Below are 80,943 nucleotides of genomic sequence, written 5' to 3'. Positions count from 1 at the left end.
TTGGAAACATACCATATAAAAACTAAATATTCATATTTGATAAAAACAATTTTTAACAGATTATTTATGATTTTAACAATTTTAAGCAAGAGAGTCCATTTGGAGTCCATTTTTTGAAAAAATAACCAAAACCATCGAATAATTAAAATGACAACTAAAATAATTAAAAAAAATAAGTTAAGTATAAAAATAATTAAACGTAAAATTAATTAAAATGACGTCAATGAAAAGTCCAAAAATGGCCATGAGGCGTCCACAAATAAATGACACACCCACTGAAAAAATATATTCAATAAATTGAATGTATGGTATATAAAAGAACATTCAATATATTGAATGATAAAATGTCAAAAAAACATGCAAGATTTAATTATCAAAAAATGAAAATATACCTTATTAGAAAATATTTTGAAAAAGCCAAAAGTAAACCATAATCCACACATATCCTGAAAACATAACTCTATTTTTAATCCAACCTACAAGAAAAATTAAAAAACTACAATATCCAACTTATTAATATGGATGCTAAAAAAGTAAAGTATTATGAGAAAAAATACGAGAGAAATCCTGTTGAAGATGCAATCAAGGACATAAGCAACAAATGGACACTGCATATCCTAAGAGATCTGTTTTTGGGAAAAACACACTTCAACGAATTCCAGACAAACAGAAAAACACTGGACAACAAATCACTGACAAGATGCCTGAAAACAATGGAAAAAAACGGCCTAATCAAAAGACTTGAGAAAAACGATGAAATCACATATCACCTGACAGAAAAGGGACACTCACTAAACAAAGTATTCTATGAACTGTTATTATTCGCATTAAACAACGATAAAAACAATGAACACTACAACGATCATGAAAAAGAGGAATTAAAGGAAATGTATCTTGAAATATTGGATTTGAATCAGGAATAACATTATTCCTGATTGCTTAAAAGAACTCCACCAACACCGACATTATCCGCTTTTCGTTCATTGAAGAGTACGTAAATCATCTCAATAGGCAAACCTGTTACCCTTGAAGCGGACTGTGAAAACTCTTTGGCTAAAATTTCTTTCTGCTCTTTTTTTAATTCTACAATATCAAAACTAATTACTGGCATAATCAATTACCTCCATATTTATATTAATAACTTTAAATTAAGCATATAAAACATTATTGTGGCACCAATGCCACCTTTAAAATGCACCATCAAATTCGTGAAATGGTCTTCTTGAGGACATCCACACAACCAGTGCAATCACTGAAATTGAAATTGCACCCATCATTACATATGACCATTCTCCAAGTGACCATAGAAACGAAGCCAATGCACTTCCAATGGCGCCAAAAATGAAATTGTTAACAACAAAAACAGTATTGAGCCTGCTTCGCTCCTCATTTGATAGGGCAAATAATCTTGCCTGAGACAGTACAGTTATTCCCTGAACACCAATTGAAAATACAGCCGCAACAGCAACAATGGCAATTATGGAATCTGAAAATACCAATCCACAAATCATTGTTGCAATAATCATAACTACGAACACTCCCAATGCAGGCACACTCAAACCTTTATCCTGAAGTTTACCAAAGTACAGTCCACATACTGCTGCAACAAGACCTGCAAGACTAACAAGACCTATTTGGAAAGTGTTATAGTTAAAAGGACTAGCTGAAAGCAAGAATGTAAGTGAAGTCCAGAATATATTGAAGAGCAAACCGAACAATAATCCGCTGTGAAGCAAAATCCTAAATAATGTAGGATGTCTTTTAAAAGTTGTAAATACACTGACTATAAGACCTCTGTATGAGTCAAGACGGTTTTTCCTTGGAATGTCCGGCAGAACATAAATCATCACCAAAACCATGACCAAATTCAACACTGCAGCAATCAGATATACTGATCTCCAGCCCCATAATCCTGCAAGAATACCGCTTGCAAACCTTGAAAAAAGAATTCCTGTTGTTATTCCTGAAGCCACAATTCCAACAATATGGCCACGTTCTTCAGGATTGCTCAAATCACCCGCCAAAGGCAATATAACCTGACCAGAGATAGTTAAAATACCCATGCTGAACAATGATAGTGCCAGGATTATAAATGAAGGAGACAATGCGCATGCAACCAAAGTAACAATAGATAATAGCATTACAATAGTAATCAGTCTTTTTCTTCGAACAAAATCTCCCAAAGGCACTATAAACAAGATTCCTAATGCATACCCTATTTGGGTTGCAGTTACAAGCAGACCTCCACTGGCCGGTGAAATTCCAAAAGCATTTGTAATCTCAACCAGAAGAGGCTGAGCCCAATAAAGATTCCCAATAGCAAGACCGGAACATATGGCAAAGAGAGCCGCCAAAAATGTAGTCATCCTAACCGTTTCATCATTATTAACATTCATTTTCATATACAATTCTAAATAAAAATTAATATTTAAAGATAATGTGGCATCAATGCCATCTAAAACAGAGCGAACCTGAAGCTACTTGAAAAACACTAACAACTATCGAAATTAAAATCACATTTACACAATAGAGTAATCGTGCATCACAAATATATTATTGGAAACATAACATCTTATTCACATTGACTGTTAGGTTCAGATATTCTTTTGCATATAAATTAAATATATATCTATACTCCAAAGTGTTCAAATATCTTATCCATCTTGTCTGTGATTTTGACATCAAACATGCAGTAGTTTTCACATTTCATGCATTTTTCACATTCACCTGCATGATGTGACAGTTTCATATAATGTTCACCTGCAAGGTCATCACCAATAATGGACAAGTCATATAATTTTGAAATCATAGCTATCGGAATTCCATTCGGGCACGGTTGGCAATGTCCGCAGTACATGCATTGTCCTTCAAGATTAATCCCAACATCCCCTATAATTGAATAATCACAGTCCTTCGCATCAGCATCCAGATAATCTAAGCTTTCCTTAAGCTCAGATAATGAGGATATTCCCGGAAGAACAGTTATGACTGCCGGCCTGTCAAGGCAATACTGTATGCATTGTTTTGGAGTTAATTGAATATTGAGTGGACTTAATTCCTTATTCAATAGTCTTCCGCCACCATAGGGTTTCATTACGCTTATCGCAATCTTTTCTTTTTCACATTCTCTGTAGAAATTCATTCTCCTTTGATTTAATTCAAATGTATTATCATTCGATGCATAATCAAAGCTGGGGTTAATGCTCATCATGAAAAAGTCAATGTCTGAATACCCGATGAACTTGGAGCAAACTTCCGGATTATGTGAGGTCACTCCGACATGATTGATTAATCCCTCATCCTTCAGTTTTATTGCATAGTCTAGAATGCCGTTTTCTATTATTCTTTCATAATCACTCATTTCATCAACCGAATGAATCAGTCCGAAGTCTGCATATTCAACACCAAATGCCTTAATGTCCTCGTCTAAAACATCAATCATATGCTTGACATCTCTAGGTCTTTTGTATTCACCATTGATAAATTTTCCTGTCAGATGCATCTGTGTGTAGATTTTATCTCCAAAATCACTTATGGTGTCTCTTATAGGTCGTATGAACTTGTCTTCAACACGTATGCAGTCAATAAAGTTCATTCCACTGTCCAGACCATAGTCAAAGATTTTCCTTATCTCACATGGGTTGATATCCCGGATGTATCCTGTTCCAAAGCCCAACACACTTATCATTTCATTTGTCCGTGGGTGTTTTCTGTATTTCATGACAATCCTTATGATTGATATTTGAAGATTATGATAAGTATATTTTTACCAAGAGATGTAAAAAAATTAAATACAATAGCAGTTATAATATTTAACTATGAATAAGGATAGAGTAATTGCATTGACAGATGGAATCGTTGCTATTGCAGCTACAATTATGGTACTTGAACTGTCCGTTCCATCAGTTATAACTTTGGATGCATTAGTATCACAGATTCCAACATTGTATGCATATATTATCAGTTTTGCATTGGTTTATTTGTCTTGGAGATCACATCACAATGCTTTTGAAAAAGCGGACAATATTAACGGTAAGGTTTTCATTATAAATGGAATTTGGCTGTTTTTCATTACTCTGGTTCCATTTGTGACAGGTCTGATAGGAAATGATCCGAACAGCTTGCTTTCAACATCCCTGTATATTATAGTGATTTCTCTATGGACCCTTACTTTCCAATTTTTAGATAAGGCAATTGTTGATTGTAATCCCGGTGCTGAAAGAGATGAAGTCAGACATAACACACAGAGAATTCTTCTTTTCGGAAGTTATATTGTAGGATTCGCATTCTGTTTTATTATACCTATTATTTCAATAATAATTATCGGTTTGGCAATTTTATCCATGTTAGTCCAAATTTTAAGAGAAAACATGTCCTAATATGCTGTTGATAATTCAATAGTTACTTATGTTATCATAACTTATAAAAATTAATTAATTGTGAGGCTATAGCTCCTCACAAAATTCATCTATTTTTCTGTAAACATCATGCCATGGAGCGTAAGGCTCGCAGTCATCACTTGCATAACCTACAGGTAAAAGACAAATCGGCTTTATATGTTCTGGCAAATCGAAAGCCTTTGCAACTTCTCTTGAATCAAACAGTCTGACCCATACAGAACCTATTCCAATCTCCCATGCTTCAAGCATCATATGTGTGCAGACTATGCTTGCATCCATCTCACCGGTAGTGTAACCTTTTTCCATCGGACTTTTCCATGTTTTAGTCTCATCAGAGCATATTAAAAATACTAGTGGTGCATAATATGTTGAGGAACATACGGAACGGATTTTGTCAAGAGCCTCATCGGTTTTCAGAATATAAATCTTTTGTGGCTGGTAGTTTACTGCGGTCGGTGCCAACTGTGCAGCCTTTAGAATCAAATCGATTTTTTCATCCTCAACAGGCCTTTGTGAAAATGACCTGACGGAAAATCTCTCAGAGATTAGTTCCATAAAATCCATAAAACGTCTCCTTATTGTAGGGTATCTGAATTCTGGTTGTATGCCTTTGCAACGGCTTTCCATTCACCGTCAATTTTAAGCATCAAAAGAACATCAGTAAAATCGATTCTTCCGCCCCAGCTTTCCTCAAGAACTCTTACAACAGCAAGTGTTTCCTCTACAAGCAAAACATCAATTCTTGCATTGAATTCATCACCTGCAGCAACGCTGTCCACATTGTCATAGAACTGTTGGATTGATCCGTGCTCCAAATCACCGTCAAGATATCCAAAAAGAACTGCTTCATCAACGAAAAGTTCCCTTGCATATTTGCTGTTTCCTTCAGCTACGCTTTTTACAAATTTTTCAGCGGCATTTTTGACATTATCGTATTCACTAATTTTAGATCTCATGGTTTACTCTAAATCGAGTATTATTTAAATAGATTCCGTAATTCCAGAATTACTGATATTGATTTATAATAGGGAATGCAAAATATAATATTATGAACAAAGATGAGTTATGTCCCGTCAGAGAATCCCTTGATTTCTTTTCAAGAAAATGGGTTTTGTGCATTTTGATGGATATGTTCAGCGGATGCAAGCATTTCACAGACTTTCAGCAGTCAAATCCCGACATAAGCAATTACATATTGTCACAGACACTGAAGTATATGGAAAATGTAGGGCTTATTGAAAAAGTTGAAATCGATTTGAAGACACGAAACAGAACAGAATACCATTTAACTAACAAGGGACTTAAAGTGAATAGGATTCTTTTTGAACTGACACGTTTCTCTTTAGAAGAGCTTGAATCATCAAAGCTCAAGGAAAATGTAAAAAATGAAATGTTAAAAGAATATTCAAATTCCCTCAACATTACAAAATAACAACATTCACATTAACGGCAGCAATTCACACAAAGAATTACTTTTAAAAAGTATTTGATATATATTCCTTTTTAAAATCAGAACTGTTTTTAAATAACTTTGATGTTAATGTAAACTACATTACATTAAAATCATTATTAGAAATTTACTTTTAATTTAATTGACACTAACGTTAAGAATTATCTGAAATATTCTCATCATAGATTGCTGTTTGAAACATGCATTAGAATATTCAATTGAAAATTTTAAAAAAATAAAATCAAGATTTAATAAAATAGATTAGCTATTAAAGATTGAGATTACTTCAATAGCTATTCTAGACAGTGAAAGATAACCTTATTAAAAATAAATTATCTCTTTTAATTCATTAATTATCCAAGTATTGATGGAGAAATGAATAATAATACTCTGGTTATGCCAACAGAAATATTATTACTGGCTAATGATGAATTATCAATAAATAGATAATTAATTGGAAAGATAGGTTAAATATTTTCTATTTAATTACCTTTCTAACATTAGTAACGTATCACTAATCTTAGAAAGATAATAAGAAGGAAAAAGTAAATAACTATTTAAATAGTTATCTACTGTATGGCCAGTTTTTAATTACTCCAATTGTAACGGACCAAGTTTTGTCAAAGTCTTATGGAATTCCTCCATGGTTGTCTGGAATTTTTCTCCTTCAGATGCTGAAATCCATTCATGACGGAATCTTTCCTTTTCAATTCCAAATTCCTCAAGAATATCTTCTACAATTTTTGATCTCCTGGACCATTTGTAGTTACCTGCATCATAGTGGCAGTCCCCTATATGACATCCTCCAACAAACACGCCGTCTGCTCCTTCCTCGAATGCTTTGAAAATCATTGAGGGATTGATTCTTCCTGAACACATTACACGAATGATTCTGACATTTGGAGGATATTGCATACGTGCGGTTCCTGCTGTATCAGCACCACCATAACAACACCAGTTGCATAATAAACCTACTATTTTTAAATCATCTGACATTAATAATCACCCCATTTATAGTTCTACTTTATCTGGACTGTATAACGGAGGTTTTATGTCATCTGAAACTCCAGCTACATAGCCAGTTCTGTTATAATATTTTTTCTGCAGTTTGTCAAAAATCAGTGAAACAGGAATGTCCATTGGACATACATCATCACATTGACCGCAATCCACACAGCTGAAACTCATATGGGACAATCTAACACCCTGAAATGCTATTGGACTTGGTGGAATATTTGCATCATCACTGAAATATGACTTATTCAGTTCACAGTTTTCAAAGCACCAGCATATTGGGCAGATGTCACGACAGGCATAGCAGCTTATGCAGCGGTTCCATTCATCCATTTCACTGACTTTCGGATACATTGCATCCTGTGCTTTTCCAGCCATTTTCTTCATGATGCCTTCAACTTTTGCCCTTCCTTCAACAGCTGCATCAGCAGGTGATTTGGTTTCAAGTATTCCTGCTTTTTTAGCTCCGTCAATTAACTCTTGTCCTTTTTCATCATTGATTTCTATGAATGTCCATCCGTCCTCTGCTCCCCAGTTACCGCATGCAATATTTGCTTTTCTTGGGATTTTAACATCACATCTTTGGCAGTTGTCACGGCGACCATAACCTTTCTCTTCAAGGTCATGTATTTTTACGGCTTCTTCTGAGCCGTCAGCCAATTCAATAATGAATTGTCCTTTGTCAATTTCTTCAGATATTACATCATCAGGACCAGCTTCATAAAACAAGTCAATCATTTTTCTTCCAGATACCGGTGAAACTGTTCCCCCACAGTTCAATCCTACAGTAAATATGTTATCTTCATTGATTTTGTGTCTTTTAATCAGTTCCTGAATTGATCTTATGTCACATGGCTTTACTGCAACAGCAACCTTTTTATCATACAAATATTTTTGTATTAAATCTCCAACCATTGTTGGTGCACAGTGATAGGAACCTGCTGTTTCAATTAAATCATCGGAATCTGTAATAAATGTTGGAATTCCATCATAGACATCATCAACCGGTTTTAGGGCTAGAACTCCATCCACAATTTCTTCATCTAGCAGATATTTGAAGATGCTTGTCACTGCTCCTCCGCATTCTCCTGCTTTAAGTATTTCATCGTTTTGTGATTTTGCTAGAACGTAACTCATTAATCATCACCCATTTATAATTTATCAAGTACCTCAATTTCACTTAAAATGTCAGATTCAACAATTGTTGTGAAAGTTTGGGTTTCACCCATGGCATTTATGAATGATCCGTCTTTTTCAAGCCATGCCTTAACCGGTATGACAATGTCTGAGATTTCAGTAGTGCTGTTTTCACAGCATGCAAAGCTAATGATTTTTGATATTCTTGAGAAATCAAATTCAATTTCATCGACAATATCATCATTGAAAACAAGTAATAACTTAGTATTTTCCAGAAGCTCAATCATTTCTTCTTTTGATTTTGAATCTAAAAAGTTAAATGTTCCTTTTGTATTGGACTTGCTGTATACTGGTAAAACCTTGCAACCTGAATCTTCAACAGTAGACATTATTGCATCTAAATCTTTCTCGGAGTCAATTTTATTGAATATTATCAATCCGCCTTCATCAAGTCCATTCTTATAAGTCTGTAAAAATTCCTGAACAGAATCAGTTGAATATTCATCTGAAATGTTTTTGGTTACTGACTTTTCACTAACATTGGCACAAATTTTAGCGCCATTCTGTTTTGCATGAACTATCCTTCTTCCAATCAGAGGATTATCATATAATATATCTCCAATAACCATGATTGCCTTTGCATTTTCAATATCTTCATATGAAGCAATGCCGTCAATGTTTTTTAAATTGTCTGCATAAAATCCTATATTGTAGTTTCTGGATTCTGCGAAATTTTTTATTGCTTCGATTTCTTCAACAGTGTTATTGCCTGAACATATTACTGTAACTTTTGAAGCATCCACAGAAGATAATTCTTTTTTTACCACATCTATTGCCTTTTCCAAATCTGTTTTGGAATTGGAAACAGTGGCTGTTTTAATTTTATTTTTATATTCTTCAATGGAATTTCTTCCATTTAAACAATTTTTTCCCTCGTTTATTGGATGTCTTTTGTATGGAAAAGATCCAACAACTTCTCCCTGTTTTAAAACCACATTGATGCCACAACCAACACTGCATGATGGGCATAACGTGTGCTTGATTTCTAACATGTTACATCTCCAAAATTTTTAGTTAAAAAGAGTACTTTGAATAGGGGCACTGTCAAGCCCGAATGATTCCTCGCAATTTGATAAAATATGAGTTGATTGGCGAGTTATGGAAATCATATCCATGAAAACACTGCATGCCTTTTGAAAGATTATTTGAGAAACTTCCTCCTGATTAAATTCTTCATTGGAATTCAATTCAAGAATGCCTTCAATTTTAACATTAAAATCAAAGCTTTTCAATGATTTAATTAATATATTAAAATCGATATTTTTTGGATCTTTGTGAAGGTAGTCAATTGTCCAGTCAATATCCAAATTCAATGTAGAATTTTTAGGGTTCATGTCCTGTCTAATCATTCCGATTTTGTGCATATATATTTTCATTATTCTACTCCTTAACTATAATGTTAATAATTTTTATTAAAATTACTCAATTAAATGATTTAATCAAATAATCTATCTTATAGATGGTAGTAATAACCATATATACTTTATTAAAGTATTACTTTTGATTTAAAGTCTTTAATTAACAAATAAATAATTTTAAGAAGTTAAATTTTTTAACAGCAAAAAATATATTCCCTAAATTAACTTATTCAAATTCAGATTGCTTGGATTTAAAGAAGTAATACTTCTTTAAAAAAAGTAATTTTAACTAATCACTATCTAAATTTAATATAAGTATTTTTAAAAATTTTATTTAATTAAAAGATTAAAATAAGAAGTTATATTGAATTTTTAGTTAAAAAATGAATTATTTAAGTTAAATTAAGTTTTTAAAATTAGAATTAAAAGTTAATACTTTTTAATAAATTATTACTACTTAAAAACATATAAAATTTAAAAAAAGTATTACAAATGTTGAAATAAAAGAACTAAAAGCAATACAAAATATTAAAATAATTATGTGCATTATTCTTTGATGATTTCAACATTTTCCAATGATTCGATTTTATCAATTTTGTTATTTAAAAGCAGGAGAATTATCTCCAATGTTTTTCGAATCCCTTTTTCAGACCTTTCAAACAAAATATCACTATTATTCTCTCGTAAGTCTGCAAAAACATCAGTAGTGGTAGTGATTTCATATTTATCAGTTATAATACTTATTCCACCACGCCCTATGCCTGCAGTGGTTCCAACTGCAATGTCACAATCACTTAAATCCTTAACAGCCTGAGCCATGATTTTACTTACAGTTTTATCCCCCATTTCATCATAGACTTTAATGCCCTTGATTAGTTTTTCAGGCTTTGGAGGCTTTTCAACTTTTAATATTTTCTCAACAGCTTCAATTGTTGGAATGAATAAACTGCAGGTCACGCTAAGCTCATTATAGTCAAAATCACCATAAAAAGACGGATCTTTTACATATTCACATCCGAAACTACCTTCATAGCTCTGAGCTAGCGCATGCAGCTCCCTTCCAATTTTTCCATGGGTGAAACATTCAGCTGTTGCTATTTTTATCATTCTGATCTCTCAATAATTTTAATGCATTCATTGTAATGATTTTTGCAACCTCATCTAAAGTATATGGTGTTACTGGCTCATTATCTCTAATCAGTTTATTGGTTGTTAGAACCAAATGATTGTCCAATATTCCTTCTTTTCTTAGCTCTTCAACGGCAGGATTTGAATCATCATACTCTGAGATGTCTTTGATTTCGATATTTTCATCTCCAAATCCGAATATTCCTGCTGTTCCGATTGTTTTTGCTCCTCTTTCATGAGCATGTTTTATTATTTTTGCTGCAGTCGGGATTGTATTTCCTCCGGCAATGACTATGATTACCACATCACCTTCAATCAAATCGATGTTATCATCATCAATGTATTCCGGATAGCTTATGATATTTCTGAATTCCTCATCATGAGTGCATAACTGTTTTATAAAATCAGGTTTGCATTGTCCTATTTCAGCACCATAAAGTGTGAATATTACATCTCCACCACTAATCTTTTGACCGTCGAATGCACCTATTGTTTTAGGTCCGCCCCTATGAACCTGCATCAGGTTTATTGCAATTCTCAAACCTAATCTTCCACATCCTATGAGGTCAATTCTTCCTTTAGGAACTCGTCCATCTTCCATTTTTTGAATTTCATCTTTCATATTGTCACTTCAATTGTTCAATCGGTTTTTCATCAATAATCTCAATATTTATGTTAAGTTCATTGAGGATATCTTCAAGAGCATACAGTCCCGGAACTTCGCTTTCATGATGGTTCAAGTCAATCAATGTTATTTTCTGATTTTTAGCAAGGACTGCAGATTCCTGGGTCAAATCTCCGGAAATCAGAATATCCAAATTTTTAGTTTTTGCCAGTTTAATGTATTCTGGATTTTTAAGGCCGAAACCTGAAATTAATCCGATTTTTCTTATAATATAATCATCATCCACTTTGTTTACAATCCGAGCATTGCTGAATTTTGAAAGAACTGTTTTTTTCACTTCACCAAAGCTTTGATTGGATTTGCAGATTCTCCCGATTCCTGTTGAATCATCAAAATAATCAATGACCTCCAAATCAAGAGTTTCAGCTAATGCATCATTTGCTCCACCATCTATAATGTCCCAGTTTGAATGTATTGTGTAAGTTGGAGTTTTTGGAGTAAATAACGGTGGATGATGTGTTATAATCAGTGTATTTTCAAATTCTACATCATATTCAGGAAACAGATCCATGTAAATTTTAATATAACTGATTTCCTGATTTAAATCATAATCCTTTTTAAAACCGATTTCATCATTTTTTAAGGCTAATGATTTTGGGATTTTCTCGTCTATAAATTCAATTATTTCTTTGAGTTTCATGTAATCATTTCTGAGTTTATTTTGCTGATTTCTGCTTTAATTATCTCATCCAAATCGAATGGTTTGATTGTTGATACCTTAAATGCATTGATGTCAGTCTGTTGAATGAATTTTTCAATATCCTTTTGTTTGAATATGACCTCTTCAAAAAATCCCATTTCACATGCGCAATAAAGCACCCCTTCCATTTCAAGAAACCTGTTCAGGAGATTTGTCAGAATGCCAATTGTAAGAGTCATTGTCCCTGATGTTTTTGTATCTATTCCCTTGGTTTTTATAATTGCCTTATTCAAGCATTTTACTGCATCTAACCTTTCATGAATATTATTCTTCTTTTTTAATAAATCATCATTATCCTCAGCAACGGGATCTTCTATGACAAATGCATCCACATTGAGTTTTGAGGATTGCTCAGGAGTTATTCCACCAAAACCGGTTGTATCAATAACAATGTCACCGGAATAAATCAAATCAATGTCTGATGAGAATTCAACACGGTTTTTCAAATCCCCTCCCAAATCAGTATAAAGCAGCTCTTCAAGATGAGGGTAAATGTCAATCAACAATATGTTTTTATATTTCTCGCTTAATCTTTTAACGATTCCAACACCTGTAAAATAAGTCCCAATAACAATTATTCTTGTGTTAATGTCAATGTTCAGACTTTCAATATATTCAAAGACTGCTTCGGATTTTTTTGAAATTATACTGTTGAAAATATCAATCAATTTTATTTCAGATTTTATTGTAAACACTTCAGAGGTTATTCCAGTATCAACATTCATTTTTTAACCTTCTATTTTTTTAAAACCTATTTTTTCAAGGGCTTCGCAGGATTCCTTATAAACCGCTTCTTCTATTGATTGTTTATGAATCACATGTGATGGTGACATTCCTGCAGTCAGTATTCTGCCCTTATTGTCTATGAAAACGAGAAGAGACCCTGAACCCGGAATTCCTAAACGGCCTCTGGCGATTATTAAATCTGCATCGCTTTGGTCAAGTGCAATGTATGCCTTTGAAAGAGCTGGGATTCTGCTGGTATCTGCAGTGTTTGTGTTGATTTGAAGTATTTCAGCTTCAGGCAATCCGTATTCAGTTAAAACTCTGTTTAAAACTTGAACTTTTATCCCATTCTTATTTGGTATGCAAATCTTACTAGCATTTTTAATGTAATCGCGAATTTCTGCAATTTCTTCAGGAGTGTCTCCGAACCTGCAATTGTTTTCGGATTCCTCAAATGCATTCCTTATCATCTTTTCAAATGCCATATTATCATATATTAAAAAAAGAGATTAAATAGTTTGAGGTATCAAATCCAATTTTTGAATGACATTGACGACCTCAGAATAATTACCGTATTCAGGAGAACCAACTCCTTTAACTTCATGAGGATAATTGTCAGCTATAACTGTAGCCAGATTGTTTGCACCTGCTTTTAGTGAAAATTCTACGTTTTCGGGACCAACTGTTGGTGTAGGCATTGTAATTGTTATTTCAGGATACATTATTCTGGTTACTGCAACCATCTTCAATTGTTCCTTAAGTGGGAATGCAGGATGATTTTCCATTGGTGTTCCTTCATATGGATTGAATCCCATTATTGGAATTTCCTGAAGTGTTTTGAAATTGGATAAGTATCTTAAATGTTTTATTCTATCTTCTTTGCTTTCACCAAGGCCTAAAAGGAGTCCTGAAGATAATCCCACACCGGCATCGCTTACCCTTTTGCATGTGAGTATTCTCTGGTCAAGTGAATCTCCCGGTTTTCTTTGATAGAATATTTCCTCATTTATTGTTTCAAGGTTGCAGCAGATTGTATCTGCACCAAGATCAGCCAGTTCCTGCACTGATTTTTCAGTCAAGTCTCCTCCAACATTTACAAGGATTTCCAAATCAGACTGTCCTTTTACGATTCTGCATGCGTTTACTGCCTGTTTTCCTTTGTATCCGTATCCTCCAGAACAGCTTACTCTTGGAATATGTGCTTCTTCTATGGATTTGACAGCAGTCAATATTTCCTCATTGGATTTGTAGAATGCATTATAGTATCCTTTTTCAGAGGTTTCTTCTGCAAATCCGCAATATTCACATCTTGGCTGAATTTGGCATTTGTTTGTAAGGTGTACTGTAGATGTTAACTTGATTACTTTTGATTGACTGTCTCTTATGTCGCAAGCTATCTTGAACAATTTTTCCAAATCTTCATCATTGTCAATGTTTAACAATTCTAAAAATTCCTCATCACTTAATTCTTGTCCTTGTTTTGCTTTATCTAAAATTTTATCAATCAATTTTACACCTTACTATAAATTTTATTTTCTTTGAATAATTAATTAACTTATTTTTTAATGGCTACTTATATAACAATTAAAAAATAAGTTAAATGAATTGTTGATAAGAATCAACAATCCTAACTTATATTGTGTTTATTCGTCTTTTCCTAAGTAATCGAGTACAGTAGGTACGATTTCTGCTAAGGAACCGAAGTTCATGGAGTCAGCAGTACCTAATAATGCAGCAGGGTTTAAAGCATCGTCCATTTTGTCGATACCTTCGTTTTGCATTAATGCGGTTACTTGGGTTAAAGCTTCGTTAGCCATCATTTGTGCAAATCCAGCAGGTGCACCTAAGATTTGTGTAACGGTGTCTCTGTAAGCTAAGATACCTGCGTAGGTAATAGCAGTAACTGCAGAACACATGTCACATACAGGACCGACCATGTTTGCAGGTAATGTGAATGCAGATCCTCTTGCTTTTTGACCTAAGTCCATTAAAGTGTCGATTGAAGCTTGGTCTGCGAAACCTTCAGCGATGTAAACTTGTCCTTTCATTTCAGGTACAGCACCTGGGTGGTAGGAAGCTACGTTAACATCAGTTCCTAAGTCTTCGAAGATTTTGTTTAATCCGGTAGTAGGAATGGTACATGCATGAGTTACGATTGCACCAGGTTTAATAGCATCAGCGAATTTTTCGATGATAGCAGGTTGCATACCACCTTCAGGTAACCAGGTCATAACCCAGTCAGCGTCAGCTACAGCTTCACGGTCATCGTTTATACATTTCATACCTAAGTCTTCAGGGTGAGTGAAGTGAATTGCACCTTTTTCTGGTTTTGGTACAGTTTCAGCTAATTTTGCAACTTTTTCTCTGATTGCAGGCATTACTTCTTCAGGGTTTCCTGCTTTATGAGCTGCGATTACATCTGCGTAATCAAAATCATCTACAACAGTGAATTCTCCATCGAATACTGGGTCAGATACAACTACTTCATCTACTCCAGCTAATTCTAATAATTCTGCACCCATTTCAATAGTTGAATGAGTCATGGAAATGTTTTCTTTTCCAGTTGCTTCTGCAACTTCTACAGCTCTTGAGAAGTTGGTAATTCCACTTGCTGCATGTGTTCTGTAACATCCTGCACCTAAAATTGCTACTTTCATTTTTTTGTCTCCTTTACCATTATTTTGTTCGAATCTCTCTTTTAGTTTAGAAAGAATCATTTTTTTTGGTCTCCATTTTTAAATAAATTTATTTAAAAAAGTTTTACTACATGGAAAAATGATAAATTGCTTTCGATTTACAAAATTATGGTAGTTAATCCATGTAGTAACATGTATTATTTAAATAATAATACTATTTAAATCTTTACATCAAAGCTTTATTTTGTATTAACAATTCTATTATTTTCCATTTATTAGTAATACTCGTATTACTTTTTGTTTATTATTTTACAATAAAGTAATACTTTTTATTAGTCAATATAAGTTATTAAAAGTCGATTTAGGAAAACCTAAATCGAAACATATTTATTACAGATTTAACTGATTATATAATAGCTAATATAATTATTGGAGAATTTTTCATGTATGATTTAATAAAAAATGCGGTTCATGATGATGATGCGGCAATCGAAATATCAAAAATGGACAAGGACGTGACATCTGTTGTTGATGCAATTTCAGAACTTACATTGGAAGAGACAATGAAACTGGGAATGCAATTCAAGAGATTTCCGTTAGGATGCGATTTAACAGAAGTAGTTGCAGGAACCTGCGCATCAGATCTGGAACTGATGGACTTGCTTGGTAACTGCAGATTGGCAGACACAATCGGAGCACCAATACACATCTGTGCATATGCCTTTTCAGACATTGCAGAAAAGTTCGGCATGAGAGGCGTTGAAGTGATGCAGAAGGTTCATGAAATTGTTGATGTTCCACTTGACCTTGATCACTTTGGTGAAAACGGTGCAATGAGACTTCCGAAAAACATCAGCGGATGCGGAGGAGAATGCTACAATAAAGGCCCTGCATTTACGGAATGTCCACGTGGAAGAATCCATGAACGACTGATTGACAAGGAACTTGAAGAAAAAGACGATAAGGAAGAATGGATCAAGCTATCATCTTCCGTTGCAGTCAATGTTACTTCAGAACAGACCGGTGACGGTCATGCAGCACCATTGAGAGAAGCTGAAGACATTGCAAATTTGGCTAAAAAATACGGCAGAGGCTTGGAATCCATCATGTTTGTCGGTGACGGTTATGATGAGGTAATCACAGGTTTTGAAAAATCCATTGAAATCGGAGCAGATGTCATTGTAGTTGAAGGAGGTCCGTTCAACAGATGTGAAAACACAACAGAATCATTTGCAAAAACAATTGCCGCTGCAAGAATACTGTCTCCAGGAAAAGTAGTTGCAACCAACGGTGCATATGAACATGAAGTAAGAGCCGGCCTCAGATCAGGTTTGAATATGGTGATTACAGGTTTTCCAAAAAACCATCATGGATACATGTGCGGATATGAACCGGGAAGTGCCAGAAGGGGAAAGTTCGGACTTCCAAGAATCATTCAAATCATCAATGAGGAATTCCCAAATCGTGGACTGCCTGCCAAAAAGCATGATCTTTTGGCAATAGCAACTGCAGTCAAGATTGCAGGACCAGACTACATATATCCAAGAAAGATTGGAGCATACCATATAGGCGATGCACACTGGGCCACATTGGTTCACTCCAGAATGTATCAAAACATTGAACTTAAACATACACTAGATGAAATTGTTGGTCTTGCAGATGGAAATACTGTTTCATTGCATGGTGGAAGATTCATTTCATGGGTTATTGCAAATGAACTGGACAGATACGTTGATGAAATCATCATTTCAGATGTTGATGAATGGGTATTGAAAAACACTGTTGACAACCTTCAAAATGAATTGGATGCAACAATAATCGCTGAAAAAGATGACAAGATTGCAGCAAACAGTGCAAACTTCTCAATTGCTTCATCAACCATGATTCCTGTGAAAAACAATATTTTGAAAAAGGTTCCGAATGCTTTGACAATAGTTTGAATATATAATAATATTTTTTTAAGAAAAAGTAATTGATAAATAGTATTATTTTTAAAAAAAGTATTACTATTTATTTTTTACATTTCAAAACAGAATCCATTAATTACCAACCACAACACTTATTTTTAAAAATAAATCATAATCTGAAATAAATCTAACATTCAAAGATTCCTCAATGGCCAGTTTCAAAATTAATATATTTTTTACATTATCGGCAATTAATACTGAAGAAAAAATAAAAAATTTAAATGATTATTTTTTAATATAAAACATCTATTAATGTTTAAAATTAATTAAAAAAATATTAAGACACTTATATCCATTATAAGTCCAATTACATTGAGTAATACTTTAATAATATTTATATGGTTATTACTACTTAGTACTTTATAGATTATCATAGTTTTATGATGATTTAAATATGTCATGGCTCAATTATAAATTAGCCACCTCGTAAATAGCTACCTAACATAGCTATTTACACTACTCTATCTAAACAAAATTACAATTTTTATTGTCAAAATTGAAATTAATACACCTATTCTTATACATAGATTTGAGACAAATATCTCTCTTGAAATAGTTATTGAAGTTACTCCTCACTTTAATAACTATTTAACATGATTAAATTAATCTATTTATTATAAATGAAACTGTGTTCTGAGATTTCTTTAACAAAATCATCATCTTTAACTTCACCAATCAACAACCGCCAATCAGGATCATGCAATTCTGATTCCGTTTGACCATTTTCATATTAGTATTGGCATACTATGAAAATGGATAAGACCCCAAAGATAATCTTGATTGGATTTAAATTACTGATTTAAAGCAGACACTAACTCTTGGCAAGAAATATTAAAAATATATAAAGAGGATAATAAATCTAAAGTGTTATGTGGAATACCATTTATCCACATTAACTCTTTGTACTACATTCCTATAATTTTTAAAAGTTTTCTAATAAAAAATTCTCTAAATGTTTTTTAAATAGATAATATCAAGTTTATCCAAGATTAAACAATCCTTTTATATTATGGTTAATTTGACCATTTACGGCTTAAGTCAGTGTCATTAAATACAGTTTTTTCCTGACATTCTTTTAACTCACTTATGTTACCTCTAAAGAATTTTAAGCAGAAATCCTTTTTAGGATTGAAATTATCACAGTTTAAATGAATATTTTCCTGACAGTTATCACAACCAATGTCCATACCATGTTTATTTTTACAGCTTAATTCATCGTTATCATCAATATAACGGAATTCACAGTCGTTAAATATTATATCATTCATAAAATCCAAATCCTCCATTTTTTTAATGTTTAAAATATCATTATCAAATATTTATCTGAAATAATGTTTGAATTAATTTTGTATCAAAAAAAAACTAATTTAAATTTTTATGTTATCATATTCTAATCTGTTAATAATAGAATAAATAAATTATTATCCAAGTTATAATTTATTTTTTATGTCAATTATCTATCAGTGAACTTAACAAGAAAAATAAAAAATGGATTGGAATAAATCAAATAGCCTCCAATAAATACATAGAGTTCTTTTTGAAAAACAATCTGCTGGATTGAAAACGCAATGGATGATGACATCAGCGAACTGTCAAAGATAAGTGCAGAACTTACAAAAAATACGGTTCCACTATATGAACCGTGACCTTTTCCATATTAAAGGAGAAAAATAAGTTTTTCTGTTCATGAGAGAATTTGTTTTCCAACATTGTAAAAGCCATCTCCTGAAAATACATGTATGGCACCATAACTGTTGTATAATACATTTTTAAGTTTTGTTTCTTTATTATACAATTGTGTACTCCTACTGAAGTTAATTCCATTTAATCTGCTTTTTATTACTGAAATTACACTTCATACATTAATTTTTTTGTGTATACATCGTGCCAGAATATTGTTGCACCTTTAATTACAGGAGTAAATGCATCAAAAAGATCAAGGCAAGTATTTATTCTATCAAATCTAGGCTTTCTTTTATCTTCTCCTAAATAGCTGTGCTTGATGTTATACAGCCCAACATGATTGTTCAGCAAACTTGTCCTAAAATTAATCAGAATTCCCATAATAAGATTCTTTCAAAACTCTGTTGATTTAAAAAATTGGCCTTTCGATTGATTCAAAATCAAATCTTTGCAATACATTCATTATAAAACAACTAGTTTGATATTGAATGTTCTTTTTCCGGATTGAGTCAATGTTTTTTGAACTAGGTTTTCAATTCTGTTTTTTTGTTTGGAGCAAATGTTTTCCAATGTAATACTCATTTTACAGACGTCATTGATTAAAAGAGATATAGAAAAATTTATATAACAATAGTTATATAATAATACCAAATTAAAATAAAGTATTACAAATAGGTGATAAACATGACTGAAGACAAAATTCAAAAGATTGAAGACTCAAGAATTCCAAAAGGAAGAATTGATTTAATTGGTGTTGGAAGATTAGGATTGCGAATTGGTATTAACTTAATGCAAGCCCATAGAGGTGGACCGAAGATTATTGGCGCTTTTGACGGACAAGAAGTCTCAGGAGGTGACGTGATTTTCACACTTTTAGGAGCGGAAATTGGAGAATATAAAACCGATTTTTTAAAAAGAATCTGCACACATCCCGAAGAGTTTAGAAACATCGAAAGCCATACCGAATACATAACCAAAGAAAATATTGACTTGGTTCAAGGAGACATAGTGATTTTAATCCTTGCAGGAGGAAATACCATCCCTACTGCTGCAGAGATAATTAAACATGCACATCAAAGAGGAGCAAAAACTATTGGAACCGCAGGAATATTCGGATTCGGTGATGAAAATATCGAATTTAAAGATATTTCAGAATACGACAACAACAACCCTGCCATTGAAGAACTAAGAGCACAAGGCATAACTGAAAATCATTTAATCTTAACAACAAATAAATTGATTAGAGATAACGAGCCAGTGACTCCATATACTTTAGATGAAGTTGCAAAAATCATTACAATGAATGCATTGAAACTATTAAGAGATATAAACGATAATAGCAACAAATAATTGTTTTAGTCATTAATATGAGAGAATTACATGCAATAGCTAGGGATTGCGAAAGTAATTTTGGAAGAGTTATACTCAAAATCCAAATGAACATGACGATTTTGATTATAAGGAACTTTGTGTGACATGTGGCCTATTCATTCCTTCAATGGAATTGTATAAAAAATATCCAACATAAAAAAATCCATTAAAATCAGATAAATAGATTAAAGTTTATGATGAAGATGATACGATAGAAATCTCCATATTTTCTTGAATTTATGTTGATCATTAGATATGGAGATTATGTTTTTTTCGTTGAATACTGAACGGCATACTATCACAAAGTTAATAGATAAATAAAAAGAACATATTATGCTCTAGAACAACCTAGTTTGAGAATCAAAATAGTTTGGTTCTCTAATTTCCTTTACAACATCACATCTTTAACTTCACCATCAATAACGGTGAATCCAAATTATGCAACTTCTGATTCTTTTCACATGATTCATGTTACTGTTTAGCACAATACCATCAAATAATCCACTACATTAAGCAAAATTAGCTCCAACATTACGAAAAAAAGGAATAAAATAAAACTCAATAATTTCTGCCAACACTCAAACCATTAAAAAAAAAGTAGGTGAGAGATAAACTCTCAATGTTTTTTAATATTTTTATCTTTTATCCTCAGCGTTAGAATTAAAATAACTCCAAACACTATGGCCAATGCCATCATTACAGAGGCCATTGCACTCTGAATAATTATATCGGCAGTATTTACAACAACACTGTCTTGTCCTTCTAAAGTATCTAATTTTTGGAAGTAATCATAGACCTCCTGATGGAATTGCTCGTCTCCTGAATAAGCAGGCGCATAGGTATCGACTGCAGTACTAATACCTCCAATAACTCCAAGAATCAGAATTATTCCAATAATTGCAGTACCCATTGATGAACCTAATGTCTCACCAGTTGTAAGAATACCAGATGCGTTATTTTGGCTTTCAGCAGGAATATCGAATAATGCAACATCCGAACCTAAAGCCAGCATGAAACCAATTCCTGCCCCAAGTAAAAACAGTCCAGGAATTAATCCCATCATTGATATATTTAATCTAAATTGATAACTTAAAATCAGACATCCAACAATAGATATTATACATCCTATTGCTATGAGTTTCTTATGATTCAGTTTTCCAATTAATTTTGGAGCGAACAGTGAAAAAATAAGCAGAGCCACAGTGAACGGAAGTGAAGCCACACCCGTATCGAATGGATTTAACTGCAATACACTTTGGAAAAACAGAACCAATACAAAAAATGTTCCAGAGATTATAATATTATATAATAACTTGATAGATGTACCCAAACGCAGATTTTTGTCTCTGAATAACTCAACATCAAGCAATGGCACCTTGCCTGACCTTTTTCTTTTAAGTTCATACCATACAAAGATTGCCAAAACTATTAATCCAAAAATCATCTCGACAATACTTGTAGTAACATCCTTAGTCAAAGTCAAAATACCAAGCACAAGCAAAACAAGTCCTATACTGGAAATTATGGCACCAACAATATCCAAATCGTTTTTAGATTCAGTAGGTTTAAAATTAGGTATTTTATTTTGCATTACTAAAATAAATAAAATGAATATTAATTCAAATGCAAAAGTATATCTCCAGCTGAAATAAGTTGTAATAACTCCTCCAAGGAGTGGAGCAAAAGTATCTGCAAGTCCTGCCACTATCCCTAGAGTTGCCAAAGCAATTGTACGCATTTTGCCGGAATATGTTCCGCTTATTATTGAAACTATGGCAGGTAGCATTAATGCCCCTGCAACACCTTTAATCGCCGACCATCCGACAAAAAACATTATAACACTTGAACTCATTACTGCAGTAAATATGCCGATACCAAAAAGTGCAGCACCAATTAAAAACAGTTTCCTTTTACCAACTATATCCTGAAGTTTGGTACTGAGCAGTATCAACGCAGCCGTAATAAGAGTATTAAACGAAACAAGCATTTGAATAGTACTAACATCAGTATTCAAATCACTAACAACGTGAGAAATGCTAACATTCATGAATAAAGAGTCCAATACTATAATAAAAGAAGCACAAGCCACAACTATTAATGGAATCCAAGAATTTTCGTTAACCCTTTCATTCATCTTTATTAATCCTCCAACACATTAATTTTAACATATTTTACTATTTGATTTCACAATGATTAAATTTTTGGAGGGATTTTTATTAACTTTAAAAATTAAAATGTTTACAATAATATTAAGAATCCCAATCTCCATATTTATTAACTTTAAATAATTTTTTATTTAAAACTAAACTTTTAATTGGTTAAAATTTAAAATAATTTAGTTTGTGTGTCAATATAGCTTGGTTCACTAACTTCTTTTACAACATCCCTCTCTTTAACCTCACCAATCAATAACGGTGAATCTGGATTATGCAACTTTTGGTTCTTTTTGACCAGCTTCATGTTGGCATTGGCATAGCAATATAAAAATTATCTACTAAAAATCGAAATCTTATTTCGTAAATTACGATCAAAAAATGCCTAAAAGTAATGAAATTATCCACTATTTTTTAGAGAAATTTGTTTCAGTGGACAGTCCCAAATAACCATTTTCTTAAATTTCATCACCTAATAAAAAGTCAATTATGTTCATATGTTTTATTCCATCTCTAGACATGTTAAATTCATCCATACTCAATACATATGCATCATATTTATCAGGAATATTTAATAATGGAGTGAATTCCCGTTCTATTGTTTCATCAGAAGCTAAAAGATAAGCAACCTGAATATAAATTTTATTATTCTTATTTTTAGCTATGAAATCTACTTCCTTATTTTTAACCCAACCCACTTTAACTGAATATCCTCTTCTTAAAAGTTCAATATACACAATGTTTTCAATTATTCTAGGTAACCATTTATTATTTTCATCAACCAATGCCTGATGAAATCCATGATCCGTTAAATAGTATTTTTCATTTGTAGATAAGAGTTTTTTTCCAAGTATATCCTCACGTAACACCCTATGGCAAAATAGTGATTCAACAATGAAGTTTGTAAAATTATTGATGGTTTCTCTTGAAGTTCTTTTACTTTCAGATTTTAAAAAATTTGCTATACTTTTTTTAGAGAATGTTTGTCCAATGGAATTCATAATATAATAAACGAATCTTTTAAATGTGTCAATTCTTCTGATTTCATGTCTTGAAAGTATATCACTAATAATGATGGAATCATAGATGTCGAGAAGCGCATTGATTTTTCCATCTTCATCTTTTAAAGAAAGCAATGACGGCATTCCACCATATTCTATGTACTGCATGAAATATTCATATATCTTAATTTTATCCATTTCAATATTGTTAATTTCATTATGATACTTTAAAATTTCTTTAAATGAAAAAGGATAAATGTTTATATGAACATATCTTCCTGCAACCAATGTTGAAAGTTCAGATGAGAACAATTTTGAATTAGATCCGGTAACATAAATATCACAATCAAAAGAAACCCTATATGAATTAATTGACTCCTCCCATTCATCAACTAATTGAATTTCATCAAACAATAAATAGACCTTACCCTCAATGTCTTTAACCTTATCTAAAACAACTTCATCCAACTCTTTTGATGTCTTAATATGTCTATATTTCACATTTTCAAATGATATGTAAATTATATTCTCATCAGCAATACCTAAAACCTTTAGTTCCTCAATAATACTTTTTAAAAATGTTGTTTTTCCACATCTACGCAATCCAATAATAATTTTAATAAAATCCGTGTCCAAATAGTTATAAAAAACCTTAAGATAATCTTCTCTTTTAATCATGCAATCACATCTTAATAAGATATTAGATTCTAATCATATATAAATTTGTCAGTTATAACTTACAAAATTACTAAAATAAAAATAAATTAAAAATATAACTTACAAAATTACTAAAACAAAAATAAACCAAAAGTATAACATACAAAATATAAAATAAACCAAGAAATTTGTGATATAAATTCAAATTGAATTCAATATATTTTAGAGGTTTATTTAAAGTGATTCTAAAAAAATGATTTTATCAAAAATGATTCATGAAATTAATTAAAATAATTTCTGTTGGGTGTCAATATAGCTGGGTTCGCAAACTTCTCTTACAACATCATTATCTTTAACCTCACCAATCAGCAAGGGCGAATCCGGATTATGCAATTTCTGATTTCTTTTAACCAGTTTCATGTTACTGTTGGCATAGCAATATCTGCATCCATGAAGACAAGTATTGTATAATCCAATATCCCTTCCCATTAAACAGTTGCATTCGCGATTATGGTATTTTCCTTTAGGCACTTTCAAATTATTTCCAATAGCTTTTTCAAGTACCTGCTGGGTCATGCACCCTGTTGAGTCAAAGCCGAATTGGTCAAGCAATGTCCCCTCAACACATGTTTTCATCTGAATATCATATTTATTAGCTATTTTTGAGAAATTTTCACCAATAATCAAACGCTCTTCAGTTGTGACTTCACGGGCTTCGGGAAAGTTCCTCAAGACCTTCTGGTACAAATCGATGAAACTTATTGTACAGTCTGAAGTGTATTCATGCAATTGTGAAGCCATTTCCTCAAACTTGTCAATATGATAATCCAGAGAGTATTTTTCATTGATGAGAATCGGATCATATCGCCAGGATACGCTGTTGACTCCCAGATTATCGGACAATTCCTTGAATGTTTTGATAACTCTTTTGTAGCTTGGAACATTTACTTCAATGTCCTTATCATATGGCGTGATTGTCACAAACCAGAACTGTTTATAATCGGACAGTTCATCCAAATGCTTTACCAACGGCTTTGGATTTTTCGAGCAGAAACATAACACATCGACTGTTTTTGGATTGAAATTATATTTATAAAGTTGATTGTTATAAGGATTTTTAGAGATTACAAAACCTTCGTTGATGCGATTCAAGAACCATTTGTGAAAAAAAGCCGGAATGTCAGTTCTTGTACCTGAATTGATTATCATAAAAAAAAAGAAAAGTTAAAGAGACTATAAGTCTCTTCCGAATATGTGTACTGCTGCAGTACCACCAGTACCTCCAATGTTGTGAGTCATACCGATTTCTGCACCGTCTACTTGACGTCTGCCTGCTTCTCCTCTGAGTTGCCATACGACTTCAGCAGCTTGAGCAATACCAGTAGCACCTAATGGGTGTCCACGTGCTTTAAGACCACCGGAAGTGTTGATTGGGAAGTCACCATCAATTTCAGTTTGTCCTTCTTCGATAGCTATTCCACCTTTACCTTTTTCAGCAAATCCAAGGTCTTCAACTGCTAATAATCCGTTGATTGAGAAACAGTCATGCACTTCAGTCAAGTCAATGTCTTTGGTTGTTACCCCTGCCATTTCATAAGCTTTTCTGGAAGCCACTTTTGTAGATTCAATGGTAGTTAAATCTTTTCTGTCATGTAAGGTTAAGGTTCCGGAAGCTTGTGCAGAAGCTTTTACATAAATTGGAGTGTCAGTGTATTTTTTAGCATCTTCAGCAGGCACCATAACTACTGCTGCTGCTCCGTCACTTACCGGAGAACAGTCAAGAAGTGTTAATGGGTCTGCAACCATTGTTGAGTTCAATACTTTATCAACTGTAACTTCAAATGGGAATTGTGCATTTGGGTTTTTGGATGCATTTTTATGGTTTACAACTGAAAATTGTGCCAATTGTTCACGAGTAGTACCGTATTCGTGCATGTGTCTTTTTGCAATCATTGCATATAATGATGGGAAAGTAGCACCTTGTTGAGCTTCCCATTCCTGGTCGGATGCTGTAGCAATTGCTGGTGTTGCATCCACTACATCAGTCATTTTTTCCACACCTGCAGAGATAACAACATCATGAAAACCAGATGCAACTGCCATAATTCCTTGTCTTAATGCAAGACCTCCGGATGCACAAGCAGCTTCTACTCTTGTGGTTGGAACCGGATTAAGACCTACATGGTCTGAAATAAGTGCTGCAATGTGTTCTTGTTCTACAAATAGTCCTGAAGACATATTTCCAACAAACATTGCTTCAATATCGTTACCGTCAATTCCTGCATCAACTAAAGCTTTCACTCCAGCTTCAGCAATTAAATCTCTAAAGGATGAATCCCATAATTCACCGAATTTTGTTTGTGAAACTCCTATAATCGCAACATCTCTCATATTTAAGCCCCCTTACATTTTAATTTTACCTTTGAATTTAGCATACACAGCATAATCAACATAGGTTTTTTGATCAATGATATCTTGTGTTTTTGGAGCTAATTCTCTTCTTTCCTCAATTTCATCTTTAACAGTGATTGTGAAACCGTCACTTCCTGCACCTGAACCGTATGAGATGACAAATATGTTGTCACCAGGTTTAGCAACATCCAAAATATTGGATAAAGCCAATGGCACTGCACCGGAATAAGTGTTTCCAATATTAGGAGTAAGTAATCCCTGTTTGATTTGTTCTGATGTGAATCCTAATTTTTTACCAGCCCTTAAGTAGAATTTACCGTTTGGCTGGTGGAAACATGCGTAATCGTAATCTTCAGGTTTTGAATCAGTTTCCTCGAATAACATTTTTGCTGCACTTAAAACATGCTTGAAGTATGCAGGTTCACCTGTGAAACGTCCACCATGGGACGGATAGTCCTGACCTTCCCTTCTGTAAAAGTCCGGAGTATCTGTTGTAAAACTGCATGTGTGATTGATATCTGCAATGGTATTTTCCTTACCTATAATGTATGCAGCACCACCGGCAGATGCAGTGTATTCCAAAGCATCCCCAGGAGCACCTTGAGATGTATCAGCACCAATTGCCAATCCATATTCAATCATTCCAGATTCAACAAGACCCATAGTCATTTGAATACCTGCTGTTCCTGCTTTACAAGCGAATTCCAAATCAGCAGCAGTTAATTTTGGAGTTGCACAAACTGCTTCTGCAACAATTGAAGCAGTTGGTTTAACTGCATATGGATGGGATTCGGAACCTACATAAACAGCACCAATCTTTGATGGATCTATTTGAGCTCTTCTAAGAGCATATCTAGCAGCAGTTACTGCAATAGTTGCAGTGTCTTCATCAGCAGAAGGTACGGATTTTTCATTAACGACTAATCCGTTTGATAAAGCAACAGGGTCATCTCCCCATACTTTAGCGATTTCTTCTACTTTAATTCTATATGAGGGAACATGTGCCCCATATCCTACTATTCCTACCATTAAATCACCTTAAATAATAATCTTAAAAGTAAATTAAAAATTAATTTAATTATTATTATTATATTTTTATTATTATATAAAACTAACTAAAAATAGAGTATTTTTTAAACAAAATAAGTATTTTAGAAAAAGAAAATATTTCAAGATGCAGTTGCCGGGATTCGAACCCGGGTTGTAGGCTTGGAAGGCCCAAGTAATAACCAGACTATACCACAACTGCATATAAAAAATGCGCCGTCCGGGACTTGAACCCGGGTCACTAACGTGGCAGGCTAGTATCTTAACCAGACTGGACTAACGGCGCATAAAAACTAACAACAAATAAACTTATGTTTTAATTATATATAAAGGTTTCGTTTTTTAATGAAAAAATGAAGAAAAATTAGATTTTTACTGCAGTAATACAAATCCAATCATTCTCTTCATTGATATATGCCTTGAAATCTTTAAAGCCAGTTTTTTCAAGAGATTCCTTTAAAACATCCTCAGAATATATTTTCATATCTAATAATTCCACCAGATCATCATATTTTTCCATTTCACCTTCACGATAAACGGCTTCATTACAGAAAAACACCAAACCTCCTTTCTTAAGAACCCGGTTAACTTCCTTTAAATCATTGATGAAATCCGGCCAGAAGTATATTGTCTCAAAACCGGTTACAATATCAAATGTTTCATCGTAAAACGGCATGTCAGAAACAGATCCCTTAAGGACATTGACAATACCTCTGTCAATTGCATCCTGGTTTAGTTTAATTGATTTTTCAACGCTGACTTCTGAATAGTCAATTCCGACAACACGGCCATTTTCAGAGATTTGTTCTGCAAATCTTTCAATGTTTCTTCCGCCACCACATCCTATATCGAGGATTTTGCTGTCCTTTTGGATTTCAAAATGGCTTACTCCCCACTGCGCCATTGACTCATGGGACTTGTTCATCCTGTCAAGGATTTGATGGCCCAATTCGCCAACAGGTTTTCTTGCATTTTTAATAAGTTCCTTGTCTTCAACATGACGGCCAGTATTAACCTTATCATTATCACTCATATTATCACTTTTTCATTCCTTTTCTTGTTTTAATAGCCTGTCCGGTTTCAAACTGTTCTATTTCACAAGCACCAAGCAGTGCTTTACCGTAAGCAAGCAGCTTATCCTCCTCATTAACTATCAGAACCTCATCTTTAGCACGGATGTTTTCATCACATTCCACTACAAACTTGCAGAACACACTTTTACCGTCAAGTGCAAATGGTTCTGAGTCCTTATTGACCACAACACGATTTTGAGGATAAGGCATTGCATTGTGAAGTCTTTTTGCACCTTCTTTTGATAAAATCAGGTAAGAATCAGATGCCCTCATATTAACAAGCAACACTTTATCATCGTAGATGTGTCTGATTTTTCCTGTTTTTTTACTTTTTTCAATGTTAATATTACCTGTAAATAACGCTTCACCTGCTCCAACACCAAATTGGTAATCTGCAATGGCCTTAATTTTTTTAACATCATCTTTTTTATATCTTATTTCATCTGAGGATATGCATTTATTGTACAATCCAATTTCCAAATCCCTGATTACTCTTGAATGAATAAATACCTGTTCATAGTATTCAACAAATTCATTGACAAAATCTTCAATGAACTCGATACTGTCCACATCACGAGTTTTAGGAGCATCATTTTGACTTAGAGGGTATACTTCATCAATTTCCAATGGAATCAATCCGAATGGAATATCCAATACCATAAAGTCTGTGTTTTCCAAGTCAATTTCCTGTTCTGCACCATAAATATAGAATTCACCCAGTTTTCCAGATATGAACTTGGAGTATGGCTTTCTTGTTGGAGGTAAAATTACCAAATCACGTTTTTTAGGCATTTTGCGTAGTTTTTGCATGTGCCTTAGGACTTCCGGCCTGCACAATGATTCCGGACCGGTGTAGAAAAATGCTGATTTTTTGCTTCTCGGATCATATTTTTCCAAATCCTTGGAATAATTTCCAAGCTGTCTTTGAGCTTCAAGAAGTGCAGGATGAGCTCTGCATCTTTCCTCAACAAGTTCCATCAAATTACCATCATATATTGCCTGTCTTATCAATCTCAACTCTGCAAATGAAACATGCAGGTTATGTTGAGCAATCAAATCCCTTCTTTTGTCCTTAGGCATTGCCCTTAAATCGTCTGGTGTGTATTTAGTACACACTTCACATGAACATGGCATTTCCTGAAGGTTTTCAAGTTTGAATGTTCCTCTTGTTGACAGTAGCCTGTCATCTTCTGCATACAATATGTAAGCTGCTGAGTCAAACAAGTCACATCCCATAGCCACACAAAGGGCAAAAATCATAGGATGGCCAGCACCCATCAGATGACGTGGAACAGTGTCTGAAAGCTCCTTCATTGAGTTCATGACAACATCAACCAGATCCTTGTAGTGATATGACTCCATCAGCGGCACAACTGCGCCTATAGGATATAAGTCAGCATCCAATTTGGACAATTCCCTTGCACATTCACGTCTTAAATCGAGAAATGTTGATCCCTGAACTACTGAATTTAAAAGCATTTCCATATTCTGTTCTTTTTTATAATCAATTGCCTCACGAGCCCTTTCAAGAGTAATTTCCATATCACTTTCCGCCTTTTCCCTTTCAACAAAAGGAGCAGTTGGAATGTCCAGACTTGTTCCGATATCAGTTTTAATCAGTTCCTGAAATTCAATAACTTCCTTGTTTGTTATTTCCACATCCCCATAGACAGACAATTGAAATGAACCTGAATCAGTCATTATCGGCCCGTCAAAGTTGATTAATTTGTGAAGACCTTCATCAATGGCTTTTTTCTTTAGCTCTTCATCTTTATAAATTAGATAAGCATTGGTTATTACGATATCTGCACCGTATTTACCTACATCCAGAGCCTGTTTACGAGGATGTATTACAGGCATTAATGCAGGAGTTTTAACATCACCATGTTTGGTTTTTAAAACTCCAACACGACCTTTTCCATCTTTTGCTTTTATCTCAAACATTTATTTAACCTTACTATAATTAGTTAAAATAAGATTTAAATTAGAAATTATATAAATTTTGCTCACAAAAGACTTTAAAAATGATATCTGCTTGTAAAAAAATAAGTAATTTGATAAATTGTATTGAAATTAAAAATTTTAAATTATCTTGAAACAGCCATGAAAAATGTGGTGAAAAGACTATATGCCCACACAATCAATGAGATACATGCCACAATAATGGAAATCAAACCGAAAGAATATATTGCAATCAGACACAATATCAACCACAAAAGTATCAGTCCTATTCCTAAGGTTAAATTTCCAAGATATGCTATGCCCAAACCTGCTATGAAAAACGATAATACCAATGAAATTATCATACTTGCCATATCATCACAACCTATGCAGGTTCATTGAAATAATCAAATATTTAAAGTTATAGTAACTAAAATATCACCAGATAAAATGAGTTATGAAGATAGTGCTAGAGTTATTAGCGACGATATTTTTGATTTGGTAAATGAATATTTCGACCGTGAAAGAAGTGGTCGAAATAATGAAAGTAGACTTAATTTTTTTGATACTTACAATGATTATTTTGTTTTAACTGATGATGGATCCTATTCTATTAAGTCTAAAGAAATAAATCATAAAGTTGAAACATTACATACATCTAGCGGTGCGATAAGTGAGTCATTTGAGAAATTCATCAAGCCTATGAAATTTGATTATGACTCAGACATTGCGATTTTAGACATATGTGCAGGACTGGGCTACAATTCCTCAGCTGCAATTGCTGATTTTATGAAGAATTCAGATAAAAACTTAAGAATAGATATGGTTGAAATATCCAAGGCAACATTGGCATGTGGACTTTTAGTGCCCTCACCCATTCCAGAACATGACATAACAAAAAAGGCAATCGAAGACGAGTTAATCACACAGGACTATGCAACATTAAGTCTTGAAAAAACTGAAATGCCCGAAAACATCAATATAAACGTGTTCATTGAAGATGCAAGACAAACCGTTCAAAAACTGGATGACAACAGCTACGATGCGATATTTTTAGATCCTTTCAGCCAGAACATGGCCCCGGAACTGTTTTCACTTGATTTTTTCAAGCAATTCAGAAGAGTTATTAAAGACGATGGAATAATTGCAACATACACCTCATCCGCACCAGTCAGGCAAGCATTTATAGAAGCCGGATTTTACATTGGACTTGGACCTATATTTGGAAGAATGCAGGGAGGAAGCCTGGCTAGTCCAAATCCATTAATGCTTGACTACTCACTTCCAAAAAATGATGAAATAAGAATAGCACTATCCGATGTTGGAATACCATTTAGAGACCCCGGCTTGAATAATGATAGTGATTATATTCTAGAAGCAAGAACTGAAGAGCGCCACAATGCACGACACAATACCAAAATCTCATCAGCCGTAAAAACACCAATATTTTTAGGTCAGGAAATGGAAGACGAGAAACTTAAAAGGCGTGTTGAGCGTAATTTGGCTAAAATGAACATTCCATCCACAACTTCAAAGGAAGCAAATTACATTGTTGAAGTTGAAAACGACTACACAGAAAAAACAGACTTGAAAAATAACTCAACAACCAGAATTTTGGAAATGAAAAAAAGATTAAAAAAAGTAAAAAATGAAAAAATTAAATTTTAACATAATTTCCACTTTTAAGTATGTATGCAACTTCTTTTGATGACTTGACAGGCCCGTCAATCAGAGTCAGATGATACGGATGATCATTAGTCACATGTTCCAGACCGAATATCGAAAAGTCACAGTCACAATCTGCACAGAAAATCATACCTTCAGTACTTCCAGGTTCCCTATGACCGGTTGCCGGGAAAATACCTACTTCAGTGGTTTCATCTCCAGCCCAGAAGACATCCCAATACAGGTTATGGCCTCCACAATAAGGACATGTTCTTTCAAATTCACACATGTACCATGTATAGCCATACTTTGACTGTTCGCCCGGAGCGGATGGCCTTCCAATTGCCAAAATGGTTTTACCATCTTCAGAAACACCATATTTACTATAGGCAACTCCCATTTTATCTGTTACAACAGTAATCTTACAGTTAACCTTATAGCCTGTACTTAAATCCTTACAGACAACACTATATTGTCCAACAGGAAGTTTAAAGTCAACACTTGCAAAACCTTTGGAATTAGTTTTAACAGTGTGTGAAACTCCATCAATGGTTATCTGCATTTTGGTATTCTTTGCAATCTTACCGTTTTGCTTTAAAAGCTGTGCCTGGAAAGTGGAGGATTCATTAGCGATTGCTCCAATATCATGGGCCTTAATGGAAGCCAGCTTGACGGTGACCTTTTTGCTTAATGTATATTTGGTATAAGGGTCAACAGACTTGAAGACATAGGTTCCTTTACTTAATTTGAACTTGACAGTTGCGACACCTTTTGAATTTGTCTTTACAGTCTTTTTAGAACCGTCAACATAAATCTTCATCTTTTTGTTTGCTGCAAGTTTTCCATTGCTTTTGTGAAGAGTAACCTTAAAATAGGAATATGTTCCTGTAAATACGGTCATTGAATTTGCAGACAACGGTGCTAAAACAGTAATCTTGTTGGTTTTTTTCTCACCGGTTTTTGGATTGATTGACTTAATCTTATATGTTCCCGGTTTAGAAATGACCTTAATGCTTGCTACACCTTTAGAATTTGTTTTTTTGGTATAATAAGATCCTTTCAAGTAAAATTTAACATACTTCTTTTTAAGAAGCTTGCCGTTTTTGTCATAAAACTTGGCAGTAAACTTTTTAGAACCTTTATAATACTTTTTCAAATCAGATGTTGCAATAGATGACTTAACAGTTATCTTATTGGAAATCTTATAACCGTTTGGATGAACTGCATAAACTACATAATTTCCAACTTTTAAATCAAGCTTTAAACTAGCTACACCTTTAGAATTTGTTTTTGCAGAGTAAGTTTTACCTTTTAAAATAAATTTAACCTTAGTATTTTTTAATGCCTTACCCTGTGAATCTAAAAAAGTGGCTGTGTATTTTTTTGAGCTTTTATATGTTTTAGAAACATCTTTAGCAATTATAACCGGCAACACCTTAATCTTATTTTTTGTAGTGGTATTGCCATAACTTACTGATACCTCATAATTATTAGGATTTAAATCTATTGGAATGCTAACTTTACCATTGGAATCGGTAGTTTTTACATATGTAACCCCGTTTAAAACCAGAGTAATGCTTGCATCTTTAACCGGATTATTTCCATTGGATAAAGTTACCTGATAATTAGATCCACCCTTATAATACATACTTACATCACTGCCAGATAAAGAATAAGAATCATCAGCTGAACCAGCAGCACTTTCATTTGCGGATAAAACTCCTACATCACCCGATGGAGGTTCCTCATCCACTTCACTAGTAATTACATCATCTGTTGAGTTAGAATCAACTGCAGCTACTGCAGATACAGATAACATAAAAACTAATGTAATTAAAAATAAACTAATTTTTTTATTAAACATACGTTAACTCCATTTAACATTTGTTCGTGTTAAATTATTATAAGTTTAATGTATAAAAAGCTTTTGATTTTTAAAAAAACCTCAAATAAGCCCAATTTTAAATAAATAAGACAATATAAAATAATTTTGATTATCAAAAGGTTAAACTGAATGAAATTAATATCAAAAGACCGAACCTATTTAAAATGAACAATATTCAAAAAAGATAAATAAAAACCCAATTTAACAAACAAAAAGAAAAAATACTGCAATCAAATCCCCAATAATCATTATACAAAATAAAAAAATGGAAAAATAAAAAGTTTTTTATAAAAATAATAAATTTAAATAGCCTAAATCAGATTTAAGCTATAAAATACAATTATTCAACAGTCACACATTTTGCCAAGTTTTTAGGCTTGTCAGGGTCATGACCTTTCTCAAGAGTAATGTAATATGCTATCAACTGCAAAGGTACAATGTAAACCAAAGGTGCAATAATTTCTTTAACATTACCATTTATTGGAATAATGTCATTCACTTTAGCTTTTAGGGATTCGTCATCTGCAGACCCAATAGCCAATACATTAGCACCACGGGATTTGACCTCTTCCAAATTACTAATTGTTTTTCTGTAATTATCCCCCGGAGGTATGATGACAACCACAGGTATTCCCTCATCAATTAAGGCCAAAGGACCATGTTTGAGTTCACCTGCAGCATAGCCTTCCCCATGAATATAAGTAATTTCCTTAAGCTTCAATGCACCCTCAAGTGCAGTAGGATATGAATAACCCCTGCCCAAATAGAAGAAGTCACGAGCATAATTATATCTTTTTGACAATTCTTTAACTAAATCAACACTTTCTAAAGCATCATCTATGAAATCCGGAACATTATCCAATTCTTTTAAAAGTTCAACATTTTTGGATATCAATGCTGCAAATAGATAAATTGCAGTCAATTGTGCAACATAAGTTTTGGTTGCTGCAACACCGATTTCAGGACCTGCCTGAGTTTGAATAACATATTTTGCCCTTCTTGTAATGGAAGAGCCTGCAACATTAACAATACCCAGTGTCTTTGAAGTTTCATTAGCAACATCCAATGCTTTTAAAGAATCAGCAGTCTCACCGGACTGGGAAATGAATATGACCAATGTCTTATCATTTAAAGTGTTGGCTGAATACTTAAATTCAGACGCCAGAATTACATCGGTTGGAATGCCTGCAAGAGATTCTATTAAATATTTACCTGTCAGGGATGCATGATAAGATGTACCGCATGCAACAAAACAGATTCTTTGAATGTCTCCAGCATCATCAATAATCTTTTGAATGTTGTCCTTTTGAGTCAAGGTATTTCTAACAGCAGTGGCCTGTTCGTTGATTTCCTTAATCATGAAGTGATCATAGCCTTCCTTTTCAGCCATTTCAGGTGTCCAGTTGATTGTGTCAATCTCCTTGTTGACAACATTATCAAATTCATCATGAACAACAACACCTTCCCTGTCCAAAATGACAATTTCTCCTTTTTCAGGATAAATTATATCACGGGCATATTTTAAAATAGCTGGAGAATCAGATGCAAGGTAATAACCGTCATCACCAATTCCTACAATCAATGGAGAATCCTTACGTGTTGCAACAATCTTATCAGGTTCATTTATTGAAATTGCTGCAATTGCATAAGCTCCTTCAATTACATCGATGGTTTTTCTCACAGCATGTTCCAGGTCGAATTTTTCAGCCATGAACTTTTGAATCAAATGTGGAATGACCTCAGTATCAGTATCGGATTTGAATACATGGCCTTCCAAAATTAGTTTTTCTTTGATTTCCAAGTAATTTTCAATAATACCGTTGTGAACAACAGCAACAGTATTCTCCTCATCAACATGAGGGTGTGAATTTAATTTTGAAGGATCGCCATGTGTTGCCCATCTTACATGTGCAATTCCAAAGTTTCCATCCATTTCAGTAAGGTTTAGTTTTTTATCCACTTCAGCAATTTTTCCTTTATCCTTTTTAATATGGATTTTACCTTCACTGAAAGTAGCCAAACCGATAGAATCATAACCTCTGTATTCTAATTTAGATATGCAATCAAATAAAATTGGTGCAACATCCCTATCTTCTTTTAGTATGCATCCTACAATTCCACACATCTAATCACCTTTGATAATCATAAATTTCCTTATACATTTTTACAACATCCCCAATTATCAAAATAGCAGGAGTGATGATTTTTTTATCTGAAATATCACCCAATGTACCGAATACCAAGTTTTCATCAGGCAATGTTCCACTTTCTATAGCGCAAACCGGTGTGTCTGCTGAGCGATATTTCATAATTTCAGCAGTATTTTCTTTAATATTTCCAATACCCATCAGTATCACTAAAGTATCTGCAGTATAATCCCAGTGCACCTGACTTTCAGGCTTTGTCGGGTCTTCATGACCGGTTACAATAGTAAGAGATGTGGCAACTGCCCTGTGAGTTACTGGTAGTCCGAGAGAAGTTGGTGCTCCAATAGCTGAAGTTACACCTGGAATTACTTCAAATTTGATATCATGTTCCATTAAAGCCAATATTTCTTCCCCACCACGACCAAAGACAAAAGGATCGCCTCCTTTAAGTCTAACGACATTTTCATGATTTTGAGCCTGTTTTATGATTAACTCATTGATTTCATCCTGAGTTTTATAATGCTCACCTGCTTTTTTACCAACATATATTCTTTCAGCAGTTTCCGGAGCATGAGCCAATATTTCTTCATTAGCCAAATAATCATATAAAACTACATCAGCTTTATTCAATGCTTTAACAGCTTTAAGAGTTATTAAATCAGCATCTCCAGGTCCTGCACCAATTAAATAAACTACCATTTTATCACACTATAAGAATCCTTTAAAGAAATTTAAACCATCATCTGAACCGAATATTTCCTCACATGCTCTTTCTGGGTGAGGCATCATTGCACAAACAAGACCGGATTCATCACAAACACTTGTGATTGCTTCCATAGACCCATTAGGATTTTTTCCTTCAAATTGCAATACGATTTGATCCTGGTCTTTTAACAAGTCAATATCTTCTGTGTAAAACCTTCCTTCTGCATGTGCAATAGGAAGATCGATGATTTGGTCTTTTTTAAATGCTTTTGTAAATGGAGTCCTGTTTGTTGCAACTTTTAATTTGGACCATTCACAATTAAATTTAGGAGTTTCGTTTGTAATGAAAATTCCCGGAACAAGACCTATTTCACCTAAAATCTGTGCTCCATTACAAATTCCTAAAACCGGTTTTTCTTCTTTAACCAGTTCTTTAATACCATCAATGACCGGTGTAATTGAAGCCATTGCACCAGCTCTTAAATAATCACCATATGAAAATCCACCAGGAATTACAATACCATCATAATCTGTGAGCTTCTCTTCACTCCACCAAACATATTCTGGGCTGAGACCTGCAAGTTCACATGCCTGTGCAACATCACGGTCACAATTGGTTCCCGGAAATCTAATTACTCCAATTTTCATATTTTCACCTATTTACCGCAAGCGGAATTTTGTGGAATAACATTAATTTTATAATCATGAATAACAGGATTACAAAGTAATCTTTCACACATGTCAGTAGCGTTAGCTCTTATGACTTCCCTGTCTTCACCTTCCATTTGGAATGTGAGAATTTCTTTTGTTTTAACATTACTTACCTCATAACCTAAAAGTTCAAGAGATCTTTCAATTGTAGTTGCTTCAGGGTTTAACATACCACTTTTTAGAGAAATTTTAACTTCAATATCAAATAACATCTAAATCACCTTTTCATCATCTGGAATGATTCTATTATAAACTTCTATGTAAGCTTCCATAACTTTGTCATCTTTACCTTTTCTAAATAATTCCTTATCCAACATTTCCAAGGTTTCACTGTCCCATAATCTGCATCCGTCAGGGGAAATTTCATCACCTAACAAGATATTTCCGTCTTTATCTTTTCCGAATTCGACTTTATAATCAACCAGTATTATTCCTGCATCTGCAAAGAATTTAGTTAAAATGTCATTGATTTTTAATGCTTTTTCGGTCAGAATATCGATTTCTTCTTGAGTAGCTATCCCTAATGCTTTAATAATAGAATCATTTAGCATTGGATCATGGTATTCATCTGCTTTGAAATCCATTTGAACAATTGGAGGTTCAAGTCTTGTACCATCGGCAATTGGGTATTTACGAACTAAGCTACCTGTAGCTATATTTCTTACAATAACTTCAATAGGAATCATATCAAGTTTTTTTGCAAGCATTACATTAGGTTGTGGCAAATCAATGAACTGTGTTGCAACGCCGTTTTCTTCTAAAACTTTAAATATTTTAGCAGAAATTACAGCATTATATGCTCCTTTATCATTCATAACTTCTTTTCTTTCACCATCACCAGCAGTCATGTCGTCTCTAAACTCGATGATAACTTCATCGTCGTTATCGGTAGTGAATACACTTTTCACTTTTCCACTGTTAATTAACTCTTTTTTGTTCATGATATCATACAAAATTATTAAATTATTATATTATAATTTTTGATTGAAATATTATATAAAAGTAGTTAAAAATAGAAAAAAATAGTAGTTATAATTTGTTAATTGGAATTCCCACACATTCTTCACGAGGAAATTTCATACCATTTAACAAACCATTCGGAAGTTCTGACAGCACAATTACTGGAAATTCATCCGCAGGATTTATAAACAGTTGATGTGTGACATCCTGTCTGGTTTTAACTACTATTTTATATGTACCATCATTTTTGGATAACTTTCCATCTAAGAAAACTTTATTGAAAGTTTGCTGTAAAAGATACTCAGGAAAATCTCCCTCAATATCAAAATGATTCAACAAATCTTTTAAAATCAATTTTTCACTCCATGCTTGGAAGTTTGTCTTGATCTGAATCATATGATGAACCGATCAGTTCACCAGATTCTGTATCATATTGTCTGAATCCGCCGTCTTTATATGTGACCTCACGGTAATATCCTTCCCCATTTTGGGCATTAAATTTAACTTCCTCACTTACAATGTCACTAACATCATCCAAAATGGAATTATCAGAACCATCAGAGGATTCGGAACTTCCTGAAGATGCAACATTACTTACTTTATCTACAACATCATTTACTGTATCAGAATCAATATCCTCAACACCAACGCCCATTTCATTCATGAAATGAACTGCTGTTGCACCACCGACAACTAAAATAGCTACGATAATGCCTATTATTAATAAAATAAAGCCTTTCACATTTTCACCTCATAAGCTTTCAATAGTTATATGAAAAAATCTCATTAAAATATTTTTCTATTAATTTATATATTAAAAAAATATAATTAATACCATGAACATGAAAAATACCGTGATACTTCTTATATTTTTACTGTCCGTTTTAGGATTGATTATTGGAGTTTACTACTCTGAAGACATCAGTAGTGATAACTCTCAAGAAGATTCATTAGGTGAAGTTAGTGAAGACTCAAGCGGTGTTTTAGCCATTACCTTAGAAAAAAAAGAAAAAAATGAGTTAAGTGACTTTCTCACTTAAACCCTTTCGTCCGCTTTATCCCAATCAGGATTTTTTGCAGGAAGAATTGTGAATATTAAAGTTGCAACGAGCAGTACTGCAGCTGAAATGATTATGAAAATCAGTTCATCCATTGTACCATTATTTACAACATCGACCATTCCGCCAATCCAAATTATTGTAACTACAATTGGAAGGATGTATTTTACAACAACTATCCACCATCTGCCGACTTTTAAACTTTTACTTCTGGAATTCAGGAAGTCTATTAGCTTATCCGCCTTGAATATCCAAGCAAATACAATACATTCACCAACTACGCCAAGAAGGATAGCAATCTGGTTAATGAATGTATCAACATAACCGAGTACAGAACTACCATACGCTGTAGCGTAAATCATTGAAACGACCGCTCCGACAACGATTAATATTGTCATTGTCCTTTTTCTTGTAAGTCCGAACTTATTTTGGATTGAAAAGGATAACGGTTCGATTGTGGATAAAATACTTGTTAAACCTGCAAGGTACACTGTTATGAAGAACAATGGTCCTAAAATGTAAGCCCACTGGCCCAATACATTAAATACTGTAGGGTATACGACGAATACTAGACCTGTTCCCTGAGTTACAAGGTCTGCAACTGCGGTTCCTGACTGCATTGACATGTAACCTAAAATTGAAAATACTCCTAAAGCTGCGAAATTTTCAAACAATGAATTTGCAAGCGCAATAGAAATGGTGTTTGTTATCAAATCGGAATCGTCTTTAGTGTAGCTTGCATATGTAAATGCAATGGACATTCCCAAACTTAAGGAGAATATGATTTGACCGAATGCTGCCATCCAAATCTCAAAATTGCCTAAAAGTGACCAGTCAGGATTGAAAAGTTCAGCAAGCCCTATTGAGGCTCCAGGTAAAGTCAATGAGAACCCAACAATAACAACCATTATAATAAATAATAAAGGTACCAATACTTTTGATACTTTTCCAAGGCCTGATTCAAGGTCCCTGTGTGAAATAAACCAAATGATTACCCAACCGACAAGCATTGCAACAGCAATAAGTGGAATGAACTGCAATAAACCCATGTAAGAATCTGAAGATTGAAGGAGTGTGGTTGCAAAGTAAGTGTTTGGATCTGCACCCCAACCCTTAAAGAAACTTAATATTATATAAATTCCATCCCAACCGAGAATAGCTGAGTAATAAATCATAATCATAAATACTGCCACTGGTAAAAACCAACCTAAATATTCCCATTTAGCATTGATTGTTTTAACAGCTTTTGCAAAGGAAGATTTGAAATTATATCCTACACCATATTCCAGAATTAAAAATGGAATACCCATCAAAAGAATAGCTACAATATAAGGGATGTAAAAAGCTCCCCCACCATTAGAATACAGTACGTATGGATATCTCCAAATATTTCCAAGTCCTACTGCAGAACCTATCATTGCCAATATGAATGACAAGTTGCTGCCCCATTCGTTTTTATCTGCCATTTTTCATTTTTCCTATATATGTTATATCAGTAATTTTTATAATTACATCAATAAAAATATTTAGTTTTTTGAAATAATGATTGAACATTAACTGTTCACTAGACCAAAGACCAACTGGCGAAATATTGTCCAAAATATAGTTAATATAAAAATAAATTGAACATGATGTAAATTATTTCACTCAAAAATAATAATACTTAAATATGACATTCGAGTTATTACTTTCATGAACAAAAAAATAGTAATTGCAATCCTTGCAATCATAATAATAGTTTGTGCAGGAGCATACTTACTAACTAATTCAAATAACACAAGTTCTAATTCAATTAGTGTGGATGCTAATGCACTAGAAGATAGAGGAAACCTTGTTGTTGACTCTAATAGTTTAGATGAAAGTAATGGTTTATATCGCACTGATAGTGCAGATGTCAACTCAGTACTGGTTAAAAATGGAGGAATCCTAAAACTGGCCAACTCCATTATCAACAAGAGCGGAGACACAGCATCCACTGATGATGATGCTGATTTTTATGGTATCAATTCTGCTGTTTTAGTGAATACCAACGGTACATTAGACATTTCTGATGTTGAAATCAACACCAATTCAAAAGGATCAAATGGTATTTTTGTAACAAATGCTGAAGCTTCAACCACAGATTCAAGCCAAAGTAATGCTGGAGAAGGAGGTCAACCTCCTGAAGCAACCGGAAACGGTGGAGGAGAACAGCCTCCTGAAGCACAGGGTTCTGGTGATGCAGGCCAAGCTCCTAGCGGAAATGGCGGAGGACCTGGTGAGACTACATTTGAAGGAACAACTGAAGCGACTGTTAAAAACGTGAAAATTACAACCCATTCCGACAAGTCAAGAGGTTTGGATGCAACATATAATGGTATAATCAATGCTGAAAATGTTGAAATCAATACTGACGGTCAAAGCTGTGCTGCTCTTGCAACTGACCGTGGAGAAGGCCAGGTACATGTTAAAAACTCCAACATTAATACAGGAGTCAGTAAAGAGAGTGGTAGAGGTTCACCTTTAATATATTCAACCGGTAACATCACCGTTAACAATACCAAAGGTACCTCCTATGTTTCACAGATTGCATGTATTGAAGGTAAAAACAGCATCGAAGTGACAAATTCTGAGTTGACCGGATACGGTGAAGGTAACAGACAGGATGGAAGCGAATATGTTGATTTAGGAGGAGTATTCATTTATCAGAGTATGAGTGGTGATGCTGATGTTGGAACATCACTGTTCACTGCTAAAGATTCAAAATTATCAATTGCTGAAGATTCTTCCGTTTACAGCGAGGCCCCAATGTTTCATGTAACCAATACTGCTTGTGTAATCGATTTGGAAAATACCGAATTAAGTTTTGGTAGCGGAGTATTTTTACAAATCGCAGGTCAAAACCAATGGGGAAGCGAAGGCTCCAACGGCGGAGTGGCTGAATTAAATACTGATAACGAAAAAATTGATGGTAATATCATTGTTGATTCAATCAGTTCTCTAGCTTGGAACATGAAAAATACCGAGTTTAATGGTTCCATTAACTCAACCGGAAACACTACCGTTAATGTTGGTGAAGGTTCCACCTGGACTTTGACTGGTGACAGTTCCGTTTCTTCCCTTGAGGTTTCAGGAAATATTGAGTATGGTGATTACTCATTGACTGTTAACGGCCAAACCTATAACAACAGCAATCCATTTAATGGATAGGAAAGAAGTGATTCTTTCCTAATTTTATTTTTTTAGAAAAAGGATTCATCAATTTCTAGTTTAGAGAGTTTTTCATTGATTTCAGATAACTCCTGTTTTGACAGTTCAATATTCCATGATTTGAGATTTTCCTCAAGGCGATGCATTTTAGTTGAGCCAGGAATTGGAATTATGAATGGTTTTTGAGCAAGTTCCCATGCCAGAACAATCTGTGCATTGGTGCACTGCTTATCCTGAGCAATACTTGAAATCAAATCAAGCAACTCTTTGTTGTTGTCAACACTTTCCTTAGAAAATCTTTTCATTGTTTTTCTAAAGTCGCCATCTTCATAATCATTAGTATTGTCATATTTTCCAGTTAGAAAACCGTTTCCAAGAGGAGAATATGCAACAAAAGCAATATTTAACTCTTCACACAATCCAAACAGGTTTTCAGACTGTCTGAATACCATTGAGTACTGGTTTTCAATAGCTGAAATCGGACATATCTCATGGGCTTTTTTCAGATATTCCACGGGTGCATTTGAAAGACCCCATGCCTTTATAATCCCCTCATCAATGAAATCAGCCATCAGATTAGCTACAGTTTCTGCATCAACGTTTGGATCGACTCTATGCTGATAATACATGTCGATGTAATCAGTCTGCAGCCTTTCAAGGGATTCGTCCAGTTGCTGTTTGATTGTTTCGGGCCTTGAATCCAGCTGATTGACTGGTGCATTGCTGTTTTTGGACTGGCCCACAATGCCAAATTTTGTTGCAATAACAACTTCATCCCTTATGTCCTTAACTGCATGGCCTAGAAATTCTTCGTTTTCTGCACCATACACAACTGCAGTGTCGAAGAAATTGCAACCTAACTCAACTGCCCTTTGAATAAGTTCAACCATGGCATTTCTATCCCTTGCAGGACCGTATGCATGTGTCATTCCCATGCATCCAAGCCCAATTGGAGACACATCAATACCACTTATTCCTAAAATCCTCTTATTCATCTTCAATCCATTCTTTTGCTTTTGACACATCACTCATGAACCTGAGCCCTCTTGCAAAATTAAGTTCAGGATATGTGTCCTGCAAATCATTTACACATTTGTCAATACCTGATCCACCGGAGGTACAGAATGCCTTAATTGTTTTGCCTGACAAATCAACACTTTCTATGAATGTATTGATGATTGTCGGTGCTGTATACCACCATACCGGAAAACCAATGACAATTGTATCATATCCGCTTACATCACAGACCTCAGCAATTGGCGGTCTGAATGCCTTGTCATTCATCTCAATTGTTGAACGGGACTCCTTGTTTGTCCAGTCCAAGTCTTCTGGAGTGTAGATTTCTTCAGGTTTGATTTCAAATATGTCATAACTGTTTTCATTTGCTATTTTTTCAGCCACATTTTTGGTTACACCGCTTGCTGAAAAATAAGCCACTAATACATTGCTCATTTTATCACCAATTAAAAATATATTTTCAAACTATATAATTGTTTACAATTACAACAATTAACTTTCTTAAGTTTAATTAATTTTTTAAGTTAAAAACAATTTTTTAAACTAAATTGGTAATAAAAAATAATATTAAACACTTTACACATAATATATTACATTATTAAATTAATGAAGGTAATGAAAAATGTCAAAACCTGTCGTTGCAATAACAAGACCAAAAGACAGAGCTCAAAAAGCCTGTGAAATTGTTGAAAAATTAGGCGGTGAAGCCATTCTGGCTCCAACTCTTGATTTACAACCAGTGAACACAGATTCACTTAAAGAATTGGTTGCAAGAAAAGACGAACTTGATTGGATTATTTTTACTTCACCAACAACAATTGTTTCATTAAATAAATTTCACCCAGACTTTTTAAAAACCTTAAATTGTAAACTAGCAGTTATAGGAAATAAGACCGGCAAATTAGCCGAAAAAAATGGTTTAACAGTTGATTTAATGCCCGAAGATTTTACAGCTGAAGGACTCGTTGAAGAGTTTAAAAAATCTAAAATTACTGGAAAAACAATAGGAATTCCAAGAACAGCATCTGCAAGACCTGTTCTTCCGCAAGAATTAGAAAAACTTGGAAATGAAGTTATTCTAGCTGAAGCATACAAATCACTGTTTCCAATGGATCAAAATGCTGTAAAAACATTAATTTCAAAAATTGAAAATAAAGAAATTGATGCAATCACATTTACAAGTCCATTGACTGTAGAGAATTTCTTTGAAATAGTTGATGACAAAGATAAAATTGCCAAATTACTATCTGACAATTTATTAACTGTCTGCATCGGTCCAATTACTGCAAGAGTTTTAGAGAAATATGGCATTTCCTACATTTACCCAGACACTTACACAGTTCCAGACATGATGGAATTACTATTTAAAAAATTAAACGAGTGATAATATGATAACTATTTGGCCACAATACTTAGACAAAAATTTAAGCCTTAAGGAAGGTCGTAAAATTGCAAAGGAACATGCAGTTAAAGAACCTTCACTTTCAGATATTGAAAGAGCTGTAAAAAGACTTGGATTACATCATAGCGTTCAAAAAGATGTTGCATACCCTGGAAAATGGTATGAAAAATCCGGCAGAATCCTTGTTGAATGGGAAGGAACAAAATTAGAACTTTTACGTGAAGTTAGTTTAGAGATTAAAAATATGAGAAACTGATTACTATGCAAATACCACAATTAATGTCTGAACAATACCAACAAGCCAAAAAAATCATCGAATCATCTGAGGACATTAAAGTTTATTCTCACATCGATTGTGACGGCATTTGTTCAGGCGCAATACTATCAACCATACTAGACAGACAAAATAAAGACCATGAAATCGAATTTGTAAACTTGGATGTTTTGGACAACATCGAACTTGACCATGAACTGACAATTTTTTCAGATTTGGGTTCCGGCCAGTTAATTGATACCAAAGCAAAAAAAGGTCAAAAGATTATTATTCTGGACCACCACCCTCCACTTAGGGATTTAGACTATAAAAATGATAAAGAATACACTTACCTCGAAATTAACCCGATTCATCATGGAATTGATGGATCTTATTATGTCTGCGGAGGAGGATTATGTTATTTTTTATCTAAAGAATTCGGATACAATGATTTAAGTTGGATTGGATTATTATCAGCCATTGGAGATATGCAAAATACCCGAAGCGGACATTTTGAAGGACTAAATGAAATAATCCAGCAAGATGCAATAGATGGCGGATATCTAAAAGTAATTAAAAATGACATTAACATTTATGGAAGAAACACAAGACCTTTATTTGTAGCTCTTTCATACTTTAGCGATGTTAAATTGCCGATAACCAATAACACAAATGAAACAATGGCACTTTTAGAAGACCTTGGAATTGACAGAAAACATCACAGAAAAACCCTGAATGAACTTACAATGGATGAAAAATCCAAACTTTACCAAAGTCTTTCCGGAATGATTTCAAAAGTAGTTCCGGGAAAATATGTGCAATATATTCCTCAATTGATTATTGGAGATTCATATACATTTATCAAAGAGGATAAAGACAGTTTTTTAAGGGATGCATCTGAATTTTCAACCGCAATGAATGCCTGTGGAAGAAACCATGAAGAAAAAATCGCCATGGAAGTTTTAAAGGGAGACAGACTTTTGGAATTAGATAATCTCGAAACTGTAAGCAGAGATCACAGACGCAATTTAGCCCAATCCATTGAAAAAGTAACATCAGATGAATACTCAAATATAATTGAATTGGAAAACCTGCAATATTTCGATGGAACCGGCATTAAACCCGAAATTGTCGGTACAATTACCGGAATGATACTTGGATATTGTAATTGGAAAAAACCAATCATAGGATTTACTCAAACAGATGATAAAGGCCTTAAAATTTCACTTAGATGTTCTAGACTTCTCTCATACGACGGAATACACTTTGGAAACATCATTCGTAAGATATCAAGTAGTGTTGGAGGCACAGGAGGAGGTCATTCAATGGCTTGCGGTGCATACATTCCGATTGACAAAAAAGAAGAATTTATTGAACGATTTAACAATGAACTTCAAGGCAAACTAACAAATTAGTATATATACTAGTAAAGATAAAAATAAAAATTAATCAATTTTAATTGAGGAATGAATATGATGAAAGCATTTAAAAAAAGAGGTGCACTTACACATTTCCAAATATTAAGTGAAATATCCAAACAGGACCCACACCTCAAACAAAAAGATTTGGCTGAAAAACTAGGAATTACAATACAGGCGGTTTCCGAAAATATAAAAACATTGATTGAATTAGGATATATAACATCCAAAGATGGAAGATCCCCATACAAAATAACCCAAACCGGTATAGATAAAGTTAAAAAAGATGCAATTAGCTTAAGAAAATATACTGACACAGTATTGGAAACCATGAACCACTACAAAACAATATGGCCGGCAATTGCAAGAGAAGAACTCAAAAAAGATGACATCGTAGGTTTATTTATGGATGATGGGGTTCTGTATGCTCATAAAAAAGAAGAAAATGCAACCGGTGTTGTACTTGACGATGCTGAAGAAGGGATGGATGTCGCATTAACTAACCTAACTGGTCTCATTGACATGAGCGTTGGTGAAGTAACTGTTATTAATGTCCCTACAATAAAAGACGGCGGATCAAAAACCTGTGATTTGGAATTAATCAAAAAAGTCTATGAAAAAGGAACAAACAGTGGCGAAAAAATTGATAAAATCGCAGTTGCAGGTACTGTTTCACGTGCTGTTGTGAATAAACTTAATTTACCAATTGATATTGAATACGCTGCTCCTCAGGCAACTGCAAATGCTGCTCGCAAAGGTTTAAACGTTTTAGCAATATGTGTTGGAGACATGAGTAAAGCATTTACCAGAGAACTTGAAACTGAAAAAATCAAATTTAACATTATTGATGGTGGAAAATAATCAATTTTCCAATAACATCTTTAATAACGCCGCTGCAATATCCAAACCATCATTATTATATTCTTTTTTAAGATAATTCAAATATTTACTTAAATCTCCATCATTTACAAGATCATTTGCATTTTTCAAAATTTTCCGAATTTTAATCTCTTCTATTTCCTGAAGCGTGGGAAACTCCTTTTCAACAATTTTTCCAATATTCTGTTTTTTAATGTTGTTAAATCTTGAAAGCTCATCTTTTGAAACTAATGTAAATGCATAACCTCTTTTTCCTGCTCTGGCAGTTCTCCCAATTCTGTGAATGTAATCATCCCTGTTTTGCGGAACATCATAATTTATAATCACTTCAACATCGGCAATATCCAATCCTCTAGCTGCCACATCAGTTGCCACCAAAATCTTAATATTGCCATTTTTAAATTTGTTCATTACTTTGTCCCTTGTTTGCTGAGTCATATCACCATGGAGACTATCAACCTTAAAATCATGCTTTTTTAAGTGTTTTGCAACATAATCAACACTTTTTTTAGTATTGCAAAAAATCAATGCCAATTTTACATCATATGCTTCAATCAGTTTGGTCAGTCCAATAAATTTATTTTTAATATCACATTTAAAAGAATATTGAGTGATTTTTGGAACAGTTTTCTTTTTATTGGCGATTTTTATAAATTCCGGATTTTTTTGATAGGTCAATGCTATTTTTCGCACTTCAGAAGGAATGGTTGCTGAAAAAAGCAATGTTTGTCTTTGAGAAGGTGTTTTTTCCAAAATTGTTTCAATATCCTCCCTAAAGCCCATTTCCAACATTTCATCCGCTTCATCTAAAACAACGCTTTCGACACCAATCAAATCCAAATTGCCTCTTTGAATATGATCAATAACTCTTCCCGGAGTTCCGACAACAACATGAACTCCTTTTTTAAGGACTCTTGTCTGTTTGCCTATTGGTTGACCTCCATAAACAGCCAAAACTTTAAATTTTTTAATTTTAGAACCGATTTTTTCTATTTCAGATGCAACCTGCATGGAAAGCTCCCTAGTTGGGCATAAAATAATTGCCTGCGGAGATTTGTCAGGTATGAAAATCTTTTCAATAATTGGAATCGCAAATGCCAGAGTTTTACCTGAACCCGTTTGAGCCTGCCCAATAATATCCTTACCTTTTAATATTTCAGGTATTGCATTATTTTGAATTGGAGTTAACTTTGTAAAACCCATATCTTCAATAGCTTTTTTAATTTCATCTGAAATGTTTAAATCGTTGAAATTCATCAATTTAATATTTGAAAAACAAGTTATTTATATTAATCTGGTTTGGTGTGATTTTTGAGGAAACTCATACAAATACTCGAAAACATCCTGAGGAGTGTTTAAAATATTATTTGCATTTGTTCTTTTTTTAAAAATCCTCATCAGACTCTCATTGTTTGGAGAGGGAATCTTGTAATCATTGCCATATTGATTAATATATTTTTCTTTCAATCCGGGAAAATGCTCATCCAGCTTGTGAAAAAAATATTCCCTATTGCCTTTTCTTAAAGTAAGCCCCATTTCAAAGCACACTATTCCTTTAACATTCGATTCAATGCAGAAATCCAAAATTGAATTGATGTTTTTCTCATCATCATTTATATAAGGCAATATCGGACACAACCAAACTACAGTCGGAATTTCTGCTTCATTTAAAGTCTTTAATACTTCAACCCGTCTTGATGTCGGGCAAACATTTGGCTCGATTATCTTACATAAATCATCGTCTGCTGTTGTTAATGTCATCTGTACAACTACTTTTGTCTTTTGATTGATTTTTTTAAGCAAATCCAAATCCCTTAAAATCAAATCGGATTTTGTAATACATGTGAACCCAAAACCGTATCTGTCCACTAACTTCAATGCATTTCTAACATATTTTAACCTTTTTTCAAGAGGAATATACGGGTCAGTCATTGCACCTGTTCCAATCATGGCAGGTTTGCGTTTAAGAAGCTCTTTTTTAAGTAAATCCAGAGAGTTACGTTTAACTTCTATATCCTCAAATTTATGATTCATATTATATTTTTCACTACGTGAATCGCAATAAATGCAACCATGAGTGCATCCCCTGTACAGATTCATTCCATTGTTGGAAGATAGAATGCTTTTAGAATTTATGAAATGCATGAATTAAAATTAATTTTTAATGTTATATAAAATAATGCCGAGAGCATTTGAAAAATAATATTTAATAATATTTACAAATATAACATTATGAAACAAAAAAATATTATAGGATATGATAAGGAGTATGTTGTTAAAAAGCATCCTTCAATAAAAGGCATTCAAATAATTGAAGGTAAAAACAATTTCCCAATAAGTTGGCTCAACCAGCAGTGATATTGCGAATACCAGCTATATCTCGAATACATGAAAGGCATTGAAACTGCACCAACTGCAGCAATGACCCATGGAAGCCAAATTCACAACCAACTCGAAGACATATTTAAACAGGATTCAACACCATCAACATTTGAAGATGCAGTAAACGAATCAAAAACAGAAGCTTCAATGTCAAGAGAATGTTTTGTGGTAGCTCCAGATTACGGTATAAGAGGATATATTGATGAAATATGGATGAAACCAGAGGAAATCGTGATAATTGACGACAAACCTGGAAGAACACCCTACGAATCAACAATGAATCAGGTAAGAGCATATTGTCTTGCCTACAAGGACATGACCGGAGATGAACGTAAAATTAAAGCTGCGCTAAGGGAAAGAGGAACAGAAAACCTATTTTGGATTGAAGTATTTACACCCGAAGTTGAAAAACAAATCAAATTCACAATTGAGCGAATGCACGGTTTGTTTGAAGGAATCAAGCCATTTGTTCCAACAAAAAATAAGAAAAAATGCAATTCCTGCAGATTCAAAAATGATTGTGAGCATGCAAAATGAATAAAAAAACAATTTCTATAATATTGCTAATAGTTTTCACAATAACAATAATATTAACATTAGCCAACGTATTCCTTGATGATTCCAACACCTCCGAAAATCAAACAGGCACATTAACAATCAACAATGAAACCAAGCACTATGAAAAAGTGGGAAAATGTCTTGAAGTGATTGACGGAAATACAATTCAGGTATATGGGGTTGGAAGAGTACAATTAATTCAAGTAAAAACACCAGATACAGAACCTCAAATGAGCCTGGCAAAAAATTTCGTTAAAGACAAATGTCTTGGAAAAACAGTTTATTTGGATATAGACGATAAACAGCCAAAAGACAAATACGGTCGTACATTAGCTATTGTGTATACCAATGATACCGATATAAACAGAGAATTAATTAAAAATAACCTGGCAAAAGTATCCTATTTTTCACCAAGTGAATTTAAAAAAGGAGAAGTATAGTTAAACAACTCTATTTAAACCTAAATAGATTTTGTTTTTCTTATACACTTTATCCAAAATGGAATTCCACTCTTCAATTGAAATATGTCCTTTGTTTGGAATTAAATTATCCAATGAAGCTTCAGTAACATTCAAAATATCTGCAAGAACATAAGATAATGTCCTGCCGGTTAAAGACAAATCATATGGATCATAACCGGTTACCGCTAAAACCCACACATTATCTTTTGAAGAACTGTTATATTCACGTCTAAGGGCATCATACCAACTTGCAATTTGAGTATTGTCTTCGCCAATGCCCTCACCAATGGAAATATAATAATCTTCTCCTGAAAACTCGATTGAATCAATTGCCTTTTGAATTTTAGCTTTAAGTTCAGGAGAATCCAATTCTAAATCAAATTCATTGTTAGTGATAGTGTCGGACAAATAATTTTCAAGTTCTTTGATATTTTTAAAATAACCTAAAGGCTCCAATCTATCAGGGTCACGATCACATAAATCATAGATTAAATCTTCATCCACATCAACAATTTCATAACCTTCTAGCTTATGGGACTTGTATTCCTTAAAATCTATGCAATAATTTTCCAAATCTTCCTTATTTAAATACCAAAGTACCTGAACTTTTTTTATCATGAAAATCAAATGCTTAATACCTATCATTAACAACGGTAGTTCTTGTAATTGAATTAAATAATCTGTCAGTGCGTAAAATCTTACCGATAATCCAATCAAATATAATTGGAACCCAATATATTTTAGTTAAATTACGAACAATAGCTTGTATCCATGAAATATCTGCACCATTGCTTGATTTAACTTCCAAATACATTAATGATTTACCGACACTGGCTGCAAAAAGCTTTTCAGTTAATACAAAGTAAACCATGATTAAAATTGGAACTATAACCGGTAAAAACTGATAAACTTGATAAATATTTTTTGCACCAACAATAGCAAACAGGAAATATGATAAAATCCACATTATTGCTGAAACCACAAAAAAATCAATAACATATGCAATTACTCTTCTTGTAAATACAGTAGCCATATTATCTCCTCAACAAACTCTAGGAACCGGATCAGCTATCGGTGCTTCAAGAATTCTTTCACCACCAATCGGAGTGTTTACAACAACATAATCTCCTTCAACAACTTCACCAATGATTGCTGCATTTTCACCATATTTTTCGCTTTTGATAGCTTCAAGGATTTCTTCAGCCTTATCTGCCTTAACACCCATAACCACTTTTCCTTCATTAGCTACTTCAAATGGATCAATACCTAACATTTCAGATACTGCATGAACTTCCTCTTTGATAGGAATCGCTTCCTGTTCAAGAACCACGCCAACACCTGCTTTTGAAGCCATTTCATTGATTGCATTAGCAAAGCCCCCACGAGTTGGGTCTTTCATAGCAGTAACTCCACCAATTTCTAAAGCTTTTTTAATTATATTCCACATAGGAGCAACATCTGATTTCAAATCAGTATCAAAACCGAATCCTTCCCTAAATGACATTAAACTCATACCATGGTCTCCGAGACTGCCTGTGATAATAATTTTATCACCTACTTCAAGACCAGAATCACGGACCACTTCACCTTTTTTAGCTATTCCAATTCCTGTTGTAACCATAACAATACCGTCAAGCTTGTCTTGAGGCATGACTTTTGTATCACCAGTAATTACTGCAACATCAACTTCTTCACAAGTTTCATTTAAAGATTTGATGATTTTGTCCAAATCTTCAATAGGAAAACCTTCCTGCATGATTATAGCATTAGAAATAGCCAACGGTTGAGCACCCATTACAGAAACATCATTGATTGTTCCTGCAGCTGAAATCCTACCAATGTCTCCTCCTGGGAAAAACAAAGGATCAATAGTATGACCATCAGTAGTTAAAACAATTTCATAATCTCCCATTGGGATAGATGCACCATCATCTAAGTCATCTAAGCTAATACCACCATTAACACTTTTTTTAGTGATATTATCTAAAACTGTGCTGGCAATTAAATTAGCCATTACTTCTCCACCAGCACCATGATTCATACTAATTTTATCGTCTGACATTTTATCTCCTAAAAAATTATTTTTAATGAAATAATATTTGTAAAAACAAGTATATAATTTTAGTTAAAAAAAAGTTAAAAAAAAAGAGAATTTAAAGAAAAATCTTTAAATTAAAATTCCGTTAATAACACCGTCTTGACCAGGTCTAGATGTTACTTTAGCATTACCTTCAGGAGTTTCTACAATAGCCCCTTTGGTAATAATGTTCCTTCTTACGTAGTTAGGGTTTGCAGTGTTTTCGATTACTCCTAAAATGTCAACAACTTGGGTTTTACCGTTAGCATCAGTAACATTGATTTTATTACCTGTAGCTAATCTGAGTTTTTCGTTTCCACCACGGGTTCTGATTTTTCTTAATCTTTTTTCATCTAATCTAGTTTCTGCTGGGTCTCTTCCTAACTCAGCTTTTCTTTTTCCACGGTTTGCAACATTTCTTGCACCGGATGGACTTCTAGTTGATTTTCCTTGAGAAATTGCCATTATTTCACCTAAATAAATATAATATATAAATAATAATCGCTGTCTGTAAGCCTCTTTTCAATTAAGCTGAATGCAAGAAAATTTACAGCCTAATTTTTGAGAGCAAAAAAGAGCCTTAAAGAATAATGATAATAAAATATTACTTTTTCATTATATATAAATGTTTTATTTTAATGGAAAAATAAGTTAATTTTTAGAATTTGAAATAAAATCATCTATTAGTTTATCGAATTCTTCTTCGCTCATATCTTTATTTGATGCAGCATCAAGAATTTCCTGAATTTCACTTTCAGAAACCTTATCTCCCAAAAGATCAATTAATAACTCTCTTAAGTCATCATCATCAATGTAAGCTTCAGCGGAGGTAATTTCTTTAGAATTGCCGTCTTCATCAAGTATATAGTAAGGAACTTCTTTCATTATCTAATCCTCATCGTCATCAACAAATTCATAATAAACTATTCCATAAGGATCATCATCAAAATACCATTCATTAGGTTCTTCAATGAAATCTTCATCATCTAAAATATCATCATCAACATCAACATCTTCAGCGCCTTCAACCTGAATAACAATATTAACATCCTCGCCTAAAGATTCTACATCAATACCTAATTCATCCAAATCAATTTCTAACTCGCCGTCTTCAATTGCATCTTCAGGAACTACAATGACAATTTCATCACCAGAGTTAATATCTATTTTTGAATCTTTCATGATTTTGCCTCCTTATTGATTATAATTATATAAATATTAAAGTTAGTCATATTTAAAGGTTTTAGATAGTAACCGTTAGATGTTACTATCTATTAAACATTTCATTTTTGGAATTCCGAAACTGTTTTTGCATTTAATTGAGCAGATTTTGGAATTTTCTATGCACATGTCAAAACATAAGCATGATTCGCTGCAATCAATATTAATCTTAACATCTGCACTTTCCAACAGTTCTTTAGAAGTGTTAAAAACTTCTGATGCATTCGGAATGAAAACTGAAGTTGGCATATTGGAATTATTAATACCTAAATAAATTCCGTCTGAAATTCCATAATCTGCACGATATCCTTTTTCACCATCTACTTTGCCTACAAATGTATCGTTTATTTCATCATAACTTGAGATTAATCTTTTTTTCATTATATCAAACCTCAAACATTATTATGACTTACATAACTTATAATGAAAGTCCAAGAGCATTTGAAAAGTAATATTAAGTTTTTTTAAAGTAAATAACGTTATATCAATACAATAAAATTGAAATCATTTCGTAAAATTGTTTTAGAAAACTATTAAAACAATAATGAATATAATTAAATTAGGTGTCATGATGGTTCAGGAGACAAAAGAACAGTTAGAACTTGAAGCAGAAATTAAAGCACAGGCTCAAAAATTCTTAAAGTATCTTAATTCAACTTTACCTGAAAGCATGGAGTTAGAATACGAAGGATTTTACAGAAGAGGATTCTTTGTAAGCAAAAAAAGATATGCTGTAATCGAAGATGGAGAGATTATAGCAAAAGGATTGGAGTTAGTCAGAAGAGACTGGGCACCTATCGTAAAACAAACCCAAGAAGCAGTACTGATGGCTATTTTAAAAGAAGGAGACTCAGATAAAGCTATCAGTGAAGTTAAAAAAGTCCTAAAAAGACTTAGAAAAGGGGAAGTTGAAAATAAAGAACTTATTATCCACACCCAAATAACAAAACCATTAAACCAATACAAACAGGTTGGCCCCCATGTTGTTGCAGCTCAAAGAATAGAAGAACATGGTATTAAAGTATCCAGAGGCACCATCATCCAATACATCATCGTCAAAGGAAAAGGTTCAATCAGCCAGAGGGCAATGCCTTATGAATACAGTGAAGGATATGATTATGATAAAGACTATTATATCAACAATCAGTTGATACCTGCTGTTGAAAGAATTATGTATTCATTCGGATATACTAAAAAGGACCTGCAAGACATGGCAGTTGGCGAGGTTCAACAAAGTCTTGATGCATTTTTCTAAAAATTTAAATATTTTTAAAATAAACATATCACCATATGATTCAAAATGATGATGACCGTGTTGTATTTTTTGATGTAGATGGCACACTGCTTGACACATCCGACTTTGCAGAAACTGCAAGAAAAGCAGCTATAGGATTAATGGTAGATAATGGATTGCCACTTGATAAAGATGAAGCATATGGTGTATTAAAAACTATTATCCGTGAAAAAGGATCAAATTATGGAAAACATTTCAATGTTTTGACCCAGGTTGTTTTAGGCCACGAAGACCCCATGCTTGTAGCACTTGGAATGATTACCTACCACAATGTTAAAATGGCACTTTTAAGACCGTTTCCAGAAACCATTGAAACATTAATTTATCTTAAAAGTCAAGGATACCGTTTGGCAGTTATATCCAATGGAATAACCATCAAACAATGGGAAAAATTAGTAAGACTCAACATCCATTCATTTTTCGATGAAGTGATTACATCCGAAGAAGTGGGCAAAAACAAACCAAATAAACTGATATATGATGTGGCACTTAGAAAAATGAAAGGAAATCCTGAAAAGTCAGTGATGATAGGAAATAAATTTAAAGAAGATGCATTAGGAGCAGTCAATGCCGGAATGAGTGCAATTCTTCTAAATTCAGATATCACTGAAGAAGACAGGGATTATATTAAACAAGAAAAATTAGATATAACCCTTATTGACAATATTGGTGATGTAAATACAATTTTATAATCACCATTTAAAATTCTAATTCTAAAGTCACCGGACAGTGATCAGAACCGTAAATTTCAGACAATATTTTAGCAGATTTTACATTGTCTTTCATTTCTTCATTTACATAAAAGTAATCAAGTCTCCAGCCGGCATTTCTGTCACGTGCTTTTGTCCTATAACTCCACCAGGTAAAGTTGTTTTCACCTTCATCAAACATTCTGAATGTATCAACAAAACCGGCTTCCTCTAACTTGTCCAACCATGCACGTTCCTCAGGCAAATATCCGGATTTTCCTTCGCAGTTTTTAGGATTGTAAACATCAATCGGATGATGAGCAATATTATAGTCACCAGTGATGACAACATTTTTGCCCTGATTTTTAAGCTCAACCAATTGCTTTAAAAGAGCCTCACAAAAATCAACTTTAAAATCAAGCCTTTTAGCATTCATTCCACTGTTCGGAAAATAGATATTGTATAAAATAAAATCTGGATAGGTAATTTTTAAAACCCTGCCTTCACTGTCAAGCTCTTCAACGCCCAATCCTTTTACAACTTCGACAGGTTCAATTTTGGAGTATGTTCCCACTCCGCTGTATCCTTTCTTTTCAGCCTCATTAAATGCCTGATGATATCCGTCAACATCAACCAGTTTCTTTGGAATTTTATCCTGTGTTGCTCTTACTTCCTGAAAGTTAATAATATCTGCATCAGTATTATCAAACCAGTCCCAAAATTCATCTTTTTTTGAAACTGCCCTGATTCCATTCACATTCCAAGAAACCAGTTTAATTGACATTATAATCTGACTCCTTTTGAAAGAGGAACTTCACGAAGCCATTTGATATCGCTTTTGTAAAGCATACGAATGTCTTCAACATCATACCTAATCATTGCCAATCTTTCAATACCCATACCGAATGCCAGTGCAGGTTTGTCAATTCCTAATGGTTTTAATACTTCTGGCCTGAACATTCCGGCACCACCAAGTTCAATCCAACTTCCTTTTTCTTCCAAATAGATTTCAGACTCGGTGGAAAGGTAAGTGTAAGGGAAGTAGGCAGGTCTAAATCTTACTTCAAAACCAAGTTTTTTATAGAATTCCTTTAGAGTACCTAAAAGATTCTGATAGCTGATTCCTTCACCGCAAACAAGTCCTTCGACCTGATGGAATTCAGGCAAATGCTTGTAATCGAAAGTTTCTCTTCTAAACACTCTACCTACTGAAAACATTTTCATAGGTGCTTCATGCTCATATAAGTGTTTGGTTGATATTCCTGTTGTGTGGGTTCTTAAGACACTTTGGCGTGCAATGTCTTCACTCCAATCGTATTGCCATCCAACAGAACCGGTATCTGCACCATTTTCATGAGTTTCTGCTGTGAGTTTGACCAATTCATCATCAGGCAAATCACAGGTCAAAGGATTTTTCAAATAGAATGTGTCCTGCATTTCACGGGCTGCGTGATCCTGTGGCTGGAAGAGTGAGTCAAAGTTCCAGAATGCAGATTCCACATATTCACCATTGTCCTCTACAAAACCCATGTTCAAAAAGATTTCACGGATTTCATCGATGATTTCTCTCAATGGATGTTTTTTACCTGCAAAGACAGTTGGTGCTTCTGCAGTAATATCATACGGACGGTACTGCAGGCGTTTCCATTCCCCATCCTTTAATTGGTCATGAGTCAATTGAGTAGCTTGTTCTTGAATAGTGAATCCCACTTTAAGGATTTCTTCACCTTTAGGTAGAATTTTAAATGAGTGTGAGGTTTCTTTTTTAACATTTAAAATGTTTTTTCTTCCAGTTAATTTTTTAAATCCGTCCATTAAATCATCAGTGAAAAGTTTTACTCCTTCGGCATTTGCCTTAAGATAATCAAGCACCTTTTCATCAACACCAGCTTTATCGGCAAATTCCTTACCCATTTCAGTGATGTTGATTACACCCTGATCTATTTGAGCCCAGTTTTTCTGACGTAACCATCCAAGAGCAATTCCAGTTTCTTTTTTATCAATTCCTGCTTCTGCTGCCAAGTCTTTCATGGCAATTTCTCTTTTTTCTGCAAGAACGTCCAATATTTTTCTTTCCGGAAGTCCGTTTTCTGCATATTTAAGACCGTCTTCGGTTAAGGAATATGTTTTTTGAACTTCCTTATCCACTTCAATAATGTCTTTTGAAGCAAGTGATCCTGCTGCACTCATTACGGATTTAATGTCCATACCGGTTTTTTCAGCTATTTCTTCAGGAGTTGCTTCTGAATTATTTTCCAGCTCTTTTAAAAGTTTCTTTTCATAGATATGTAATTCACTAATGGTTTTTTTAATATCCTCACTCATTTAAACACCATAATTTATAAATTGATAATATAATAGTATATGTTTTTAGTAATTTATAAAGATAGTGTTAATTCCCCAATTACAACAACTTCACCAAATTTTAGATTCAATTCCAAATCATTAAAAACAAATCTTATGATTCATCATGACCAGTTCAGTAAAAGCCATTGCCTAATACATCTTTGTTTGTTGTACAAATATAAAATCAATCACACCCAATTCTATTATATTTCTCCATCAACACTAAATTTCAGACACATACTGCCTGAAAAGTGCATATGATTTTTTCTTCTCTGCCCTGTCAATAATCATTGACTGGAAAAAAGATGGTGAAAAACATTGAGTGCAAACACGTGAAATTTCGCATGAATCATTTGTATTGCAATTTTTGCCACAATTAGTTGTTTTTTGTGATTTAACTTTCATTTTCTCATCCCCATATTTCGTGTTGAAGATGTTGTTTAAAATAGCAAATACAAATTGTGGAAGTGCGACTTTGCACAAAAGCACGAAAGCACAAAAAAATAGAAAATCTTTTTTAAAGCACTGGATGTGTTTCAATATCCAGTGCTAATTCGGTATTTTGGATTAATGTTTAGATTTGTTAAATATCCTAAGATATTCGAACAAAGTCGTTGAGGTTGCAAATGAAAAAATTTTGACAAATTATAATAATCTGTTCATTGGGTGTCCTTCGACAGGTTCAGTTCCTAATGGTTTTGCAGCTTCAGAGATGAACATATCTGTTTGAGCTACTGCTGGAAATGCGATGTCTGCGTTTTCAATAGGTCCAAATAAAACGAAGTCACCTGCACACATTACTTGTACGATATTTGCACCAATATCACATACAGTAAATGCAGTTTTGTTTCCTGCTTTTTTGTATTCTCTTAACCAGTCCCATGCTGATGGAACGTTGTGAATACCAGATCCAACAGGATATCCCCATTTTGCTTTTTCAGCAAAAGAGGTTCTTGCAGCAATACCTGCACCTTGACCTAAAGGAGTTACTGCAGTATCCATCATGAATTTATCAATTCCACATTCTTCAGCTACTTCAAGCAAACCTTTTTCGTATGCACCATCGTCACCGTTTTCCCACATATTCATTTTACCTTCTACGGTTGCATTCATTGGGTTGAATCCTAAAATGATGGATGCGGAAATGTTGGTTTCAGCTAATGCATCTAATTCAGATTTGTCTGCTGCCATGTTAATTGAATTATAGATTGCCCTTTCGGTTAATCCGACTTCATCAGCGTACTGTGCACCAGCAACTCTTGCATCACCGGATGTTGAATCTATAAGGAACGGAGCATCACAGATGTCTCCTACATATTCAATGTATTTTGGAAGCGCTTCTACAGTTTGTCCGAAAACTTGTACGATGTATGGATTACCGGTTACATCGGAAATAGATGCCATATCGTTGATTAACTGTTCAGCTCTATCTTTATCGAAGTCTCCGGTTAACTCATCATTAAGAATGTTGTGTCCACCGTAGAAAATAGTTCCTGCTAAAACAGTAGGATATTCTCCAGGTTGTCCACCCATTTTGACTCCAGCGAAGTCAAAAACTTCTTGTTCTTTATCAAATTTAAACATTTAATTTAACCTCTTTATTTTTCGACTTAACTTAATTTTATCAATTAAAGTTAAGTCAAGGATATATTCCCCATTATTAATATATAAACATTTCTATACAAATTATAAAATATTATAAAAATAATAAATAACTGTTCAAATTTATAAAAAATGATTATACAATATTTATATAAATAAAACTTTATTATCAAGCAATTATAATTGAAAATAAGGCATAATATCTGAAAATCGATTAAATAGTTTCAAAAATCAAAAAATTAACAATTAATCATAATTAATCATGATTAAAAAAATCAATTGTAAAATCAATAAGATATTTTTAAAATAAGAACAATAAGGAAATATCTATACAAATAACCAAAAATAAATAAGAAAAAATTGTTTTAAAATAACGAAACAATGTCATTACATTAAAACAATCCATTATCAAATAATTTTTACATGAAGTAAAATTATTCTTCATTGAGGGACACTCTCTGACCTAATTCATAAGCCTTTTTAAGGTCTTTTGGCAATTGTGTTTTTTCGCTTTTCTCTTTAAGTTCCGGATCAAACATGTTGTTGACATAAGCGGAATAATGTTTGAACTGCTTGGTATCATAAGCGTATAATGCTTCACATTCCCCAAATATGTTTGTCAGATATCCTCTCATGATGGCAAGCTGATCTTCACCGTTGAAGTAATCCATTTCTTTTGTTACGTTCATGGTATAAATCATTGCAGTTTTGATTTCTTTTTTGATTTTGGACACTCTGTTTCCATCTTCATCAATCAGATAGGTATCCGCTGCAAACAAAAGTCTTTCAAGAAAAGCCTGAGCATATGATGAAATTGATCCATAATATATTGGAGTTCCAATAACTATTGCATCGGCTTTTAGACACATTTTAAGGATTTCTTTTAAGTCATCTCTCCAAAAGCATAGAGGATTTTCAAAATTTTTTTTCAGATGACATGCAAAACAGCTCATACATCCCTTAAAATCATAACTGTACAAATTAATGTAATCCACATCAGCACCGCTATCCATTGCGCCATCAGCGACACTTTTGCATAACTGTGCAGTATTTCCTCTTTTTCTCGGACTTGCATTAATTACTACAACATTCATGATGTAAGATATACAATTCATAATACATAAATTATTACACCAAATCATGAATTGTTTTATTTAATTTATCGACAATTATTTCAACACACTTTTCAGCTTCGCCATCTAATCTTAAAGGGTCTTTTGCAGATACATCATAATCCTGTAAAACTTCATTTACAGCAACTGTTCCAGCTACATCAATTCCTTTATTTTCCAAAATCTTGTTTACACATCCGTTCGGACAGCCATTTACAGCAATTATAGGATATTTTTTAAGCATTTCATTGTTTTTTCCTTCAATATCTGCCGAAGTGGAACCCATACAAATTGATATTGCCCCATCATTTTCTTTTCTGCAATCTCCGACTGCAACACGAGACACCAATCCATTGGCACTCATACCGTTACATGGTGCCAAAGCAATTTTTTCACACATAATAACCTCTCTAATTATAGTCAACGAACAAAAAACTTGTTACTAATCTACTATTATTTAATTACTATTTTTAATATGAAAAACATTACCTTTGAAAATAACTTTTTAAAAATGTTTAAATTTATTTCCGGTGAAAAATCATTATTGGCCAAGCCGTTTTTAATCCAGAATTGACGGTCCACTTCAATCGGATTATCTGATAATGCCATTGCCTTCCACACATCAAAAAATATGATATCTCCTAATTTGGGATTATGTAGTTTATTTGACTCCATATCCCGATTAAATTTTCTTGAAATCTTATCTATTCGAGATACATCCAATACATCTTTTCCGCCACATGCAATTGAAATTTTATAAACCTTATTTACACCCCAATGACGCAATGTTTCATCAATATAGTTTGCAACTTTTTTATGACCTGCTCCTGCAGTAGATACGATTACCAGTGCTTTTTTCGTGAAAAATTCAGGACGGTGATAAAAATATGCAGTGTGGTCAAAGAAATTCTTTAAAAGTCCTGTCACATTCATTGCATATACCGGACTGGCAATTATAATACCATCCGCAGCAATCATCTTATCAACGATAGGCTTGATTATATCTATGTGAGGACATTTCTCTTCACTTTCAACTATGCATTTGAAACAACCGTTACACAAAGGGATTTTTTCCTTCATTAAATGAATTTCATCAAAATCCCCATTCAAATTTGTTTTTGCCTGTTTGACCATTTTCCAAGTGTTTTTACGTCTTGGAGAACCGTTAATAACAACATATTTCATAATCATATCTCCTTAAGCTGTGAATCCAGAATCATTTTTTGCTTAAATTCAAATTGCTTGTCAAATTCATCAACATCTCTCTGATTAATATTGAATACTTCAGGATTGTGAAAAATTCCCGGTTTATCTTTCAAATTTTTCTCATCAAATAATCTTATCATGAAAAACGGAGATTCCTCATTAACATCTGTTCCTTCCAGAAACAGATTATACTCTGATGCAGATTGAAAACCGAATCTGGAGTAATAGTTTTCATCACCGATGACAAAAACAAATGGAAAATTATCACTTGCCAATTTAAGAGTGAAATTGATGAGTTTAGATCCCAGTCCCTTATTTTGATAATTTTCATCAATTGCAACTGGTCCCAAAACGATTGCATCAATTTTTTCATCAGTGTAGTCAATGAAACCTTTTGAATAATTAATATGACCAATTATTTTACCGTTATCTTCAATCACATAGGCCAAATTCCTGATGAAACTTTCATCATCTCTTAAATTATGAACGATATAATGTTCAAATGCCCCTGGACGATATACATTCCAAAAGGAGTTTCTTACAAGATTTTCCACTTCCCAATAATCATTTTCATTTTCAAGTCGAATTTTCATGTGTTACCTCCTTACGGAATCATATAACAGCTTAATGTGATTTTGTGACTTTTTACAAAGCTTTTCGATGAATTTCCCATCATCTTCAGGATAATTGATGATGTAATGTTCATATAAAAGGAACAGGCCGTATTTGTAAAATGATTCTGCGAGCTGTCTTGAATCGGCATCTTCGCGAATCACTTTTTTGAACTTCATCAAATCAAATAACTTAATCCAACCATTGATTGCCTCATCAAGTATGCTTTTTTTAAGAAATCCGTTAATTTTTTCATTGTGATATGATTCTATCAATATTATTCTTGTGATTTTTGACATTTTCTCATCTTTTAGCTGACCTGCAAATGCGTCCAGCCCAGTTTGGTAAAAATAATCAAAACCTACATCGAGATTTGTGCTTGCCTCTTCAATTGGAATGTCTTCAGACATCATCTTTTCGATATAATAATTTAAAATAGAATCCAGAATAGCTTCTTTACTTTTGAAATGATTATATATTGAGCTTTCCTTTATTCCAACTTCTCCGGCGATTTGTCGAACAGAAACACCATCATATCCATATTCTGAGAACAAATCAATTGAAACATTGAAAATTTTATCTTTATTATTTACTTTCATTAACTAACAGTTGTTAGTTATACTATAAAAAACTAACGGTTGTTAGTTTAAAATTTAAAAAAAATTATTTGAAATTGGATTTCAAATAACTTACAAAAATAGAAGCAGCTGTTAAATCTGCAGTTGTTCCAGGATTATACTTATTCTTAAATAAATAATCGTCAAATTCAGCAACCCTATCTATAAAGTCAGCAGAATCTTTCATCTTAAGCAAATCCCTTGTCATGAGAGATATTTTGAGAGCCTCATCATCCCCGTACTTTCTTGAAATCAAAGTATCCGGAACATGTGACAAAATAGTTAAAAATGTCAAAAGACAGGCTTCATTTTTAGACTTCTCTTCTTTTAGTTCATGATAAGTCGGATAGCCTATTTCAAACACGGCAGGCATATCACTGGTCATTTCACGTGCAAGCATGTCCCATGGAGCAGATATTTTCAAAACATCATACATGGTCTGATTATTGTCCCTTAACTCCTGTTTTGCATTGTCGCTTGCAACATCATACTCATCCTGATCGCCCATTCCACCGGCATCTGCAATGTTGATTGCATCATACAAGTCGCATGCATCATCCACTGAAGTGTTTGCCATCAATAATTTAATGTTTTCTCTCATATCATCAAATGAATCGCTGATGGATGCTGCAACGGCAATTGGTGTTGTCATCATGACAATTCCCAAGTTAGTGTTGTTTTTAATCCATCTGTCGGTTTCAGCTACAGCCTGCAGAATGTATTTGCCCAATTGAGGGTTTTCAACATCCACATCACTGCATGCCTCACGTATGGTATCTCCAATGACTATTCCGCTTATGATGAAATCCTCAAATTCCATATCATCATAGTCACGTGTACGGTGAACATTACCCGGCTTTGGATATCCGCTCACTTCCAATGCTGAAGCGATTTGAGCGATTTTTGCAATTTCATTTACATCCATTATATCACATCATTCAAAAGCAGGTATGGTGCAAAATTGGTGATTATCAAATCTGCTCCAGCTCTTTTAATTGAAAGTAATGCTTCAAGAATAGCCCTTTCAGTCAAGTATCCCTTTTCGATTGCAGCCATAATCATGGAATATTCTCCACTTACGTTATATGCAACCAAAGGAAGCATGAACTCATCCCTGACCATTCTGACCACATCAAGGTACGGGAGTGCAGGTTTGACCATTAAAAAGTCAGCCCCTTCAATCACGTCAAGTTCGCATTCACGGATTGCTTCAATGGCATTTCCAGGATCCATCTGATATGATTTTCTGTCCCCTGCATGAGGTGATGAGCAGGCAGCCACCCTGAATGGCTCATAGAATGCTGATGCGTATTTTGCTGAATATGACATTATCATGACGTTTTCATATCCATTATCGTCTAAAGTCTGTCTGATTGCACCGACTCTTCCATCCATCATGTCGGAAGGCGCTACGATGTCAGCTCCGGCTTCAGCATGAGACAAGGCAACCTTTGCAATGTATGGAAGAGATTCATCGTTTAGAATTTCAATTCCGTCGTCAGTGTCATCGTTTTCTTTTATCATTCCGCAATGGCCATGGGAAGTGTACTGGCACAGGCATACATCTGAGATAATTACAAGATTTGTTTCCTTTTTAAGTCTTCTAATTGCCTTTTGAACAATTCCTGTTGCTGAGTAATCAGGTGAAGCAATTTCATCCTTGGTTTCCTCTTTTGGTATTCCAAATACAATGATTGATTTTAATCCTTTAGCTTCAAGCTGTTTTGCAAACTCAACACCTGAATCCAAGGAGTATCTGAATTCACCTGGAAGTGATGAAATCTCTTCCTTTTCATCGCCTTCAAGTTCCTCCTTAAAGTAAATCGGATAAATCAAGTCTTCCTTTAACAGTTTAGTTTCACGAACAATGTCCCTAATCTTTTGATTTTTTCTTAATCTTCTCATTCTTGTAGTTGGAAATTCCATAATAATCACTTAATCATCAGTTGTTTAATGCTTTTTTCAATATAAAATATGAACTTGAATGTTAATTAAGTTTGTGCAATATCCACTGATTTCAATTTTGTGAACATGACACTGTTTAAACAAAACACTATGAAAAAATCAATTTTGAAATTTATCAATCCGACATAACCTGTCGAATGAATATCAATCAGAATTTCTTTTTGAAACAATCAAATAAAATCCATTGGTTGCAAATATCAAGATAAAAGCTTCAAATATTGCTGAAATCAATATATCACTTAGGAAAAATTTCAAAGAAATCAAAATATTGAACATGACAATTATAATTACAGAACTAGCAAGTATGAACTGAATATATCTCATGTAACCAATTTCTTTGATAATATTATAAACATTTCTTAAGTTCAAAGCCTCTTTTAGACTGCCTGTCTTAATCAGGATGATTCTTCCAATGAATCCGAATGAAATCAATGTTATAGCCATCAGCATACCAAAAATCAAATTGATCTGTAAGCTGTGGACCAAATCAACTTGCAAATTGATTGGAATGCTTTCAGACAATTCATGCAGAGTCAGAAATGTGGTGCTTATGTCATTGCTTAAGACATAATCCTGAATATGAGTTAACTTGGTGTAAACTCCTGTAGGAATGGTAAAAAGTAGTGAAAGCAGCGAAGACAAAACCACATAGTATAGATTGATAATATACTCCTTTAATCCTTCCATGACATTATCTTTAACATTAAAATATTCCACATCCGTTTTATACACGGTACGATTGACATGGCTCAGCATGATTCCCACAATCATGAGAATAACCAATGATGTGGCTATCATCAAAGGCAATGACCATCTCCCAATATGGAGAGAATAGAATTCATGAGAGATAACATCACATATGACAGCTAATCCGATTACAAAAATAAATGTCTTATACTCCCTAAAAGGTTTTAGAAATGATTCTTTAATTATATTTTTTACCATTGAATTCTCCTGATTTAGTTTTTAGCCAACTAATTTGAAATGTCCAAAAAACTCCCTATTAATAAATGTTAATCCATACTTGTTTGTGAATCAATAATTGAAAAAGTAAGGGAAGATTTATTCCCTTTCCTTTTTAAGCGCTTCAACCATATCAATATTTCTGAGTTTATTGGCAAGAAGCCAGTTAACTATTCCTGACACAATTATTGTTATTACAAAGCTTATTGCTATTGTAGTAAGTGAATAATTTGTCGGATAATAAAGTTTATCCGTATTGCTTCTGATTGACTCCAATACATAATATCCGGTTGGAATTCCAATTACAAATCCTATTAGTGAGATTCCAAGATATTGTGTCATGAAGAGTTTTCTTAAATCATTCAACTGGAATCCTAATACTTTTAGTGTTGCCATATCCCTTTCCACTTCAGTAAATCCTAAAAGGCCCAAACTGTAAAGGACAACAACTGCCAACAGGACCGCAAATATTACCAATATTATAATCAACAGATTAGCAGTTTGTGTGAGCTTATCCCAACTGCTTGTCAAGTCGTTATGAGTGTTGACGCTTCCAACACCATCCAATTTATCAGTAACCTTTTCTTTGGTAACGATTTCTGTAGGTACAAATGACATATTATTGTTTTCCGCTTCACTAACAGAGATTGTAATTCCCTGAACTGAAGGATCACCATAAATGGCATCAACAGTTGAAGTTATCCATGTTTCATTTCCATAAATGTGCCATTTGATTGTATCACCTACTTCAAGGTCAAAAAACTCAGCAGTCTTTTGGGAAATGGAAACTCCGTCTTCAGGTAATGTCATTTCCTGTCTGTTTTTATCTGTAGGCGTAATCAGCGGAGTTTTGTCATGAACCGTCAGCACCTGCGTTTTTTTAACACCATTTGCATCAATCTGAATGGATTTAGTCATGACGGGAGTCCCATTAACTTCATCGATTATTGAATCAATCTGAGACTGTGAAACATCATCCTGCAAGACCAATTGTGTTTCATAATGGTTAATGTCATCATATTTCCATGTTTTCAAATCATTGACACCATCATGCATACCGAATGCTGAAATAAGAAGCACAGTACAACCGATAACTCCAAATAATGTAATGATTGCCCTTAACTTGTTACGGTTAACGTCACGTGTATTCCATCTGAGGTTAAATCCGAATTTTTCCCATATCCATGTGTTTTCAACAAAACCTATCTTATTTATTTTTGGCGGCTTTGCTTTTAGTGTAGCAGAAGGAGATTCACGCATAATACTTGCAACTGCATAATATGAACATAAAACTGATCCCAAAACGATTAGAAGTGCTACATAAATAAAGTTCATGTTTAATCCCGGATTCCAGCTAGGCAAAGTATAGTATGACTGCATAGTGCCAATAAAAATGTAGGGTATCGTATAGTGGCCAACAATTATTCCAAGCACACTACCAATCAATGTTAAAATAAAACCATAGGATAAGTAATGTATTATTAATGGTCTGTTTTCAAATCCAATTGCCTTTAATGTTCCAATCTGTGTTCTTTGATGACTTACAATACGTGTCATTGTAGTTAAAAGAATCAGAAGTGCCACAACGACAAATATGATTGGAAACATTACCGCTAAAATGATGTGCTGTTTGATTTCATCCTGTATCTGGTTGTCACTGCCTGTGTCTTCACGAGGCATGAATGCAGCACCATCAATTATGTCATCATATCCCTTGTCCTCAAGCATTTCACGTGTCTGGTCATAATATTCCTGATTGCTGACATTGGTTGTCATCAGTAGCTTGTTGTGAGGCATATTTGGAGCAGGATATGCCTTATCTGATAAGTATCCGAATCCCTGATATTTGAAATCTGAAACCAGACCGTTTTCAGGTTCCTCATAAACATAATCCGGTGAATATCCAAGACCACGGATTGTTTTTGTTATTGTGATTCCGTTAAATTCCAGAGTGATTTCATCTCCCACTGTCAGATTCTTTACCTCTGCAAATCTTGCATCCAGCCATATTCCATCCTCATCATCAAAATCAATTGCATCTCCTTTAACCGGATAGTATTGGGAGATATTATTTTTCTCAAGAAAATGCAGCGTTACTGTGGGGTCGTTTTCCAAATCAGCAATGGATTTTACAACGAACTGGGACTCAATGCCTGTTGTTGTGTCCATGTTCTTAAAGTCTTTGATTACGCTTTCATTGAAGTTGCTTCCGAATGCATATGCATCGGCCATATTGGTTTCATTATAATAATTGTTTAGGTTGTCCTGAAGACCCTGAACTTCAGATCCGATTCCTGCAAAGGCAAGCAGTGTGATAAATGACATTAGAAAAATGGCTATGAACTGCATCTTGTTTTCCTTAATGTCACGAAACATCTTTTTAAATAACATACTTTATCACCAGTTTATGGAATCTACCGTTTGCGGATTTTCATGGTTTTCAATGTTTTCAACCTGACCGTTTTTTATGTGTATAACCTTGTTTGCAACTTTTGCAAATTCACTGTTGTGTGTTACTATAATGACAGTTGTATTTTCGCTTTCACATAAGTTAATCAGCAGTTCAATAATGATTTTTCCAGTGTGGGAATCCAGTGCTCCAGTTGGTTCATCACATAAAAGCATTTTTGGCTTTTTAGCGATAGCTCTTGCAATAGATACTCTTTGCTGTTCTCCACCGGACAGTTCTGATGGGAATTTGTTAACGTGCTGTGAAAGGCCAACCTGTGCCAAGACTTCTTTTCCGTCAATGTTTTCATCAACAATATCATTCAGTATCTCAATATTTTCACAAGCTGTTAGGTTCGGAATCAGGTTGTAGAACTGAAAGATGAATCCTATTTCCTTTGCTCTGTAGCGTGTGAGTTTCTTGTCTGAAAATGCTGTGATGTTTTCACCGTCGATAATGATTTCACCATTTGTGGCTTTGTCAAGTCCTCCTAAAAGGTTGAGCAGTGTGGATTTTCCACTTCCGGATGGTCCAAGAATTACTACAAGCTCCCCTTTATCAATAGTGAAATTAAGATTGTTCGCCGCTTTAACTATCTGGTTTCCAGTTTGATATTCCTTGGAAACATTTTTAACTTCAATTAATGTATTCATTTCTAAGACCCTATTAGTTTGATTTATTCTAATTTTATTTAATTTATTAATAATATTTAACAATATTGTTAATTAATAAGCATAAAATTCAAATTTAATTTAATCATTAATCATCACTGACGTATAACAGACCGGTAGCCCTTGACAGTAGGACATCTATAAATGGAGTGATGAAAAGGGCAATCATAACTGTTCCAAAGACAAATGTCAATGCATGTAGAGAAACAGCATCAAGACTAAATATAATGTTTAATATTTGAACAATATCTGCACTGATGCTTCCAAATATATATTCCATGAAATTAATAGCTAATAATACGATAATTAATGGGAGAACCCCTATTTTTTTAATTATTATCCTGTTAATTTGTTTAAAATCAAATGCTTTTTTAAATGAGTCATGATATGCCATATTTGGAAGGGCAATATAGAAATAGCAGAAGAATATGAAGAATATGCAGTTTGAAAGAGGATCAACCAAATCGTATTCAAGATAACCCAATTCAGACAAAAATAAAAGACTGATAAATACAACAAATGGAGGTATTAAATATATCAAACCAGCTGAAAGAACTTTAACCCCATCTATAAAAAGTTGTTTGAAGTTATTTAAAGGAGGCATTTTTTCATCACAATTTATCATGCCTCTTGTTGATTCTTTTGTGATTTTATAATAGTATCCCAATGCAAAAAGTAATGGGACAACAAGAAAATCAAATAAATTAAAAACACCGAGAATTAGTATAGTTTTAGGTTTTGAAATTGCATACCTTACAGAATCTGTCAGAATATCAAATATCATGTTTCACTTCCATTTTCATAAATAACTCCTGCAATTCTTGCAGTTAAAATATCAATGAACGGCTGAACGGTTAAGCTTGAAATTAATAATAGCAATAACTTATAGACTGTAAATGAGTCGAAAAGTATTGCATTAATGTTTATGAAATTGCCTAAAAAGATTATGAATTCATCCAGAAATGCTGTAACTCCATAAAATATGAATAAAATGGTCATTAACAATCCGAATAATAATAGCCAACCGATATTATTTTTCACAATACTTATCTCATTTAGTGCAAATGCTTTTTTAAATGAATCATGATAAACCATATTTGCAATAGCTATAAAACAATATACGTATAGGACTACAAAAAGCACACCAGTTATTATTAATCCTGCAAATCTTGGAATTGAACCTGTAACAGTTAAAAGAAATAAAACCAGTGGGAAAATCAGATATATGAATTTTACAAAGAATATTTTTATACCATTTTTCAGAAGGGTTTTAAAATTATTTAAGTTAGATAGGGATTGGCGGGAAATGCCTACCTTTTTTGCAAGCTGTTCCTGGGTTAATCCCATTGCTTTTCGTAAAATCCTAACATTGTTCTTCATAATAATCCTATATAATATAAATTTTAAAGCAGATGAATCTTTTTATTAAGATATCTAACTTAAATTATATATATAGTTATAATTTATCATAGCATGTTTGTCCAACATTATTTTTGTATTAGTATACTGTTTTATTCTACTACATCATCCACAGTTTCAGTTTTTTCTTCTTTTGATATTTCAATGTTCAATAAAACGAATTTACCAATAGTTTTAATGTCATTATAATCAACATTAATCTCATCAGTATTCAACATGTTTTTTCTCAAAGAGATTATAATTGAGTTGATCTTACCATCTTCTTTATTGAAATCAACATCAATTATTTTTCCCACTTCATTAGCGGATACATCTAAGACAATAGCTCCAATTAAATTTTTAATTCTCATATTAACACCTCATAATTAACTTCTTAATTGTAACAGACATATTAGAAAATGCACTATAAACTCAATTAATTGAGTTAAGCATTATGTTTATATTTCATAATATTTAAATATAAATCAGATGAAAAATCACCATAAAACAAGTTAAAATAAATATAAACATTACAAAAAAGAGTATTTTATTAATATGTCTCATTTTGTTTTTTAATATGTATTTAATAAAATTAAAATAATTATAATAGCCTAATTAGCTATAAAAAACATTATATTAATGTAAACATATCTTGTCAATATTTAATCAATTATTATAGATTTATTCTTTTTAAATTTAGTTTATTTAGATTAAAAATGATTTAATAATATATAATATGCATATTAATTAAATATACACATTATTTCTATTTATTATTAATTTGTATATGTTAAAATGAAAAATATTTTATATTAGAATGTATATAATTGTAAATTAATATTTGCATAAAAAATAATGTAACATATTTAAAAACAAAATATATTCATAAGAGCAATATAATGCTTGAAAATTAAGTATTATTCAATAAAAACTATAATCTAGTGAATATCAGACTCATAGGGAAATTCATGTGATTACATGTTTTCTATACTATGTTTATTTAATAAAATATTAATGGAGGAAAAGAGAAATGGAATTAGGTGAAATATTTAGTGATGCTTTAGCATATCCGTTTAGTAATATCAAAGCATTAGTTCTATACGTTATTTTAGGAATTATTTTAGGAATTGCGATTGCCGGAACTCTCGTTGGAGTCCTGGCAGGAGTTACAGCAGATAATGTCTGGGCACTTGCCGGATCTGGAATTATCGGAATCATCATCTCACTTGTAATAGGATTTGTAATAACAGGTTACGAATTGGACATCATAAAATACGGTATTGACAGAAGAGCTGACAGTCCGGGAATCGACTTTGTAAGACAGTTCATCAATGGTGTTAAATACTTAGTTGTAAACATCGTTTACATGATTATTCCAATCATCATAACTGCTGTCTTATCTGTAATTTTCCAGAACTGGATAGTTACTATCGTAGGAGTAATATTGGCAATAATATTCTCATTGGCTTTGATAATGGCACAATGCAGATTAGCTAAAACAGATGAATTAGGTAATGCATTAGCTGTTGGTGAAGCAATTGGAGACATTTCCAGAGTTGGATTTTTAAAAGTTATTTTATTCATTATTATTCTTGCAATAATTTCATTTATATTGTTTTTCATTTGCGGACTTATCGCTCAATGGAATTCAACTGTCGGCGGAATAATATTAGGTATTCTATCAGTTTACTTAGTATTCTTTGTCGGAAGAGCAACTGGTTTATTATACTCTGACGTATAAATAAACCTTTAATTTTCTTTTTTTTGATTTTTATGAATTTTTTAACAAAGTTTAAAGATTTAACAATTGAATCATTGAAAGACAATTGGAAATTGATAATTGGATTGTATCTTTTGTTTATAATATCTTTTGTTGCAGCATGGATCTTATCCGGTGCAAGAATCGGATCTGTCATAAGCAATATGCCCGCTGCGAATACAACGGCTCCAAACATGAGCGCCAATGTTGGTGCAGGTGAACTTTTCATTAATAATGAATGGGGAGGCATTGTAACATATATTTCTTCAGTATTCTTTGCAATTCCTGCAATAATAATGCTAGTATACAATGGAGTTAATCTGGGAGCTATCGGACAACTTTTTAATCAGGCAATGCCTAATGGTGGTCTTAAATTCATTGTTTATTTAATTCCTCATGGCATATTTGAAATTACTGCAACTGTTCTTCAGTCAGTGGCAGGAGTGTTGCTGTTTTTGTTCATCTGGAAATTCATAAAATCCTGGATGGGCGACCAGACACAGGGAGCTTCAGATGCACTTGATGAAACCAAAAAGGTATTGATTCAAAGCATAATGCTAATGATATTTGCAACAATACTGCTGATTATTGCTGCTCCGATTGAAGCATATGTTTCAGTTCCATTTTCAGAGATAATATTGGGAGCTTAAACAAAAGGAGAAATTAATTAACAATTGTTTTCAATTGATTAATTTTATTTAAAAATGGAGGATGATAATATTAAAAATAAATTGGTTATTATTAGTTTAATTCTAATTGCATTATTCGCCATATCATCAGTTTCTGCTGAAGAAAACATAACTGACATTAATGAAGGTGCTGATTTATTGGCAACTGATTCTTCAACTGGAAACTTTAATGATTTGAATAATACAATATCTGAAAGTTCAGATGAACTTTCACTCAATCAGGATTACGTTTATGATTCTGATAGAGATACTAAGTTTACTTCTGGTGTTGTAATTAGTAAGAATAATTTCACACTGGACAGTAAAGGACATTATATCGATGGAAATAACAAAGCAAGTATATTTAGTATAACTGGAAGTAATGTAACAATTAAAAATCTTATTTTTAAAAATGCATACAATGGAACAATAGAATTTACAATGGTAAATAACATTACGTTTGACAATATTACCATTGTAAATTGTTCGTAACAAGATACATATGCTGGAATTATTTTACAAGAAAGTGATTTAACTGTTATTAATTCCAGATTCATTTCAAATACTGCCAGTCAAACATCAGACATTAAAGTATTTATGGGGCTTTTAACTGTCTATAATTGTACTTTTGAAGGGGGAAATTCCAATTGGTCCCATATTTATACTTACTTGGGTAATTTAATTGTTGAAAATTCCACATTCACAAATTCAAATTCCCGCTACAGCAATGCAATTTACAGTGAAATGACTACTGCTAATATTCGCAAAAGCAAATTCAACAACCTCACAGTAACGGAAACTGGTGGGACAATTGGTATGAAAAACGATTGTCGGTTTAAAATTGTTGATTGTGAATTTACAAATCTGACTGCTGGTAAAGACGGTGGTGCAATTTTTGCAGATTTGTTTGATGAGGACCATGGTGTTTTTACATCAAATCTAACAATTACAAATTCAATATTTAAAAACTGTAAATCTGAATTTGGAGCCGTAATGCAGTTGTCAGGTAATCTGAATATAACTGACTCAACTTTTGAGGATAACACTGCAACATTTGATGGTGCTGCAATATGGACATCCTATGCCAATGTATGTATTCAAAATTCCACATTCAAAAGAAACAATAATGTTATGGTTGATTTGGAAGTAGGCGGGGTTTTATATCTTGATAATGGAAATGTTATGATTAAAGATTCAAAATTCATTGATAATCACGGATCAAATATCGGCGATGCAATCTACACATATGATGTCAATCTGATTTTATCCAACAATACCTTCACAGATAATGGTAATGCCCTATACTCAGTTTTCGGAACAAACAATATAAGTGAAGATAATGTATTTAATAATGATACAATATCCTTAAACAATACATTTTATTCAACAATCATCGTTAATGAGGGAATTGAAATAAAATTAATCAACAATACAATTTCTTTTGATAAATTACCATCCAAATTCAACTTAAAAGATTGGGGATGGTTAAGTCCTATTAAAGACCAGGGCGCAATGGGTGCATGCTGGACATTTGGTTCATGTGGTGCACTGGAATCAGCACTTCTTAAGGCAACAGGAATATTATATGACTTTTCAGAAGACAGTGTTCAAAACACTATGCTACAATATTCCATTTACGGATTGGACATGCTTGATGAAGGTGGAGATTCATTCACCGGTGCAGGATACTTCATAAACTGGTATGGTCCATACCCAACACAACTGGACACCTATGATGAACTTGGAAAAGTGTCTCAACATTTAAATATTGCAAATGAAATTATTCACATTCAGGATGTAATATTCCTGCCTCCACGTGAAAATGCACTGGACAATGATATATTCAAAAATGCATTAATCAAATACGGATCACTGTTCATGTGCTACAATGCTCAAACAGATGCACCATATTATAATGTGAAAACATCCGCTCAGTATTACAATGAAAGTGATGATGTAGACCATGCTGTATCTCTTGTAGGATGGGATGATAATTTTTCAAAGGACAATTTCCTAATAACCCCTCCTGGCGATGGTGCTTGGATTGTTAAAAACAGTTGGGGTACAAGTTTCGGAGATGAAGGATACTTCTACCTTTCATATTATGACAATTCATTTATAGGCCAGGAACCTTCATTGGCATTTTTAATTAACAACACTGAAAAATACACTAAAAACTATCAGACAGACACTGGAGAGTTATGTGGGTTCAATGAAAACTACACTTACTACTCAAACACCTACACTTCCCTATCAGATGATTTGATAGCAGCTGTCGGTACATACTTCAGCGATGAAGGTACAGAGTATGAATTAAGCATTTATGTCAATGATGTTTTAAAACATACACAAAAAGGCGTAAGTCCATTTTCAGGATTCCATACTATTAAATTAACTGAAAATATCTCAGTTTCAGCCAATGATAAATTCAAGGTTGTATTTAAAAGCAGTAATGTGCCTTATATGATATATTCAAGACAACACTGGCAAGATAACGTGTCATTTGTCAGTACTGACGGTAGTAACTGGGTTGATATGAAAACTTTAAATGCAACTGCAATCTTGAAAGTATACACTGTTAATGCGCCAGTAATTCCGCCTGAGCCTACTCCATCCAAACCTGTCCTCAGCGGCAACAAGGATGTCACCATGCTTTACTCTGCAGGAACTGCTTATAAGGTTCGTGTAACTGTTGACGGCAAAGCAGTAAGTGGCGTGTATGTGACTTTCAAATTCAATGGTGTCACCAAAAAGGTTAAAACAGACAGCAATGGTTATGCAACATACAAAATACCTACAGTAAAACCAAAATCAACCAAATACACAATCAGTGCAACATATGGTGGTGTTACTGTTAAGAATAAGGTTAAGGTTAAAAGTATTGTTGTTGCTAAAAACATTAAGGCTAAAAAATCTGCAAAAGTCCTGAAAATCAAAGTGACTTTGAAAAAGGTTAACAAAAAATACATTAAAGGCAAATACGTAACCCTAAAATTCAAAGGCAAAACCTATAAAGTAAAAACCAGCAAAAAAGGCGTAGCAACATTTAAAATCAAAAAGAATGTGCTCAAAAAACTTAAAGTGGGCAAAAAATACACCTACAAAGTCACATATGGAAAAGATGTTGTCAGCAAAAAAATAACCATTAAAAAATAGAGATTAAACACTATCTCTATTTATCTTTTTTTATTTTATTTTTTCAATAATCATTACTGATTTGGAAAAGAGTTTTATAAAAAATTAGAAGGGATTATGAGCAAATGCTCTATAATCCGTATCTGAATCTGATTCTGTATTCCTGATTGACTGAATCTGTTTGAATGTACTCACCATCAATGAGCTCTGAAATTTTATTCAAATCATCATCAGATATTTTTTCATCATCAGACAATGGCAAGAAGAATGTTATTTCATCATCCACAATCAGGTAGTTTAGAAGTTTTGTTTCCCTTTTTTGGTATTTGCCAATAATTTCTTCAATTTTTGCTTCAATGTCTTTGTCTAAATTAGCCATAATCATTCACCTTTTATTGATTTTGCAAGTTCAACTCCTTTTTGATATGCTTCCCCATAAACATCCTCATCAGGCACAAATACTGCATCCAATGTGTCGAATATTGTAAAGCCTGCACTTTCTAAATCATCCTGGAGTTTTTTAACAGCTCCTCCTCCCCATCCTTTGGATGAGAATATGAGTGCATTCTTTTCACTTGTGGTGCCTTTGAAATTAAGGCAGTCAAGCCAGTACATGATGTTTCCGATTCTTGGGAAAGGTTTGTTCATCATTGTTGGAGCGCCTAATGCTATTGCCTTTGAATCAAGGATGTCTGTAACTACTTCTGATTCATAATCATTTTCCATATGATACATCACGGCCTCAACGCCTTCACTCATTATTCCTTCGGCAATCTGGAATGCCAATTTCTCGGTTGAATGGTGCATTGTATCATAAACGATTGTGATTTTATCTTCACATACGCCGCTTGCCCAGTCAGAGTATGCCTGAATTATTTTTGACGGATCTTTCCAGATTTGTCCGTGACATGGTGCAATCATTGTAATTTGCTCTACAATTCCAGCATCAGTCAATTCCTGGAATTTCATTCTAAGCATTGGAGAACCTAAAACCACGAGATTGGCGAAGAATTTTTTAGCAGCAGTCATTATGTAGTCTTCAGAGTAATCTTCTGCATATCTTTTGGATAAGCACAAGTGCTGTCCGAATGCATCATTTGAAAATAATATTCCGCTTTCCTTAAGCATTACGAACATGCTGTCCGGCCAGTGAAGCATTGGAGCAGACACAACAGCTAAAGTCTTGCCGCCCAAATCAATTTCATCACCTGTTTTTACAGTTGTAATTTCAACATCAGAGTAGGTGTGGTATTGCTTTTGCAAAAATTCTGCACCTTTCGGGGATGCATAAACTTCTGCTTCAGGATACCGGTCAATGGTTTCTTTAAGTCCTATTGAGTGGTCTAGTTCAGTGTGGCATTGAATGAACACGTCTATTTTTTCTTCGCGATTTTCTTTTGCAAATGCGTCCTTGATTCTTGCATTTAACTGATTAATCATTCCGTCAGAGAATACATTGTCAATCAATGCAACTTTCTCTTCACCGAATACAAGATAACAGTTGTATGTTGTTCCAGGTATTGCAAATCCATGGAAACTTCTTGTGTTCCAATGAAGCGCCCCTACCCAGTATACGCCATCAGCTATTTTTACAGATTCCGCTTTCATACTTATCACATCAGTTTTTTCATTTTCTCGAATTGTTTTAAAAAATGATCATTGAAGTTTTTACATATTGCAGCATACTTGTTGTTGACTCCTATTGCAGTTTCTGGAATGATTGAATTGTTTTCGCCACTGAATTGTGCAAATGTTCCCATAAGCTCCTTTTCATCACTTATCAACATTTTTATCATCGGCAATTCAGTCTGAATGATTTCAAGATTTGGCAGTTTTGATTTTTCAAATGTGTTGACAATTTCGATTTTTTCGTTTTCCACATAGCATATTGGATTTGCAAGGATTTTTACAGTTATCTTTCGAGGATTTGCCTTAATGGCTTTGATTATTGCCTGTGCTTCCCCTTCAAGTAAAAAACCTGCACGTAATGTTATTGATTTTTGAGTTTTTCTGATAAGTTCGGTTTCGCTTTCAATGATTCTCACAGGATTGTGAATCAGCCATACTGGTGCTTGGACTTCGGATATTTCATTAGTGTATATGTTTTCCAGTTTGGTTTCGCTTGCTTCCAACTCATCAATCAGCTTTTCTTTCTGTTTTCTGAATATTACTGAGGGTTCAACTACTGTATATTTCATTGGCCTTCCCCTTTCGATTTCAACAAAACCCTTTTCTTCAAGACCATTCAATATATCATATATTCTTGATCTCGGCAAATTGGAAACCTTGGCAATATCTTCTGCCTGTCCGGCAATTATCTGATTCAGTCCTATGTATGCCTGTGATTCATATCTGCTTAAACCTAATTTTTTAAGAGAATTTATCAATTTTTCCATTTAAAAACTTCCACCAATCATTTTCAAATTTAGATTTCAAAATTATATTATTAAAAAATTTTGTCACTAATTATACTAATTAAGTGACATTGATATCAGCTTTGATACTAAAAATATCCAATTCAAACCAGTACGTTTTTTCATAAAGTCGCACTTCAAAAATATTTATTGTTAATGAAATTGAAATAGGATATTATAAGAATAATCGTTGGTGATTGTTTATGAATAATAGAAAAGAGATTGCTCATGAGTTTGCAAAGACAATAAATTCAGATAAGATTATTAAAATCATTTTATTTGGATCAGTTGCTCGTGGCGATGATACAGAAGAATCTGATATTGATATTTTGATTGTATCTAATCATCGTGAAAATATTGAAGATGTTATCGCTGAGGAAGTGGCATGGATTATGTATGATAAAAATGAGTTAATTTCTGCTCACATTATGTCTGAAGACAGATTCATCAACACACAACATTTCTCTTTTTTATCCAATGTTCTATCAGAAGGTGTTGAAATTGGATGAAACTCAATTATTTTTTGAAAAATCTAAAGAAATTGCTTAGTGCTCATTCATCATATGATTTAGAGGATTATTCTTCTGCAGTTAGTTTATCTTATTATGCCATGTTTTTGGTTGCAAAAGCTTTGATACTAAAAAAAGGAGTCAAGGCTCCTAAAACACATAAAGGGCTAATTTATCTTTTTAAAGTCAATTACATTGACCAAGATGATTTTTCATATGAAAAATATGTTTATCTAGCAGACACTCAATCTGACCGTGAAGATGCTGATTATGATGCATTTGATGGAATTGATGAAAGAATTGCTAGAAAAAGAATTAAACAAGCAGAAGAATTTATTGCCGAAGCTGAAAGATTCATTTAATTGAATAATAAAGTAATTTTAAATATTTCTAATTTAGACATATTTTTTAGTTGTTTTTTGAGATGATAATTATGAAGATATTTTGTAATCACCATCCTAATTATATTTAAATTATTTAATGATTTAACTGAATATAATAATCACCCTATTTCCATTAACATACATTTGATAATTCAAGGATTACTTTTTTAGATTTTAATTCAATAAAACAACATTAACGGCAGCATTTTTGAAATTAAAATGGATTCTGCACTGAGATATATATGAACGAAGTTTAAAAAGGAAGTTTTGAACATTAAATCAACGAGGTTAATGTTGAAAAATAATCAGACAATATGCTGATAAAAATGTTTAAAATATATTCCATACCTTAAATTGAATATGCAAATTTATAGAACATCCAATTCCAATTAAAAGATTTAAACACTTATTGTTTTACTCTAGGGGTGTCCGTCAAAACTGATTTTTGAGTATTGAGTTTTAGTAAATGTTTACATCAAGCTTTAATTGATGTGTAGTGGATACACTTTCGCAAAAATCTACAATATCTTCTTTATTGTTTTGCTCTCCTCGAATAAGATTATA

Annotated in this window: 88 protein-coding genes, 2 tRNA genes and 1 pseudogene; 23 read left to right on the top strand and 68 right to left on the bottom strand. The window is 33.4% G+C overall.

Translation table 11 applies throughout. From position 1 onward, the window contains the following. Positions 1 to 518 precede the first annotated feature (518 nt). A complete protein-coding gene (locus IJ258_RS07580) occupies positions 519 to 923 on the top strand; it encodes a helix-turn-helix domain-containing protein (RefSeq protein ID WP_292805284.1) in 405 nt (134 codons plus the stop codon). A 2-nt stretch (positions 924 to 925) separates the two neighbouring features. Here the strand turns inward: IJ258_RS07580 and IJ258_RS07575 are convergent, their stop codons facing one another. The 3 genes from IJ258_RS07575 to IJ258_RS07565 form a co-directional block, all read right to left on the bottom strand. Then, entirely contained in the window at positions 926 to 1,111 is a 186-nt protein-coding gene (locus IJ258_RS07575) for a tautomerase family protein (RefSeq protein WP_292805281.1), read from the bottom strand. A 76-nt stretch (positions 1,112 to 1,187) separates the two neighbouring features. Next, the gene (locus IJ258_RS07570) at positions 1,188 to 2,396 is read right to left on the bottom strand and encodes an MFS transporter (RefSeq protein WP_292805278.1); all 1,209 of its coding nucleotides are present in this window, start codon (positions 2,394 to 2,396) and stop codon (positions 1,188 to 1,190) included. A gap of 233 nt (positions 2,397 to 2,629) precedes the next feature. Next, positions 2,630 to 3,721: an aldo/keto reductase gene (locus IJ258_RS07565; protein WP_292805275.1), complete on the bottom strand. Its 1,092-nt coding sequence runs from the start codon at positions 3,719 to 3,721 to the stop codon at positions 2,630 to 2,632. Between the two features lie 97 nt (positions 3,722 to 3,818). On the opposite strand from IJ258_RS07565, the gene IJ258_RS07560 reads away from it, so the two are divergent. Continuing rightward, positions 3,819 to 4,379, top strand: a complete 561-nt coding sequence (locus tag IJ258_RS07560) for a TMEM175 family protein (RefSeq protein WP_292805272.1) — start codon at positions 3,819 to 3,821, stop codon at positions 4,377 to 4,379. A gap of 66 nt (positions 4,380 to 4,445) precedes the next feature. Here IJ258_RS07560 and IJ258_RS07555 read toward each other — a convergent pair whose 3' ends face one another. Both IJ258_RS07555 and IJ258_RS07550 read right to left on the bottom strand, forming a co-directional pair. Continuing rightward, positions 4,446 to 4,964, bottom strand: a complete 519-nt coding sequence (locus IJ258_RS07555; RefSeq protein WP_292805269.1) for a nitroreductase family protein — start codon at positions 4,962 to 4,964, stop codon at positions 4,446 to 4,448. Between the two features lie 11 nt (positions 4,965 to 4,975). After that, on the bottom strand, positions 4,976 to 5,356 hold the full coding sequence (locus tag IJ258_RS07550; RefSeq protein ID WP_292805266.1) for a nuclear transport factor 2 family protein: 381 nt from the start codon (positions 5,354 to 5,356) through the stop codon (positions 4,976 to 4,978). A 92-nt stretch (positions 5,357 to 5,448) separates the two neighbouring features. Between IJ258_RS07550 and IJ258_RS07545 the strand changes: the two genes are divergently transcribed. After that, entirely contained in the window at positions 5,449 to 5,832 is a 384-nt protein-coding gene (locus tag IJ258_RS07545; RefSeq protein WP_292805263.1) for a helix-turn-helix domain-containing protein, read from the top strand. A 609-nt stretch (positions 5,833 to 6,441) separates the two neighbouring features. Here the strand turns inward: IJ258_RS07545 and IJ258_RS07540 are convergent. From IJ258_RS07540 to hmd, 11 genes are all read right to left on the bottom strand, one after another. Beyond that, positions 6,442 to 6,846, bottom strand: coding sequence for a hydrogenase iron-sulfur subunit (locus IJ258_RS07540; protein ID WP_292805259.1), 405 nt, complete (start codon positions 6,844 to 6,846; stop codon positions 6,442 to 6,444). A 15-nt stretch (positions 6,847 to 6,861) separates the two neighbouring features. Beyond that, the gene (locus tag IJ258_RS07535) at positions 6,862 to 8,001 is read right to left on the bottom strand and encodes a Coenzyme F420 hydrogenase/dehydrogenase, beta subunit C-terminal domain (RefSeq protein WP_292805256.1); all 1,140 of its coding nucleotides are present in this window, start codon (positions 7,999 to 8,001) and stop codon (positions 6,862 to 6,864) included. 14 nt (positions 8,002 to 8,015) lie between these two features. Beyond that, complete coding sequence (locus IJ258_RS07530) at positions 8,016 to 9,053, bottom strand: molybdopterin-dependent oxidoreductase (protein WP_292805254.1); 1,038 nt, start codon at positions 9,051 to 9,053, stop codon at positions 8,016 to 8,018. Between the two features lie 18 nt (positions 9,054 to 9,071). Next, on the bottom strand, positions 9,072 to 9,437 hold the full coding sequence (locus IJ258_RS07525; protein ID WP_292805252.1) for a hypothetical protein: 366 nt from the start codon (positions 9,435 to 9,437) through the stop codon (positions 9,072 to 9,074). Between the two features lie 528 nt (positions 9,438 to 9,965). After that, on the bottom strand, positions 9,966 to 10,526 hold the full coding sequence (locus IJ258_RS07520) for a FeGP cofactor biosynthesis protein HcgF family protein (RefSeq protein WP_292805251.1): 561 nt from the start codon (positions 10,524 to 10,526) through the stop codon (positions 9,966 to 9,968). Beyond that, positions 10,504 to 11,169, bottom strand: a complete 666-nt coding sequence (locus IJ258_RS07515) for a hypothetical protein (protein ID WP_292805250.1) — start codon at positions 11,167 to 11,169, stop codon at positions 10,504 to 10,506. Before IJ258_RS07515 ends, IJ258_RS07520 begins: the two co-directional genes overlap by 23 nt. Before the next feature lie 4 nt (positions 11,170 to 11,173). Continuing rightward, a complete protein-coding gene (locus IJ258_RS07510) occupies positions 11,174 to 11,872 on the bottom strand; it encodes a Nif3-like dinuclear metal center hexameric protein (protein ID WP_292805249.1) in 699 nt (232 codons plus the stop codon). Then, positions 11,869 to 12,657: an SAM-dependent methyltransferase HcgC family protein gene (locus IJ258_RS07505; RefSeq protein WP_292805247.1), complete on the bottom strand. Its 789-nt coding sequence runs from the start codon at positions 12,655 to 12,657 to the stop codon at positions 11,869 to 11,871. Before IJ258_RS07505 ends, IJ258_RS07510 begins: the two co-directional genes overlap by 4 nt. 3 nt (positions 12,658 to 12,660) lie before the next feature. Then, positions 12,661 to 13,143 carry a DUF3236 domain-containing protein gene (locus IJ258_RS07500; RefSeq protein ID WP_292805245.1) on the bottom strand — a complete coding sequence of 161 codons (483 nt, stop codon included), beginning with the start codon at positions 13,141 to 13,143 and terminating at the stop codon, positions 12,661 to 12,663. A 24-nt stretch (positions 13,144 to 13,167) separates the two neighbouring features. After that, entirely contained in the window at positions 13,168 to 14,166 is a 999-nt protein-coding gene (gene hmdB / locus IJ258_RS07495; protein ID WP_292805243.1) for a 5,10-methenyltetrahydromethanopterin hydrogenase cofactor biosynthesis protein HmdB, read from the bottom strand. Between the two features lie 135 nt (positions 14,167 to 14,301). Next, a complete protein-coding gene (hmd, locus tag IJ258_RS07490) occupies positions 14,302 to 15,315 on the bottom strand; it encodes a 5,10-methenyltetrahydromethanopterin hydrogenase (RefSeq protein ID WP_292805290.1) in 1,014 nt (337 codons plus the stop codon). Between the two features lie 422 nt (positions 15,316 to 15,737). On the opposite strand from hmd, the gene hmdC reads away from it, so the two are divergent. Further along, positions 15,738 to 17,234, top strand: coding sequence for a 5,10-methenyltetrahydromethanopterin hydrogenase cofactor biosynthesis protein HmdC (gene hmdC, locus IJ258_RS07485; protein ID WP_292805241.1), 1,497 nt, complete (start codon positions 15,738 to 15,740; stop codon positions 17,232 to 17,234). A 1,040-nt stretch (positions 17,235 to 18,274) separates the two neighbouring features. Here hmdC and IJ258_RS07480 read toward each other — a convergent pair. Continuing rightward, on the bottom strand, positions 18,275 to 18,529 hold the full coding sequence (locus tag IJ258_RS07480; protein ID WP_292805239.1) for a hypothetical protein: 255 nt from the start codon (positions 18,527 to 18,529) through the stop codon (positions 18,275 to 18,277). A gap of 580 nt (positions 18,530 to 19,109) precedes the next feature. Next, positions 19,110 to 19,325 carry a hypothetical protein gene (locus IJ258_RS07475; protein WP_292805237.1) on the bottom strand — a complete coding sequence of 72 codons (216 nt, stop codon included), beginning with the start codon at positions 19,323 to 19,325 and terminating at the stop codon, positions 19,110 to 19,112. A gap of 303 nt (positions 19,326 to 19,628) precedes the next feature. Here IJ258_RS07475 and IJ258_RS07470 point away from each other — a divergent pair, with 303 nt between their 5' ends. After that, positions 19,629 to 20,294: a hypothetical protein gene (locus IJ258_RS07470; RefSeq protein ID WP_292805235.1), complete on the top strand. Its 666-nt coding sequence runs from the start codon at positions 19,629 to 19,631 to the stop codon at positions 20,292 to 20,294. Between the two features lie 637 nt (positions 20,295 to 20,931). Here the strand turns inward: IJ258_RS07470 and IJ258_RS07465 are convergent. The 10 genes from IJ258_RS07465 to tgtA form a co-directional block, all read right to left on the bottom strand. Beyond that, positions 20,932 to 22,449 (bottom strand): MFS transporter, encoded by a 1,518-nt coding sequence (locus IJ258_RS07465; protein WP_292805233.1) that lies wholly within the window; start codon positions 22,447 to 22,449, stop codon positions 20,932 to 20,934. 191 nt (positions 22,450 to 22,640) lie between these two features. Further along, the gene (locus IJ258_RS07460; protein WP_292805231.1) at positions 22,641 to 22,775 is read right to left on the bottom strand and encodes a hypothetical protein; all 135 of its coding nucleotides are present in this window, start codon (positions 22,773 to 22,775) and stop codon (positions 22,641 to 22,643) included. Positions 22,776 to 22,926: 151 nt separating this feature from the next. Then, positions 22,927 to 24,147, bottom strand: a complete 1,221-nt coding sequence (locus tag IJ258_RS07455; RefSeq protein WP_292805228.1) for an ATP-binding protein — start codon at positions 24,145 to 24,147, stop codon at positions 22,927 to 22,929. 264 nt (positions 24,148 to 24,411) lie between these two features. Continuing rightward, entirely contained in the window at positions 24,412 to 25,335 is a 924-nt protein-coding gene (locus IJ258_RS07450) for a DUF1848 domain-containing protein (protein WP_292805225.1), read from the bottom strand. Between the two features lie 24 nt (positions 25,336 to 25,359). Beyond that, the gene (locus IJ258_RS07445) at positions 25,360 to 26,517 is read right to left on the bottom strand and encodes a thiolase domain-containing protein (RefSeq protein WP_292805222.1); all 1,158 of its coding nucleotides are present in this window, start codon (positions 26,515 to 26,517) and stop codon (positions 25,360 to 25,362) included. A 12-nt stretch (positions 26,518 to 26,529) separates the two neighbouring features. Next, the gene (locus tag IJ258_RS07440; RefSeq protein ID WP_292805219.1) at positions 26,530 to 27,567 is read right to left on the bottom strand and encodes a hydroxymethylglutaryl-CoA synthase; all 1,038 of its coding nucleotides are present in this window, start codon (positions 27,565 to 27,567) and stop codon (positions 26,530 to 26,532) included. A 146-nt stretch (positions 27,568 to 27,713) separates the two neighbouring features. Beyond that, positions 27,714 to 27,787 (bottom strand) — tRNA-Gly (locus tag IJ258_RS07435). A gap of 10 nt (positions 27,788 to 27,797) precedes the next feature. Next, positions 27,798 to 27,871, bottom strand: a tRNA-Gly gene (locus IJ258_RS07430). A gap of 78 nt (positions 27,872 to 27,949) precedes the next feature. Next, complete coding sequence (locus tag IJ258_RS07425; protein WP_292805216.1) at positions 27,950 to 28,618, bottom strand: class I SAM-dependent methyltransferase; 669 nt, start codon at positions 28,616 to 28,618, stop codon at positions 27,950 to 27,952. Between the two features lie 4 nt (positions 28,619 to 28,622). Then, the gene (gene tgtA, locus IJ258_RS07420) at positions 28,623 to 30,602 is read right to left on the bottom strand and encodes a tRNA guanosine(15) transglycosylase TgtA (RefSeq protein WP_292805213.1); all 1,980 of its coding nucleotides are present in this window, start codon (positions 30,600 to 30,602) and stop codon (positions 28,623 to 28,625) included. A gap of 168 nt (positions 30,603 to 30,770) precedes the next feature. Between tgtA and IJ258_RS07415 the strand changes: the two genes are divergently transcribed. Beyond that, a complete protein-coding gene (locus IJ258_RS07415) occupies positions 30,771 to 31,001 on the top strand; it encodes a hypothetical protein (protein ID WP_292805210.1) in 231 nt (76 codons plus the stop codon). Between the two features lie 48 nt (positions 31,002 to 31,049). Further along, positions 31,050 to 32,267: an MnmC family methyltransferase gene (locus tag IJ258_RS07410; RefSeq protein ID WP_292805207.1), complete on the top strand. Its 1,218-nt coding sequence runs from the start codon at positions 31,050 to 31,052 to the stop codon at positions 32,265 to 32,267. On the opposite strand, the gene IJ258_RS07405 is transcribed toward IJ258_RS07410, so the two are convergent. The 8 genes from IJ258_RS07405 to IJ258_RS07370 form a co-directional block, all read right to left on the bottom strand. Further along, the gene (locus tag IJ258_RS07405) at positions 32,257 to 34,128 is read right to left on the bottom strand and encodes a collagen binding domain-containing protein (protein ID WP_292805204.1); all 1,872 of its coding nucleotides are present in this window, start codon (positions 34,126 to 34,128) and stop codon (positions 32,257 to 32,259) included. The genes IJ258_RS07410 and IJ258_RS07405 overlap by 11 nt on opposite strands. Positions 34,129 to 34,489: 361 nt before the next feature. Then, positions 34,490 to 36,274, bottom strand: coding sequence for a glutamine--fructose-6-phosphate transaminase (isomerizing) (gene glmS, locus IJ258_RS07400; protein ID WP_292805201.1), 1,785 nt, complete (start codon positions 36,272 to 36,274; stop codon positions 34,490 to 34,492). A gap of 4 nt (positions 36,275 to 36,278) precedes the next feature. Next, positions 36,279 to 36,995: a uroporphyrinogen-III C-methyltransferase gene (gene cobA / locus IJ258_RS07395; protein ID WP_292805198.1), complete on the bottom strand. Its 717-nt coding sequence runs from the start codon at positions 36,993 to 36,995 to the stop codon at positions 36,279 to 36,281. Positions 36,996 to 37,004: 9 nt separating this feature from the next. After that, a complete protein-coding gene (gene purQ / locus IJ258_RS07390; RefSeq protein ID WP_292805195.1) occupies positions 37,005 to 37,649 on the bottom strand; it encodes a phosphoribosylformylglycinamidine synthase subunit PurQ in 645 nt (214 codons plus the stop codon). A gap of 8 nt (positions 37,650 to 37,657) precedes the next feature. Further along, positions 37,658 to 37,924: a phosphoribosylformylglycinamidine synthase subunit PurS gene (gene purS / locus IJ258_RS07385; RefSeq protein WP_292805193.1), complete on the bottom strand. Its 267-nt coding sequence runs from the start codon at positions 37,922 to 37,924 to the stop codon at positions 37,658 to 37,660. Then, a complete protein-coding gene (gene purC, locus IJ258_RS07380; protein WP_292805190.1) occupies positions 37,925 to 38,653 on the bottom strand; it encodes a phosphoribosylaminoimidazolesuccinocarboxamide synthase in 729 nt (242 codons plus the stop codon). It abuts the gene before it with no gap. A gap of 88 nt (positions 38,654 to 38,741) precedes the next feature. Then, positions 38,742 to 39,026: a hypothetical protein gene (locus IJ258_RS07375; protein ID WP_292805187.1), complete on the bottom strand. Its 285-nt coding sequence runs from the start codon at positions 39,024 to 39,026 to the stop codon at positions 38,742 to 38,744. A gap of 4 nt (positions 39,027 to 39,030) precedes the next feature. Next, on the bottom strand, positions 39,031 to 39,414 hold the full coding sequence (locus IJ258_RS07370; protein ID WP_292805184.1) for a flagellar protein, FliL: 384 nt from the start codon (positions 39,412 to 39,414) through the stop codon (positions 39,031 to 39,033). Positions 39,415 to 39,508: 94 nt separating this feature from the next. Between IJ258_RS07370 and IJ258_RS07365 the strand changes: the two genes are divergently transcribed. Beyond that, a complete protein-coding gene (locus IJ258_RS07365; RefSeq protein ID WP_292805182.1) occupies positions 39,509 to 39,712 on the top strand; it encodes a hypothetical protein in 204 nt (67 codons plus the stop codon). On the opposite strand, the gene IJ258_RS07360 is transcribed toward IJ258_RS07365, so the two are convergent. Then, positions 39,709 to 41,196: a sodium-dependent transporter gene (locus tag IJ258_RS07360; RefSeq protein WP_292805179.1), complete on the bottom strand. Its 1,488-nt coding sequence runs from the start codon at positions 41,194 to 41,196 to the stop codon at positions 39,709 to 39,711. The genes IJ258_RS07365 and IJ258_RS07360 overlap by 4 nt on opposite strands. A 226-nt stretch (positions 41,197 to 41,422) precedes the next feature. On the opposite strand from IJ258_RS07360, the gene IJ258_RS07355 reads away from it, so the two are divergent. Further along, entirely contained in the window at positions 41,423 to 42,919 is a 1,497-nt protein-coding gene (locus IJ258_RS07355; protein ID WP_292805176.1) for a hypothetical protein, read from the top strand. Between the two features lie 32 nt (positions 42,920 to 42,951). Here the strand turns inward: IJ258_RS07355 and IJ258_RS07350 are convergent, their stop codons facing one another. Next, positions 42,952 to 43,914, bottom strand: coding sequence for an aldo/keto reductase (locus IJ258_RS07350; protein WP_292805174.1), 963 nt, complete (start codon positions 43,912 to 43,914; stop codon positions 42,952 to 42,954). Continuing rightward, a complete protein-coding gene (locus tag IJ258_RS07345) occupies positions 43,907 to 44,371 on the bottom strand; it encodes a flavodoxin (RefSeq protein ID WP_292805171.1) in 465 nt (154 codons plus the stop codon). The genes IJ258_RS07350 and IJ258_RS07345 overlap by 8 nt, the downstream gene beginning before the upstream one ends. Positions 44,372 to 44,558: 187 nt before the next feature. Between IJ258_RS07345 and IJ258_RS07340 the strand changes: the two genes are divergently transcribed. From IJ258_RS07340 to IJ258_RS07325, 4 genes are read left to right on the top strand one after another with little or no spacing between them, the layout of a single operon-like run. Continuing rightward, positions 44,559 to 45,320, top strand: coding sequence for a uroporphyrinogen-III synthase (locus IJ258_RS07340; protein ID WP_292805168.1), 762 nt, complete (start codon positions 44,559 to 44,561; stop codon positions 45,318 to 45,320). 4 nt (positions 45,321 to 45,324) lie between these two features. Continuing rightward, positions 45,325 to 45,594: a signal recognition particle subunit SRP19/SEC65 family protein gene (locus tag IJ258_RS07335; RefSeq protein ID WP_292805165.1), complete on the top strand. Its 270-nt coding sequence runs from the start codon at positions 45,325 to 45,327 to the stop codon at positions 45,592 to 45,594. Between the two features lie 5 nt (positions 45,595 to 45,599). Further along, entirely contained in the window at positions 45,600 to 47,006 is a 1,407-nt protein-coding gene (gene recJ / locus IJ258_RS07330) for a single-stranded-DNA-specific exonuclease RecJ (RefSeq protein WP_292805162.1), read from the top strand. Between the two features lie 60 nt (positions 47,007 to 47,066). After that, positions 47,067 to 47,870 (top strand): winged helix-turn-helix transcriptional regulator, encoded by an 804-nt coding sequence (locus IJ258_RS07325; protein WP_292805287.1) that lies wholly within the window; start codon positions 47,067 to 47,069, stop codon positions 47,868 to 47,870. On the opposite strand, the gene IJ258_RS07320 is transcribed toward IJ258_RS07325, so the two are convergent. Next, complete coding sequence (locus IJ258_RS07320; RefSeq protein ID WP_292805159.1) at positions 47,871 to 49,145, bottom strand: DEAD/DEAH box helicase; 1,275 nt, start codon at positions 49,143 to 49,145, stop codon at positions 47,871 to 47,873. 27 nt (positions 49,146 to 49,172) lie between these two features. Beyond that, positions 49,173 to 50,033, bottom strand: coding sequence for a radical SAM protein (locus IJ258_RS07315; RefSeq protein WP_292805156.1), 861 nt, complete (start codon positions 50,031 to 50,033; stop codon positions 49,173 to 49,175). Between the two features lie 87 nt (positions 50,034 to 50,120). Between IJ258_RS07315 and cas4 the strand changes: the two are divergent. Together cas4 and IJ258_RS07305 are read left to right on the top strand one after the other, a co-directional pair. Beyond that, positions 50,121 to 50,807: pseudogene (gene cas4 / locus IJ258_RS07310) on the top strand (CRISPR-associated protein Cas4). Next, a complete protein-coding gene (locus IJ258_RS07305; protein WP_292805152.1) occupies positions 50,804 to 51,268 on the top strand; it encodes a thermonuclease family protein in 465 nt (154 codons plus the stop codon). The pseudogene cas4 and the gene IJ258_RS07305 overlap by 4 nt, the downstream one beginning before the upstream one ends. Here the strand turns inward: IJ258_RS07305 and IJ258_RS07300 are convergent, their stop codons facing one another. The 7 genes from IJ258_RS07300 to IJ258_RS07270 all read right to left on the bottom strand — a co-directional run bounded on the left by IJ258_RS07300 (position 51,269) and on the right by IJ258_RS07270 (position 54,968). After that, positions 51,269 to 51,907, bottom strand: a complete 639-nt coding sequence (locus IJ258_RS07300; protein ID WP_292805148.1) for a hypothetical protein — start codon at positions 51,905 to 51,907, stop codon at positions 51,269 to 51,271. It lies immediately after the preceding gene. 13 nt (positions 51,908 to 51,920) lie between these two features. Beyond that, positions 51,921 to 52,322 (bottom strand): RDD family protein, encoded by a 402-nt coding sequence (locus tag IJ258_RS07295; RefSeq protein WP_292805145.1) that lies wholly within the window; start codon positions 52,320 to 52,322, stop codon positions 51,921 to 51,923. A gap of 9 nt (positions 52,323 to 52,331) precedes the next feature. Then, complete coding sequence (gene hypE / locus IJ258_RS07290) at positions 52,332 to 53,351, bottom strand: hydrogenase expression/formation protein HypE (RefSeq protein ID WP_292805142.1); 1,020 nt, start codon at positions 53,349 to 53,351, stop codon at positions 52,332 to 52,334. Between the two features lie 105 nt (positions 53,352 to 53,456). Beyond that, a complete protein-coding gene (locus tag IJ258_RS07285; RefSeq protein ID WP_292805139.1) occupies positions 53,457 to 53,831 on the bottom strand; it encodes a 30S ribosomal protein S8e in 375 nt (124 codons plus the stop codon). Positions 53,832 to 54,017: 186 nt separating this feature from the next. Continuing rightward, positions 54,018 to 54,251 (bottom strand): hypothetical protein, encoded by a 234-nt coding sequence (locus tag IJ258_RS07280; protein ID WP_292805136.1) that lies wholly within the window; start codon positions 54,249 to 54,251, stop codon positions 54,018 to 54,020. A 3-nt stretch (positions 54,252 to 54,254) separates the two neighbouring features. Next, positions 54,255 to 54,548: a hypothetical protein gene (locus IJ258_RS07275; RefSeq protein WP_292805133.1), complete on the bottom strand. Its 294-nt coding sequence runs from the start codon at positions 54,546 to 54,548 to the stop codon at positions 54,255 to 54,257. Between the two features lie 75 nt (positions 54,549 to 54,623). After that, a complete protein-coding gene (locus tag IJ258_RS07270) occupies positions 54,624 to 54,968 on the bottom strand; it encodes a hypothetical protein (protein ID WP_292805130.1) in 345 nt (114 codons plus the stop codon). Positions 54,969 to 55,158: 190 nt separating this feature from the next. Between IJ258_RS07270 and IJ258_RS07265 the strand changes: the two genes are divergently transcribed. Together IJ258_RS07265 and IJ258_RS07260 are read left to right on the top strand one after the other, a co-directional pair. Then, entirely contained in the window at positions 55,159 to 55,842 is a 684-nt protein-coding gene (locus tag IJ258_RS07265; protein ID WP_292805127.1) for a DNA polymerase domain-containing protein, read from the top strand. 35 nt (positions 55,843 to 55,877) lie between these two features. Further along, positions 55,878 to 56,573 (top strand): TIGR02253 family HAD-type hydrolase, encoded by a 696-nt coding sequence (locus IJ258_RS07260; RefSeq protein ID WP_292805124.1) that lies wholly within the window; start codon positions 55,878 to 55,880, stop codon positions 56,571 to 56,573. A 7-nt stretch (positions 56,574 to 56,580) separates the two neighbouring features. Here the strand turns inward: IJ258_RS07260 and IJ258_RS07255 are convergent, their stop codons facing one another. From IJ258_RS07255 to IJ258_RS07175, 17 genes are all read right to left on the bottom strand, one after another. Then, positions 56,581 to 57,354, bottom strand: coding sequence for an exodeoxyribonuclease III (locus tag IJ258_RS07255; protein WP_292805121.1), 774 nt, complete (start codon positions 57,352 to 57,354; stop codon positions 56,581 to 56,583). Continuing rightward, positions 57,354 to 58,895, bottom strand: a complete 1,542-nt coding sequence (locus IJ258_RS07250; protein ID WP_292805118.1) for a phenylalanine--tRNA ligase subunit alpha — start codon at positions 58,893 to 58,895, stop codon at positions 57,354 to 57,356. The genes IJ258_RS07255 and IJ258_RS07250 overlap by 1 nt, the downstream gene beginning before the upstream one ends. A 243-nt stretch (positions 58,896 to 59,138) precedes the next feature. Beyond that, on the bottom strand, positions 59,139 to 59,321 hold the full coding sequence (locus tag IJ258_RS07245; RefSeq protein WP_292805115.1) for a hypothetical protein: 183 nt from the start codon (positions 59,319 to 59,321) through the stop codon (positions 59,139 to 59,141). 240 nt (positions 59,322 to 59,561) lie between these two features. Continuing rightward, positions 59,562 to 60,500 carry a tetrahydromethanopterin S-methyltransferase subunit H gene (mtrH, locus tag IJ258_RS07240; RefSeq protein ID WP_292805112.1) on the bottom strand — a complete coding sequence of 313 codons (939 nt, stop codon included), beginning with the start codon at positions 60,498 to 60,500 and terminating at the stop codon, positions 59,562 to 59,564. 452 nt (positions 60,501 to 60,952) lie between these two features. Next, a complete protein-coding gene (locus tag IJ258_RS07235; protein ID WP_292805109.1) occupies positions 60,953 to 61,633 on the bottom strand; it encodes a flavodoxin family protein in 681 nt (226 codons plus the stop codon). A 13-nt stretch (positions 61,634 to 61,646) separates the two neighbouring features. Continuing rightward, positions 61,647 to 62,030, bottom strand: coding sequence for a putative zinc-binding protein (locus IJ258_RS07230; RefSeq protein WP_292805106.1), 384 nt, complete (start codon positions 62,028 to 62,030; stop codon positions 61,647 to 61,649). Positions 62,031 to 62,083: 53 nt separating this feature from the next. After that, positions 62,084 to 62,815 carry a flavodoxin family protein gene (locus tag IJ258_RS07225; RefSeq protein ID WP_292805103.1) on the bottom strand — a complete coding sequence of 244 codons (732 nt, stop codon included), beginning with the start codon at positions 62,813 to 62,815 and terminating at the stop codon, positions 62,084 to 62,086. 2 nt (positions 62,816 to 62,817) lie between these two features. Then, positions 62,818 to 63,429: a GNAT family N-acetyltransferase gene (locus tag IJ258_RS07220; RefSeq protein WP_292805101.1), complete on the bottom strand. Its 612-nt coding sequence runs from the start codon at positions 63,427 to 63,429 to the stop codon at positions 62,818 to 62,820. Positions 63,430 to 63,432: 3 nt separating this feature from the next. Next, entirely contained in the window at positions 63,433 to 64,047 is a 615-nt protein-coding gene (locus IJ258_RS07215; protein ID WP_292805098.1) for a TetR/AcrR family transcriptional regulator, read from the bottom strand. 64 nt (positions 64,048 to 64,111) lie between these two features. Beyond that, positions 64,112 to 64,990: a triphosphoribosyl-dephospho-CoA synthase gene (locus IJ258_RS07210; protein WP_292805096.1), complete on the bottom strand. Its 879-nt coding sequence runs from the start codon at positions 64,988 to 64,990 to the stop codon at positions 64,112 to 64,114. Then, entirely contained in the window at positions 64,990 to 65,991 is a 1,002-nt protein-coding gene (hemB, locus tag IJ258_RS07205) for a porphobilinogen synthase (RefSeq protein WP_292805093.1), read from the bottom strand. Before hemB ends, IJ258_RS07210 begins: the two co-directional genes overlap by 1 nt. A 183-nt stretch (positions 65,992 to 66,174) precedes the next feature. Further along, entirely contained in the window at positions 66,175 to 66,975 is an 801-nt protein-coding gene (locus IJ258_RS07200; RefSeq protein WP_292805090.1) for a DUF4013 domain-containing protein, read from the bottom strand. Between the two features lie 117 nt (positions 66,976 to 67,092). Then, the gene (locus IJ258_RS07195) at positions 67,093 to 69,384 is read right to left on the bottom strand and encodes an ABC transporter permease (RefSeq protein WP_292805087.1); all 2,292 of its coding nucleotides are present in this window, start codon (positions 69,382 to 69,384) and stop codon (positions 67,093 to 67,095) included. A gap of 6 nt (positions 69,385 to 69,390) precedes the next feature. After that, entirely contained in the window at positions 69,391 to 70,095 is a 705-nt protein-coding gene (locus IJ258_RS07190) for an ABC transporter ATP-binding protein (RefSeq protein ID WP_292805084.1), read from the bottom strand. Positions 70,096 to 70,201: 106 nt separating this feature from the next. After that, entirely contained in the window at positions 70,202 to 70,897 is a 696-nt protein-coding gene (locus tag IJ258_RS07185) for a DUF4013 domain-containing protein (RefSeq protein WP_292805081.1), read from the bottom strand. After that, complete coding sequence (locus tag IJ258_RS07180) at positions 70,894 to 71,493, bottom strand: DUF4013 domain-containing protein (RefSeq protein ID WP_292805078.1); 600 nt, start codon at positions 71,491 to 71,493, stop codon at positions 70,894 to 70,896. Before IJ258_RS07180 ends, IJ258_RS07185 begins: the two co-directional genes overlap by 4 nt. A gap of 131 nt (positions 71,494 to 71,624) precedes the next feature. Next, the gene (locus tag IJ258_RS07175) at positions 71,625 to 71,882 is read right to left on the bottom strand and encodes a PRC-barrel domain-containing protein (RefSeq protein WP_292805075.1); all 258 of its coding nucleotides are present in this window, start codon (positions 71,880 to 71,882) and stop codon (positions 71,625 to 71,627) included. 659 nt (positions 71,883 to 72,541) lie between these two features. Here IJ258_RS07175 and IJ258_RS07170 point away from each other — a divergent pair. The 4 genes from IJ258_RS07170 (at position 72,542) to IJ258_RS07155 (ending at position 77,094) form a co-directional block, all read left to right on the top strand. Next, on the top strand, positions 72,542 to 73,252 hold the full coding sequence (locus IJ258_RS07170; protein ID WP_292805072.1) for a DUF4013 domain-containing protein: 711 nt from the start codon (positions 72,542 to 72,544) through the stop codon (positions 73,250 to 73,252). A gap of 32 nt (positions 73,253 to 73,284) precedes the next feature. Beyond that, entirely contained in the window at positions 73,285 to 73,920 is a 636-nt protein-coding gene (locus IJ258_RS07165) for a stage II sporulation protein M (RefSeq protein ID WP_292805069.1), read from the top strand. 54 nt (positions 73,921 to 73,974) lie between these two features. Continuing rightward, a complete protein-coding gene (locus IJ258_RS07160; protein WP_292805066.1) occupies positions 73,975 to 74,430 on the top strand; it encodes a hypothetical protein in 456 nt (151 codons plus the stop codon). A gap of 105 nt (positions 74,431 to 74,535) precedes the next feature. Continuing rightward, positions 74,536 to 77,094, top strand: coding sequence for a C1 family peptidase (locus IJ258_RS07155; RefSeq protein ID WP_292805063.1), 2,559 nt, complete (start codon positions 74,536 to 74,538; stop codon positions 77,092 to 77,094). 109 nt (positions 77,095 to 77,203) lie between these two features. On the opposite strand, the gene IJ258_RS07150 is transcribed toward IJ258_RS07155, so the two are convergent. From IJ258_RS07150 to IJ258_RS07140, 3 genes are read right to left on the bottom strand one after another with little or no spacing between them, the layout of a single operon-like run. Continuing rightward, positions 77,204 to 77,452: a hypothetical protein gene (locus IJ258_RS07150; protein WP_292805060.1), complete on the bottom strand. Its 249-nt coding sequence runs from the start codon at positions 77,450 to 77,452 to the stop codon at positions 77,204 to 77,206. A 2-nt stretch (positions 77,453 to 77,454) separates the two neighbouring features. Continuing rightward, a complete protein-coding gene (locus IJ258_RS07145) occupies positions 77,455 to 78,681 on the bottom strand; it encodes an FprA family A-type flavoprotein (RefSeq protein WP_292805057.1) in 1,227 nt (408 codons plus the stop codon). A 5-nt stretch (positions 78,682 to 78,686) separates the two neighbouring features. Then, the gene (locus tag IJ258_RS07140) at positions 78,687 to 79,469 is read right to left on the bottom strand and encodes a TrmB family transcriptional regulator (protein WP_292805054.1); all 783 of its coding nucleotides are present in this window, start codon (positions 79,467 to 79,469) and stop codon (positions 78,687 to 78,689) included. Between the two features lie 221 nt (positions 79,470 to 79,690). Here IJ258_RS07140 and IJ258_RS07135 point away from each other — a divergent pair, with 221 nt between their 5' ends. After that, positions 79,691 to 79,996 (top strand): nucleotidyltransferase domain-containing protein, encoded by a 306-nt coding sequence (locus IJ258_RS07135; RefSeq protein ID WP_292805051.1) that lies wholly within the window; start codon positions 79,691 to 79,693, stop codon positions 79,994 to 79,996. Further along, positions 79,993 to 80,358 (top strand): HEPN domain-containing protein, encoded by a 366-nt coding sequence (locus IJ258_RS07130; protein WP_292805048.1) that lies wholly within the window; start codon positions 79,993 to 79,995, stop codon positions 80,356 to 80,358. Before IJ258_RS07135 ends, IJ258_RS07130 begins: the two co-directional genes overlap by 4 nt. The last annotated feature ends 585 nt before the right edge of the window (positions 80,359 to 80,943 follow it).

The sequence above is a fragment of the Methanobrevibacter sp. genome, from assembly GCF_017468685.1.
In the GTDB taxonomy this organism is placed as follows: Archaea; Methanobacteriota; Methanobacteria; order Methanobacteriales; family Methanobacteriaceae; genus Methanocatella.
The sequence above is the reverse complement of the archived record's forward strand: the minus strand, read 5'-3'. Positions and strand labels throughout refer to the sequence as shown.

Coding starts and splice junctions, on each gene's coding strand:
- IJ258_RS07580 (WP_292805284.1), top strand. CDS start 519: ATGGATGCTAAAAAAGTAAAGTATTATGAGAAAAAATACGAGAGAAAT.
- IJ258_RS07575 (WP_292805281.1), bottom strand. CDS start 1,111: ATGCCAGTAATTAGTTTTGATATTGTAGAATTAAAAAAAGAGCAGAAA.
- IJ258_RS07570 (WP_292805278.1), bottom strand. CDS start 2,396: ATGAATGTTAATAATGATGAAACGGTTAGGATGACTACATTTTTGGCG.
- IJ258_RS07565 (WP_292805275.1), bottom strand. CDS start 3,721: ATGAAATACAGAAAACACCCACGGACAAATGAAATGATAAGTGTGTTG.
- IJ258_RS07560 (WP_292805272.1), top strand. CDS start 3,819: ATGAATAAGGATAGAGTAATTGCATTGACAGATGGAATCGTTGCTATT.
- IJ258_RS07555 (WP_292805269.1), bottom strand. CDS start 4,964: ATGGATTTTATGGAACTAATCTCTGAGAGATTTTCCGTCAGGTCATTT.
- IJ258_RS07550 (WP_292805266.1), bottom strand. CDS start 5,356: ATGAGATCTAAAATTAGTGAATACGATAATGTCAAAAATGCCGCTGAA.
- IJ258_RS07545 (WP_292805263.1), top strand. CDS start 5,449: ATGAACAAAGATGAGTTATGTCCCGTCAGAGAATCCCTTGATTTCTTT.
- IJ258_RS07540 (WP_292805259.1), bottom strand. CDS start 6,846: ATGTCAGATGATTTAAAAATAGTAGGTTTATTATGCAACTGGTGTTGT.
- IJ258_RS07535 (WP_292805256.1), bottom strand. CDS start 8,001: ATGAGTTACGTTCTAGCAAAATCACAAAACGATGAAATACTTAAAGCA.
- IJ258_RS07530 (WP_292805254.1), bottom strand. CDS start 9,053: ATGTTAGAAATCAAGCACACGTTATGCCCATCATGCAGTGTTGGTTGT.
- IJ258_RS07525 (WP_292805252.1), bottom strand. CDS start 9,437: ATGAAAATATATATGCACAAAATCGGAATGATTAGACAGGACATGAAC.
- IJ258_RS07520 (WP_292805251.1), bottom strand. CDS start 10,526: ATGATAAAAATAGCAACAGCTGAATGTTTCACCCATGGAAAAATTGGA.
- IJ258_RS07515 (WP_292805250.1), bottom strand. CDS start 11,169: ATGAAAGATGAAATTCAAAAAATGGAAGATGGACGAGTTCCTAAAGGA.
- IJ258_RS07510 (WP_292805249.1), bottom strand. CDS start 11,872: ATGAAACTCAAAGAAATAATTGAATTTATAGACGAGAAAATCCCAAAA.
- IJ258_RS07505 (WP_292805247.1), bottom strand. CDS start 12,657: ATGAATGTTGATACTGGAATAACCTCTGAAGTGTTTACAATAAAATCT.
- IJ258_RS07500 (WP_292805245.1), bottom strand. CDS start 13,143: ATGGCATTTGAAAAGATGATAAGGAATGCATTTGAGGAATCCGAAAAC.
- hmd (WP_292805290.1), bottom strand. CDS start 15,315: ATGAAAGTAGCAATTTTAGGTGCAGGATGTTACAGAACACATGCAGCA.
- hmdC (WP_292805241.1), top strand. CDS start 15,738: ATGTATGATTTAATAAAAAATGCGGTTCATGATGATGATGCGGCAATC.
- IJ258_RS07480 (WP_292805239.1), bottom strand. CDS start 18,529: ATGAATGATATAATATTTAACGACTGTGAATTCCGTTATATTGATGAT.
- IJ258_RS07475 (WP_292805237.1), bottom strand. CDS start 19,325: ATGGGAATTCTGATTAATTTTAGGACAAGTTTGCTGAACAATCATGTT.
- IJ258_RS07470 (WP_292805235.1), top strand. CDS start 19,629: ATGACTGAAGACAAAATTCAAAAGATTGAAGACTCAAGAATTCCAAAA.
- IJ258_RS07465 (WP_292805233.1), bottom strand. CDS start 22,449: ATGAATGAAAGGGTTAACGAAAATTCTTGGATTCCATTAATAGTTGTG.
- IJ258_RS07460 (WP_292805231.1), bottom strand. CDS start 22,775: ATGAAGCTGGTCAAAAAGAACCAAAAGTTGCATAATCCAGATTCACCG.
- IJ258_RS07455 (WP_292805228.1), bottom strand. CDS start 24,147: ATGATTAAAAGAGAAGATTATCTTAAGGTTTTTTATAACTATTTGGAC.
- IJ258_RS07450 (WP_292805225.1), bottom strand. CDS start 25,335: ATGATAATCAATTCAGGTACAAGAACTGACATTCCGGCTTTTTTTCAC.
- IJ258_RS07445 (WP_292805222.1), bottom strand. CDS start 26,517: ATGAGAGATGTTGCGATTATAGGAGTTTCACAAACAAAATTCGGTGAA.
- IJ258_RS07440 (WP_292805219.1), bottom strand. CDS start 27,567: ATGGTAGGAATAGTAGGATATGGGGCACATGTTCCCTCATATAGAATT.
- IJ258_RS07425 (WP_292805216.1), bottom strand. CDS start 28,618: ATGAGTGATAATGATAAGGTTAATACTGGCCGTCATGTTGAAGACAAG.
- tgtA (WP_292805213.1), bottom strand. CDS start 30,602: ATGTTTGAGATAAAAGCAAAAGATGGAAAAGGTCGTGTTGGAGTTTTA.
- IJ258_RS07410 (WP_292805207.1), top strand. CDS start 31,050: ATGAGTTATGAAGATAGTGCTAGAGTTATTAGCGACGATATTTTTGAT.
- IJ258_RS07405 (WP_292805204.1), bottom strand. CDS start 34,128: ATGTTTAATAAAAAAATTAGTTTATTTTTAATTACATTAGTTTTTATG.
- glmS (WP_292805201.1), bottom strand. CDS start 36,274: ATGTGTGGAATTGTAGGATGCATACTAAAAGAAGATAGGGATGTTGCA.
- cobA (WP_292805198.1), bottom strand. CDS start 36,995: ATGGTAGTTTATTTAATTGGTGCAGGACCTGGAGATGCTGATTTAATA.
- purQ (WP_292805195.1), bottom strand. CDS start 37,649: ATGAAAATTGGAGTAATTAGATTTCCGGGAACCAATTGTGACCGTGAT.
- purS (WP_292805193.1), bottom strand. CDS start 37,924: ATGTTATTTGATATTGAAGTTAAAATTTCTCTAAAAAGTGGTATGTTA.
- purC (WP_292805190.1), bottom strand. CDS start 38,653: ATGAACAAAAAAGAGTTAATTAACAGTGGAAAAGTGAAAAGTGTATTC.
- IJ258_RS07365 (WP_292805182.1), top strand. CDS start 39,509: ATGAACATGAAAAATACCGTGATACTTCTTATATTTTTACTGTCCGTT.
- IJ258_RS07360 (WP_292805179.1), bottom strand. CDS start 41,196: ATGGCAGATAAAAACGAATGGGGCAGCAACTTGTCATTCATATTGGCA.
- IJ258_RS07355 (WP_292805176.1), top strand. CDS start 41,423: ATGAACAAAAAAATAGTAATTGCAATCCTTGCAATCATAATAATAGTT.
- IJ258_RS07350 (WP_292805174.1), bottom strand. CDS start 43,914: ATGAATAAGAGGATTTTAGGAATAAGTGGTATTGATGTGTCTCCAATT.
- IJ258_RS07345 (WP_292805171.1), bottom strand. CDS start 44,371: ATGAGCAATGTATTAGTGGCTTATTTTTCAGCAAGCGGTGTAACCAAA.
- IJ258_RS07340 (WP_292805168.1), top strand. CDS start 44,559: ATGTCAAAACCTGTCGTTGCAATAACAAGACCAAAAGACAGAGCTCAA.
- IJ258_RS07335 (WP_292805165.1), top strand. CDS start 45,325: ATGATAACTATTTGGCCACAATACTTAGACAAAAATTTAAGCCTTAAG.
- recJ (WP_292805162.1), top strand. CDS start 45,600: ATGCAAATACCACAATTAATGTCTGAACAATACCAACAAGCCAAAAAA.
- IJ258_RS07325 (WP_292805287.1), top strand. CDS start 47,067: ATGAAAGCATTTAAAAAAAGAGGTGCACTTACACATTTCCAAATATTA.
- IJ258_RS07320 (WP_292805159.1), bottom strand. CDS start 49,145: ATGAATTTCAACGATTTAAACATTTCAGATGAAATTAAAAAAGCTATT.
- IJ258_RS07315 (WP_292805156.1), bottom strand. CDS start 50,033: ATGCATTTCATAAATTCTAAAAGCATTCTATCTTCCAACAATGGAATG.
- IJ258_RS07305 (WP_292805152.1), top strand. CDS start 50,804: ATGAATAAAAAAACAATTTCTATAATATTGCTAATAGTTTTCACAATA.
- IJ258_RS07300 (WP_292805148.1), bottom strand. CDS start 51,907: ATGATAAAAAAAGTTCAGGTACTTTGGTATTTAAATAAGGAAGATTTG.
- IJ258_RS07295 (WP_292805145.1), bottom strand. CDS start 52,322: ATGGCTACTGTATTTACAAGAAGAGTAATTGCATATGTTATTGATTTT.
- hypE (WP_292805142.1), bottom strand. CDS start 53,351: ATGTCAGACGATAAAATTAGTATGAATCATGGTGCTGGTGGAGAAGTA.
- IJ258_RS07285 (WP_292805139.1), bottom strand. CDS start 53,831: ATGGCAATTTCTCAAGGAAAATCAACTAGAAGTCCATCCGGTGCAAGA.
- IJ258_RS07280 (WP_292805136.1), bottom strand. CDS start 54,251: ATGAAAGAAGTTCCTTACTATATACTTGATGAAGACGGCAATTCTAAA.
- IJ258_RS07275 (WP_292805133.1), bottom strand. CDS start 54,548: ATGAAAGATTCAAAAATAGATATTAACTCTGGTGATGAAATTGTCATT.
- IJ258_RS07270 (WP_292805130.1), bottom strand. CDS start 54,968: ATGAAAAAAAGATTAATCTCAAGTTATGATGAAATAAACGATACATTT.
- IJ258_RS07265 (WP_292805127.1), top strand. CDS start 55,159: ATGGTTCAGGAGACAAAAGAACAGTTAGAACTTGAAGCAGAAATTAAA.
- IJ258_RS07260 (WP_292805124.1), top strand. CDS start 55,878: ATGATTCAAAATGATGATGACCGTGTTGTATTTTTTGATGTAGATGGC.
- IJ258_RS07255 (WP_292805121.1), bottom strand. CDS start 57,354: ATGTCAATTAAACTGGTTTCTTGGAATGTGAATGGAATCAGGGCAGTT.
- IJ258_RS07250 (WP_292805118.1), bottom strand. CDS start 58,895: ATGAGTGAGGATATTAAAAAAACCATTAGTGAATTACATATCTATGAA.
- IJ258_RS07245 (WP_292805115.1), bottom strand. CDS start 59,321: ATGAAAGTTAAATCACAAAAAACAACTAATTGTGGCAAAAATTGCAAT.
- mtrH (WP_292805112.1), bottom strand. CDS start 60,500: ATGTTTAAATTTGATAAAGAACAAGAAGTTTTTGACTTCGCTGGAGTC.
- IJ258_RS07235 (WP_292805109.1), bottom strand. CDS start 61,633: ATGAATTGTATATCTTACATCATGAATGTTGTAGTAATTAATGCAAGT.
- IJ258_RS07230 (WP_292805106.1), bottom strand. CDS start 62,030: ATGTGTGAAAAAATTGCTTTGGCACCATGTAACGGTATGAGTGCCAAT.
- IJ258_RS07225 (WP_292805103.1), bottom strand. CDS start 62,815: ATGAAATATGTTGTTATTAACGGTTCTCCAAGACGTAAAAACACTTGG.
- IJ258_RS07220 (WP_292805101.1), bottom strand. CDS start 63,429: ATGAAAATTCGACTTGAAAATGAAAATGATTATTGGGAAGTGGAAAAT.
- IJ258_RS07215 (WP_292805098.1), bottom strand. CDS start 64,047: ATGAAAGTAAATAATAAAGATAAAATTTTCAATGTTTCAATTGATTTG.
- IJ258_RS07210 (WP_292805096.1), bottom strand. CDS start 64,990: ATGGATGTAAATGAAATTGCAAAAATCGCTCAAATCGCTTCAGCATTG.
- hemB (WP_292805093.1), bottom strand. CDS start 65,991: ATGGAATTTCCAACTACAAGAATGAGAAGATTAAGAAAAAATCAAAAG.
- IJ258_RS07200 (WP_292805090.1), bottom strand. CDS start 66,975: ATGGTAAAAAATATAATTAAAGAATCATTTCTAAAACCTTTTAGGGAG.
- IJ258_RS07195 (WP_292805087.1), bottom strand. CDS start 69,384: ATGTTATTTAAAAAGATGTTTCGTGACATTAAGGAAAACAAGATGCAG.
- IJ258_RS07190 (WP_292805084.1), bottom strand. CDS start 70,095: ATGAATACATTAATTGAAGTTAAAAATGTTTCCAAGGAATATCAAACT.
- IJ258_RS07185 (WP_292805081.1), bottom strand. CDS start 70,897: ATGATATTTGATATTCTGACAGATTCTGTAAGGTATGCAATTTCAAAA.
- IJ258_RS07180 (WP_292805078.1), bottom strand. CDS start 71,493: ATGAAGAACAATGTTAGGATTTTACGAAAAGCAATGGGATTAACCCAG.
- IJ258_RS07175 (WP_292805075.1), bottom strand. CDS start 71,882: ATGAGAATTAAAAATTTAATTGGAGCTATTGTCTTAGATGTATCCGCT.
- IJ258_RS07170 (WP_292805072.1), top strand. CDS start 72,542: ATGGAATTAGGTGAAATATTTAGTGATGCTTTAGCATATCCGTTTAGT.
- IJ258_RS07165 (WP_292805069.1), top strand. CDS start 73,285: ATGAATTTTTTAACAAAGTTTAAAGATTTAACAATTGAATCATTGAAA.
- IJ258_RS07160 (WP_292805066.1), top strand. CDS start 73,975: ATGGAGGATGATAATATTAAAAATAAATTGGTTATTATTAGTTTAATT.
- IJ258_RS07155 (WP_292805063.1), top strand. CDS start 74,536: ATGGGGCTTTTAACTGTCTATAATTGTACTTTTGAAGGGGGAAATTCC.
- IJ258_RS07150 (WP_292805060.1), bottom strand. CDS start 77,452: ATGGCTAATTTAGACAAAGACATTGAAGCAAAAATTGAAGAAATTATT.
- IJ258_RS07145 (WP_292805057.1), bottom strand. CDS start 78,681: ATGAAAGCGGAATCTGTAAAAATAGCTGATGGCGTATACTGGGTAGGG.
- IJ258_RS07140 (WP_292805054.1), bottom strand. CDS start 79,469: ATGGAAAAATTGATAAATTCTCTTAAAAAATTAGGTTTAAGCAGATAT.
- IJ258_RS07135 (WP_292805051.1), top strand. CDS start 79,691: ATGAATAATAGAAAAGAGATTGCTCATGAGTTTGCAAAGACAATAAAT.
- IJ258_RS07130 (WP_292805048.1), top strand. CDS start 79,993: ATGAAACTCAATTATTTTTTGAAAAATCTAAAGAAATTGCTTAGTGCT.